We start from the raw sequence: 115,343 nt of genomic DNA on the forward strand, positions 1-115,343 counted from the left end.
AAATATTCATAATTACTCCTAAATCCATTTATGAGCTATGTATGACATAAGGTGATCCTATTAATTGCAATGATAACCCATGTTTCCTGAACATCCATTTTTAATTTACTTGTTTTTTAAAGCACTGGCGAGATCAGGTTGATTTTAAGGATCGGATAAAATCATTACTAGTAATTTCTTCTAGCGGCATTAACACGAAATCTCGGAGTTTAAATAGCGGGTGAGGTATCGTTAATTTCTCTGTATTTATCAAGACATTTTCAAATAAAATAATATCGATATCAATGACTCGTGGTCCCCATCGTCGTTTTCTAATCCTACCCAGTTTTATTTCAATAAGCTGGCAATGTTTAAGTAATGAAAGGGGATCAAGAGTCGTTGTTAATTTAACAACAGCATTGCAAAAATCTTGCTGAACTGTCAAACCCCATGGTTTGGTCCAGTACAATGATGAGATTTTGATTACATTCGTTCTTGGAAGTTTTTTTAATGCCTTTATAGCTGATCTTAATTGTCTTTCAGGAAACTTTTGATTAGATCCAAGACTTAAGTAGCTTGTGTTCATGTTGAGGCTGGTTTGGGTTTACGACGCTTCCTTTTCTTTGAGGGTGAGTTAGGTGTTAATAATGCTAACATTTTTCCTTTTTCAGTATCGTCAACTTCCTGGAATGTTGTCCACCATTGAGCCAGCTCCATTGCTTCATCACCTGCAAGGGCTCTTAATGCCATAAAATCGTAAGCCGCTCTAAATCTTGAGTGTGAGAGAAGATGATAAGCTCTATTTCCCTGCCTTTTTTCAAATCGGTATTGCAATAACCAAATTTCTCTAATGACTTGGCTGTAACGCTTAGGGATAGATACTATTTTGTTTTGTTCAGCAATCACATGAGACATGGCCTTTTCAATTGACGGGAGTGGTGGTAAGCCTGTAGCTTGTAATTTTTTGGAATAATCTATCATTGGGAACCAGAGTATAACAGCAAAGATAAACGCTGGAGTAACGGGTTTATCATCTCTAATGCGAGTATCTGTATTTTCTAAAGCAATACCTAGTAAAGGATTTAGAGGATATTTAGAGTTAAATAGTTCGGTTGTTTGCGGAAACAGATATTGGAATAAGCCATATTTTACAAGCAATTGTTGGACTGTTTCTGCTTCTCCGCATTGATAGAGTTTTGTCATTTCATCAAAAAGTCTTGAGCTTGAGACGTGAGTTATCAGGTGACTGTACTCCGGTAAAGGGGCTTCTGATTCTTTTGATAAGTTAAAATGAAGCTTTGCAGCAAAGCGAATAGCACGTAACATACGAACTGGATCCTCTTTATAACGTTTGGTGGGATCCCCTATGACACGTATTGTTTTTTGCTGAATATCTTTTACACCACCAGTAAAATCAACTATTGATGAATCTTCGATGTTGTAATAGAGGGAATTTATTGTAAAGTCCCTTCGCCAGGCATCTTCATCAAAGGAGCCATATACATTATCTCTAACAATCATTCCTCGCTCATTGGATTGATGGTCCTCATCCATTTCATCACTTCCACGGAATGTGGCAACTTCAATAATTTCACGATGGAATAATATATGCACTAGCTTAAAGCGTCGTCCAATCACCCGTCCATTTTTGAATAGTGCTTTAACCTCACTAGGTGTGGCATTTGTAGCAATGTCAAAGTCTTTAGGCGCTTTATGTAATAATAAATCCCTAACACTACCGCCTACAATATAGGCTTGATATCCATTGCTGATTAGACGGTTAAGAACTTTTATCGCATTATTACTTATATCTGCTTTTGAAATAGTGTGTTTGTTTCTTGGTACTACAAAAGCTTCATTCACTGAAAGTTTTGTGCGCCTGTTCTTCCTTAACAGCTTTTTAATAAACTTAATGATTGTTGTGACTCTCTTAAATGTTTTCTACCCTATCATTATATCGAAGCTAATTACTAAAGGGAATCATTTACCTTTACAATTAATTTAGAGAGAATAATCTAAGGGATTTAGTATGTTTAATGCGATAATCAAAATGAAATAAGTTCAATAAAAGGGTGCAAATGGAAATTTTTGATGTTGTACTAAGTTTGTCTGCATTAGTTATTTTAGAAATTGTATTAGGTATAGATAATTTGGTTATTTTATCCATCCTAACGGAAAAACTTCCTACTGAAAAACGAAAAAAGGCAAGGCAATGGGGATTAACCTTTGCTTGGATGACTCGTTTATTATTATTAGCTACAGCTGCATCCATGGTAAAGCTAGTGCATCCACTCGTTACCATTGGTAGTCTAGTCTTTTCTACCAGAGACCTCTTTCTAATATTTGGAGGAGCATTCCTGATTTGGAAATCTACGGATGAAATTCATCATGATGTTGTAGATGAGCCTCTAGAACAGCCAATTACTACCCATCTTCGATCGGCAGCTACATTCAGAAATGTGGTGATACAAATTGCCACACTAGACATTATATTTTCCCTAGATAGCGTGTTAACTGCAGTCGGGCTAACTTCGCATTTTTGGGTAATGGCTTTAGCGATTACTATTGCAATTATTATCATGATTTGGGCAAGTGAGCCTGTCAGTCATTTTATATCGAAGCATCCAACAATAAAAATGTTGGCTTTAAGTTATTTGATATTGATAGGTATGGTTTTAGTGGCTGATGGTTTTCAATTCCATATTCCTAGAGGATACTTGTATTTTGCTATGGGTTTTTCTTTAGCTGTTGAATCACTCAATTTGATTAAAAGCGAACGAACTAAACGTAAGCGGTCTAAGGGGTAACTCATGTTATGGTTTAAAGCGTTCCATATTATTTCACTGGTTGCTTGGTTTGCTGGTTTATTTTACTTGCCTCGATTGTTTGTTTACCATGCCGAAGCAATGGATGACATCAGCATAAAGCGATTTAAAACAATGGAAAGACGTTTGTATTATGGAATAACTTGGCCCTCAGCAATTTTAACGACAGTTCTTGGGATTAGTTTACTATCATTCAATTATAACTATTATCTAAATGCACCATGGATGCACGCTAAGCTTACATTAGTGTTGCTATTGTGGATGTATCATTTGTTGTGTGGCCACTACCTTAAACGATTTGCGGTGGATTTAAATAAAAGGTCAACCAAGTTTTATAGAATTTATAATGAACTGCCTACTTTCTTATTAGTTGGTATAGTGATTTTTGTTGTTGTTAAGCCATTTGGTTAGTCTGTGTCAGTATGTTTTTTTAGTTAATCCACTTTCTTACTCGCGTAAGAAAGTGGATGGCGATCTTAATTATCAATCAAACAGACTGCTCCATTTCAATCATTTCAAAATCTTCTTTAGCGGCCCCACAGTCAGGACAGAACCAATTTTCGGGTACATCCTCCCATTTCGTACCAGGTTCTATTCCATCCTCAGGCCAACCTTCCGCTTCATCGTATATGAAACCACAAATGACACAAATAAATCTTTTATATTCTTGCATAATAGTACTCAACTCATAGTAGACACCTAATTTATCGACTGTGTCTATGGATGTAAAGATGCGAACGACTATTGTATCTAATTTTGCATTATAAATAAAATATATGTATGATTTGGGAGCACTTAATTGATCTCAAAGGATTACTATGACTCGATCAGCTGAATTATTTCATCAAGCCCAATCCATTATTCCCGGTGGAGTCAACTCTCCAGTTCGCGCATTTAAAGGTGTAGGAGGAGAGCCTATATTTTTTAAGGCAGGAAAGGGGGCTTACTTAACGGATGTTGATAATAAGCAATACATTGACTATGTAGGGTCATGGGGGCCTTTAATTCTTGGTCATTGCAATCAAGTGGTTATTGAGGCTGTAGAGAGAGCCCTGCATAGCGGTATGAGTTTTGGGGCACCAACTGAACTTGAAATACAATTGGCTGAAAAGATTATCTCCCTTATACCGTCCATTGAAAAAATAAGAATGGTAAACTCAGGTACAGAAGCTACGATGACCGCAATACGCCTAGCTCGTGGTTATACAAAACGAAATAAATTTATTAAGTTTAATGGCTGTTATCATGGACATAGCGATAGCTTACTCGTAAAAGCCGGCTCAGGATTACTTACACTTGGTATACCATCCACACCTGGAATACCCTCTAGCATCACTGAACATACTCTAACTGCAGATTTTAATGACCTAGATCAAGTGGAGCAATTATTTGCAAAATACCCAAATGATATTGCAACCGTTATTTTGGAACCTGTTCCAGGAAATATGGGGTTTATATTGCCTAAACCGAATTTTTTATACGGATTAAGACAACTTTGTGATGACTATGGTGCACTACTAATATTCGATGAAGTAATGACTGGATTTCGTGTAGGATTGCATGGCGCTCAAGGCCTTTATGGAATTAAACCAGATATAACAACTTTAGGAAAAGTAATAGGTGGAGGTATGCCCGTTGGTGCTTTAGGTGGCTGTACAGAGATTATGTCTCATCTCGCTCCAGAAGGTCCAGTCTATCAAGCAGGAACTTTATCTGGAAATCCTCTTGCCATGGCCGCTGGTTTAGCAACATTGACCGAAATAGAAAAACCTGGATTTTATGAACATTTAGCACAAACAACGAATCAATTAATAAACGCAATCAGCTCAGCTGCAGAGCAATGTAATGTACCTGTATTTACCGCTGCCCTTGGTGGTATGTTTGGCTTTTGTTTTACAGAAAAAAAACAGGTCGATAATTATTCGGATGTCGCTGCATCTGATGAAGTGATGTTTAAACAGTTTTATCACGGAATGCTCGAACAGGGTATTTATTTGGCACCATCCATGTATGAAGCTGGTTTTGTATCCATTGCGCATACGCCATTAGAAATTCAAAAAACATATGAAGCAAGTGTTCGTGTTTTGAAGGAAATAGAAAATAGTTAAATTCAATCAATTAAGCCAAATTTATGCCCTTGCGTTGTCAAGTATGATCCAATTGGGAGCCAGATAGGCAATTTAAGGGCATAATTCGTGCGGTCTAGAAAGCATTTGAGATGTAAAAATGTCAATATATTTAAATAAAAATATATATTTTTAATTCGCTGGACAGTTATTTTTTACCATGGCATATTCGATCTCCCACCAACGCAATGGAAAGCTAATCATGTCGATAATGAGTAAAAAAATGGATTTATGGAAATCGATGCCCAATGGCACTGCCGCTTTATTTTTTATACAAATTGTTGCTACTTTAAGTTTTAGTGTTCTTTACTCTACGCTGGTTTTATACATGAAAGGGAAATTGGGAATTCCCGTCGCTACAGCAAATAGCATAATGGGTGTATTTATAGCATTTAATTTCGCTCTTCACTTATTGGGTGGTTTTTGGGGGGGGAGATTAATGTCAAATAGAGCATTGTTCTGCGTAGGAATGATAGCTCAAGTAATCGGATGTGTGTTGTTGTCGTTTGGAACACAGTCATTTTTATATTATGGTCTTGCTGCCTTTTTAACGGGTTCAGGTTTAAATGTTACTTGCATCAACTGCATGCTAACGCAAATGTTTTCTCCCGAGGACAATCGCCGTGAAACAGCGTTTTTATGGAATTACGCTGGTATGAATGTAGGCTTCTTTATTGGGTTTACATTGAGTGGGATTTTTCAAATTTCTCAAAACTATCAACGTCTATTTTTATTAAGTAGTTTGGGCAATCTTATAGCTGTGTTGATTTGTTTCTATTTTTGGCAGCAATTGTCTGACATCAACACTGCCTATTCCCAAAAAACCAAGGAGGAACAACGTAAATCAATTCGCTATGGTATTTTATTTGTAATGATGTTGCCTTTGGCCATTAGCCAATTATTACAGTTTTCAAGTTTTGCCAACAAGCTTGTGATTTTAACGGGTGTAGCAATGTTGTTAGTCATACTTTACTTGGCTTATCAGCAACCTAACAAAATTGCAAAAGATAAAATCATCGGCTTTACAGTTTTGATGTTGGTTGGCACTGTTTTCTGGATGCTGTATCAAATTGGACCTATGGGTTTAACTGTATTTATTGATAATAATGTTCAGCGTCATTTTGGTGGTTGGGTTATAGCTCCACAATGGTTCCAAAATATCAATACCATCGTCATAGTATTTGGTGGCCCCTTACTCGGTATAATGCTAAATAGGATGCGACATAATGGTTCACAAATTAATATACCCGCACAATTCGCCTATGCACTGCTATTCATTGGGATTGCTTTTGCAATTCTACCGATTGGAATTGCCTATGCAAATCCTGACGGTATGGTTAACCCAAGTTGGGTTGTGACCAGTTTTGTTCTTCAAAGTATTGGAGAGTTATTAATTTCCCCGATAGGATATGCCATGATTGGTGCATTGGCACCCTCATCGCTACAGGGTGTGATGATGGGTATGTGGATGTTAAATACCGGAGTAGGTGCAACCTTATCAAGCTATAGTTCCAATTTAATGATTGTTGGTCAAAGTAGTAGCTCACCACTAGTGACAAATAGTGGCTATAGCAATGTGTTTTTAATGCTGGGTTTGTTTGCCATATTCTCATCAATGATTGTATTTATACTCGTACCAAAATTAAGAAAATTAACGAATGAGAATAAATTCTCGGACTGTACTGATTCTGTTAAATCGGTTAGTAGTAATAGAGTAGCTTTATGTGAGTAGTCACTTTATACCAATTCAAACGGCAGATCTTGAATGGAAACAGGATCTGCCTTATTCAAGACAGTTTAACGATATTTATTATTCTTCAGAAGGTGGGTTACAACAAAGTCGTTATGTTTTTATAGACGGCAATGATCTAATTAATCGTTGGAGAGCCCTTACTCAAAATCAAAAATCTTACTTTAATATAGGGGAAACAGGTTTTGGTACTGGTATGAACTTTCTTCTTACATGGAAATTGTGGGAGGAAAATGCCCCCTCAAACGCAACTCTTCACTATATTTCTTGTGAAAAACATCCATTAACTAAAGATGATTTAATAAAGTGTTTAAATGCTTGGCCTGAAATTGCTTCTTATGTTGATGATTTTATTGAGTTATACCCAGTATTAACACCCGGATTCCATCATCTACTATTTGCGCAAGGGAGAGTGAAACTAACACTTATGCTGGGTGATGCTCAGGAATGTTACGAGCAACTCCTAGTGTGCGGCCATCCTAAGTTAGAGCATGAAATTAGAACCCCTTTTATAGATGCTTGGTATCTTGATGGATTTGCCCCTTCTAAAAACCAAAGGATGTGGTCAGATTCATTGCTTAAAATCATTGCACAACTATCTCGAAAAGAAAGCACATTGGCTACTTATTCTGCTTCAGGCATGGTTAAGTTATCGCTAGCTAATGCAGGTTTTATGGTATTTAAAAGAAAGGGCTTTGGACCAAAAAGACATATGATTACAGCTCAGTTCACTGAGCCTCCACAAGAAAACAATAGGCCAATACACACACCATGGCATGCTAGTAAGCGATATCCAATTACTCAAAAATCAGCTCTCATCATTGGCGCAGGTTTAGCCGGTTGCTTTGTTGCTAATTCTTTGGCAAAACGTGATTGGAAAGTTACTGTACTGGAAAAACAACAATCCCTAGCTTTAGGGGGATCTGGGAATCAACAAGCTGTTATATTTCCCAAGCTATCCGCGTATAAGTCACCATTTACACAATTTATGCTTTATTCATTTCTATTTGCAAATCGCTACTATAAGCAACTGCTTAAAACAAATCCGATTGGCAAATTAACCGGCACATTACTACTTGATTATAATGAAAAAGAAAGAGCTGCACATCTTAGTTTAGTTGATTGGCTATCCTATTACCCCGAATTGGGTGAGTTAGTGAGCAGCATTCGTGCATCTGAGCTGGCTGGTGTAACTATACCCTGTTCAGGACTGTATATACCGATGTCAGGGTGGATTAATTCTCCAGAGCTGTGTCATTTATTAACGGATAATAAAAACATTCAGTTACTTTATGGTGAGGAAGTAAATAGCATTAATTATATGAATGGTAATTGGCATGTTAATGGTAGGGAGTCACCTGTTCTAATTCTAGCGAATGGGCATGAAGGAAGCTGTTTTCAGCAAACAAATTATCTACCCATCAAATCGATTGGTGGGCAGATGACAATGATTAAAGAATCGACCGCCAGTAAAAATCTTAAAATACCTATTTGTGGAGATGGTCATGTTTTGCCAAGCTACAAGGGCTGTCATCATGTTGGAGCCACTTATCATCTAACAGCAAATAAAGCTCATCTATCGGATGAAGATGATGTCTTGAATCAATTAAGATTAAAACACTTATCAGAACAGACCACTTGGTCTGATGCTCTAGTTAGTAGCTGGGCAGGAGTACGAGCAACTTCACCAGATTATTTGCCTATTGTTGGAGCTGTAGCAAAAGAAAATGAATTTTTACACACCTTTGCCACTTTAAAGAGTAATTCAAAACGATGGATTCCAAAGTTAGGACCTTATTATCAAGATTTATATATTTGTAGTGCTTTTGGATCAAGAGGGCTAACCACAGTCCCTTTAGCCGCTGAATGGCTTGCATCAATGATCAACAATGAGCTTTCCTTTCTCCCAAGACATTTAATTCAAGCGTTATCGCCAGCTCGCTTCCTACGTAAAAAAATAATACATGGAATTTAGAAAATCAATTGAGAAGAACTAGGCATTGGAGCATAATATTAAGCCTTTAGGGTCAATGGAGTAATATGAATGACCAGATCTATGGGGACAGCATTTAGAACCGCAGTAAAGGATGACAAGCCTCTGCAAATACTAGGAACCGTTAATGCTTATTCTGCAATGCTTGCAAAATCATCTGGTAGTAAAGCAATTTATTTATCTGGGGCAGGGGTTGCAAATGCTTCTTATGGCATTCCAGATCTTGGGATGACGAGTCTTCCTGAAGTATTAGAGGATGCAAGAAGGATAACTCAGGCATGTGATTTACCTTTACTTGTGGATATAGATACTGGTTGGGGTCATGCATTTAACATAGCAAGAACAATCAAGCAAATGGAAAAGGCTGGGGTAGCAGCCGTTCATATCGAAGATCAAGTGCTTGCTAAGCGATGTGGTCATCGACCTAATAAAGCGATTGTTTCAGCTTCTGAAATGGGAGACAGGATCAAAGCGGCTGTTGATGCACGTGAGGATTCCAGCTTTGTAATTATGGCACGGACAGACGCTTATGCTGTCGAAGGTATGAGTGCTGCCATTGATAGAGCTGCATTGTGTGTGGAACTAGGTGCAGACATGATTTTTCCCGAAGCCATGACTACTCTGGAGGAGTACAAGAAGTTTGTTCAAGCCATCCATGTACCTATTCTTGCAAATATCACCGAATTTGGTAAGACCCCATTATTTACTAGAGATGAACTAAGTAGTGTAGGCATATCAATGATTTTATACCCGCTAAGTGCATTTCGATCAATGTCCCTTGCAGCTTTACACACCTATCAAACAATTATTGATACAGGAACTCAAAAAGCAGTAATAGACAAAATGCAAACACGAAATGATTTGTATGAAATACTTGGTTATCACCATTATGAACAGAAACTAGACCAATTGATGGGAGAAGAGAATGAGTAATAAAACTGGAGGTTTAGCCGGTGTAGTAGCTGGCCAATCAGCGATAGCCACGGTTGGCTTAGAAGGAAAGGGGTTGAACTACAGAGGTTATTCTATAAAAGATCTCGCTAACTCTGCCAGTTTCGAAGAAGTAGCTTATTTACTTCATTATGGAGCTTTACCAACCCAAATGGAGCTCAGTCAATACATCAATAAATTAGTGAACTTACGTGCTCTACCTGAACATTTAAAATCTGTTTTGCGTTTAATCCCTAAAAACACTCACCCAATGGATGTTCTAAGAACAGCATGTTCTTTTTTGGGAACCATTGAACCTGAGGAAACGTTTAAACAACAGTATGATATTGCCGATCGTTTGCTTGCTTTATTTCCAGGAATTATGTGCTATTGGTATGCTTATCAATTTCAAAATAAAGAGATTTCGGGACTGAGTGATGAAAAAACTATAGGCGGACATTTTCTATCTTTGTTGCATAGCAGAAAGCCAAGCAAACTTGAAACGGACATGATGAATGTTTCATTGATCCTCTATGCTGAACATGAGTTTAACGCCTCTACCTTTGCAGCTAGAGTAACAGCAGCCACACTTTCAGATTTCTACTCTGCGATTACCAGTGCAATAGGGACGTTAAGAGGACCTTTGCATGGTGGTGCTAATGAAGCCGCTATGGAATTGCTTGAACAGTTTAAATCCCCAGATGATGCTGAAGAGGGTTTGCGCAAGAAATTAGCCAATAAAGAATTAATCATGGGCTTTGGTCATCGAGTATATACAACTTGTGATCCACGTTCAGACATTATAAAGCAATGGTCATTCAAACTAGGTGAGGAAAAGGGTGATTTATTGCTTTATCACATCTCAGAAAGGGTTGAAAAAATAATGTGGGATGAAAAAAAGTTATTTCCAAACCTCGATTTTTATAGTGCATCAGCCTATCACTATTGCGGTATTCCAACCCATTTATTCACACCAATTTTTGTAATGTCACGAATTACTGGATGGTCTGCTCATGTATTTGAACAAAGAGCTAATAACAAATTAATCCGTCCCACGTCCGAATACATCGGACCAGATTCAAGGGTTTTCCCTGCTATTAATACAAGAGGATAATATGCACAATTATGTTGAAGACAATATCAAACCTGATTATGAACAGGTGTTTATTGATATTGCAGATTATGTTTTAAGTAAGAAAATTGATAGTGTACTTGCCTATGAAACAGCAAGATTGTGTTTAATGGATACACTAGGCTGCGGAATTTTAGCGCTTAATTTTCCTGAATGTACTAAATTATTGGGACCAGTTGTACCTGGTGCAGAGTTAAAAGGTGGTGCACGAGTACCTGGCACCTCTTATGAGTTAGATCCAGTTCAAGCCGCGTTTAATATAGGAACAATGATCCGATGGTTAGATTTTAATGATACTTGGCTTGCAGCTGAATGGGGTCATCCATCTGATAACCTAGGGGCTATTTTAGCCGTCGCTGATTATTTATGTAGACAAAATTGTTCAAATGGTAAAGCCCCTATAACAATGCAAGATGTTCTTACTGCTATGATTAAAGCCCATGAAATTCAGGGGTGCTTGGCATTAGAAAATAGTTTTAACCGTGTTGGTTTGGACCACGTTATCTTGGTTAAAGTTGCTAGTGCTGCTGTTGCGGCACAAATGTTTGGTGCCGATCGAGATACCTTGTTACGAACTTTATCTCAAGTTTTTGTTGATGGACAAAGTTTAAGAACTTATCGGCATGCGCCCAATGCTGGATCGAGAAAATCATGGGCTGCAGGTGATGCAACTTCACGCGCAGTTCGACTGGCATTGATTGCAAAAGCCGGTGAGATGGGTTATCCAAGTGCTTTATCTGTGCCAACTTGGGGATTTTACGATGTTTTATTTGGTAAGAAACCCTTCAAATTTCAAAGGCCATACGGTAGTTATGTCATGGAAAATGTGTTGTTTAAACTGTCCTATCCTGCAGAGTTTCATGCTCAAACTGCAGTGGAATGTGCCGTGCATTTGCATCCTATAGTTAAAGAACGATTTGACGACATCTCAAAAATTGAACTAGTTACTCATGAATCAGCCATACGGATTATCAGTAAACAAGGCGTTTTGCATAATCCTGCAGATAGAGATCACTGTTTACAATATATGGTAGCCATTGGTTTACTGTTTGGTGACTTACAGGCGGAGCATTATGAAAATAATGTTGCAGCTGATCCTCGAATTGATGCATTAAGAGCTAAAATGCATGTCACTGAAAATGAACATTTTTCAAAGGACTATCATGACCCTGATAAACGCTCAATTGCTAACAGCATTAAATTGATTTTTAAAGATGGTACAGAAACTGATTTGATTACTGTTGAATACCCTATTGGGCATATGCGGAGAAGGGAGGAGGGTATTCCAGTATTGGTTTCTAAGTTCAGGAAAAATCTCAGTACAAAGTTCTTGCCAGATAGAGTTGAAAAAATCGTTCAGGCCATGAATGATACAAATACTTTATCAGCGATGAAAGTTTCAGATTTTATGGCTTTGTGGTCGCTTTAATCCTAACAAATAAGTGGTTGGGTACAGTCCCAACCATTAATTCTAGGGTTGCATAGCCACTGTTAGATTACTATTTTCATCTTGTTTACACAAAATACCTATTGCAGCAGTAAATATTGAGCCTATAAAATCAACAAGATTAATTATTGGGCTTGCAACAGTTGCTAGTACCATGGCTGCAGTAAAAATTACAGACTTAAGTGATAATTCCATTGATTTTTGAAACTCTTGAAAGCTTCTATTGATTACTAGGTTATATATCCCTTGAAGCAGATACACCATTGTATCAAGTAATAGCTCAAGGCTAATTAAGCTTAAAGCAATAGGTGCGCTGATTGGCGCGTAACATTTTTTTAGGGTCATTGGAGTAAAAAAAATGGGTGAAAAACTAGGTGTTTCACTAAATAACTCATCAAGTAGATCTTCAGTGACACCTGTTTGAGATTTTAGAAATTCATTTAGAGAATCTAAACTATCTGATACAGCCATAAAATACATCCTAATAAGAGTAAAGATAGATGGCAGCGAAAATACACAAATAAGTGAACTATTGCAACCATGATTTCTATATGAGACAAATTGAATAATTAAAAATCCATCCGGATTAATTGGTTAAAACAAGTTCATAGCAAAAAGCAACATTAGTAAAGCTCTCTCATTTAGCAATGTGATTAAATGAGTCATTATCTTGCTGAAGCTCTTTTTAAATTTTGCGTTGTATGCCGGCAATCGAGAGAACTTTTGTTGAAATTTCTTCAATAGAAAATTTTGTCGAATTAATATAGGGTATGTTTTCTCGCTTATACATTGCTTCTACTTCGGAAACTTCTAATCGACATTGTTCACTTGATGCGTATTTGCTATTAGGTCTTCGTTCTGATCGTATTTGTTGCAATCGTTGTGGATCAATTGTTAATCCAAATAGCTTATGTTTAAAGGGTTTTAAACTATCTGGTAATTTAAAATGAGAAAGATCATCTTCAGTAAATGGGTAGTTAGCAGCAAGGATGCCGTATTGGAGAGCCATATATAAGCAGCTCGGTGTTTTACCACACCGTGAAACACCTATTAAGATAATGTCAGCTTTTTCATAGCCCTTTATTTTAATTCCATCATCATGCGACAAGGCAAAATCAACGGCCTCGATTCTATGAGAGTAAGATTGGATATTCGCTACACCATGTGTTTTTCCTACTGTATAGGAGGATTTTTCAGAAAGCTCCTCTTCTAGTGGGCCAATAAAAATACTGAATAAATCAAAAAAACGGGCGTTCGCTTTTTTAATCGCTTGTCGTATTTCTTGATTTACTAATGTCATAAATACTAATGGCTTACATTGGCTTTCATCAAAACTAGCATTTATTCTAGCAATAACGGACTCCGCTTTTTCAATCGAGTCAATATAGGGTATTGTGATTTTATTGAACTTAATATTTTCAAACTGAGTGATGAGACTATTCCCTAGCGTTTCAGCTGTAATACCGGTGCCGTCAGATAAAATAAAAACATATCGCTCCATAAATAACCCTTTCAATCAGCAAGTTAATCCTTATTCTAACGTTTAAAAACTATAATTGGAAATTGTACTTATCACTAGGTATCTGCTATCTTAATTGAGGTGGAAACCGTATTTTTATCGATTTGTCAGGGTCACTATGAATAACACGAATCAAAATGACAAGCTATTTATCTTGGGTATTATCTGTTTGGTTTTAGCATTAGGTTTACTTTTTTTTAGCCTATATATTTTGCCATACATCATTTGGGAATTTAATTATGACGTTCCTGATTTCATTCTTACTATGATAAATGATTATCAAGGCAACTATAGTTATTCACAAGGCAGTAGTAAAGCGATAGTTTGGCTATACTTTTTTATACCCTCGCTAATTTTTGGATATATTTCCTATTATATTTCAAATTACATCGATAAAAATGCACAAGATTTACAAAATCCTACAGAAGAAGAATCCAAAGAGCCAACAAAAAATAAGGAGTCATTAAAGGAATCGGCTTCCCTTGGGATTAAACTCTTATCAATTATTGTTTTAATTTTTGCAGTGGTCTTTATCCTTCAAGAATTTTTTGCTGTTACATCATAGAGCTGGAGTTACCACATGTTAATTTTTAAAGGTTGGAAAATTAAACGAATTACCAAAAGGTTAAAAGCAATGATTGCCTATAGGGCAAGTAATCAACCTGGTGATGAAGTATTAAAAAAGGAAATTTTATATTATTTTGAGTTAGCAACAATATACAAACATTTAAAGGGAAATAAAAAACATCCATATTCCGATCTAATGGTCGTCGAGTGTTACCGGTCTGCAGCGGATTTAAATGATGCAGCAGCAAATTTTCAATTGGCTCAATTATTTTTAGATGAAGCAAAATACAGAAAGGGCTTAAATAATGAAGGTATCTTTACAAGCCCGGCTAATTTAAAACGTAGCGATCAATTATTTGAAGAAGCTCATGCACATTTAATTGCTGCAGAAAAATTAGGTCATGTAGGGGCGAAAAGACTAAGGGGACTCTGCATAATCAATGGCTGGGGCGTAACAAGTGATAAAAATGCAGGTTTTGAACTTGTTGTTTCTAGCATCGATCAAGAAGGCTCATGGGAAAAAGTACCCCAGATTTTCGCTTCTATGGGGCTGAATAAACCTGAGTTTTTTGCTGCAATTATGCAACGGAGAAAAGACTCAAGTACCAATATATAATCGTATTTCCCCAAAATAGAGAAACAATACCGGCAACACTTAAGAATGGGCCATAAGGTATCGATGTGTCTTTTGATTTGTGCTGAGTTTTTAAATAAATAATCCCTATTATGGCGCCGGAAACGGATGATAGAAGTAAGATCAGAGGCAAATATATCCAACCAAACCAGGCACCGAATGCAGCAAAAAGTTTAAAGTCGCCATGACCCATCCCCACTTTACCAGTGACTAGATAGAATAGTTTAATGAATATCCATAAGGTTAAGTATGCTCCAGCACAACTAATCACAGCATTCGGGAGTGGTGTAAAAATACCCCATGTGTTTGCAATTAACCCAATCCATAATAGGCTTAATGTTAGTGAATCAGGTAGCAGCTGATGATCTAAATCAATAAAAATAAGAGGAATAAGAATCCAAATAAATAATAATGAAAACAATAAGTGCAAGGTAATCCCAAAATGCCATGCAGCATACAGTGAAAGTAGACCGGTTAATAATTCAATCATAGGGTAGCGAAGTGGAATAGGGGACTTACATTCAGCGCATCTCCCTTTCAAAAATAAATAGCTTAAAATTGGAATATTCTGCCAAGATTTGATTTTTGCATTACAATTTGGGCAGAAAGAACGCGGTAGAAATAAGTTGATTTTAGGTTTACCATTCTCTACATCATGGTTAAATAATTCAGCGGCCTGTTCCTTCCATTCATCGTGTAGCATTATTGGTAATCTATAAATAACCACATTAAGAAAGCTTCCTACAACGAGGGAAATAATACCTATGCATAAATAAAGGTACCAAGTAGGTAAACTTAAAATCACTGTTTCTATCATATGATATTCTAGCCTCTAGACTGCTGATCCCAATTTGAAAATAGGTAGATACATAGCTACAACTAAACCACCAACCAATATGCCTAATATTGACATAATTATTGGCTCCATTAAACTGCTTAGTGAATCGACGGCATTATCAACTTCTTCTTCATAGAAATCGGCTACCTTTCCTAACATCTTCTCCAATGCACCAGACTCTTCACCTATAGCTACCATTTGTATAACCATGTTGGGGAATAGATGTGTGTTTTCCATAGCTACACACATTTGTTGACCGGTTGATACTTCATCTCTTATTTTATCCGTTGCTTTTGCATATATGATATTACCCGTTGCGCCAGAAACTGACTTCAAGGCTTCTACTAATGGTAGTCCAGCTGCAAACGTAATTGACAATGTTCTAGCAAAACGCGCAATGGATGCCTTTTCTAAAATCACCCCTACAACCGGGAATTTAAGCATGGCGCGATCTATGTTCTGTGCAAAGTCCAAAGAATGATTTTTGGCATAGATAAACGCATATACTGCACCACCAAGTGCCCCAAAGATGAAATACCAATAGGATTGCATGAATTCAGACATAGAAATTACGGCCTTTGTCATAGCAGGTAAGTCAGCACCAAAACCTTTAAATAAGGACTCAAATTGAGGGACTACATAGATTAACAGTCCAGTTGTCACTATAAGTGCTACCACCAATACTGCAATTGGGTAAGTGAGCGCTTTTTTAATTTTTTTCTTAATGGTTTCAATTTTTTCTTTATAGGTTGCTACCTTATCCAACATAATATCTAAAGAACCTGACTTTTCACCAGCATCCACTAAATTACAAAATAATTCATTAAAATATTGAGGGTGCTTAATAAAAGATTCAGCCAAGGTTAAACCAGTCTCGATGTCTTGCTTAATTGTTTCAATTAGGTCTTTTAAACGTTTATTCGATTGACCTTTGGCAACGATATCAAATGCTTGGACCAGTGGAATTCCTGATTCAATCATCGTTGCTAATTGACGGCTAAAAACGGTGATATCTGCTTGTGTAATCTTTTTATTTTTTCTATCAATGAGGGGCTTTCTCTTTTTAGCGATTTTAGTTGCAACAATTCCTTGTTTACGTAGATCAGCTTTTGCAATAGCCATACTTTTAGCTTGAATGTCTCCCTCCATAGTCTGGCCAGATTTATTCGTACCATGATAATGAAAGGTAAGAAGTGGATTTTTAATCTTTTCCATAATTATTAATCAACGGTTACCCTATTGACTTCCTCCATGGTAGTAACTCCTTCCTTAACTTTTTCTAAACCAGATTCAAATATAGTATGCATACCTTGTGATTGAGCAAACTTAAGGATTTCAAGTGAATTTGCTCCATTCATTATCATTTGTCCCAAATCCTTGTTCATGGTTAGCACTTCATACAAACCTACTCTACCTCTGAATCCATTAGTGCATTGATTACATCCAACCGCTTTATAGAGTTTGAGGCCAACCAGATCTTCTTCTTTAAATCCTAACTCTAATAAACCTTTATCACTGACATCATCACGCAGTACTTTGCATTGTTCACATAGTCTACGTGCTAATCGCTGAGCAATAATCAGAGTAACAGAACTTGCTATGTTAAATGTTGGAATACCCATATTAACAAGTCGATTAAGGGTTTCTGCAGCACTATTTGTATGAAGTGTAGAGAGCACCAAATGACCAGTCTGAGCTGCTTTTACCGCAATTTCAGCAGTTTCTAAATCTCTGATTTCCCCAACCATTATAATATCAGGATCTTGCCGAAGAAAGGACCTAAGAGCGCCAGAGAATGTTAAACCAGCCTTCGTATTGATGTTGACTTGGTTAATCCCTGGAACTTTGATCTCAACAGGATCCTCTGCAGTTGAGATATTCACCTCAGTTGTGTTTAACATATTTAATGCAGTGTATAAAGTTACTGTTTTACCGCTACCGGTCGGACCAGTAACAAGAATCATTCCTTGTGGTTTCTCAATAGCTCTAATAAATGCTTCTTTTTGATATTGTGCAAAACCAAGTGCATCTACTCCTAATTTAGCAGTACTTGGGTCTAGGATTCTCATGACCACCTTTTCACCGGTATAGGTTGGACAGGTACTTACCCTAAAATCAATCGCTCGATTTTTGGATATTTTCATTTTAAAGCCACCATCTTGAGGTACTCTTCTTTCGGAGATATCCAAATTTGACATTACTTTGATCCGTGCTGTAATTCGTGCTGATAAATTAACTGGAGGTGCTGCGACTTCATGCAATATACCATCTTGTCTGTACCTAATTCGATATTCTTTTTCATAAGGCTCAAAGTGTATGTCGGATGTTCCTTGCTTAATTGCGTCCAACAGTATTTTATTAATGAATTTCACGATAGGTGCATCATCAGTCACTGATGATACATCACTATCCTGATCTTCTTCATCCGTACTTATCTCGAGGCCATCAATATCACCAGCATCCTCAACGTATTCTGATAACCCTTCACTTTCCTTAGCTGTCAGTAATTTATCGATTAATGCAGATAACTTATCAGTTTCAACAACAATTGCGTTGGTGTTAAGACCTGTGTGAAACTGAATTTCCTTTAAAGAGGCTTGTTTACTTGGATCGTCCGTTGCCAGATATAGGTTATTTCCTCGACTAAATAATGGAACCATCGAGTGCCGCTTTATCAGTTTCTCATTGACTAATTTTGCTGGTAAATTATCTAAATCAATACATAATAGATCGAGCATGGGTACACCAAAATTTTGAGCTGCAGTAAGTGCAATTTGCTCAGCCGTTAATATGCGATTTTTTACTATGTATTGTATAAGAGAGATTTTTTCAGAAGCAGCGGCTTTATAGAGCTCTATAGCTTTAGATTTCTCTAAAAGCTTTTCAAGCACAAGAAGTTGCCCAATGCCTTGTAGTCGTTGTTCGTCAGTAGCAAGTGCCATATGTTATAGTTCTTAGTGTTTATTATTTATAAATATAGTTAATAAATTGACATTTTTCACAACTTTTAATCCCTATTTTACAAAGAATACTGTTGATCAATTGAATTAGAACTATTTCAGAAGATTTAATCAATTTATCCATAAAAAAATTGTTTGCTATGCAAACTCGTAGTATTTTATTTAATTAGAATCAATGCATATAGAAAACTAAAAAGATGAAGGGCTTATTTTGTTGATTGAAGAGCAACTTAAACAATGTCATGTGTTAAATGACTGGTTTCACACGCCATTAGGTCAATTTGTTTCAAAAGAGTTTACCGAGCAATTAAGGTTCTATAATGAACATTTAAAGGGTGATAGTTTGCTGCAACTTGGTTATTGTGGTGAAAACCCTTGGCTAAAGGAACTAGACTACAACAATAAATGGATTGCTTCCCCATTTTCTATGAACTCATCAATTCATATTGAAACCTCACTTAACCAGCTCCCAATTAATCGTAATTCACTAGACTGTGTGGTTATACCACTCACTTTAGAATTATTTGGCAATAATTCGAGTTTGATTCATGAGTTAGATAGAGTCTTAAAGCCCATGGGGTTTGTCATTTTGCTGAGTTTGAATCCATACAGTCTTTGGGGTGGCGCATTAAAATGCGGGTTGTTGCGTAGTTATAGCGATAAACGGGTGAAAATGAGAACAGCCTTTCAAATTAATCGTTTATTTACACAGATGGGTTATAGACAGTGTTGTTTAAATAATTTTTGTTATATTCCTCCAGTGAATAATGAATCGCTAATCAAAAAACTCATTTTTCTAGATGAAATAGGTAAAATGATTTGGCCGTTCCCATCAGGTTTTTATTGTTATATTGCTCAAAAGTACGAACGTATTACACCTGGATTATCGGTTGCTGTAACAAAAGAAGTATTATCAAAAAGTTATGAAACTCCTTTTCAACCCGCATCTAACTAGCCCAACATGATATTTGAGGATATTATTACAAGCATTTATTGCCTCCAAGTAAATACACATGAAAACAACTAGTATTCTATTCATCATACTCCTAGATTGTTTGTACTTATAAGGAGTATTTTTGTATACTTTGATGTGATTTGGTAGAAGGTTAATTACATGTCAAAAAAATCATTATTCAGAATTAGTTTTGCTAATCAGGAAGAAATTTTTGAAATTTATGTTCGCTCTATAAAAGAAAGTGAAATGTTTGGATTTCTTGAAGTAGAAGAGCTGGTTTTTGGCGAGCAAACTGCATTGGTTGTTGATCCTTCAGAAGAAAAGCTAAAGATGGAGTTTAATGGTGTTAAACGTGTTTTCATTCCTATGCATTCAGTGATACGAATTGATGAAGTTACTAAACAGGGGGCTTCTAAGGTAAAAGACAATGCAGGTTTTGCAAATACTGTTAGACCATTTCCTGGTTCTGGAAAACCTAAAGAATAAAAAGGTATAAATAATGAGTATTCCTAGTAAAATTCAAGCTGTATATGAAAAGTCCACTTGCCTTTATACTGCAAATGAAGTTGAAGCTGCACTCGACAGGATGGCAATTAAAATTCATGAAACCTTGCAAGATAAAAATCCAGTTATAGTATGCGTCATGATTGGAGGGTTAGTTCCTTTGGGCAATTTATTACATCGTTTAGATTTTCCATTAGAGGTCGATTACGTTCATGCAACAAGATACCGCGGAGACTTAACGGGTGGCGATATTCACTGGAAAGTAAAGCCGTCCACGAATTTAGTTGGTCGTACTGTATTGGTTGTAGATGATATTCTGGATGGTGGTATTACTCTTGCTGCCATCATTGAAGAAATGAAGGCCATGGGCGCAGAAAAGGTTTATAGCGCAGTTTTGGTTGATAAATACCGTAAAAGAGTGGCTAATGGTTTGCAAAATGCGGACTTTGTAGGCCTTCAAGTTGAAGACAACTATATTTTCGGTTATGGAATGGATTACCACGAATACCTCAGAAATGCCCCTGGAATCTTTATAGTCCACCCAGAGCATGATGTAAAAAAATAATCCTATCTTTCTCTTAAAGCCGATTGTTTAGCTTTAATAATCGGTTTTAGTAGATATTGGAGAACTGACTTTTGCCCTGTAAGGATATCTACAGTAGCTTGCATGCCTGGAATAATTGGCAAAGGATTTTCTGTGGTGCCTAAGTGATTTTTCTTTGTCCTTACTTTTACAATATAGTAGCTTTCTTTTTGTTTGTCCGTTTCATCAATTATAGTATCAGCACTTATTTGTTCTACTACACCCTCCAAACCACCATAGATAGAAAAGTCATAAGCAGATATCTTAACCATCGCTTCCTGGCCAGGATGTATAAAACCAATATTAGAGGGTTTTATTTTGGCTTCAATTAGCAAGGTATCATCAAGAGGAACAATTTCAATGATGTCGCTTCCTGGCTGAACTACACCACCTATCGTATTTACTTTAATTTGTTTAACGACTCCGTAAACAGGTGACTTAACGGTTGTCCTACTTAACCTATCTTTATCCGCTTTATTTGCTTCAATTAAAGCGGATAAATCGCCTCTCGCTTTATTGAGTTTATCCAGTTGCTCAGAGTTAAATTTTTCGATATTTCCTTCAATTTCATTAACCGAACGCTCTAAGCGGATAACTTCGACTTCCGATACTGAGCCTCCCTTAAGTAGTGGACGAGTTAAATCCAGTTCCTTTTGGGCTAGCTCTAGTGAGCTTTTAAGTTCACTGAGTTCTCTCGACTTTGAATAGTACAAGGAAAGCTCGTCCTTTATTAACTGTGGGTAATTTTTAACGAACTCTGGAGGAAACTCTGGTTTCTTATTATTCAGCAATGCTGTTAAGCGAATAATTTCAATTTTTAGAAGATCAATTTTCTTTTCAGCTTCCGCATAGGAGGACATAAAGCGCGTGTTGTCGATTTGCATTAAAATTTGATCTTTTTCAACAATTTCGCCTTCTTTTACAAAAACATGTTGAACAATTCCGCCTTCAAGATTCTGAATGACTTGTATATCTCTTGATGGAACAACTTTTCCATCGCCAGTTGTAACTTCATCGAGTATGGCATAATTTGCCCAAATAATGGCAACAAAAAAGAAGAGAGTCGTAGTCCATAGTATAATATGAGCAAATGCTCTCGACTTGTATGTTTTAACCATGCATTTAGCTCCTTATGGTAACACCGCTTCTAAGTGCATTTAAAACAGACTCCTTAGGGCCATCTGCTATTATTTTGCCATTTTCCAACACGATAAGACGATTTACTAATTCAAGCATTGAAATTTTATGTGTAATTAATACAAGAGTACGATGATCTGATAGGTATTCATTAAGGTTCTTTTTGATTAAACGCTCGTTATTATCATCCATAGAGGAAGTAGGTTCATCCATAACAAGAATATTAGGACTTGTTAAAATTGCTCTTGCTATTGCTATAGCCTGTCTTTGTCCACCTGATAGGTCTGCACCTTTTTCGCCGACAGGCCTATCAAATCCCTTGGGATGGTGATTTGTAAATTGGGTGACTCCAGTCAACTCAGCGGCATTTATAAGGTCATTGTCATTAATAAATGGGGCACCAACGCAAATATTCTCACGGATAGTCCCGTAAAATAAAATGACGTCTTGAGGCACATATCCTATCTGTTGGCGGAGATCATCTGGGTTAATCTGTTTGTAATCAGTACCATCCATTAAAATAGTACCCTCAGTAGGGAGGTATAATTTAAGTATCAATTTACCCATGGTAGACTTTCCAGAACCCACTCGACCTATAACTCCAACTCGTTCTCCTGCTTTAACTTTAAAACTAATCTGCTGTAAAACTTTTATATCATCGCCCGGGTAATGAAAATTGACTTGTTTAAACTCCATATCACCTTTTAAAACAGGTCTGTGAAGATATCGGCTTTCATCATGTATGTCTGTTTCCAGTTGCATGATTTTGTTTAATGACTCTAAAGCGTTTACAGATTGAAAGTACCTTGTAAATAGAGTTGAAACTTGAGCCATTGGTGCTAGAGCCCGTCCTGCTAGAATGGTACAAGCAACTAAGCCCCCAGTAGTAAGATCACCATTTGCAATCATATATACTCCAACAATAACCACTAATATTGTCGATATTTGTTGAGCTAGGTTAGTGATGCTAATGCTGGAGTTGGCTACAAAACGAAGTTTCATCATATTTTTTGCGGCTTCATCGATGATTTTTTCCCATCTTGATTGTAACTTTGATTCAGCTCCTGATGTTTTAATGGCCTCAATTGATGCAAGGGATTCAAATAAGGTAGCTTGTTTTTCAGCGGAGAATTGATAGGATTTTCTTGTTAATTGAATGAGTGGCCATTGAAGTAGGAGTCCTATAACGAATATAAACGGTATCACTGTAAATGGTATCCAAAATAATTTTCCACCAATCATGTAGATGACTACAAGGAAAATGAATGAGAAGGGTAAATCGATAATAACGGTCATAGTACTTGATGTTATAAAATCTCTGAAAATTTCAAATGATTGAACCGTATTTGCTAAGGAACCTACTGATCTGGGGCGATTGCTCATGCTTAAACCCAGAACCTGCTGAAATATAGTAGAAGATAATTCAATATCAGTGTTTTTATTGGCAATGTCTAAAAAATAGGAACGAAGCGCTTTTAAAAGCGTATCGAAAATAAACACCAGAGCTACACCACTTGCCAGTACCCACATCGTATCAATTGCATGGTTAGGCACGACTCGATCATATACATTCATAGTGAACAGAGGGATTACAAGTGCAAAGAGGTTCACTAAAAAGGAAGCAAGCAATACTTCAGAGTACAAAGGCCATGATTTTATCATTACACTCCAAAACCAATCCTTGGCTTGAGTTTTTAAGGTTTCATGAGAACGCTGAGTATGCTTAAATTGTTGCTCAACAAAGATTACTGAATCACTAAGTTCCCCAGAAAAATCGTCAAAATCGGTAATTATTCCGGGGTGTTGTGGATCCAGTATGGCCTTCTTACCGTCATCATTTAAAATGAGAAGAATCGCACTATTGTCATTTTTGATGAGTACTAAAGGAAGTTGTGAGTCGTCGATATCTTGTAGGCTAATTTGTTTAACTTCAGCATCTAAACCAGCTCTGGCAGCAGCTCTCGGAAAAATATCAAGCGACAGCTTATCCTCTTTTAAAGGTAATCTTGCAATCAGAGAGCGAGCAGAAAATGGATTTTGGTAGTACCTTGTTAACAAAATAAGACACGCTAAAAGAGAGTCATTTTCAGCAATTTTACTAAGATCAATTTGAGACCAAGAAGCTTTTCTATGCTTGCTCATAATGAATTTATCGTTGTTTTATTAAAGTATATAACCAAATTCCTTGAGAATTCCAGATCTTAGCAAGATAATCATAATATAGAATCCTTCAGCGATAAAAGAATGAATCAAACTCATGCCAACTAAAAAATTGAGCGATGCTCTGATTATTGGATTACAAATGAGCCTTTGCGGGTTAATTTGCTTCTTTATTTCACAATACTTTCATTTCAGTGAAGGGTTTTGGTCTGTCGTTACTGTTTCAGCCATTACTAGACCTTTTTTTTCTGCAACCTTTGTCAAAGCAGGATTACGTCTTTTCGGAACATTGTTTGGCGCCACTGTCGGATTTATTATGGCTGAATGGATTGGTTTTTCGCCTATCTTATTGTTTTTGGCAATTTTAATTTTTTCGACAGTTACTGTTTATATTGGGCTACAGACAAAACCGTATAATTATTTATCCATAGTTGCAGGGTTTAGCGCAACTATTGTGATTCAGTCGTTTTTGTTGGATAACATTCGTTCTATTGCGTTGTATCGTACTCTTGAGGTGTGTATAGGAATCATAGTTATGAGCCTAGTAAGTTGGATATTGTCAAAATTTTTTTCATCACAAACACATTTATTCGATAAAGACACGGCAAAAAAAATACATCGAGTTTTTCGGACCATCCATTTTTCTAAAGTTGATTTGTTCAATGCTTTGCTTATTAGTTTAACTATATCTGTAACCTTTATTTTCTGGATACTTTTTCGCTATCCACAGGGGGTTTGGCTGACAATTACCTTATTTGTCATTATGGAGGACACCATCGCAGAGACACAAAGCAAATCATTGGCCCGTTTGTTGGGGCAAATTTTCGCGGCTGTATTAGGAGGAACTGTAGCTGTTTTTTTTCCTTCCAATATGCCGATTATTGCCTTGGTACTTGTTGTGGGCTTTTTTATTTGCGGAACTGTTATTGGGTATGAGTCACGATTTTCCGCCTCTGGGAATCATGCTGGAAGTGCTCTAGCCATTATGCTCCTTGCTGGCTTACCTGATAATAGCGCTGAAGTAGTCATAAACCGGTTTATTAACGTTGTCGCTGCTATTGTCATAGCAATGACAGTCAGTTATTTTCAATTAATTAGTAAGCCGAAGTTATAATGCAAGATATAGAATGAATGAGAGGCATTAGGTCTGATTGTCACGAGTTCCTCTCATTCATTAGGCTGTGTAGCTTGGTTCTTTAAATGGTTTTAATGCTTCAGTAATTTGCTTATACAACTCCGGCAACCATCTTGGTTGAGCAAAATTAGTGGTTGTAGGCTTTTTATATCTTAAGTCATTTGGAGCTATGATAACTTGAATATTTTGCAGGCCGACTCGACGGGCTAGAATGAATAGCTGATCAATCGCCAAATCTCCGACAGCTAGGCATCCTACGGATAGACTCTTACCATGTATGAAGATATTATTTCCTAATTGTTTTCGACCATCCATGTAACCTTTCTGCCTGTCAAAATTATTAGGGTAATTAATCATCATGGAAAGGTGCATACTACTAAATGGATTGAAGTTAACTAACTTATAAATTCCTTCAGGGATTTGTTTATCATTCTCACGTAGCTTTGGGCCTAGACGCCCACTGAATCCAGTCAATGGATAATCATGCACATGGGTCCATTTCTGATCTGGGTTTTTAGCCCATAGCTCAACCTTACGTTCTGATTTAAATGCCAATAAAGCAATTTGTTGGGGTGGGTAAGTGACCTTTGCCTTATTAAAGTATTGCTTTAGCTGAGGCTCGACTCTTAAGCCATAACGCTTTACTGCTTTATCCACAGCATTATCCCAATTTAACTTGGGTCCCATAGCAAAGCATTTTAAGCTTAAAATCAAATAGATAAGTGTACTAAAATATTTCATATAAGCGTAATTAAATTCTATTAAAAGGATATTAACAAATAATACTCATTAGTAAAACACTGATTTAGCTTTTCTTCTTTTGTAGCTGTAATAGCTGCTTTTTAGTTGGGTTTGACATCTGTGTTGTAAGAAAATCAGGGCTAATGGATAAATGACCTATAGAGGGTATTAGCCCGTAGTAATTAGGGCACAGAAAATACACCGTTCCATCAGCTGCTACTTTATAGAAAATGTATTTGTAGCTGCAGTATTTAGGTTTTTCCATCATAGAAACCTGCATAACGGGTGAGCCTGGCAATCTATTCTCAATAAAATAGGCGTTAATCCAAATGTTTATAATGAGTAAACCACTTCCTATGACAACACACGATTGAATAAAGCTAATTAAATATTTAAGTGATTTGTTTTGTTTAGTAATGTTTGAAAAAATGTATATCAAGGACACGCACAATATTACCATATTAGCAGAGTGGCTTAATGCGTTGGGATAATTAAAATAACTTCCTAAAATTTCACCGCCTGAAGTTTTAAAATGAATGATCAAAGCAATTAGGCTTATCCAGAGTGAGGAAATAACGTAAGTCAGTAAATTTCTTTTTATCCCAATAAATAAAAGAATTAAGCCAACTAATGGTAATAAAGAATATAAGATGCTCACTAAGGTGTACATTTGTGGTGTTCCTAATGGGTTGATTTTATCTTCTCCCTTTATAAAGGAATTTTAAAGAAGGCTTAAATAGTTATACGTGTTCAGTTGATCTCAAAGGCTGTTCATCGGTGTGCTATCAGATGATCGCCTTTTTTATACAATACCATTTTATATCAGTTATTTATTTATTCCTCAACCGTATTGCATTCAACAGCTATTTTTTTTCTTTCATTAATAAAAGATAAGGTAATGTGGGGAACATGGTTGGCTTAGAATACTTACTTGATATTATAATTCTTTTCAAATTAAATTTATTATCTAGTGCTGGGGTTACATAAGATATGGGATTTAAGTCGGTAATTAATGGAGAGGAAATCGATTTATTCTTTATATTCAATAAATTCTGATGCACAGAACCGATCCATACCGTATACTTTTTATCCGATATGTAAAAATTAGACTCCCAAATTGTTAACTCAAGAATTAATTTTAATTTTTTATCCTTAAATGTCATGACCAATTCAGGTTTTTTATTGTCATACAATTGGCTTAATAATGGTAATTTAACGGTTTCTTCATTGTTACTCATCCGCAACACTAACTTGGACCAAAACGATCGGTCATTGTGGCTTTGCCAACCATAGTTTTCTAAGTTGCTTTGAAAATGATGCAAATCACCCACAAATTGTAGGTTAAGAAAGCTTATTCGTTTTCCAACTCTGCTCAATCTATAAAGAGGTAATATAGGTTGCTTTTGCTCCCACCATTGATGCTCAGATAAGATGTGTTCCTTTAAATAGGGCATGTGGTTGTGAACTAAACTGTTATAGTTCGTGTACGTCGATATAGAACAAGCGAAGAAGGTACTAACAATTAATGTTGTAATCATTCCCAATGCATGATTTGACTTAACATGGTTTGAGACTGATTTTCTATACGACAAGTAGTAAATGAGACATAAACTCGTGCCTAATAAATACGAAGCGATTATGCTGCTTATCCAAGAATCCCCTAAGTAGATCTCAGCAAAACCTGCCAATCCCAATATGATCAAAATCACTGTTTTTAAGGTGCCAGTAATGAGCGTGTAATGGCTGGTTATGTATAATAATATGAAAGAATACAGAACTGTAACCAAACTTAAATTGATTGATGGGAAAGAGGAGCTTTCTATTGAAAATAATAATCCCTCAGGTCTTGGGTAGTGAGTAAGCAGATTTAAACCATATGCAATAAATACACAAGCAATGAGAAGACTTATTAAGTAAAGGACTGCCTTGACATTTTTATGATACAAAAACCATATACAAAATATAATGCTTAAAGTGATTATACTTAGGCTGCTAGTTAATTGCGAACAACCAATAAAAAAGGCTTTGAGAACCGAGTTATTAACACTTTGTACAAAATAATGTATTGGCAAATCAATGTAGGTGTACAAAATACCGTTTAATGCCAATCCGGTTAATATCATCAATGCTAATATTGTAACGAATGTGATAATAAGTAAGCCAATTGTGGAGTAATGGTTTTCTTCGTAACTGGGTGTAATAAAATTAAGCAATCCTGAAAAATACGGCTTATTATGAAGTGCCACCCATAGGTGATGTAAATTACTTTTAAAATAGCGATGCAATCCCCTAAATATTAACTTAAACACAAAGCTAATAACCCAAATTGAAGCTAAAATAACCAGGATAAGTATAAACAATCTTGTGGCTACTTCAGCGGATAACTCATGGCCTGCCGCGCCAATGATTACTCCTGGCACAACGTACAGTATGGCCCAGCCAATTCCAGATATTGTATTCGCTAGTAAAAAGCGCCATTGAGGCATATGCATTATTCCAGCAATCACTGGAATAATAGATCGAAGCGGACCAACAAATCGTCCAATCAGAACGCTTTTTCCACCATGATGCGTGAAGAACTCCTTTCCGTACTTAATTAGACCGGGGTATTTCTTAAAAGGCCATATTTCAATTAGAGTCTCACTGTAGTAGTACCCTAAAAAATAGCTCAGGCTATCGCCACAAATTGCACCAAGTGTAGCTGATAACAGTGTTAAATCGATACTCATTATTCCGGTTCCAGCTAGAATTCCTATAGCGGTCATTGTTACTGAACCCGGAACTATGCTGCCGACAATTGCCAAAGATTCGCTCAGAGCGATTATAAAAGTAATTAATAGAGCCCAGTTGGGGTGGGCTTGTAACCAGTTCGTGAGAGGCTGAACATAGTCTACTAACAAATTCATAATGTCCTATTATTAAAATTGCTCTAAAAAAAACTCACTAAATCGCTTACTAACTTCATCCACAGTGATGCTAGGGATAAAGTCAGAAATTTGAGTCATTTCCATTCTTGCATATCCACATGGGTTAATCCCAGAAAAAGGGGTTAAATCCATATTCGTGTTTAAAGCTATTCCATGGTAGGTACAGCCATTTTTTACACGAAGTCCTATGGATGCTATTTTCTTATCATTAACATAGACGCCAGGGGCACCACAACGTATATTTGCATCAATTTGATATTCTTTAAGAAGCGAAATTAGAACTTGTTCCAATTTTGATACTAATGTCCTAATGCCTAAATTTCTTCTTCGGATATCCATCAAAATATAAGCGACTAACTGACCAGGACCATGGTAAGTAACTTGCCCCCCGCGGTCTGATTGTATAATTTCAATCGACTTCGGATTCAAAATATGCTCGGGTTTCCCAGCTTGTCCTTGGGTGTATATTGGGAAATGCTCAAGTAACCATAATTCATCTTCACTAGTCTCATTTCGAGCAATAGTCAACTCTTTCATCCGTAGCCAAACTTCTGAATAATGTTTAATACCTAGTTGACGAATTATCATTATAAAACCATCTTAACGTCAGGATGTTTGGTAATCTCTTCGTAAAATGCATCCAGCATTTCTTGGCTTTCAGCTAGAACAGTCACTGTTATAGCAAGATAATTATTCTTTTCACTCATTTTATGACTAAGGTTTTTATCATCAAAGCTGGAAAAATGTTTGATTGTGATTTCAGTGATTTCACGAATAAACGAATCAGAGCTTAATCCAATGATTTTAACAGGAAAATGACAAGGAAATTCAATTAACGTTGTTTTATTCATGCTTTAGTGAGTAACTGTTGAAATTGATTATTTAATATACGCCAAGTACCACCAATAATACCTTTGTTAATTGGTTTGTCATTAACAGTAACTATCGGAAAGATTTCTTTTGTAGTACTAGTTATCCATACCTCTTTCGCTGAATAAAGATCATCGATCGTTATATTCGCCTCAGTGTATTTAAGATTACTTTTTTGTATTAATTCGAGCACAATATTTCTTGTAATTCCAGGTAGGCAGAGATTATTTAAGGGAGGAGTAACAATGAGATCATTACTGTCCACTATGAAAACATTGCACGTACTCCCTTCTGTTATATACCCATCCCGAACCATAATAGAGGTGAGATATCCTGCAGACACAGCCTCATGATTTATCATTATGTTTGCTAAAAGAGAGGTGGTTTTTATATCACAGCGACTCCAACGAAAATCTTCTATTAGTTTTGCCGACATTCCTTTTTCTTTGTCTTCGAGGGACGGAAACTTATTATGCAGAGTAAATGCAACCACCGTTGGCTCTAGTGAATCAGGTATATCATGTTTTCTTATCCCTTGATTGCCGCGAGTAATCTGCAAATAAACTTGCATAGTATCACCACCGTTTTTACGAATTAACTGGTCAATGATTTCTTCGAAAGGATAACTCGGTATTGGAATTTTAATTTTATCTAAATTTGAAAATAAACGTTCTAAGTGCTTTTCTAGGAAAAAGGGTCGCCCGTTATAAACGGGCAATACCTCATATATAGCGTCACCAAATAAAAAGCCACGATCAAAAATTGAAATGGAAGCATTGGTTTCTTCAATAAAATTACCGTTTATAAAGGCATATTTCATCATTAGGATACCTTGTCTAACCAAACCAACTTCTGAAGGCTAAGCGAATTGAATCTTTCGTCCTTGTGTATAAACCACCCGCTTCGATTGATTGTAAAGTATATAAAGGTCGAGATGAAATGACTTTATTATCCAATTCAACAACAATTTCACCCACTTTGTCGCCCTTATTAATTGGGGCTTGCGTGTAATCTGGAATCTTAGTAGAAATTTTTAGTCGATCATATTGACCAGCAGGTATGGTGATGAATTGATCATCAGTTAAACCTACGCTTACCTTATCTACCACGCCCTTATATAAAGGTATCTCTGCTATGGATTGGCCAGATTTATAGAGTTTATGTGTTTCAAAAAATCGAAAACCGTAATTTAGAAGTTTATCACTATCATCTGCACGCATGCCGTCTGTTGGCTCTCCGAGAACTACAGCTAGTAAACGCATATTTCCTCGTTTGGCAGATGATACTAAACAAAAACCAGCCTCACTAGTATGACCTGTTTTAATTCCATCAACTTGATTATCTCTCCATAACAATCGATTGCGGTTTGGCTGGCGTATTCCATTGTAGGTAAACCACTTTTGTTTATACCAGCCATAGAATTGGGGAAAATCCATGACTAGTGCACGACCTAGAATGGCTAAATCCTTAGCAGTTGTGTAATGATTGGGATCGGGTAAACCAGTACTGTCCGTAAAATGGCTGTTTTTCATGCCTAAATTCTGGGCTTGTTGATTCATTAACTCAGCAAAAGAGTTTTCAGAGCCTCCTACGTGCTCTGCCATTGCCACACAAGCATCATTTCCAGAATCTACTATGATACCTTTTAATAAATTTTCAACAGAAACCATTTCACCTTCTTTAATAAACATGCGTGATCCACCAATTTTCCATGCATCACGACTTACTCTGACCTCATCGTTTAAGTGAATTTGATTATTTTGTAGTGCGTTTGAAATAACGTACAAGGTCATCATTTTGGTTAAGCTAGCTGGTGGTAACTTTTCATCACTGTTTCTTTCAGCGAGAATTTTCCCACTATCAACATCAATCAGCATATACGCCTTGGCATTGATAATAGGAGCAGCGGGGGTTATAAAGGGTTTTGCGATTGTGGTGGTTGGTTTCGGTTTCTGTAGATCCGATGATGTTGGCAGTGAATCCTCAGCCATCGAATTATTAGATTGAACAATAAGGGTTATAAAAAATAATAACGTTAATAGAAATGACGTGGCTTTAGTCATGATGAAACCTGCTTTAATCGAAAATAGGCTATACTATCACAGCCTTTTAAATGCATCCAAGTATATTTTCCCTGGTAAATACGGCTAAAAATCAAAACTTCGAATTTCCTCGATTTTTCGGTATATTAAAAAAAACAATAACAAAAAATGATAGAAATCATGAGAAATTGCATTATATTAGCTCTTGCTGTGCTTTTGTGTGGCTGTCAATCTCCTAAGCACTCTGAAAATCCTCCCTCAAATTCTCAAACCAATCCTAATCGTTCTCAAGGTAAATCGTCATTGTATGATCGATATAAATATAAAAATAACCGATACACCATCAGTCAAGATTCAGCACCAAAGAACCCTAAGACTGCAAATTTTAAAGAACCTAAGCCTACGAAGGAGCCTTTAAGCCGCTATGGGAATCCATCTGAATACTATGTTGATGGAAGAACTTATGAAGTCATGAAAAACTCCTCCGGTTATAAGAGTAGGGGAGTAGCTTCTTGGTATGGAATGAAATTTCATAAGCAAAGAACTTCTAGTGGTGAGCCCTACAACATGTACGTTATGACAGCTGCTCATAAAACATTGCCATTACCCACCTACATCAAGGTTAGAAATTTAGAAAATGGAAAAGAAGCTATTGTAAAAGTCAATGACAGAGGTCCTTTTCACTCCAATAGAATAATTGATCTCTCTTATGCTGCCGCCTTGAAATTAGGAATCTTCCCTAAAGGGACTGCACAAGTTGAGATTGAAACATTAATGGGACCTGCAAGTAAGGGGTTGTATTTCTTACAAGCTGGCGCATTTACAACAGAGTATTCTGCGAAGTTATTGAAAAGCAAGTTAAATAGAATTACTCCTTCACCAGTCATCATTGAGCATTATAATGATCATTATGTGGTGAGGGTTGGTCCATTTGGGAATAAAAACATGGCCGATAACTTAAAACTTAAATTAGCGAATAATGGTATTAAGGGTTCATTTTCTGTATTGATTTGATATTATATTTAATTCACAAAGAAGCAGGGGTTTCTCCCTCATCCATAAAAAGGTGGCTATTAATGCAAGATGGCTCAGTATTTTACACAATATTTCTAATATTCGCTGGGGCAGCCTTTTTTTCCACGATAGTTTTATACACTAAACAGTCTTTACTTGTTGCCTATATATTACTGGGAGCAGCTTTTGGTCCTTGGGGCTTCAATTTAGTTTCCGATATATCCATTGTTAGGCAAGTAGGTGATGTAGGGATTGTCTTTCTATTGTTTCTTCTTGGGTTACATTTGCAACCACAAAACTTAATCCATATGTTAAAGAAAGTAACTTGGATAGCCGTTGTAAGCTCCGTTTTTTTCGGGGCAATATCCTATGTCATTGGTATCTGGTTTGGTTTAACCTCCGGTGAAGCAATGATTCTAGGAGGTGCAATGATGTTTTCTAGTACCATTATTGGTTTGAAATTACTCCCTACGACAATATTGCATCACCAGCATACAGGGGAGGTAATGATAAGTGTTCTTCTCATGCAAGATCTTATCGCAATTGTTCTATTGATTTTAATTAATGGTGCTCATAGTGATGGTGCATTAACTATAGATGACTTCATTTTGGTCATTATTGCTTTGCCAGGGATCTGTTTATTTGCATTTTTATGTGAACGCTACATTTTAATTAAATTACTTGCCCGTTTTGATAGAACTCAAGAATATGTGTTTTTGCTATCCATCGGCTGGTGCTTGGGTGTTTCTGTCCTTGGCCAAGCCGTCGGCTTATCGGAGGATATAGGTGCTTTTATTGCCGGTGTAACTTTAGCTTCAAGCCCTATCTCACTCTTCATTGCAGAAAGCCTAAAACCGTTACGGGATTTTTTCTTAGTGATGTTTTTTTTCTCGATTGGAGCTACATTTAATTTCAGTTATGGGTCACAAGTATTTATACCTGCTATTATTTTGGCTGCTCTAATGTTGCTGCTTAAACCATGGCTTTTTTCCATTTTGCTTACAAAATCAGGTGAAAAGAAACAAGTTGCTAGAGAGGTAGGGGTGCGTCTAGGACAAGCCAGTGAGTTTTCTCTATTAGTTGCTAGTATCGCTTTAAATTCTAAAATGATTACGGCAGTTGCTTCGAATTTAATTCAAGCCACCACAATTTTAACATTTATCGTGTCCTCATATTTAGTCGTGTTAAAATACCCAACACCAATTGCTCTCTCTGAAAAAATGCGGAAGGATTGATATAATGAAACTATTAGTTATCGTTTTATGCTTGCTGAGTGAACGGTTTTTAATCCATTCAATATCATTACAACGCTTTTCATGGTTTAAGGACTATGCCAATGTTATAACCCAAAAAACGGGAAGTAATCCATACTTCTCAAATTCTTGGCTTATTCTATCTGCATTAGTTTTACCCATTTTTGTGTCCGTTTCATTTCTCTATTTACTTTTTAATGGCGTATTTTTTGGATTTGTAGGATTTCTATTCAGCATTTTAATTTTTTATTACTGTTTGGGTCCCCAGAATCCCTTTTATCCAATTACAGCGGATGAATTGAATGAACAAGAAAATATTGGCAATTATTTTGTTGGTGTGAACAGTCAGCTTTTTACGGTCATTTTTTGGTTTATCATTGCAGGACCTTTGGCCGCTCTGCTATACCGACTTTTAACCATGTGCAAAGAGCAAAGTACTGTTTCTATTCAGGCTACTTTAGCAGTCGATGTTCTGGAATGGTTTCCTGCACGCTTAACAGCACTCATGTATTTGCTTGTAGGAAATTTCCAACGTGGATTTGGACAATTTATTAGGTATGTGTTTTCAACTCCTAATTTGAATGACAAATTACTTAATGAATGTGGTTTACACGCTGTTCAGGTTAATGATTCAGAAGATGTACCAATGCCTGTTGCTGAAATGCTTGTTGAACATGCAGCTATCGTTTTTTTAGTCTTTATAGCTCTATTCACACTAGTCGCTTGGATGTAAATATTTACCCTTATAACTAATGATTAAGGCTTATATTATGGGCTTCATATTAAGAATATTTATTTGTGTTGCATGCTTTGTTATGTTGTCTTGCAACTCTATGACAAGTCAATTACAAAGTAAGCGTGCGCCTACTCAATGCATGCAAGTATGTTTCCAGCATTTGGAGTTTTGCAAACAACATTGCGACAATGACTGCAAAGGCTGCTCTCGAATGTCTACTATTGAAGCAAGAAATGACTATCTAAAATACCTCCATGAAATTAAAATTCGTGGTGGATTTGTTACTCGTGGGTTGAATTCTTACCGTGATCCACTACAATGCCGCAAAGTAACATGCAACTGTGCTGCAGATTTCAATACCTGTAAGCAAGGTTGCACGGGTATAATCCACAAAAAATTGCAAGCTATACCATACTGTAGTTAATAATATTGACCATCGGGGATATATTTCATGGCAAATGAAACAAATTTTGATCTTGATCCTATTGAAACACGAGAATGGCTGGATGCCCTACAAGCAGTATTTATTAACGATGGATCTGAAAGAGCTGCTTTCTTGTTGCAGCAACTATTGAATAAGGCAAATGCTGAAGGTGTGAAACTAAGTAGCTCAATTAATACTCCTTACAGAAACACAATTAAAACGCATGAAGAAAAGCAGATGCCTCCTGATGAGGGTATTGGCAAAAGAATTAATGCATTAATTCGCTGGAATGCTGTAGCCATGGTGTTAAGAGCAGGAAAGTATGCTCCTGAGTTGGGAGGACACATTGCCTCCTATGCTTCCTCATCAACTCTTTATGAAACTGGATTTAATTATTTTTTTAAAGGTCCAAATGGAGAAAATGGCGGAGATCTACTTTATATTCAAGGGCATTCATCACCTGGAATTTACGCAAGAGCATTTTTAGAAGGACGATTGTCAGAAAAGCAATTAGAATTATTCAGACAAGAAGTAGAAGTTAATGGGTTATCTTCGTATCCACATCCATGGCTTATGCCTAATTTTTGGCAGTTTCCTACAGTCTCAATGGGATTGGGGCCGCTACAAGCCATCTATCAAGCTCGTTTTCTAAAGTATCTTGAAAATAGAGGTCTAATTAAAGCAGAAGGTCGTAAAGTATGGGCATTCCTTGGTGATGGTGAAATGGATGAGCCAGAATCATTGGGGGCATTAAGTATTGCCGCCAGAGAACAATTAGATAATTTAATATTTGTAGTGAACTGCAACCTACAACGGCTGGATGGGCCAGTAAGAGGCAATGGGAAAATTATCCAAGAGCTCGAAGGTATCTTCCGAGGAGCTGGTTGGAATGTGATAAAGGTGATTTGGGGAGGTCGATGGGATCCTCTATTAGCACGAGATAAAGAAGGATGGCTACAAAAGCGTATGGAAGAATGCTTAGATGGCGATTATCAAGCCTACAAAGCCAATGATGGTTCATACGTAAGGCAACACTTCTTTAACCAATACCCTGAATTAAAAAAGATGGTCGACAACTTGTCTGATGAGGAGATTTGGCGCTTAAACCGAGGCGGTCATGATCCCCAAAAAGTATATGCAGCTTATGCAAAAGCGGTTGAGCATAAAGGGAGCCCGACGGTCATATTAGCAAAAACAATTAAAGGGTATGGTATGGGGGCTGCAGGTGAGGGATTGAATATCACACACCAACAAAAGAAAATGACCTTAGAGCAATTGAAGGTATTCCGTGATCGGTTCAGCATACCAATCAGTGATGAGAAAATAGCAGATATCCCTTTCTATAAACCAGAAGATGATAGTCCAGAAATTCAATACATCAAAAAGCAAAGAGAGAGTTTAGGAGGATATTTACCTCAAAGGTCAACAGAAGTTCCACCCATGAAAGTACCTGAATTGGATGAGTTTTCTTCGGTAACCAAAGGTTTAGGAGATAGAGAGTTATCTACAACGATGGCATTTGTAAGAATTTTATCCATCTTACTGAAAAATAAAGAAATTAGCTCTAGAATTGTTCCTATTGTTCCTGATGAATGTCGTACATTTGGAATGGAAGGGCTCTTTCGTCAAATCGGTATTTATTCACCTGTTGGCCAATTGTACACCCCTGTGGATCGTGATCAAGTCATGTACTATCGTGAAGCAGTAGATGGACAAATATTGGAAGAGGGGATTAATGAGGCAGGTGCATTCTGCTCATGGATTGCTGCAGCGACTTCTTACAGTTCTAGTAAGTTAGCAATGATTCCTTTCTATATTTACTATTCAATGTTTGGTTTTCAAAGAATAGGTGATCTAGCCTGGGCAGCAGGGGATATGCAAGCACGTGGATTTTTACTTGGAGGTACAGCAGGTAGAACCACTTTAGCTGGTGAAGGGTTGCAGCACCAGGATGGGCATAGTCATATCCTCTCGTCTACAATTCCAAATTGCATTTCATATGATCCTACGTTTGCTTATGAGTTGGCAGTCATCATTCAAGATGGATTACATCGGATGTATGAAAAACAAGAAAATGTTTTTTATTACATTACTGTTATGAATGAAAATTATATTCATCCTGATATGCCTAAAGGTGCTGAAAAGGGCATTTTAAAAGGCATGTACTTATTAAAAGAATGCAAAAAACCAAGTAAAAAGCATGTTCAATTGATGGGATGTGGAACTATCTTGAGGGAAGTGCTTAAAGCAGCCACTATGCTAGAAGAAGACTTTTCGGTTACTTCTGATATTTGGAGTGTTACAAGTTTCACTGAGTTGCGCAGAGAAGGTCTAGCTTGTGAGCGACATAATTCCCTGCATCCTGAACAAACACCTAAATTAAGCTATGTAACACAGCAACTGAAAGATAAAGAAGGTCCGGTTATAGCCTCAACAGATTACATGCGCTTATATGCTGACCAAATAAGGCCTTTTGTCCCGCATAAGTACATTACTTTAGGTACCGATGGTTACGGGAGAAGTGACACAAGAACAAAGTTACGACACTTCTTCGAAGTAGATGCTAAATACATCGTTTTAGCTGCATTGAATGCTTTAGTCGCTGAAGGTGCAATAGAAAAGTCTAAAGTTAAAGATGCGATAAAGCGATACAATTTAAACCCAAATAAATTAGATCCAGCGACCCATTAGTTAAGCAAATTAGGTGAATGTTTAGCTAATTGTTGAGGAACATTATGACAAACGAAATTGAAGTTAAAATTCCTGATATAGGCGGTGCAACTCAGGTTGATGTAATTGAAATATTGGTGAAGAAAGGAGATAAAATTAGTATTGATACTCCTTTAATAACTCTTGAGTCGGACAAAGCCAGTATGGAAATACCATCACCTATTGATGGAGTTGTAAGCAATATACAGGTTCAAGTGGGTAGTAAAGTCTCTGAAGGTGATACGATATTATTGGTTAGTGTTGAGCAAGCAGAAGCTAGCACCGAGCAAAATCAAAAAGAGGAACTGACGGCAGTTGAACCATCAAAAGAGCCTAAAGTTGAACAAACGTTATCTGGTTCTGATACAGCTCCGACGATAATCGAGGTACCCATACCAGATATTGGTGGCGCAACTGATGTAGATGTCATTGATATCCTAGTTAAGCCAGGATTATCCATTGAAAAAGATCAGGCCTTAATCACTCTAGAAGGTGATAAAGCAACAATGGATATACCCTCACCCTATCCAGGTCTTGTGAAGGAACTTAAAATCAAGTTAGGTGATAAAGTATCACAAGGGACTCCAATTTTAATGCTTGAAACTACGCAATCTCAAGCACCCGTTATTCAATCAAAAGAAGATACTCGCCCTAAAGAGATTACTCCAGTGGCTATAGAAGCTCCAAAATCCCTTGAAAAGGAAATGAAAGTTGAACAACCTACAGAGGGATCTGGGATTATATTATCAGCAGGACCTGCTGTACGACGTATGGCAAGAGAACTCGGGGTTAACTTAGCATTGGTTCATGGAAGTGGTCGGAAATCCAGAATAACAAAGGAAGATGTTCAAGATTACGTAAAACAACGAATGCAAGATAAACCCGCCAGTAGTTATTTTACCATGCCATCAAATCAAGCAATCGATTTTTCAAAGTTTGGAATGATTGAAACAAAACCATTGAACAAAATTAAAAAACTGACTGGCGTAAATGTGCATCGCTCTTGGGTAACTATTCCTCACGTTACTCAATTTGATGAAGCGGACATCACTGAATTGGAGAGTTTTAGAAAGTCAGAATCTGAGAGTGCTGCTCATGCAGGATACAAGCTTACCTTGTTGGCTTTTGTCTGTAGCGTTGTGTCTAAAGCATTACAGGTATATCCACAATTTAATTCCTCATTGGACCCCACAGGAGAGAATTTAATTTTCAAAAAATATTGCAATATTGGTATTGCTGTAGATACTCCCAATGGTTTAGTTGTACCCGTGATTAAAGATGTCGATAAATTAACTGTTGCTAATATTGCTCAGGAAATGGCTCGTTTAAGCACTAAGGCACGAGAGAAAGGGTTGACTCCAGTTGATATGTCTGGGGGCTGTTTCACAATTTCTAGTTTAGGTGGTATTGGCGGTACTGCATTCACTCCTATTGTAAATAGTCCAGAAGTCGCTATTTTAGGGTTGTCTCGCTCGTCTATAAAACCAATTTATGACGGTAAAGAGTTTAAACCCCGATTAATGCTACCACTATCTCTTTCCTATGATCATAGAGTCATTGATGGTGCAGAAGCAGCTCGCTTCAGCCGATTTATTTGTGAGTGTTTGAGTGATATCAGAAGAGTATTACTCTGATAGACCTATTAGAATTGAATTATAATTAGTATATATGAGGCTTTATAAATGGCTAACAAAATTAAAACCGATGTTGTAGTCCTTGGAAGTGGTCCAGGTGGATATACTGCTGCGTTCAGGGCAGCTGATTTGGGGAAAAAAGTTGTTCTGGTCGAACGTTATGACTCCCTCGGTGGGGTATGCTTAAACGTAGGTTGTATTCCTTCAAAAGCACTACTGCATATAGCAAAAGTGGTTGATGAATCTCAAGAAATGGCAGAGCATGGCGTGGTTTTTGGTAAACCTAAACTCGATAACAAGAAATTGGTTGCTTGGAAAAACTCTGTGGTCAATAAACTTACAGGAGGATTAAAGGTCTTATCAAAGCAACGTAAAGTAGAAGTGGTGACTGGCGTTGGTAAATTCGCAGATCCACATACAGTCCTTGTTGACACAAAGGATGGGGTGATTGAGGTTGAGTTTGATAATGCAATTATTGCCGTAGGATCTGAATCGGTTAATTTACCTTTTATTCCAGAGGATAAACGAATATTTAGTTCAACAGGTGCCCTTGAACTCGCTGATATTAAAGGGGATTTATTGGTTTTAGGAGGTGGTATCATTGGATTGGAAATGGCCACCGTGTATTCTTCATTAGGAGTTAATGTCACCGTTGTTGAGTTTATGGACCAATTAATCCCTAGCGCAGACTTAGACTTAGTCAATGTTCTGCAAAAAAGAATGACAAAGAAGGGTGTAAAATTCCTATTAAAAACAAAAGTAACCGCAGTAGAGGCTAAAAAGGATGGTATATACGTCTCTATGGAAGGTGCACATGCCACTGATAAACCACTATGCTTCCAACAAGTTCTAGTGGCTGTTGGAAGAAAACCCAATGGTGGGCAAATCAATGCAGAGAAAGCTGGGGTTAAGGTCGATGAAAGAGGATTCATTGGTGCAGATAATCAATTAAGAACCAATGTCCCACATATTTTTGCTATTGGAGATGTTATAGGTCAACCAATGCTCGCTCATAAGGCAATCCCAGAAGGAAAGGTAGCTGCAGAAGTAATAGCAGGCATGAAGCATTATTTTGAACCCAAATGCATAGCAAGTGTTGCGTACACCGATCCAGAATTAGCATGGGCTGGATTAACCGAAAAGGAAGCCAAAGAAAAAGGTATCGTGTATGAAAAGGCTGTCTTCCCATGGGCTGCAAGTGGTCGTGCGTTAAGTATGGGACGCGAAGAAGGAATGACTAAGTTGTTATTTTGCCCTGAAACCAATCGTATCTTAGGAGCAGGAATTGTTGGTATTAACGCTGGGGACTTAATCTCTGAGACTGCGTTAGCCATTGAAATGTGCTGTGATGTGGAGGATATTGCTCTAACTATACACCCACACCCAACTTTATCTGAAACAATAGCACAGTCTGCTGAAGCATTTGAAGGGACCATTACTGATCTGTATATGCCTAAAAAGAAAAAACATGATTAGTGCTTCCTATGGAGTAGTGAATGATTCTAAACATTCGTAGAATGAAAGATACTGACATTGATAGTGTCTATTCTATCGAAAACAATGTTCACATAGCTCCATGGAGTAAAGAGATTTTAAGAGATTGTGTTCTAGTAGGCTATGATTGTAGGGTGCTTGAAATCCATCAAGGTGATAGTGTGGTATTAGCGGGATATATCATTTGCAGACTCAACAGCAATGTATGCCATATACTTAATTTTTGCATTGCGAAGCCCCTTCAATCAAAAGGATTTGGTCGCAAATTATTACAAACCGTGATCTATTCAATAACAAAATATTCCAAAATTGAATCCATGATTCTTGAAGTAAGGCCTAGTAATGCTGCAGCATTGCACTTGTACAAATCTTTGGGATTTGTACAAGTTGAAGTCAAAAAAAATTATTACAAAGACAATAATCAAGTAGAGGATGCTCTGCTTCTTAAAAAAGAGATAGTTCACTAGCAGCTAAGACTTTTTGGGGGGCATAATCACTTTTGCCACATCATAGATTGTTATAGGCTCCTTAATCCCTTTAACTTTAACGCGTAAATGACCATTGATTTCAATTCTGTTAGCTACCTCTTTATAGGTTTCCTCTGAAATCAAGATTTGACCACCTAGTGTTAAGTCTTGAATGCGAGAGCTAAGATTGACGGATGATCCAATTGCACTGTATTGCATTCTCTTTTTAGACCCTATGTTGCCTACAACTGCAGTACCTGTATTTATACCTATACCCATTTCTAATTGAGGAAGATTAGCTTTTTTATTGCTTTGATTTAGTTTTCGTAGTGCATGTTGCATGTCAAGGGCGCAGTTTACGGCCCGGAGAGAGTCTTCATCGTCTGAATAGGGTGCCCCAAAAATAACCATGATTGCATCACCAATAAAAGAATCTATGGTTCCTTTATGTTTTGCAATTACAGCAACCATTTTGGTGAAATAATTATTTAGAAGAGAGACTAACTCTTCAGCGGGCAAACTCTCTGATAACGGAGTAAAGTTTCTAAGGTCAGTAAACATAATCGTTATTTTGGATTCTTTACCTCCTAACTTGTGTTGCGCTCGAGAGCTTAGAATGGTGTTTAGAATATCATCTGACATGTAAAAGCTAAATACTCTGCGAATTAGGTTATTGCGTAGCTCAAGTTGTTTCTTCACTTTGTTTAATAGTCGATTTGAGTGACGGAGGGTCAGCTGTTCTTTTGCAATATTGGCTAGGTTCAATAATAGACTAAGCTCTTTTGGATTTAGCTCTTTAGGAGAAGTGTCCGCCAGGCAAAAGGTTCCTACATTGTATCCGTCTGGGGATGTTAAAGGGACACCTGCGTAAAAACGGATAAATGGAGCCTCTTGAACAAGAGGACTGTTAGCAAACCGAGAATCTTCTAAAGCATCATTAATAATTAAAGGATCACTTTTTTTGATGGTTTCATTACAAAATGCAATTCCACGAGGGGTCTGTTTTGCTTTTAGACCATAGCGAGATTTAAACCATTGCCTTTTTTCGTCTAGAAATGCAATATAACATATTGGCATATTGAGTAATTCTATACCTAGTTGGACAAGACGTTCGTAACCTTCTTCGGGTTGAGTATCCATAATTTGAAGAGATTCAAGCGCTTTTAATCGTTGTTTCTCTATTTGTTCGAGACGTTCTTCTTCTGTGAATTTTTTTTTCATGGCTTTGCTCTTAAACACAGTAATATGAAGTTGTTAATTTAAGGATAGCACAATAACTTATCTAATTTTATTAGACAGCTAACTACTGAGGTTATCCACAAAATCTGTGTATAAGGTTGTGTATAGTGCTGTGAATTATGCATTAATTACGTAATTGATGGTTATGTCGTTTTTAATTAAACAGGGTATTAACTAAAGTAATTTACAATGGAAATTGAAAGTAATTTAATAGTGGATGAAAGTTTAAAGCAGCGGGAGGAAACCATAAAGACAATACTCACCAAACAAGAGGAAGCTTGGGTTCTTAGCAATAAATTTACAAGAGCTACCGATGAAGAAGAAGTTCTTATTTATCCGATGGGTGCCGAACGCTATTTATTGTCACAATTATTGAGCAAAGAGGAAGGAAGGTATCCAATTATTGACGACATTAAAGGCAAAAATGTTCTTGTAATACCCGGATATGGCAATAGTGCCTTCTTATTTGCAGATGCAGGTGCTACCTCAGTAACCGTATACGATAAAGATCCAGTAACTATAGCCTGGGTAAAGGCTTTTAAGAAGTTTTATCATTTCAGGGAGTGCAGTACATATCCTTCAATAGGAGAAGTTCTTACCGCTTTAAGTAAGTGGTATCCACCTTTATTGACTATACCTGGTTCTCGCTTAATGAATACAATCCTATGGGGATTAAATCCCAAAGCATTAAGAAAGCGATATCTCCGTTACATGTTGTCTTTGACACAAAAGGCCATGCAATTAAACCCAAAGAATGATTTCGAATTGGAATATCAGATTGATTTTCATTCTGGCGAATTGAAACATTGCCTAAAAAACAATACACAATCCAACTTTGACACTGTGTATGTTCCTTATTTATTAGGTGTTACTAATGGCATAGAGCGAGTATATGACATCACTCAATTTATTCATCAAATCATTGAGCACATGCCCAGTTGCCGCATATTGATTACTCCATCGCAAAAAAATAAAGAGTTTCATATCGTTGGTAGCAGTTATTTTTCTACTACGGAATATAACCAGTTTGCAGACATACCGGGCGTAGACTCTTTAGTTGTAGCCGAAGACAGTGGCTGGTTTAAAACTCAGGGTATGTTAGTTCTTGGGAAAAAATCTGGACAGTGATATGTGGCATAAAATACATTATGCGTGAATGTTAGGTCATTTGACCTAACATTCCGCTTTTTTAAGTTATTGAATGAACTTAGAGAAACAAACTTAACTTTTTCTGCTCCTCATTTTTTCCCTGTTTTCTTGATTTATCAGCAGATCGTCCATGCATTGTTAACGCAATAGGAATAGGCGGAATTTCTTTTGGTTTATCAAGAATCTTTTTTGCGGCATTTCTCACATCTTCAGAAGTAGCTTTCGTTGCAATGTTCTTAAGTGAAGCAAGCATCATTTTAAATCGATTCTCATCGTATTTATCACATCTCGAATAGTTCTCAGTTAAGCGAATTGCTAGAGTGGGGTTGATTTTATCAAGCTTAAGAATTTGATCCTCAATCAATGAATAGCCTTTACCCGAAGAAGCGTGGAATCCATATGGATTATTAATAAACGTTAATAATAATGAATATACTTTATTTGGATTGGATAAATCGAATGCTGAATGGGTTAATAGCTTTTCTACTCGTTCAACGACGTTAACCGAATGATTTGCTGCCTGTAGCTTAAACCAGTTATTGACAGCTCCTGGATCGTCTTGCCAATAGTTATAAAATTGTTCGAGAAGCTGCTCTGATTCAGGGCAATTCATCTCACACACTAAAGAAAGGGCTGAAATGGTTTCAGTCATGTTTTTTCTGAGACTGTCTTCGAACTGGTTGATTAATACATCCTTTGTTCTATCAGGAATAGCAACTGCTAAATAGGAGTAACAGGTATTCAATAAACGTCGTAACCCAGCGTTTTTCATATCAAATAACTGATCCGCATCATCTGCTCTGTAATCTTGAAGTTGAATATGGAAACAACACTTATGCAAATCACCTTGCAGCGATTTTGCCAGATGACCACGTATCAACTGTAGAGCTTCCGCGGTTTTTTCAATGTTTGGCTTAGTCTGTGTAGAAATTATATCCTCAAGTGATGGCAAGCTTATGAGCTCAGCCTTCATCCACTCACTCAATTTGGGATCGTTTAGAATGGTTTTATACGCCTGAATGACTTCGGAAGTTAGATTGATGACTTTGCCATTACAAAAATCAGTGACATAGCTCGTTATTAATGACTTAGCTGCTTCAGAACGATTGTACAAATTACTATCATGTGTCATTAACAGTACTAAATCACTCTTCCTATAATCGTATTGAATGTTAACCGGTGCAGAAAAACTTCTAAATAAGGAAGGTGTTGGTCGCGTTGGAATGTCTGAATAGATTAGAGTCGTTTCATCTGAGTTTAATAGACGCATGTTATCAGATATGTACTCAGTCCCATCCGCTCCTAAAAGACCAAATAGCATTGGAATAGGGCGATCTTTAGCATTTTTTACTCTAATTTTTAAAACGTAAAGCTGTTTCTTTTCGTTGTATTCATCGGTAATAACTACAGTAGGAATTTCTGATTCAGTAAACCAAGTTAGAAAAGAGCGAACATCATGTCTTGTAGACTTTGTCATTGATTCAAGAAACGTTTCTATGGTTTCAGCGGTCCCGTCGTATTGAGTAAAAAATTGCGTTAATCCTTTGAAAAACTTCTTTTTTCCAATGACCAGCATCATCATCCGAAAAATATCAGCACTTTTTTCATAAGCTGCAGCAGTGTATAAACTTCTTACTGTTGTATAGGAACTTTGTCGTGGAGCACGTTCATCAAGATTTTTACCATCCAATAAACGAATCAAGTCTGTACCAAACAGTTCCTCTCTGAACATTGCAGCCCTAAAGGTAGTTAACCCTTCCTTTAAAGGTAAGTTAAACCAATCTCTAATCGTTACTCTGTTACCAGACCAGTAGTGAAAATACTCGTGAGCGACAACTTCAAGCACTCTCAATCTATCCAAATCAGTTTTCGATTTAGAGTCAGCGTATAAATTGGCTGTATTAAACAAGATGAGCCCAGTTGGTTCAGAAGCTCCAGAGGGGTATTTATCAACACCTGCAACCATCAAATGCTCAAGATCGCAAGGCAAATTGAGTTTTTCTTCATCCCATTTTAGAGCATTTTGTAATACTTTCTTTGCGAACTCGCAGCTTGATAAGGCATGTTTTGGAACAAAAAATTCTATTGGAAGTGCTTTTCCTGTTTTAGATTTGAAATAGGCGATTGTTTGTTCCAGTTTTCCCGCAACCAAAGCGAACAAATAGCTCGGTTTAGGTAATGAATCATACCAAGTAACAGCATGTCTACCCATGGATAATTCTTCGGTACCTTTCATGATTCCATTGGATAATAAAACAGGATAGTCATCTTTAAAGGCTATAATAGTTGTTTTATAGGTTGATAAATTATCGGGGCGATCCTGAAAGTAAAATACTCTTCTTAACCCTTCAGTTTCTGCTTTAACAAGGACAACTCCTTCTGTTTCATATAATCCGAACAAATCAGTGTTTTCTCGAAGTTCGCAGGTCATTTCAACAGTAAAGGACTCGTTTTTCGGGGGATTCATTAGAGTTAATGAGTCGTCAGTTAAACTATAAGAATTAGGTTCTAAGGGTTGCCCATTCAATTGTAATGATTTTAAATCAATATTTTGTCCATCTAAAACCAAACTTGTATTTTCAGCTGGTTTATTGGTTGGACTTGGTACAACTGTTAGCTTAGCGAATGAGGTTATTGGATCTCTACTTATATCAATGCATAAATCCACATGAGTAATAATATAATCTAATGGTTTGTAATCACTCAGTTTTTTTATTTTAGAAACTGCAGTCTGCTTAGCCTTCATCGGTACTCCTTGAGTTAACTCTGATCTTCCATTTATTGATAAGAAATTGTTGATGTAACCTCAATTAGATCGGTATTAGTCTTGTCAGTTATATCAAAAAGGCCATAGCTAAGAGAATTGGTATCTGTTGAGAAAAATGTCTTTAGTTCATTTCCCGCGTGTGCACGTCTTAATTTAGGTTGAATCATTGTATTTTCATCAACTTTAACACAATGTTGAACGATTGCCGCTGGAAGAATTAGGGGTTCAGATTTAAATTTATGTAAAATTTTATTTTTTTTATCAAAGAATAAAGGCATAAATAAATCTCCGTATATATTTAATAAGCTTTTTGATAATAAATTGATATTTATAAAAAAGCATTAGTTTTTTAAATAATTTGTTTGCTAACTCTCGCGCTTCATTATGTATCTAGGATGAACAGGACTATTGTTCCATGATATTGGCTTGAGCATCCTCACAACCCTTTGAAGCATTCAACGAATGACTTCATGATTATAACCCTGTTTTTAAATAAATCAGCTAGATCTATTGGGCAATATATTGATATTTTTGGTTAAAATTTGTATCATTCATCTTTATTGTTCTCAATTCATACAAGATTTGCAGTTAAGCCTGCATACAATTAAAAACTCATTAGGAGTAAAGTAGTGACCTTCGAATATAACCCTCATTCGCATGTAAAAGTTTGGTTAAGTAATAAGCCAGACGTGTTTATGAATTTTGAAAATCAAACACGGTTAATAAAAATGCGCGAGCAAAACCCTAATGATCCAATCCATCTAATCTATGACTCTACTTTGCTTAATGCGAAAGCAAACAGAGAGTTGTTGGATTTTTGCACTGAGAATGAGATTACTCCGGTTGATGCAGAGCAATTCAAATCACGAGTTACAGGTCAAGAGGCAAGGTTGTATCAACTCTATAAAAATGAAATAGAGCACCTTGATAATGGTGGTAATCTAGGAGTAGCTAGCGATATTTTGCGATGGTTAAGAGAGTCTTACTTACTAGGCTCTTACACCGATTTAGATGTTCCATTAAATACTAAAGGATTCCCCAAAAGAGTTGATCTTGAAGTACCATTATTACTGAATATCGGTAGTTTGAAATTATTAGGCAATATGGAAATGCTCATCGTATTGAATGAATATATAGCATTAGCGGATGGTCAGGAAGAGGTTGCCCAGCAAGACATTGAACGTGTCCAAGCAGGTATAGCAGACAAACTGGAAAACTATTACTCTGACTATATTGAGGAAACAGAGCATGCGCTAGGAAACAGTAATTTCCTTAATCGTGTGTTATTAGGCTATATGAAAAATAGGGCAGAGTCGCTTTATATAAAACTAGCTAACGATCTTAGAGCGAGAGCACTCAAGGAGTTAAATGTTAACTCAATTTCATCCAGAGAACTTAGGGCTTATGCCAGTAAAATCATGAGCAATAGCAGAAGTTATCTAGATTTTAAGCGCAGTGGCGAGGAAACAGATCACGACGTAGTTGTGCGATTAAGAAATGAGTTAAAAAGTCAGTTAGGATTTATCAAATGGTTATTCTTCAGAAGCGAATACAAGCAAATTCAAAAGCAACTTGAGTTAAATGACGAGGATTTTATTAACTCAATGATGAAGAAGGAAAAGTCGCTGTATATAAAATCAATTGTTGTCTGTACCACCGGACCTATTGCAGTCGCTAAGAGCTTTTTTGGCACTTATGTCATGACAAAAGACGAGGTCAATAAAAGAGCGGTTCCAGTATCCTTTAGTCATTACAATCTCGATCAAGCATTCCTTTCAAACAACGTAATTCCAATGCATCAAAATGCTTGGGGCATGTTGAAATACTTGGGTGTCGATGTTGGCGTTTTAAATGATTCCTCTTGGTTAGAGGAGGGTATGGCTCTACAAGATGCTCGTCAGGCTAAGCTTTTAGAAACTAAACAAGACTTAGAAATGAATCTCCCTCAAAAGTTAGCTGCGATAAAAAGCGGAGTTGCTGAACACCTAAGTAAATTGGAAGTAGAAGACACTGGTCTCTTTTCTTTTCTATTTAAAAGTAGAAGAACTGCAAAGATTGAAGCATTAAACGCTGTGCTGGGTTGTTTTGATGACAATGAATCTTTTAATATTAAGCAGTTCAGACAAGCAGTTTCTCAATTTAAACCTAATGTCTACGATGGTTTACTTTCAAGAGACACAGAAACTCTTATTAACTACATTGAAGAGTTATGTCACCAAGCCATTGTTCTAAGGGTTTCCAGAGATAGAAAATTGCACATGAAGCCGCAATTTTACACCAATCCTATGAAAGATATGTTAGTAGCAACTCAACAAAGACAAACTGATGCAGCAGAAAGTGAACCTGTGCAGCATGATAAAGTGTTTTCTGACCATGTTGGCCCCAAAACTAATACTACAGTTAATACCTCTTTAGTGCCAACTTTTAAGTAATGGTTCACGACTAAATGCTTATAATACTCGGGGGGCTTCCAGGTACTGGAAAATCTACAATTGCTAAGGAGTTAGCCAAAAGGCTCAATGCAGTTTATTTAAGAGTAGATTCAATTGAGCAGGCTATTAAAGACTTTAATCACAATAATAATCTCATGGGTCCTGAAGGTTATGTCATTAGTTATGCAATTGCACAGGATAATTTGTGCTTAGGGAATCATGACATTGCCGACTCAGTAAATCCGATAGAGCTTACACGATATGAGTGGCGTCAAGTGGCAATTGAATCTTTGTGTCCTTTTGTAGAAATTGAGATTTTTTGTTCAGATGCAAAGGAGCATAGACAGCGTGTTGAATCTAGAGAATCAGAAATTTCTGGGCTTATATTGCCGACTTGGGAAGAAGTTAAAAATCGTGATTACGAGAATTGGAAAACTAAATCACTAACTATAGACACTGCTGAGTATTCAGCTGTTGAGTCTGTGCAACTGATTTTAAATTCCTGTAAACAATTTTTGTGAGAAATCAGGGGACTTGATCGACCGGCATCATTAGGTCTGATTATTTTGATAATCAGACCTATGGCAATACAGTACTTGGAGGCTTCAAGTAACAAACGCAACTGCATTCCTTTTTTAACTTGAACCATTCCCTGGTTCCTCAGCTTTTTTCTTTGGGACCACCTAAGAAGTACTAACAATCCCTTACACAGATGGCTCTCATCCAGCCCATCAGAATGTTCAGACAGGAAATAACTCCCATTCATATTCCTTGAGGTTTTCTTTCTGAACGTTATGAAGGGCTTGATGAGAGTTGTTTTCCTGTCTGAGTGAACTGACAAGTCAGTCTATGGTCACCTAAATCAACTGAACCAATCATTCATCGGGTTTATTTTTTCCAAAATGGAAAAAAGACATTTACAAATTTCTATATTGTCAAAAATAAGAACCTAGTGATAAAATTTAGTACATATCAAATAGAAACGGATCCTTTGGAGTGAAAAGTGATCACATATTTGATTGCAAAACAAATTTTTAACTAGGTCTATAAGGTGTAATCATGAACGAGAAACTAGAACAGCTCAACAAAAACTCTCTAACCGGTGAGTGCATGCCAGAAATTGGGACTAATTCAACCAAAAAATTATTAGGCGCCATGGCAACTAACTTTACCCGCGCTATCGAAGTAGAACAGCAGAAAAAGAAGGCAACTCGAACTGGGCAACTATTTCCAGGAGCAAATCCAACCACAGGTCGACGTAAATTTAATTGCGAAAATCGCCAAGAATTGGATGATAAAGTAAGTAAAGCATCGGATAAAAGTGTAGATGCTATAATAACTCCAATTAATGAGGGACATGATCAACATGGTGTTCCATTAACTAAGCATGCACTTGAAACCTTTTCAAATCAAATAGAATACAATGAACAAAACGGCTTGCGAGCTGTACAACCTCATGATGAGTCTTATAGACAGGAACTCAACAATTCGGTTGCATTTTCCAAAGCTTATAAGGAAGATCGTGATGTAGAGAATAAAGCTGGCTCTGTTTTACATCTAATTAACGCTGTTGCTTGTAGGGTAATCAGTGACTTGGCGCCAACTGATGGAGAAATTCGATGGGGCGATATCCGATCTTCCAGTGATGAGAAACAAGTGGAAGATTCAAAAGAAGTTCAAATGGACAATAGGGAGAGCTATTCTGAACAAACACAAAGTGACAAAGAAGACAGCTCAAGCGATGAAAGAGAAGATAAGGATGAAGGTTGTCATTCAGCAATGGAGACAATGGGCTTTCATTAATGTCAATAATGGGTATGTGTAAATAAACTATCAAAAGGTTAAAAGGATTTAACTCTTTTATGAATCAATAACAACCGTTATGATATATTTAAACGCACCCAAATCATAGAGATAGAACCATGGTAAACGTAACACAACCAACAAAAAATCAGAAACAGGAAGCTCAAGAAGTAAAACGAAACTCTACTTTTAGTTCTCAAACTGAAATGCTCGAAGCTTTAGGAAAAACAGATGAGCCCGCTGTATTTTGCGCTGCAATCGCGAATATGGATCTTGAGCATGATTTAACACACGTTAAGGAAGTGGATATTTTACAGAGCACCAATGAAGAAGCCTATAAAAAAGCAACCACCTACCTTGAAAAACAAATTTCATTCACAGAAAACGGAGGAGATGGTCGTCATTACGCGTTTATTCATACAAAGACGCCTTATGAGGTTACCGAATTTTCTGCAAAGAAGGCAAAAGATGAATTAACAATTGAAGATATTGCGAAACCTGATAATGGCCACGCCCTTGTTACCTTTCCCATACAGAAATTTGAAGGAAACCCTGATCCTTACCATCAAGTGTATCTCAACCGAAAAAATTTGACTGAGTGTGCACTCGTCGACGCAGGACGTAGTGGAGGAAAGCAAACTGGTCACTGTAATGATTTAGTTAATAAGGTTAAAGACTCTATATCTGATAGTCAAGATAGTAGCCGCCCCAAAAAAGTAGTTGTGATCGCATCTGACTCTCTACGCCAATCATCTTCTTATACTTTTTTTCCTGATTCGCCTAAAAATAATCCTAAAAACCAACTGCCCCCTCCTCCCGTTCAAGAAACAAATGAACAATCTGCCGAAAACCAAAGAGAGGAAAGCTATAGAAAATTTGGATCATGGTGGTAATCATTCCTTAGCGAACAACAAATTAATGATGACTAAACCTATTCCCGAGCAAGAACTTATTGAACTATTAAAATCGCATTATGGACTTTGTGCTTATTCCGCGAAGATTCTGCCTTTAGGCGCTGATATGAATGCCTCTATATACAAGGCAGAAACTCATTCAAATTCTTATTTTGTAAAAATAATCCATGATGTTCTTCAGGACTCTCCTATTGAAATCATGAAGCTTCTACATGACTCTGGTATAAAACATATTATTTCACCTATTAAATCCCTTGAAGGAAAATTAGTCAAAATACTTCCACATTTTAAATTGATTGTTTATCCATTTATAGAAGGTGAAAATGGGTTTGATCGCAAATTAACTAAAACCGAGTGGATTGAGCTAGGAAGAGTTTTAAAACAAATTCATTCGATTCAAGTGCCTGCAGCAATTCAAAGCAACCTGAGAACAGAAGACTTCTCTACAAAATGGATTATTTTAGCAGGATTGTTGCATGACAAGATCAATGCAAACACCATAAATTCGGATGTGAATGTTGAGTTTAAGAGGTTTTTTAATGATCATTTTGACAAAATCAGTCGTTTGATACACTCAGCAAAGGTGTTATCAAAATCCATCCAGTCGACTCGTTGTAATAATGTACTGTGTCACTCCGATATTCACGCTGGCAATATTCTAATTAATTCTCAAGAAACATTTTACATTATAGACTGGGATAATCCGATAATGGCCCCTAAGGAACGCGATCTGATGTTTATAGGTGGTGGAGTTGGTAACGTTTGGAATATTCCTCAAGAATCGTCCTATTTTTTTGAAGGCTACGGCAAAGCGCAAATTAATGACGAGATGCTCTCCTATTACCGATATGTGCGTATTCTTGAAGACGTTGTTCTGTATGCTGAAGATATCCTTTCACCCAAGCAACATGATCAATCTAAACGTCTCAGCTTGTATTGTTTCAAATCCCAATTTGAGGAAAACGGAGTTATAGACATTGCTTTTAGGTCTTTCTAATTACTTATTTGCAATCACTTCATTAGCCGCCCTAATACCCGATAAATAGGCTCCATGCACAGTACTGGGATCTGAATCTGATGTTGCTTCACCAGCAAAATATATCCGCCCTGCTACAGGCTTTGCTAAATTAGCAATTTCACGTTTATCGACTCCAATGGGCAAATAAGAGTAGCTTCCTAATGTATACGGATCGCTTGCCCAATGCGTTTTCTTTATTTTGATAGGATCAGGGATATCCTCACCATAAATAGTTCTTAGACGTTTCATCACCCAATTGGTTAAATTTCCCTTTTCCATTTCCCTAGCTAGTTTTCCGCTAGTAAAAACGATTAAAACTGGTTTTTTAGTGTATTTGTAGTAATTAAAAATATTAAATGCTTGATGTTTTTGTTTTGGCAGTATTCCGATCCACTCCTTATTCCTATCCCAAAATACATGATCAAAATATAGATATAGCTTTTCATAGTTACCCATTTGTAACTTCTTTATTGCTTGTAATTTGTCGTCAGGCAAGTTAGGGGAAAAAGTGATTTTATTGGATTTAAGTACACCTAATGGAACGGTGATAATCACTTTTTTGGCATAATAAGCATTATTTTGTGTAAGAATTTTGACTTCATGGCCACTGTAATTAATTTCTTGAACAATTTGATTTAAATGGATAGGTATATTCTCCGAGAATCCTTGAAAAAGCTGATAATACCCTTCAGGTAATAATGCATTTTTTCCGGATACACTGGATGTTTCATAAGGTGAAAATACATTTTTGGACAATCCGTCCAAATCCTCACCAAACTCATACGTGTAAATATTATCTAAGGCATAATGTAAGATCGAAATTTGATTTTGATTCAAACCTTTATCCTTTATTAACAAAGAAAATAATTCTTCGTATGATTTTCGTGTATTATATTCTTTGCAAAATCTTAAAAACTCTTTAGTCAACGTGTAAAATAAATGCAGCTCTTCAGTATTTATCAGTTTTCCATCATGATTGTATAACGCAAAATCTTTCAACATCTCTGTTAACTTAGAGTTATCATAACTATTTAATATGAGAGAACGATTACCAATCAATGGTACTAATGGGTTATTGTTAATCCCATGAATCCAAGAAGCTCCCATTTCAATTGCAAAACCCCAATCATAGGTACTGTCTACCCTACCCCCAAGCCGATTTCTTGCCTCAATCAGCAAGACATTTTGTTGATTGTCATGCAATGTTTTAGCTGCAGAAAGTCCCGCTACGCCACCTCCGATAATGATGGTGTCGTAATGCTTATCCGCCCACGAGTTACTCAATATCGAGCTAATTAATAGAGAGAGAATAGTACGTTTCATCTTTAATACCACTGCATTGAAGATTAGTATTCAATTTGAAGAAGTTAAGTTCTATCCATGAACACTAGACAAGATTATGAATTAGCCATACTACAAAATTATTTGGATCACAGCAAACATTATGAAATGAATGGCTCAAAATACGAATTTTTCCCGTTACATTATCAGTATATGAGATCTTGATTGAGAGTATTGCATAAAGGGTTCACTTAAAATAACTTAGTGGTTTGTATGTCCATTCGTATGGACAAGTAATTTATTGGTTATAGCAATAGCTAATGCGGAAACAAGAAGTGTTAAATGGATAACCACCTGCCACATGATTGCATAATTATTCAATTTACTCGTTTCTATAAATGTTCTTAATAAGTGGATTGATGATATACCAATGAGTGATAGCGCTAATTTTACTTTCATTCCACCTGCATCCAAGTGATCAAGCCATTCCGGTTGATCAGGATGAGAGTCAAGCAACAATGGAGAAACGAAGGTTTCATACCCTCCCATAATTACCATGATTAATAGGTTTGCAATCATTACAACATCAATTAAATCCAAAACACCCAACATAATCTGAGTATCATCAACTCCGTTAATATGGCCTACTAGAACAATGAGCTCCTTTAGAAATCGATAGACGTAGGCAAGCAGAATGATCATTAAACCAAAATACAAGGGTAACTGAAACCAACGCCCCATAAATATCAACTGGCTTAATTTGTATTTAAATGATGTCATAATGTCTTACCAAACTAGTTTTGAATTATCGGTGATAGTACCCAATTAATTAAAGCACTTCAAATCCAACTATTTAGTCGAACATTTAAAGCATTCAACCAGGTGATCATCTACTAAGCCGACAGCTTGCATATACGCATAAATAATAGTTGAACCTACAAAGGTCATTCCTCTCTTTTTTAAATCCTTGGATAGAGCATCCGATTCAATTGTGCTAGCTGGCACGTCTTTCATTGATTTTGGTCTATTAATTCTTGGTGTTCCTTGAACAAATTGCCATACATACTTATCAAAAGAACCAAATTCATTTTGTATCTTAATAAAAGCGATAGCATTTTTTCGAGCAGAAAATATCTTCAAACGATTACGTATTACATTCGGATTTAACAAGATTGCTTCTAAGTCTTCATCCTGCATCTGAGCAACAAGATGAGGGTGAAATTGTTTAAATGCATCGCGATACCCCTCCCGCCGTTTTAGAATAGTTTCCCAGCTTAATCCTGCTTGCGCCCCTTCCAATATCAGCATTTCAAAATGCGTTCTATCGTCATGGACTGTCACACCCCACTCTGTATCATGGTATAGTTCGTAATGAGGTTTATTGTGTCCAACCCAAGGGCAACGATTCATTTTTATCTTCCTGCATGTATGGTTATCTGCTTAGAGGAACTTAGGATATAATAGAATGGCATCCTTTGCATCCTGACTATCTTCCTCTAGAGTACTTTCTTCAATTTAATTTCGCAGCAAAATAGACGGTCAAAGAGGAGTCATTTTGTTATTTTTGTTTTAGCCTGTGTTTATGTTTTATTAGCTATTATAAGCTCATGCCAAGAGGTTATTGTTGATTATTCATTCATGGCCGCTCTTTTTAAGAAACCAAAATTAGACAAGGTATAGAATGACAATAAATGTCGTAAATGCTCGCGAAATTTGATAAATACAACCCCACTTAGTATAATATATAGACACAGCTGCCTGATTAATGCGAACAAAATATGCCGTACCCCTATATTCGTAAAGCTGAACCCAACGATTATGATGCGATATGGAACATATGGATGCAAGATCACATTATCCAATGGATGTCCTTCACCAAACAAACTCAAGAAGAATTCCGGGCTCATTATACACATATGGCAAAAACGAGCGATATTTATGTGCTTATTGATAAAATCAATGATGAAGAGAAAATTGTTGGAGTAAGACGAATCAAGTTTGGTAAAAATCAGCATCAACATATCGCAGAATACTGCTCAATGGGCATCGACAAGGATTATCAGGGCAAAGGGTATGCCAAATTCTTTTATCAAGAATTTGAAAAAATTGTACGTCATGCAGGGATTAAAAGAATACAACTCACTCAAAGTGGTGGCAATTTAGCCGCCTTTCATCTAGCAGATAAAGATTTTTCTGAGGAAGCTGTTTTCCCTGATTGGTTGCAACGACATAATAACGAGGGTACTTTTTATCTCATTGAGCGCTATATTTGTCGTTTTTTGGATGATGAATTGGCTAAAATTGCTCCTAAATTACCAAGCTTAAACTATGAGGAAACCATTCCTCCATTGCAGTCTGTCAATAACAGCGCTATTACTGTTAAACAGGTGAATAATCAATATACTGCCTATTTCAAAGAAAAACCTTTATTAACTCTTGATATTGAACCAGATAACTCTGTCATTCGGCACATTGGCTTCATATCAATCCAACTCCATATGCCAGAGCAACAGTCAGAAGCAACCCAAGCTTTGCAACAAATTCTCACGGACATTCTTCAACAAAATCGTGTAAAAAAAGTAGAGCTTTTTACGGCTGAACCTGCTGTAGCTGAATTATGTCGAAAAACTGGTTTTTTTGTTCGTGGGGAAACTATAGCTTCTTATTATGATGATAAAGAAGGGTATAAAAATGAATTAGGCATGGAATACAGCTTCTTTGACATTACTGATGCTCAACGTTTAATAACAGCCAAAATGGCTAATACAGAAAAACGAGACAGAGTTTCTTCTGCACTTTTAAATTGTTCTGAAACGATTAATGAATTAATTAAGAACAATACTTGTGATGCTTTAGGTGCACGTTTTCTTGAAAATTTAATTTACCAAATGGTTCGTGATGGTTTGGGGCCAAACAAAGTTTTTTCACTGGCCGACAAACGATGGTTGCCCTTAATTAAGGAAGCACCATCTGTTTTGCAGGACGATTTAAGTCGTCTTATGAATCGTTTGCAAGATACAGGGGCTGCATTTTTTAAAGCGAAGGTAGAAGAGAATACCTCCATCAATCCTTTAACGAAATCAAACAGTTTCAATGAGTGACAACAAGCCTATTTTATTCGGATTAAAAGGGGGTAACTCACAATTAATACTTTTTGTGGTTATTCCAATTCCACAGGCCCCAAAGAATATCCTAAATCATAAGTTGTAAAATGGTTTCATCAGCATTGCTTAAAAGTTTCTCAGAGTTAGTCTGAGAAAATAAGCCTAACCGCCCAGTTGAGTAATAATTTACTCCCAGAGCAATGACGTACCCAAAACCTAAAAGAACAATTGCTATTGAAATTTCCCCTAAAAGCCAATTAAGATCCCTGTGATGACTTAGTTGTGATTTGGAGTGTTCGATTTCTTTGGAACAAATTGACTTGTATTGTTCAATTAAAAATGGAGTTGGATTTTTCTTAAGTAAGTCTGTATAAGCAGATACTCGTTGTTCCAAACGACTCATTTTCGCAGCTTCAAAGGGATAATGTCTATTGCGCAGACTCTCTGATTGAACTCGCAGACAAAGCAACTTTTGCTCAATCAAACTCACTTGCACGTTAAAACGAGTCAGATTCACTGTTTCCTCAAGACTGGTATTTAGATATTTTGCAAAATCGATGGTTTGAAATGATTTTAAAGCATCTGCAATAGATATCCTTTTATCAGTGGACACTGTAGTCATTAACTCTATGATAGTTTTAATTTGCCCCTTGTCTTCTTCGGATAAATACAATTCCAACTCTGGCTCGGAAAATAATTGGGCATTTTTTACAATGCTCAATAAATAATTACGATCTTTATTCTTTGCCATGTAATAATTTTCATAGACATCGCCCCATAGATAGCTTAATACCCTACCCGCAGACCAAGAGTCTGATTTTGTACTATATATTGGATTTTTTTCAAAAGATTCAGGAGATCTATAAGCTCTCGTGCCGCACCGAAGTTTGTCCTGCTTTCCTTCCTCTATAATAAATCCGAAGTCAATTATTGTTACTTTCGGCGGTGAAAAGGCAAAGTTAACAATAATATTCCCAGGTTTAATATCCCTATGGATAAGCTTGCGCTCTACAATTTGCGATTGAATGGCTTGCAATATAGCAATAGTTAATTCGATTCTTTGTTGCAGAGATAGGAGCTTTGAACATTTATCAGGATGGAGTAGAGATTCAAGTGTTTGCCCTTCAGCTTTCTCCATGATGAGAAAACTATTGCATTCATCTAGGTTCTGATTAAATAATGGTGGTTTTACTTTCAAGTGTCCCGCTTGAACCAAGCCTTTGTATTCTTGAATAATGGCATTTTTTCTATTCGCTTTTTGAAAATGCTCATGCTTAACAACCTTATTCAAGCTACGCTTATGAACAAAGTGATCTTGTGTAAAAGTGATAGTACCCATAATTGGGTAAACGGCTCCAAATCCACCTGCTCGATAGGGTGAGTTTGCCTTTTCGAAGTAATCGTACCTAAATCCTGACTTACCAGAAGCTCTTTCATTTCTTAGTATTGTCTGTTTAAAGTGAAATGAATACGAAATCTGTTTATAACGGTATGTGTATAGCTTTGGACTATAGGCACCTGTTTGTACACCTTCATTACCATACAAAACACTGGGTGAGTTGACGTCAGTAAGAAAACGTTCTAATGCTTCATAAACGTTAACATGACTGGTTTTTAGCTCATCAAGTTGTTGTAAATCTATCTTAAAGGTCATTAAGCTAAATACTCGTTTAAAAAATTGTTTAATTCTAACCCAAGAAAGCTAGAAGTTTAAACACATTACACTTTTAGCACGGATTTAGTTCAATATTTGAGAATTTTATAGTATAAAATGTAATTTTTAAATCAAGGAGAAGATTGTGACTAGATTTACCGCTGAAGGGATGAAAAAGCTAGAGTTAGCTCATAGCGAAAGACAACAAAAACTTAACAATCTCACAAAAAAATCATTTGAACCACGCAATGAAGCACAAGTTAAAGAATTAGAAAAATACATTATTGAGTTTGAATCCAATGCAAACAAAATCTATCTCGCGAGAGGCCTTACTTACGCAATTCATACCTATTTGGGATATAGAGCTTTCAATTTCATATTTCCCATCATGCCACAAGTAGTGACTGATTTATTAGCCTACGGTGTAGTTCTAGGAATGGGGGGACTAGCCTATAAAGAACTTAAAGTTGACGACTTTAAAATGCATTTAAATGAAATGCGAGTCTTATACAATTGGGTACTAAAGGGAAACCAAGAAGAATACAGTGACGACATCGATAATTCAAGACTGTTAGCAAATCCCTTAATTCAACGCATGATCGAAACAATGGCTCCTTTTTGCTCCACTGACTTTATGATTGTGTGGCCTAAGGTTGTTAAGGAAGAAGAGCGAAAATCGGATACTGGCCTCCTTAATACAGTCGCCTCTATTGGGAAATCCGCATTGTCATGGTGGTCTCCACCTCCAAAACAAGATTTATCTCAATCAGAAAAGATTAACGATATGAAAAATAAAGTGGAAACCGGCGGTTATAATCTGAGTGTTTTAGCTGGTCTCAAACGTGCTGTGGGTTATTTCTTTTCTGACAAAGATAGTCATGAACTAATGAAAGCTTCACTGCCAGATGCTTATGATTTAGCCAAAGAAACCCTGTTAGAGCCTTTTCCTGAGCTGGTTAATTATAAAACAAAACTGATGTAGTATGTTCCAGTATGAGAAGGTAAATCCTCCGCTGTTGCGGAGGATCTTTCTTTAAGGATGCTTATTCTACCTTCCGTTAAAATTGCAATCTGTATAAAAGGTAGAACCTAGTTGTAAGGATTTGAAATGGAAATTCTCTTTGCAAACAGACAACGTCTTCCGTCAGCTTATAAGACATTATTCATTGAGCATTTAACGAACCTAGATAAATTAAAGGATGCTATTCAATCACGCTTTAGCAAAAAAGAAATCAAAGATCAGGACTTTAAAAAGCTATTTACATTTAATCAACGTGCTCTTTTTGAATTAATAGGCCCTTCAAATGATAATCGCTTTAGGCACTTTTTTGGAAGCCATGATCATTTTGATAGAAGAGATACTCAGATTAGCTGTTTAGACCGATTCATTTTAGATTCAGTTCATTTTGAGGTGTGTCGTTGTCTAATCAAACAGTTTGAGCAGGAATACCAGGGAAACAAAGAAAGTATTGAAAAGGAGTGGCAAAGTATTATGCCAATCCCAGGTAATGAGAAGAGTATTCCTTTGCAATATTATATCCAGAAGGAAATTATAGCGACAAAGGATATTGTTCTCAGCGAACTCATTTTCCCAAAAAATCAAAGAGTACGTTTATTTAGTCTTGAACACTCTACGTTAAAACTTAATGAACACGTATTTTCTAATTGGTTACCTCAAAAGAACGAGTCCAATTTAGTAAGAAATTTAATGATCGGTGGTGCAATCTTGCTTTTATTAGCCCTAATTCCGCTCCCATTTTTATTAATAGGTGGGAGCGCAGGAATCGCTATTGCATCAACCTCTCTAGTAGTTAAGACAGTACTTACTGGTGTCATTGCTGCTGGTTTAGTCTCGATTGCAAGTGCTTTAAGTATACAATTTATACGCAACAAGCTTAAGGCAAAAGAACCTTCTGAACCAAGTAATGTACGTTACAATCACCATTCTCTGTATACGGATTTATATCATTCAACAGAGAATAAACACTACAACAAACATGAAGTTTCACCTTTTCACAACAACAGGTGGATGTTATCACAACCCAGGAGTATAGGTTATAACACGTTTTCTAATGCTAAGACAGAAGAGGTGAGTTGCGTTCTTAAATAAAAACCTCTAGGCAATGTTTGCACCTTATTACCTTTAGCATCATAGCAATAAGAAAGTGATTTACCATTTGCAGCTTTAGGTCTAACTTGCAAATAGGTGCCTACACTTGCATCAAGCGACTCTAAATCTCCAGCAATAATTTTATCCGTTAAGTAGGTCCAATCCTCTTCTAATGTGGCTTCCTGAGAGGAGGTAGGCGACCAAAGTATTCCATTACCAACTCGTCTTTGTGAAAAGGGAATTGATTTATCCCCCTCAACTGGAATCCATAAAACGCGTTTAAGTTTTGCATAGCATTGTGACGTTTTCCAAGTTTGCTGATGAATCGTTAATAAGGGAATTGATGAAACAAAAGTAGACTCTGCAGGACTTCCAGAAGCAGCAATTGGGATTGTTTTGAGCTCAACGCCCAAACCACTAAAATCTGGTGCTGACTCATTGCCTGCATCACATCCCAGGGCTAGCTCTAACATAAGACCAATATAGCCTTTGCGATGACTTGGATTTTCAGGAAAGCTAACACCTACTCGATGTGCCAATTGAGCAAAAGAAATACCCGATAGATTCCTGCAACGATCCATCAGTTCACTTTCACTCGTCGGCGGGCTGCTTTTTATAAAAGTAGTCACCAGCTCCCTCTTTTAATTCTACAGTAATTGGCTCAATCGGCGGTTGAATTCCAGCTGCTTTAAACTGGGCTGTGATAGCAAAAAGAACTTTAGAGCGAATTTCAACGCGATTATGATCTTGGATATTAATAAAATATCTTGCTTCAAACTCTATTAAGGCTGTATCAATTTTCTTTAAAAACACTTGCGCAGGCGGATCGGGAACAATTTCGGGAATGATTGCAAGAACATCCAGGATTAGCTGTTGGATCATCACTGGATCATCCGCCCTACTGACTTTGATAGGAATTACTGTTCGTATTATACCGTCTTGGTGTGTCCAATTGGTAAAGGGTTTATTAAATGTTTCCGCATTAGGGATTAGAACCTGTGTATTATCCCATGAAGCTACCCGCATTGACCGAATACCAATATGGGCAACCTGCCCTTCATACTCACCAATGGTGATCAAGTCCCCCTCTCGTACAGGTCGCTCAATAAGCAGCATAATCCCACCAACAATATTACTTGCAAAGTCCCTTAAGCCAAACCCCATACCTACGGCTAAACCTCCTAAAATCATTGACATACCACTGAAATCTAGACCTAATGCATGCAATGTAACAAATGAGCCTAACAAAATCACTGCATACTGCGTAAATGCTGACAGACTGTGGCGAATTCCTACGTCTTTTGTGTTTTTATACAACCAACGATAGCAAAACTCTTTAGTCCATTTAGATGCCCAAACAAAGATGGCTAATAATATAAAAAACTCAATAATGCTCCCTACAGTGATATGAATACCGGTGATGTTTAAGATGCTGTATTGCAGCACTTTTTCTAAACTATGCATCACAAGAGAATCTGAATGCCAACCATACAGCTGAAATAAGATGAGAGCACTGATTAAAAACAAGACTATACGTAATATCATATCCAGAGGTTTAAGAAATACCTCAATCCATAACCAACCATTTTGTAAAGACGAGATCATCCATTCTGAAAATAATTCTAAAGCATCAAATATTAAACCTCTAATCAGTACATAACCTACAAGTACCAATAGAAAATACGCTTGATATCGACTCAAAGACCAAGCTAAGTTAACAAACCCAACCAATCCAATGATTGCAGTAGTCAATAAAGTAATAGGAACTAATACAACTAATATAGAAATTGCATTTTTAAAATATCTTTTTTTGGAGCGAATAAGGGGTCTAATTAAATACGGAATGACGTCCTTGCTTTTCCAAGCCACAAGAGAGACTGTAAGAATAAAGAGCATAAACAGCCGATTAAAAAGATCTTGTAAAATAAGTGGCAGTGGTAGAACATGACTAAAAGTCATTAATGCTGTTGCCCATCCACCAAAAACTAACAACCATTTTAAGCGATAATATAACTTAACGTCTTTACCAGAGGAGTCGGAAATACTTTCTAACAAGGCTAAACGTGCGATCAAAATCAATACCCGAAATACAACCCATACAGCCACTAAATCAAACAATAATTGCACGTTTGCAAATGAAATGTTGGTGCAATATAAAATAAACAGCACCATAACAAATAAACAAAGGTAGTAAGTATTTCTCTGAAGCACAGTTAAAAAGCCGTCATAAAGATACCCAGTAAACCGAGAGCTCTCTGTATTTTTTACTGCACTTTTTAAAACACGATTAAAAAAGTAAAACAGTCCAATAATAACGACTAGGCCAACGATAAACAGGATGGAGGGTAAAGTATCCAACCACGTGTAACTGTCATACACTTTTAATGATAAGTTCTTTATGTATTTATAAAATAAATTGGGTATATCAATTATCTTCTTAACAATAACCGCCCAACTATCAATGTTGTATTCACTTAAAGTTTGTCTTGTTGATATTAATTTTTTTAATTGTGTTTGGTATTCGTCATATTTTTGGGATACCTCCAGTTTATTCCTTTCAATTTCCTTTAACTCAATTTGAATTCCGGTGATTACTGATGATATCGATTTTTTAAACCCAGGCTCTTTAAGCAATTCGGTTTCTTTACTCAAATTACTAGCAATCGAATTTAAGGAGGTTTCAATACTCGAGTATTGATTTAATACATCTCTGTAGGCATCAATGGTCGATTGCAGGGTTTTTGTGTCTGAATTATTGAGCAGTAGAATTTTAGTTTTAACCGTTCTTTTTTGAAGTTCCAATGAATTTATTTTCTGATAGATGAGAGCAATCTTCTGATTATTAAGATATAAATTAACTTCGTATTTGATTTGATTTAAGTCATTCTTCTCAGAGCTTTTTTTAGATTGACTTGCGAGATTACTTTGATATAGATCAGTTAATTCTTGATTTAATTTTTTTTGTTTTAGTTTAATAACTCGTAGCTCTTCTTCTAAATCATAATTGGCTTTCCATAACTGTAGCTCATTGGAAGCATTATGGAGCAAGGATTGATATTGATTTGCAAGATCCAGATTTTCCAATATAAGTTCAGTCGTTTTTTTATTGACGGTCAACAAGGTTTCAATTTTTGCTACCTTTTCCTGAATTGAAGCATCTGCATTAGCAATAGGCATTTGTTGCAAGAGCTTTAAATGCTCATTTAAAGATATTTCATCTTTCTTTTGATTGTCTAAAAATCCACTAAGGCTATCAATCTTGGCCTTGTTGGTTGCAATAACCGTTCTCATTTGATGCATTTTTTCAGAATAGTCTTTCTCAGATGTAGGAGTCTTACTATTCTTTAAACCGTTAATAGAAATGGTTAAATGCGTTTTCTCCTGAGCTAAATATTCAAACAATGTAGCATTGGTTTCTTTAGATGGAGGCGATGCATAGCCCTTATGCATAAACATCATAAGCAGTAAAGTGACACAAATCATAGCCCAATAAGACAGTTTTAATGCGTTATTGAGCTTTAAAAAATTATTTTGTGGTCGTATTGGCTGCAAGCTTTATTCCTAATTCATTGAGTTGAGCGTTCCCTGTTGGTGATGGTGCATTTGTTAATAAACAAGATGCGGTTTGTGTTTTAGGGAATGCTATCACGTCTCTAATCGACGTTGAGTCCGTTAATAACATAGCTAATCGGTCAATTCCGAGTGCAATACCTCCATGTGGAGGTGCACCATACTGTAACGCATCAAGTAAGAACCCAAATTTCTCTTGAGCTTCATTCTCATTAATTCCTAAGAGTTCAAACACTGTTTTTTGCAAATCAGACTGATGAATTCGAATAGATCCCCCACCAATTTCATACCCATTAATAACAATGTCATACGCTTTAGCAATAGACTGTGTTGGGTTTGCCTTTAAAGAATCTGGTGATAAATCTTGTGGTGAAGTAAATGGATGATGCATAGCTTGTAATCGATTGTTTTGATGATCCATTTCAAACATCGGCCAGTCAATTATCCACAACAACTCCCAACCTTGCTTAATGAGCCCCCTATCATGTCCAAGTTTATTTCTCAAAGCTCCCATTGATTCATTGACAATGTGACTTTTATCGGCACCAAAGAAAATGACATCACCGGTAGTTGCGTTTGTTCTTTCTAGAATAGATTTTATTGCCTGTTCAGATAAAAACTTAAGAATCGGAGATTGCAATCCATCAATGCCTGAATTTAAATCATTCACTTTGATGTATGCCAATCCTTTTGCGCCATAAATGCCCACAAATTGTCCATACCCATCCAAGTCTTTTCTACTAAGATCACAGCCATTAGGTAGTGTTAATGCAACCACCCTTCCTCGTGGGTCATTCGCTGCAGAGGAAAATACTTGAAAATCACTGTCTTTCACTAAATCAGCCACATCGACTAGCTCTAGTGGGTTTCGCATGTCCGGTTTATCACTTCCAAAGCGACGCATCGCTTCATTGTATGTCATCTTGGGTAAGACATCTGGTAAATCAATACCTATGATTTCTTTAAATACAACTTTTAAGAGGCCTTCAATCAAAGTAATTATGTTATTTTGATCGATAAATGCCATTTCAATATCAAGCTGAGTAAACTCTGGTTGTCTATCCGCTCTAAGATCTTCATCTCTAAAGCAACGTACAATTTGGTAATATTTATCAAAACCCGACATCATCAATAATTGTTTAAATAATTGCGGTGACTGAGGTAATGCATAAAATTGCCCTGGATGAACTCTAGAGGGTACTAGGTAATCACGGGCCCCTTCAGGAGTAGCTTTTGTCAGCATGGGCGTTTCAATATCAAGAAAATCTTTATTATTTAGATAATTACGTATACATGCGTTTAATTGATGTCTTAATGTCAGTTTATTCTGCATGACTGACCGACGTAAATCGATGTAACGATATTTGTAACGCAAATCTTCATTGACCATTTGATGATCATCTGGCGTAAATGGCGGCGTCGGAGATTGATTCAAGATCTCAAGCTGTGTGCCCACTACCTCTATTTTGCCCGTCGGCATTTTATCGTTAATCATTCCTTCTGGGCGTTTACGAACAATACCAGTAATTCGTACAACAAATTCTGATCTTAATTTTTCCGCAATGGTAAAAATTTCTTTGTTATCAGGCTCATAGACTACCTGAAGCAAGCCTGAACGATCTCTAACATCTAGAAAAATACCCCCGCCATGATCTCGTCTATGATGCACCCACCCACATACAGTGATTTCTTTTTCTAGATTTGATTCATTAACAGCTGTGCAGTAGTGTGTGCGCATAAGACCACCTTAAATATTAATTTGTTGTTTCTATTGCTTTTGTCGAACTGGGTTGCATAACACCCAATGAAATAATTAGCTTCAATGCTTCATCAATACTCATACTTAACTCAATAGCGTCCTTTTTGGGGACCATCATTAAAAAGCCAGAGGTTGGATTTGGAGTTGTTGGTATAAATATTGATATCATATCCTGTTTTGATTTCTCATTAATTTCTTCAACGGTTGTTCCTGTCTGAAAGCCGACACTCCAAATTCCCTTTCTGGGGTATTCGACTAATAGAGCTTTGCGAAATGCTTGACTATTGGTTGAAAAAACAGCATGAATAACTTGCTTCACCGCATTATATATTGACCGGACCAGAGGTATCTTTGCGAGTATGGACTCTCCCCAGCTAACCAGCCTTTGCCCAAAAAAATTCGTGGCTAATAATCCTGTTGCAAACAACAAAAGTAGCGATAAAATAACCCCTAATCCTGGGATATAGGTGCCGAATATATTTTCAGGGCGATAGGCATTAGGAAATAAACGAAAAATACCATCCAATAAATCAACGATAAAGCGCACAACTCCAATAGTAACTAAAATGGGTAGCCAAACTACCAATCCAGTTAATAGATACGCTTTAATGGATTTTGACTTCACTAATCTTCACCTTGAGTTGATTTTGTAGACTCTGATGAATTTGAAGCTGGTGACTCTGTCGATTTTTGCTCACTCGATGTGGGCTCAGTGGAGCTGTCTCCGGAAGAAGATTTTACATTGCTTCCTTTGTTTTTAAAATCAGTTGCATACCAACCAGTTCCTTTTAACTGAAATCCTGCTGGTGATATGAGTTTTACAACTGTATTTTCAAAACATTTAGGGCATTGTTTTACTGGTGCGTCTGAAATTTTTTGCATCAAATCAAAATGGTGATGACAACTTGAGCACTCATATTCATAGATTGGCATCTAACCTTTCTCCATAGCCTTTATAATTGGAAATTTAACTTTATATTATAATGCCTTAGGGTATTCAAGCGCAAGAAAAAAACAATTTGATAGGATGTTTTATTCGCTACGTTAAGGTCTTGGCTCAGATTTGCTGGGAGCTAACCGAGCCAAGACCTTAAAGTAGCGAAATCAGGGCGTCTTGTGCGGTGGCCAGATAAACTCCCTAATTCCCTGATTATAAGGAGCAACACCCAATAAAGGAAAATTTAACTTGTGTTTCAAAGTATCAATATTCTCATCCAACATTAACATCTCTGGATCAATACAGTTCGCAACCCATCCAATGCACTCAACATGATTCAACTCCATAACAGCTTGAGTCAATAAAGCATGATTTAAGCACCCAAGCTTCATTCCCACGACCAGTATAACTGGGAATTCGGTTAATTTTAGAAAATCCAACCAAGTGGATGTTTCGTTTAAAGGAACCATTAATCCACCGGCACCTTCAATAAACAACGTATTAATAGTGGGATCTGAAAAATTTAAGCAATATGAGGCAATCGCCTGAATATCTAAGGTAGAACAGGCCTCTTGAGCTGCTAGGTGCGGTGATACTGGAGATTTAAACCGCCATGGATTGATTAAGTCCATCGGTAAATCGCTATGTTTCTGGTGTAACAACGCATCAGAATTGAACAGCTCCCCATCAATTTCATCACAACCGCTGGCTATTGGTTTAATGGCGGCTGAATCATTAACTAATCGATTCAATTGATTTGTAATGTAAGTTTTTCCACAATCCGTATCAGTTCCAGTAATAAAGTATTTTTTCATTTAATAAACTCTAAAAAGTCTTTTATAAAAAGATCGGTGTGCGAGAGAAATGGCATATGAGCTGCTTTTTTATATAACACGTAGTGAAGATCTGGATAAATAAGCTGCATTTTTTCCATGACTTTTACCGGGGTAATGGGATCGAGGCGCCCAAAATAATAGGCGACAGGCATAGTCAACTGGTTGATTTTATTGCGAAAATCCCATTCACCTAGAATAGTTAAACCATGTTGAAGCCCTTCCGAAGAAGGTGGACTACCCAATGGTATAGATAGGTTTTTATAATTCATTTGCAAAGAAATAAATTCGTTTAAAGTGCTTTTTATATCTTTGGATAAATTGTTGTAAAAGTGGGAAAAAACATCCGCCTCAACCCCAGGCCAATCTTGGTCCTTAATAAAATGCGGAGAGGAAGTGATATTTAATAATCGTTTTACCTTAGTGGGTGACTCAATGGCAAGCCTGGTTGCATAAAGTCCACCCATTGACCACCCAACCAAATGAAACTGTTCGGGAATCCGCTTGAATAAATTGGATTTGAAGGATTCCCAATTCATCATAGGCGTCAAACCAAAACCTGGTAAATCGACAAGAATTAGTTGGATTTCCTTTTCAAGAAAAGGGATTAAATGCTCCCATATTTTTCTATCAAACCCCCACCCATGAAAAAAGACAACGGGTATTCCATGACCATATTTAGACACATGTACGTTCATAAATTAAATGCAACTCATTAAATAGTTTATCAATTTGTTTTTCAGTATGTTTATAATTAATAATTATTCGCAATCCAGATGCTTGCTGGTTTACAGTAGGTACTCGAACAGCAGAACAATTGATGCCCTGTTTTTTTAACTGTTCTGCATAATACATGGCCTTTTTAGCACATCCTAGTCTAAGTTGTTGAATACACGACTGTGATTCTGTCCAACTTAAAGGTGAAATTCGACGCCTTTCGTTAAAATAAAGAATGAGTTGTTTTAATTTATCTCTACGCTCATCCGCATCGACAATGATCTCGATTGTTTTGAGAACTGCATAGCACAATGCTGGGCTGATAGCAGTGGAATAGATGAATGATCGCCCAGCTTGTAATAAAGCCTCTATCCAATGAGATGCGCCAGCAATCACCGCCCCTTGAGCAGCACATGCTTTTCCTAAAGGGATAACTCGTAAAGGAACCTCTTTCTGAGTGAGTTGATGATGATCAACAGCTCCTCGACCTTGTCGACCTATCACACCAAAGGAGTGAGCTTCATCGACAAACAGATCAAATCTCTGATTCACATTCAGCGACCACATCGAGTGTAGTGGAGCCTCTTGACCAGACATACTGAATATCCCCTCAGTTAGAACAGCAACATTCCCTGATGTTTTATTTAATACCTTATTTAGATTGTCCAAATCATTATGAGAATAGCGATTGAATTGAATACCTGCTAATGACAAACCATCGTAAATCGAGGCATGACAATTTTTGTCAATAATGCACGATGCTCTGATTTGACCCAGTAATGAACAAACCGCTAAATTGGCCGCATATCCGGAAGAAAAAATAAGACAATCATCCACACCCAATAGCTCGGAAACTGTTCTTTCTAACAATTGATGTTCAGGGTGATAACCACTCAATACCATTGATGCACCGCTGCCATTGGGCGAAGTCTTGAACGCTTTCTCATAGACAGAAATGATTCGAGAGTCACCAATGAGAGATAAATAATCATTTGAATCAAAATAGATATCTGATTGACGATTAGAATCGTTAAGCACTCTACGTCGAAACAGCCCTTTATCTCTTAGCCGATCGGTGTATTCAATGATTTGCTGACTTAAGGACATTTAAACCATCTCTGTCAAACCAAGCTTGCTAAATAGTTTTTTGTCTTGAACTCTCTGTGGGTTCCCTTCAGTTAATAGTTTATCACCTATAAAGACAGAGTTTGCCCCAGCAAAATAGCACAAAGCTTGAAGCTCATCGCTCATTTCTGTTCGACCAGCAGTTAGTCTTATTACACTGGTTGGCATAATGATACGCGCTGTAGCAATAGTTCTAACAAGCTCAATTCCCTCAACTGGCTCTGCCTTAGCCAGTGGTGTGCCTTCTACAGGGATTAATCGATTGATCGGTACACTCTCTGGGGGAGTATCCATGTTCGCTAATGTGTATAAAAACTCAATGCGATCCTCTCTTGTTTCGCCCAATCCCAGAATGCCACCACAACAGACGTTGATACCTGCAGCTCTTACTTGCTCCAACGTATCTAAGCGATCACTAAACTTTCTCGTAGTAGCGACTTTGTCATAATAGGAAGGCGAAGTGTCAATATTATGGTTGTAATAATCAAGACCGGCTTCTTTTAAATCTAAAGCTTGCTCTCTAGTCAGCATACCTAACGTCATGCAGGTTTCTAATCCAAGTGATTTAACACCTTCGATCATTTCTTTTAATTGAGGCATCGCTTTATCTGGAGGGCATCTCCATGCAGCCCCCATACAAAATCGTTTCGCACCACCTTCTTGGGCTTTTTTTGCAGACTGTATAACATCCTGTACGGACATCAGTTTTTCTTTTTCAACATGCGTTTTATGATGACCACTTTGAGAACAATATCCACAATCTTCTGGACATGCCCCTGTCTTAATGCTTAGTAGGGTAGCAAACTGTAGCGAATTATGGTCATGATATTTTCGATGTATTGTGTGGGCTTCAAACAGTAAATCATTAAACGGTTTTAGATATATTGACTCAATTTCTGCTATTGACCATTTTTTTTTAGTATCACTCACTTCCATCCCCTTTTATTTTTAATGATGAACATGATAAAGTCACCGGCTTGCTTGTCAACCAAAATTTCAAAACATGGTTAACACCAAAGAATTAATTCAAAAAGACCTTCAACATATTTGGCATCCTTGTACTCAAATGAAAGATTTTGAAGATTTTTCTCCACTTGTAGTTCATGGTGCAAAGGGAAACTATTTATACACTGACCAAGGCCAGTTAATTGATGGCATCTCAAGCTGGTGGTGTAAGTCATTAGGTCATGGGCATCCTAATGTTATTGCAGCCATAAAAAAACAACTCGATCAGTTTGAGCATGTAATTAGTGCTAACACTACGCACCCTCTGGCTGTTGAGCTTGCGGAAACATTAAGAACAATAACAGGCAAGCAACATTCATTCTATGCAAGCGACGGCTCCAGCGCTATAGAAATTGCCATGAAATTAGCAATACATGCTACACAACTTAAGGGTTACAACACCAAGAATAAGTTTGTCTCATTAAAAAATGGGTATCATGGTGAAACATTAGGTACTTTGGCTGTTAGCGATTTAGGATTGTTTAAAGCCCCTTACCAATCATTTGGAATCAATTCGTATATTATTAACGAAGTACCCTATGTCGTTAATGGGGAAGATCCCTATTGGAATAACTGTGACAATCATTGGGCTATCATTGAAAAAGAATTGGATACTATAAGTGACCAAGTATGTGCCATTATTTTTGAACCAATCGTTCAAGGTGCAGGTGGTATGCTTTGCTACAGCCAAGATCTGTTACGAAAGCTATCCTTATGGGCAAGCAAGAACGATGTATTTTTGATTGCAGATGAAATCATGACAGGAATTGGCCGTACAGGTGAATGGCTTGCTTGTCAACATGCTCAAGTTGAACCAGACATTCTTTGTTTATCAAAAGGATTAACCTCAGGCTCCATACCTTTTAGTTGCGTTATGATAGATCATGACATATTTGATTTATTTTATAACGACTACGATGCCAAAAAATCATTCTTACATTCACACACCTACAGTGGAAATCCATTAGGTGTCGCTGCTGCATTAGCTACTATCCATACAATACAAAATGAGAATTTGCTTGATCATGCAAAAAACATAGGTTCAATGATGTTTAAGCAAATGCAACAAATCGCCCAGATCAGTGGTTGTTTGACCAATGTTCGTGGAATTGGTGCAATCACTGCAGCGGACTTAGTGGATCCGCCCAAACAACGAATGGGTTATGAAATCTATAAAACAGCAATTAGTATGGGAGCCTTAATTCGCCCACTGGGTAACACCGTGTATTGGTTACCCCCTTTAAATACAAACGAAGAAATAATTATGAATTTAGCTGAAATCACACTAAACTCAATACTAGAGGCCTACAATACAAATAGGAAATGAATCAATACATTCATAGGATATTACGGTTTGTAAATCAGCACTTCCGATTTCTATGGTTTATAGGATATGTGTTTATTTTGCTGTTAGCACTGTCTATTAATTCTCAAATTAGTCTTACTACTTCATACAATGAACTAAAAGACGCTTCCAACGAGATTAGCAACAACCTAGACCGGTTTTTTGAAGACCTTTTCCAAGAGGTATACGCCATACCTGTCTATGGAAAAAAAGTCAATTGCAACTCTGAATTATACCCTCTTCTGGAGCATATCACTTTAAATAATCCTAACATAAGCGGTGTAATTATTCGTGATAAAGAGCAATCTATTATTTGCAGTACATTACCAATGAATGACGGTAAGTTAAGTAAAACGATAAAGGCTCGAACCATCCTTGGCCCTTTTACTCTTCAATTATTTGATCAGCCTACTTACGTAGTAAAACAACAAATCGGAAATTTATACGTTGATCTCATTATAGTTGCTTCAGTAATTAGTAAACAAATGCAAACATCCTTTAACGTTTCAAGCTCTGTTGCTCTATTTAACTCACTTGAAAACAAAAACATTTTACGCATTGAACAAAATCCCGATCATCACAGTTGGATGACTAGTCCTAATCCAGAAACTATGAATACACATAATTTTAGAGGTATTTTTGCGGTTGATAAATTGCAAAGTATCAATGACGTATCCGTTGTTGTGTTTGAAAACTCAACCACTATAAAAGCACGTTTTTGGCGCTATCAAATTATATTGACAGTCATTTTTTCTATCGCTTCACTGGTACTCTATTACCTATGTAAGATGGTTCTACAAAAAAGATACTCACTGCATGGACTGATGAAAATAGCTGTTAAAAATAAGGAATTCTTTCCTGTATACCAACCATTATTTAATCAGGAGTTAGCAAGGTTTACTGGAGTGGAAGTTTTGCTACGGTGGAGGGATGAAGAAAACAACATTATTATGCCAGATGTATTTATTTCTGAGGCAGAAATAACAGGTCTAATTATTCCGATTACTCTACAAATTATTGACCTAGCATTAAAAGATTCTAAACCAGTACTAAGAAATTATCCTTATTTTCATATCGCTTTTAATTTATCAGCTCTGCATTTTACTGATCCGTATTTTTTTACTCATTTTTATAAACTTATTGAAAAATATTCAATCTCATCAAGCCAAATTTTATTAGAAATCACAGAAAGAGACCTTCTCGATAAGAATGATTCTATTTTTAAGGATAAAATGCTTGAATTAAGACAAAAAGGTTTTTCATTAGCCGTTGATGATTATGGCACAGGACATGCAAGCATAAGTTATTTACAGCATTTTCCCTTTAATTATTTAAAGATCGATAAATTATTTATACAAGCAATAGGAACAAAAGCTATAACCGAGTCATTAAACGATGCCATTATTCAAATGGCAAAAGGATTAGGACTGATAATTATTGCTGAAGGAGTTGAAACAGCCGAACAAGTAGATTTCTTAACAGAGCGTCGTGTGGGTTTGTTACAAGGATGGTTTTATTCTAAAGCACTTAGTATACAAGAGTTGTCAATTTTGCTACAAGGAGAAATAGAATGAAAAGTATCAGATTCTTTTATTATTTATTCTTTGTATTTGCATTATTCTCTTCAATCGCAAATGCAAACCCCAATAGCTACTGGCAATGTCAAACTCAAGACAAAGAGCTCTATGAGTGGACTGCTACCAATTTTTATCAAAAAGTTGCTATTAATTTAGCTTACTCTGATTGTAAGAAAAACAGTAAGTTTCCAGAAAGTTGCTCCACGTCTATATCAAGTTGTGATCACTTCGTTGATGGTATCAGTACAAGTCCATTGTGGAGATGCACCACTTACGATCGTGTAGCCCAACCATGGAAAAGTAATTATTACAGAGAAAGAGACGATGCAGCACTTGCATCACAAGCATTTTGCAAAGATAAAAGCACTGTGCCTGAAACTTGTTATACAAACACAGCAACTTGCGAAAATATAAATGTCGGAGCAGAGGTTGATGGTCTATTCGGTGGGGTTAACTGGTAATATTGCTAGCGGAAAAAGTACTGTTGCTCATCTTTTTTCAAAACTAGGGGTCCAGGTTATCAATGCAGATAACATTGCTAGAGAGCTCACTGCAAAGAACTCCCCAATTTATTTGCAAATAGTTTCTCACTTTGGTAAATCTATTCTTGATCAGTCTGATCATTTAAATCGACCTAAACTACGTGAAATTATCTTCAAAGACTTAAAACAAAAGGAATGGCTTGAACAGTTACTGCACCCTGCCATCAGAATCAAAATGCAACAAGAGGTATCAAAAACAAACTCAGCATACTGTCTAATTGAAATCCCTTTATTGACTAGTAAGGATGATTATCCATACTTAAACAGAATTCTTGTTGTTACAGCTCCTATAGAAACCCAAGTTATGCGCGTAGTCACTAGAGATAATTGCTCGAAACAACACGCATTGGATATCTTGGCTTCTCAGCCATCATTGTCTAGTCGATTGGCCCTTGCAGATGATGTTTTAATCAATGACAATACAATACAAGCATTGAAGTCAAAAGTGGAAAAACTACATCATAGGTATTTACAAGAAAGCAGCCTCAGCTAAATTTGCATATGTCTTTTATTTTCAATAACTTTTGTGATAGTCTGTTGCCAGTTTGTCATGTAACCACTATTATTTTCGCTAAGGATGGCATAAATGTATGTCTAATCAGATGATAACTTTTCAGCTTGCTACCCATTTCCTATCCCGTATAGCGTTACGTTTAGAGTATTTATTCAAATCCATAAATCAAGCATGTCATGAGTCGCACGAAGTTATCCATCGTTTTGCTCTCAAAAGCATGATCGAAATTGCTGAAGTCATTGAAAAGCCCGAGCTAAAAAGTCGGTTTATTAAGGAGTTAATTCGCATCGAACATGTTTTAAAAAAACCCAATCAACTAAGCAGTAATGCGTTGATTGATACTTTGGCTACTCAGATTCACGTAATAAGCCATGTACCCGGACGCTTCAGTAACTCAATACAGGATGATGAATTTTTAAGAACCCTGCGCCAGATTCATCACCCAAATACCAGAGAATGCGAGTTTAATTCCCCCCAATTGGTGCTATGGTTTGATTCTGAGGCAAAAGTAAGACAACAACAATTCACCAAGTGGCTTCATTGCCTAAGTGATTTAGAAGACACTGTAAATATTTATTTATCATTACTTAGAAGTACAACAGAGTTTATCGCCATTCGAGCGCAAAACGGTTTTTACCAGCATAGTATTTCACCCAAACTGGTAAACCATCTTATTTTATTAAAAATGAAAAAAAACTTAGAAATTGCCCCAAAACTTCAGTTGGGACATCATAGCTTAACCATTCGTCTTTATGATCTAATTTCTTCCAGAGAAATTCACGACCAAAGTGTTGATATGGAAATTGCTTTTTGCCAGTTATAATTGTAGACCACTTTAATCCTTTAAATTCCTAACTAGTTACAATTTATTTCCAAAATTACTTAACTCATCGGACAAGCCATTTGGAGTAATTGACCAGGGTATGTAGTTCGGATTATTAATCGGTATCCCACCTTGTTTTAAAATGTCACTCGCAAGAGAGGTGCAATTATGTGCTGATGAATTGGTGGGATCATTTTCATTTGCTCGACGACGCATTTCAATCTCCACAGGATCCTGGGCTATAAATGATGCGCTGTCTTTAAAAAACTTCACCAGATTCAGGTTTGGTAACAGTTGATAACTCATATCACCAGAGTCCACTTCTTTCCGTGCTTGAGCCATTTTTTTGCTCATTTTAGAAGTATCAAGACCTTTAAAGTGATAAATTTCATCAGGCGGTAAAGGTTTTGGAGTTTTAGATGCTAGAGGTTGTGGAGGTAAATCCATGTCACTTATGAATGGTGTACTCTTAGACTCACCCAAGGTTTCCATATCTTCAGTTAAAGTGGTAGCAAAGTGAGCGGGTAAAGGTAAAACGGTTGTGACGCCAACTGAGGGGATTTTTTCTGGATGCAAGCTTCCATACTCTCCCGCATCACTTTCTTTCACTTTTGGCTTAGCGCCACCGATTTGCACTGCAGCATGGCCAGGAGAATTGGCAGTCATATTCCAAATGTAAACCCATGTATCCTTTTTGGAATCATCAGCTTGTGCTTGTGGCAAGGGCGTCTGAGTGATTTTACTACTCTCCTTAGGTACTTCAGTTAATTTAGGAGAATCAGAGCGGTCTTTTCCAAACGATTTAAAATATGAAAACATAATCATCCTTATGCATTAATCACCATCCAGTGAACAATATTAAACTAATATACGCCAAATTAATACACCTTGTTAGGATGACGTATAATGAGTTATTATTTTGTTTTGAATGTGCCAGTTGAGCCACCAGGTAAAACGTGTTCTTTGTTGATTTCTTTAAAACCTAAGTCTTGTAATTGCGAAGTAAAAAATGTGGGAATTGTTGGATTATCAAACTTAAACCCACCGGCTTGTAGAATACTTGTAATTGAACTTGCACAATTATGTACTTTCATCGGTTCGGGAACAACTTCAGGGTGCTTATCATTGCTGTATACTTCAATACCACAGTGATCTTCTGGAGGGAAACAGCCAACCTCAGCTTTATATTGCTCTGAAACCTGCCTTGCCCCTTCACTACCACTTAAGAAACTGGGTATTAAGTTTGCAAATGGATTTGTCGTACCAAACACCGAATAAATACTACGACCATTTTCCACCTCTTTGCTAAATTTCTGTTGTTCCTTTTTCATGTCTTGATATTGTTCTTTGCTTACCGGAGAAACAAGGACATGATCAGCCTCGTCATAATCTTGTTGGTGGTCAGGAGCAAGTTGTCCGATGACAGGAACTGAACCCAAAGTTAGCGCGTTAAGTAAACTTCCAATTGCTCCAGGAAAAAAACTTGTATGAGTAACGGTGCTTTCTTCACCCTCACTTGTACTCCGTGTAAAGGCAGAGACATGCCCAGGTCCATTGTCATTGTTGGTGTCTTTAACACAAACAACCACTTCATACTTCGTCTCTTTTTGCAAAGTTGGTTTTACTTCTTTCTTTACTTGCATCTCTTAACCTCATATTTAATACACTGAGGCATCCATACCGATTATTAATACATCACTTTGACGCGCATTATATCCTGTTTGTATTAACGAAAAATTAACCTCTCAGATTATAAGCAGATCCGGTGTCAGAGGTTGTAAATTCTTAACTATTTTAAAAATTGCGGCCATGCATATCCATGCATGACCGAATTACTGATGTTAATCAACATACTCCTGTTATTTTTTTGCTGAAAACATGGATTTCGATACTTCCTCAAAACCTAATTCTTGCAATGCAGGAGTAAAAAAGGTTGGTATTTTTGGGTTTTCAAACTTAAACCCACCCTTTTTTAACAGGTGTGTAACGGAACTTGCGCAGTTATCTACCTTTAGTTTAGGTACTTTAGGATGATCATTATCGTATACCGGCATACCAAAGTGATCTTCGGGTGGCTCACAACCAAGTTTCTCCTTCACCAATTTAGCACCAGTACCCCCTCTCAGAACATTAGGGAAAAAGCTGGCTAATGGGTTCGAAGTACTAAAAACTGAATATGTTCTTTGACCAGATTCTACTTCTTGACTAAACTCTTTCTGAGCTTTTTTCATTTGCTTATATTGGTCTTTAGTCAGAGTTGCTTTTAACACATGGTCAGCTTCTTTTAAATCTTGTTCATGCTTTGGTTCAAGTTGACCTGGTACCGGTACGGATCCAAATGTAAACCCGTTAATTAAGCTTCCTACAGCGCCAGGGAAATAACTGGTATGGGTGATTGAAGTTTGTCCATCTCTTTTTTTGCTTGTAAAACCAGATACATGCCCAGGACCATTTTCATTATTAGTGTTCTTTACGCAGACTACTACTTCATAGGTAGCTGGGGTTTTATTTTTTTTTGTTGGCTCTTGTGTTGTCGTTTCACTCTTAGTTTGCATCATATACCTCAATTACTTTAATTTTCAGGCATCCATCCTAACCAACTTAATACCGTTTAGTGTATTTATTATACATTATGAATATTAATGAATTATTAGCACATTAAAAATTTAATGTTTTATTTTGAACAAGAGTTAGCCGCTCCTTCATGGAAGCAGCTCGTTCTCCACAAGATAAATCACATGTGAGCGTTTAAGATAACTAATTAAGCTAGGAAATAATGGGGTAAACTTCTAGAACAATTGATTTTTCTGAATCATAGTCAGAACAGCATGGTTGGCTTCTGGAAAATCATCTGGATTTAATTCATTAAATCGAATCCATTTCATATCAAGTTGTCCCTCTTTACATACTGGGTTTCCACTAAAGGCCATTACAAGAAAAACCATCAACTGAACGGATTTATCTGGATAAGTGTGATGAACATCTCCAAGATAATGATACTCTTGTACATCGATACCTACTTCTTCTTTCACTTCACGAATCAGAGCTTCCTCAGCTAACTCTCCAGGCTCTAGTTTCCCACCAGGAAACTCCCAAAAGCCACCATGAGATGCCTGCAAGGGTCGTTGAGTAATTAAAATTCGCTGTTGATTATCTACAAGTACAGCAACAGCGACTTTCACACCAAGCTTCCATGACATGATTTGAATTTTTTACCAGATCCACATGGGCAAGGGTCATTTCGTCCAGTTTTACGTTCATGTCTTCGATAGGTCTGAGGCTCATTTGACTCCTCTTCGTCCTGAGAACTCGCATGCATTAAATTCATTTTTTTGACTTGTTCAGCACGGCGTTGTTCTTCCACAGCAGTTACATCGTCTTCTGTTTGAATTTGTACTGAAGAAAGAATACGTATAACTTCGTATTTCAGATTATCAAGCATCATAGTGAATAAATTAAAAGCTTCACGTTTGTACTCTTGTTTAGGATCCTTTTGTGCATACCCTCTTAAATGAATCCCTTGACGTAGTTGATCCATTGCTGCGAGATGATCACGCCAATGACTATCTAGAGTTTGGAGTATAATCGACTTCTCAAACTGAGAAATGACTGATTCTCCTGCTTGATGTACCTTTGTGGCATAATGATCGATTGCTAAAGCAATGATTTTTTCTTTGATTTGTTCTGGCAATATACTATGGTCTTTATCTATCCATTCATGAACAGGGGCATATACTTTAAATTCATCAGCCAATACATCCGATAAAGCTTGTGCATCCCACTGATCTTCCAAGCTCTGTGGCGGAATATAAGTATCGACTAAAGAGCTAATCACCTCCTCTCGCATCATGGTAATGACATCTGAAGTATCATCCATCTCCATAATGGAGGCACGTTGGGTATAAATCACTTGCCGTTGATCATTCGCTACGTTATCGTAATCAAGAAGTTGTTTTCTCACATCAAAATGATGTCCTTCAAGCTTGCGCTGTGCATTTTCAATGGCGCGTGTTACCAATGCATGCTCAATGGGTTCGCCAGGTTGCATACCTAATCGTCGCATCATATTGGCCACACGCTCAGACGCAAATATTCTCATCAAATTATCTTCAAGTGAAAGATAAAATCGACTACTTCCTGGATCACCCTGTCTCCCAGAACGCCCCCTCAATTGATTATCGATACGTCTTGATTCATGCCTCTCCGAACCAATAATTCGTAAGCCGCCCGCTGCAATAACCTCATCATGACGTTTTTGCCATTCTTGTTTCAATCCTTCTTTTTCCTTTTCTGTAGCATCTTCAGGTAATTGCGCTAAATCAGCCTTTAAGCTACCTCCAAGAACAATATCTGTTCCTCTACCAGCCATATTTGTAGCGATGGTTACAGCGCCTGGACGTCCTGCCTCTGCAACGATTTGCGCCTCCATTTCATGGAATTTCGCATTTAAAACTTGGTGCTTAATGTTTGCCTTTTTCAATAGTTGGCTTAAGTGTTCTGATGCTTCAATGGATACTGTTCCAACTAGTACTGGTTGTTTCTTTTCGATGCATTGACGCACGTCATCAATAATTGCTTGAAATTTATCGGACTGGCTCAAATAAACCAAATCTGCCTCATCCTTTCTAACCATGGGCTTATTCGTAGGTATTACAACCACTTCCAAATTATATATTTGCTGGAATTCATAGGCTTCAGTGTCTGCCGTTCCAGTCATTCCTGAAAGCTTATTGTACATTCGGAAGAAATTCTGAAATGTAATGGAAGCCAAAGTCTGGTTTTCATTTTGAATTCGCACACCCTCTTTTGCCTCAACGGCTTGATGAAGCCCTTCTGACCAACGACGACCAGGCATGGTTCGTCCAGTATGTTCATCGACAATAACCACCTGATTGTCTTTAACAATATAATCGATGTCTTTGTGGAACATAGCATGTGCTTTCAGAGCGGCATTAACATGGTGCATTAACATGATATTGCTTGCATGATACAAGCTCTCTCCCGGATTAAGAAGCTTAGCTTTGGTCAGCATTGATTCAATATTTAGGTGACCTTCTTCGGTTAAGTGCGCCTGCTTCTGTTTCTCATCTATCGTGTAGTCTCCGGCCCCACCTTCCTCTTCTTGTTTCTTTAAATGTGGAATGAGAGAATTTACTTTAATGTATAGCTCTGAGCTGTCTTCTGCAGCACCAGAGATAATTAAGGGAGTGCGTGCTTCATCAATTAATATGGAGTCCACCTCATCCACTATCGCAAAATTTAATTCGCGCTGGACTTTGTCACCAAGACTAAAGGCCATATTGTCACGCAAATAATCAAAACCAAATTCATTGTTAGTTCCATACACAATATCACAGCTGTAAGCCGCTTGCTTTTCGCTGTGCGACATGTCTGGATAAATCACACCAACACTCAGACCTAAAAATTCATAAATTGGCTTCATCCACTGGCTATCACGTTTGGCAAGGTAATCGTTAACAGTAACCACATGTACACCTTGACCACTAATGGCATTAAGGTAAGCTGGAAGTGTAGCAACAAGCGTTTTACCCTCTCCAGTACGCATCTCAGCAATATTTCCTTCATGAAGGACCATGCCACCAATCATTTGCACATCAAAATGCCTTAGACCTAAAGTTCTTAATGAAACCTCTCGGACCGTAGCAAAAGCTTCGGCCAACAATTCATCCAAACTTTCCCCATCAGTGAATCTGGCTTTAAACTGTGATGTCTTAGCCGCTAATTCATCATTGGATAAAGTTTGCATTTGCGGTTCAAATGCGTTAATGGCCATAACTGTTTTTTCCATTCGCTTCAATGTCCGCTCGTTTCGACTTCCAAACATTTTTTTAATTAACGTATTCAGCATGGCCTAAATAACCCTCAGGATGTTCTATTTCACAAACCCGTTAATTTACTAGAAATTAAAAAAAATTGCCATGAATTCTTGAATTAGGTTTGTCATCAAACGCAATTCGCGTATAGTGTCTTGCTGGTTTGTCCACATTTTTAGTTTTTTGCTATAAATAAAGGAGTATTTCATGGCTGATGTATCTAAACAAAAAATTCTATGTGTTCTTTACGAAGACCCCCTTACAGGATACCCACCTAAGTATGCGAGACCCTCAATACCGGAATTAACTGAATACCCTGATGGACAAAAATTACCAAGTCCAAACGCAATCAATTTTACTCCTGGTGAACTATTAGGATCGGTTAGTGGAGAGCTAGGTTTACGCACGTTCCTCGAGTCTTCAGGGCATGAATTTATTGTAACTAATGACAAAGATGGTCCAAACTCTGTCTTTGCTAAAGAGCTCAAAAACTCCGACGTAGTTATTTCTCAACCCTTTTGGCCCGAATACCTCACACGCGATCGAATCGAAACTGCTCCTAAACTTAAGTTGGCCATTACCGCTGGAATTGGCTCGGATCATGTGGATCTTGAAGCCGCAATTGAGCATAACATTACAGTTTGTGAAGTAACCTACTGCAATAGTATCAGCGTAGCTGAACATACAGTCATGATGATTTTGTCACTTGTTCGAGATTATATCCCACAATACAAAACAGTTATTCAAGGTGGATGGAACATTGCTGATTGCATTAGCCGCTCTTATGATCTTGAAGGTATGCATATTGGATGTGTCGCTGCCGGACGCATTGGTTTAGCTGTGTTAAAGCGATTAAAGCCCTTTGATGTAAATCTTCATTATACCGATAAACATCGCTTACCTACTGCAGTGGAACAAGAATTAAACTTAACCTATCACCCAACTGTCGAATCAATGGTTCAATTATGCGACGTCGTATCAATCCATTGTCCACTACATCCTGAAACAGAGAATTTGTTTAATGAGCGCATGCTCCGGATGATGAAGAGAGGCAGCTATTTAATCAACACAGCTAGAGGTAAAATTTGTGATCAAGACGCGATAACTACCGCTCTTAAGTCCGGACATTTAGCTGGATATGCCGGTGATGTATGGTTTCCTCAACCCCCTTCTGCAAACCATCCCTGGCGCACCATGCCGCACCATGCAATGACTCCACACACCTCAGGCACAACTTTATCAGCCCAAGCAAGATATGCGGCAGGGGTAAGAGAGATTCTTGAGTGCTGGTTAACTAATAAACCAATACGTGATGAGTATCTTATTGTTCACAATGGTCAATTAGCTGGCACTGGCAAACATTCTTATACCCAAGGGAATAGTACTCAGGGTATAGAGCAGAAACATGAGTTGGAGCTTATATAAAATACGGGTACTAGGTAGTGGCTTGATGAATTGTGCGTTGGTTCAAATCAATGCAAATCACCACTCTAAAACTAGACAACTGAACCTCAACCGTGAGAAAGCCGATTAGATAATTCGACTATCTACACTCTCTCACGGTTGAGGCTCAGTATTTTTAATGTATTCGTATTTTATGTTCAATTGAGTATAATCATTACTTTACTCTAATATTCTAAAATGCTTAACTATGAGTCATTTAATAGATCTGTCTATTCTGAAACGAAACCGTGACTTCAGATTACTATTTACAGGTCAGTTTGTTTCGTTTATCGGCACAATGGTTACAAGCGTTGCGCTGCCCTTTCAAATTTATGAAATTACTCATTCGAGCTTAATGGTTGGCCTATTAAGCCTAGCTCAGTTGTTGCCTCTTGTTGTCACTGCGCTCATTGGTGGTGTTTTTGCTGATCGATACAATCGTCGTGCATTGTTGCTTATCAGTGAAGCTTTATTAGCTGTTGGCTGCTTAGGTTTAGCACTTAATTCGCTTCTACACACTCCAAATATCTATCTAATGTTCATCATCTCTGCTCTCATGTCAGCAATTACTGGATTGCATCGTCCAGCGTTTGATAGTATCGCTCAGCAAATAGTAGACCCCGGGGATTACAAAAAAGTTGGGGCATTGGGAAGCTTCAAGTTTAGTTTCTGTATGATTATAGGCCCAGCTATTGCTGGTTTAATTATCGCTCATTTTGGGGTTATGATTACCTACCTCATTGATTTTTTAACTTTTGTTATTTCAATGTTTAATATTGCATTAATGCATAATACGCCAAAACCTCTAGTGGCAGAGCACCCTTCAATACTTACTTCTTTAAAACAAGGCATTCAATTTGCCTATCAGCGACAAGAATTAATGGGGAGTTATTTTGTCGATTTCTTTGCTATGGTTTTCGCAATGCCAAATGCTCTATTGCCAGCTATAGCTCAGCAGTTTGGTGGGGTGAAAACACTTGGATTATTGTATGCGGCACCTGCTGTAGGCTCTTTAATTATCTCGTTTGTCAGCGGTTGGACGGCCCATATAAAACATGAAGGCAGAGCAATTGCTCTATCAGCCGCATTATGGGGTGTAGCAATTATAGGATTTGGCTTGTCCTCGTCACTGTGGCTGGCTCTGTTTTTCTTAGCCCTATCTGGAGCCTTTGATGCAGTCAGTGGTATTTTTAGAAGCTCTTTATGGAATAACACTATACCCACTGAATTTCGTGGACGCCTAGCTGGAATAGAAATGATTAGCTACCTCAGTGGCCCAAGGCTTGGAGATACACGTGCTGGATTGGTTTCTTCTTGCCTAGGAATTGGAACTGCTTTGATATCAGGAGGTGTTCTATGTATTGTTGGTGTAAGCCTGTGCTGCTTCGCTATGCCTAAGTTTTGGAACTATCATTCTAAATAAAATGATGGTTTACAGTGATGGATATCAACATCTAATGGAGATATTTTTCGAGCCAGATCGCGTACCTTCGCAATTTATCGATTATGAATGAAGGTTTTTCAATCGTATGATATTCGTTAGGATAGATAACTAATTCTGCAGGAATATTTAGTGACTTTAGTGCCTGATAGAGCTGTTCCGATCCCGCACAAGGAACATTGACATCCAGTTGACCACACAGGAATAAAGTAGGTGTTTTAATTTTATCTGCATTAAAAAACGGGTAACTTAATTTAAAATATAAATCTTTATTTTTCCAGGGCTTACCTAATTCGAGTTCGTACTCAGGAGAATACTGATCTACGCCATAACTGGATAAAAAATTTGCATTTCCTGCACCAGAGATTGCGGCTTTAAAGCGATTGTCCGATGCAATAACATAATCGGTTAAAATACCACCATAACTCCACCCACCTACACCTAAACGATTTGGATCAACAACCCCTATAGATACTGCATAATCAGCAGCAGCCAGAATATCCTTAACGTCTAAATTTCCCCAATCAGCAAAAATTGCTTTAGAAAATTGAAATCCCCTTCCAGAGCTACCTCTCGGATTCGGCTCAATAACAGCATAACCATTTGCAGCTAGCCACTGAGTTTCAAAATTAAATTCATGGCTAAATTGCCATACTGGCCCGCCATGAAGAAATATAAAACCAGATACAGGTTTTCCAGCGATATATTCTTCTGGTTTTATTAATAGGCCTTGAATAACTGTCCCGTCTGTGCTTTTAAACTCAATATCTTCAACCTCTTTAAATTGTACCGTTTCTAATAACTCTTTATTTTGAAACGTAATCTGCTTAAACAAAGGAGATACGCTGTATAGCTCAGAAGGATGTGTGTCATCTGAAGTTAAAACAACCAATTTATTCTGGTTAAGGGAATACTCTGAATCGACTCGTAGACCAGAAGTTAATTTCTTTATTTGACCTGTACTTGGATTCACCTGATTTAAATAAGTGTTTCTACTCTCTTCAATCAGGACATAAATCGAACTCCCGTCTTTAGACCAGGTTGGCTTAAATACCCATTTATCGATGGGAACAGGAATAGACTCCTTCCCAGTATCTATATTTATTGTTGCCAGTTGTGTTGGTGAATAATAAATCCATTGATGTTCATTGCTGCGTATATAAGCAAGATTTTTACTGTCTGGGCTCCATGACAGCTTTGAATCATAATCAGGATTCATATCGCTTCCCAAAAAATGCGTTAATTGCTTCTCCTCTGCAGTTTTATGGGGTTCTATTAAAAAAATATCATCATTGAAATGCCGATCTGCATCTTTCCCTCGTCTTGAAACATAAGCGATGTATTTTCCATCAGGTGACCATGCTGGTAAGTACTCATCATGATCTCCATTGGTGAGCTGAGTAATCTCTTTATCAGTAAGACGAATGATGTATAATTTTTGCAGCTTTTGATGAAGATATCCAATGCCATCAATCTTAAATTGAAATTGATCAACAACAATAGGCTCGTTATAACTATTGCTGCTCTCTTGAGCTACAAAGGCTATTTGGTGTGAATCGGGAGCCCAGGAGTAATCGGTCACTTCACCATTAAAATAGGTCAATTGTTGGGGGGTGTTGGTATCAGTAGATAACAACCAGAGTTGGTTTGTACCATCCTCTCCTGCATCTGATAAATAGGCTAACCAACGACCATCAGGGCTCCATTTTGCCATCGAATAATCAGCATCTTTTGAAAACATGAGTGGTTCACTGATTTTACCATCCAAAGTCACTCGCCAAATTTCGCTGATTGAACTATTATTTCTTTCAGTGTACCTAGATACCGTATAACTTGCCCATTTTCCATCGGGAGAAATCTCTGGTTCACTAAGGTATTGGATTTGGTATAGATCTCGCAACTGTACTAATCTTTTTGCAGCACTCGGCTCATCACAAGCAATAAAAATCATCAGTAAGGCAATAATTATTCTTGACATACTTACCTATAATCCTTTATTTAATGATCATCTTTATAATGAGACAGCTTATAAAGAAGTATAGGTTACTTTTATGAAGTATGTTTCCATGAGTGTGTAGTACTTTCGGTGCTTCTTGTTGTACGTTAGAATAAATCACTATCTATTCATTTTAAACAACAATGAAAATTTCATTTTTAAGTACCCAACAGTTTGAGCAGCCCATATTTGATCAGGCAAATACAACTCATCATCATCAAATAAACTATTTAAATTTTCATTTAACTCCTGAAAGTGTTAATGCACTCGAAGCAAGCGACGTAGTCTGTTGTTTTGTAAATGATTTTATCAATTCTGAAGTCATCAACGCATTAAGCCAGAAAGGAGTTAAACTCATTGCATTAAGATCTGCGGGTTATAACCATGTTGATATTGAGTATGCTAAGAAGAAAGGAATTAAGGTGTGCCGAGTACCCGCCTATTCTCCTCAATCAGTTGCCGAGCATACTATAGCTCTAATTTTATGTCTAAATAGAAAAATCCACCAAGCACACAACCGAGTACGAGAGGGTAATTTCTCACTGCATGGCTTAATGGGATTTAATTTATTTCAAAAAACAGTCGGTATTATTGGTACGGGTAAAATTGGTACTGCGGTAGCACGTATTCTCAACGGATTCGGCTGTAAATTGTTAGGTTATGACCCCCAACCAAGTGAGGAATGTAAAAAACTGGGATTGGAATACGTTGACATCACTGAGTTGCTTAAATCTTCAGATATCATTAGCCTTCATTGTCCTTTAAATGATCAAACACGATATATTATCAATGAGCAAACAATAGCTCTTATGAAGAAAGGAGTCATGCTTATTAATACCGGTCGAGGGAAGCTAATTAATACTAAATCGGCAATAAACGCATTAAAAATCAAACAACTAGGCTACCTAGGAATTGACGTCTATGAAGAGGAAGAGCCCTTATTTTTTGAAGATCACTCTGAAGAGATCATTAATGACGATGTATTTTGCCGATTACTTACGTTTCCAAACGTGCTAATAACCGGCCATCAAGGTTTTTTTACCCAAGAAGCAGTACTTCATATCGCTCAAACAACTTTAGAAAACATCACCAATTTTGAAAGCAATAAGGGCACTGTTTATCTTGTATAAGATCATGAAATCATAGGAATTAAGTAGTCGAACGCCATCTTTGCATAGTGTAATGGATTCGCTTTCCCAGGATCCTGTTCAGCTTCAACGATTGCCCAACCTTGATACCCTATTGTTTGTAACTGGCTAATGATTGGTTGAAAATCAATAGCACCATCACCAGGAACTGTGAAGACCCCTGCTCTAACAGCATCCATAAAGCTTAACCCTTTATCTCTAACTGTCTCTAATACCTCCTTACGCACATCTTTAAGATGAACGTAGGTAATTCGTTCACGGTACTTTTTGATTAAATCGATTGGGTTAATTCCAGCAAAGAGGGCATGTCCAGTATCTAGTAATAAAGAGACTAGAGTAGGACAGGTATTTGTCATCAGAAAATCAATTTCTTCTTGCTTGAAAACCCCTGTCCCTGCATGGTAATGATAGGCAAGTTGAACTTTGAAGTCATTAGCGATGCGACCTATTGCATGCAAACCACTAATTAAGTTTTCTCTTTGTTCTTCATTAAATTGTGGTTTTGCATTTCCTAAAATTGACTTATCCGTACCTTGAATAGAGTGACCACACTCACAAACATTAATAAATGAAGCCCCCATAGCTCTCATAAAGCTCATATGCTCCATAAATCGTTCTAATGTGGCTTCATACAACTCTGGTACAGTGAAATAGGTGCTAAACCAGGCACTTGATAACTGTAACCCTCTTAGGTCTAATGCAGACTTTAAAATCTCTTGCTGTTTAGGGTATTTATTACCTAACTCAGTAGCGACATAACCTGACAAAGCCATTTCATTAATGCATTGTTCAAAGCTTATTTCTTCTCCTAAAGAAGGATCATCATCATTGCACCAATTGATGGGAGAAATTCCCAATTGAATAGCCATACTGCATGTCCTCCTCTAATAATCTTGTACTTCACTAATTTTATCTTGCATAACTCTAAATGCATCACTAACCCTACTGGAGCTGGATACTTCAGCTACCCCTACTCGCCACCATGTTTGATAACCTTGGCTCATTGTTTTTGGTAACACTGGAATAACAATCACTGAACATTCGCTATTGGCTTTAGCATCATGTATAGCATTTCGAAGAAGATCGTATGAGGACGCAAGATAGGTTTTTGCTCCTAAACCTTCTGCGTATTTGCAAAAATCAATTGGCAAGTATTCGCCAGTCAAGGCATTTGAATTTTTATCTCGGTAGCGAAATTCATTGCCAAATCCCAGACTGCCTTGGCTTTCTTGCAAATTTCTTATGCACTGATAACCATGGTTATTGAACAGAATGACCGTTATTTTTTGATGTTCTTGAAGAGCAGTTAATAATTCAGAATGCATCATCACAAAACTACCATCACCGACTAAAACATAGACCTCTCCTTCCTGTCCTTTAGCCAGGCGAACACCCAATCCTGCTGCTACTTCATAGCCCATGCATGAGTAGGCATATTCAAGATGATAGTCTTTGCTTTTTTTGGAACCCCATATTCGATGCAAATCACCAGGTAAGCTTCCAGCTGCACAGATGATAACGTCATCTTCTCCAACCAATTGATTTAATACACCTAAGACAGCAGTTTGTTGTAAACCAAGATTATCCGGAATAGATGGCTCTATCAATCGTTTTACCTCTCGTTTCCACTCACTCTGATACTGAATGATGAGCTTTTGATAGGTATTTGATGTTTGATAATCTCCGAGCTGTGCTTGCAATTGCATTAACCCAATCTTTGCATCACCTCGTAACATGTGGGCATTCATTTTCATTGCATCAAAGCGAGATACATTCAAATGGACCATTTGACATTCTTTATTTTTAAATGCCCATTTAGACGCGGTCGTAAAATCTTGTAGTCGAGAACCAATAATCAAAATTAAATCCGCTTGTGCTGCTAAGCAGTTTGCTGCCTCAGAACCAGTTACACCAATACCTCCAACATTCATTGGATGTGTGGATGGTAAACTGCTTTTACCTGCTTGGGTTTCAGCAACCGGAATTCTATAACGTTCTGCAAAAGTTGCCAGTTCCTCACTAGCTAATGAATAGTGCACCCCTCCTCCGGCGATAATAAGAGGTTGTTTACTATTCTGAATCAGTTTCACAGTATCCTGCAAAGCATCCACAGACACCGGTACTCTATCTATAGACCAAACTCTTTTATCAAAGAAAGAATCCTCATAATCATAAGCCTCTGATTGCACATCTTGGGGTAAACATAATGTAACAGCGCCAGTTTCAACTGGATCAGTTAGCACTCGCATGGCATTCATACAAGCAGTCATTAGTTGCTCGGGACGAACAATTCTGTCCCAATATTTACTGATTGGCTTAAAACAATCGTTTACAGATATGGTGTAATCGTAAGGCACTTCAAGTTGTTGCAGTACTGGATCAGGTTGTCTACAGCTAAATACATCACCAGGAAGTAGTAATAGCGGGAGCCGATTCGTCGTTGCAGTCGCTGCCGCTGTGACCATGTTTGTAGCACCAGGCCCAATTGAAGAGGTACATGCTATGATGCCTAAGCGGTTTCTTTGTTTAGCGTAGGCGGTTGCAGCATGCGCCATACCTTGTTCATTATGTCCCTGATAATAAGTTAAACCGTAGGAGTCATATTCTAAAGCTTCACCAAGGCCAGTCACATTTCCATGTCCAAATATACCGAAAACACCATTAACAAATTGATACTCAGCGTTATCCATCCTAATGTATTGATTGGCTAGAAACCTAAGAATTGCTTGGGCCATTGTTAGTCTTACTTTCATGGATTTTTTCTCCGCTTAAATACTCTCGAATTCGCTTGAGTATTTCGAGTCCACTCGTGATCTTTAACAAACGTAGGTATTCCATATGGGTTATTTTCCAGGTGTTTAATAAACCATAGGGTGTACAAAGCATAACCCGGTGCGGTGCAATGGGCATGGGTTTGATCTTTTTCAATTTGATAGGTGTCGTAATGTTCAATCCTTAAAACGTTTTTTCCGCTCTCACCAAAAGCATACCCTTGAGGCTCTGAAAAACGATAATGATAGATTTCAGGTTGATCATGATAATGAGATGGGTAACTTGACCATCTTCCTTGAAAGGTAATAATTTCACCTACCACTAAATTTGATTCTGGTCTATTGCGTTTGTCAAACACTGTTCTAACAAGCCGATAAGAGGTATCCTCTAAAATTCCCTTTCCTCGTTCATCTAACTCAAGCATATTGGATTCATCAAATAACACTGGTTCGAAGATTCGTTCGTTATCAGTCTCAATGAGGAGTAACTCACAGTCTGTTAAAGCCATAACAGAACATTGTTGCGCTCTGCTTCCATGAAGTACATAGGGGTTTTGTGAAAAGTAGTCAACTCGTTTAGCTTCTTTCTTATGTCCTGAATAATCAAACAGAACTTTTCCGCTAAGTAATAAAGCAGCAAATTCATAGTGCTGTGTGAACTGATACATTTCGCCCTTATTTAACTTTAATGACGAAAAATTCATACCGGTAAATGATTCATGCATCGAAACGATTTTGTTCATTCCGTCAGAAAATCCTAAAGGATTTTTAATTAATGCATGTTTGCTTCTGGATGGATTATAACTATCATGCAATTGCAAAAATGTAGTTTTGCTCCAAATTAGGGGATCTTTGGAATATTCAGCAATAAAATACTCCAATTCTTCCTTGTAAGGCATTGCTGGGGCGCATCCATGGCGTGTAACAACGATGGCTCCACAAGCATTAGCATATTGACACGATTTTTCCCATGACTCTCCTTGCAAGACACCCAAGAGCAAACCGGACATGAATGCATCGCCTGCACCCAACACATTGAGCACTTCAACAGGAAATGGTTGAGACTTTAAGACGCTATGTTTTGAACCAAAATGAATAATTGCTCCTTTTTCACCCAATTTAACAACGATGGGTGAATTAGTCAGTTGCTGTATAGTAGCTAATGCTTGTTCTAAACAATTTGCCCCACCAGCAATACACAATTCTTCTTCAGTTCCAACAATTAAATCACAAAGAGGGATAATTTCTTGATAACTTTTACTCACAACTTCACTTTGACAGTAACGATTTTCCCCATTACCAACCGACGTAAGTCCCCATAAAACAGGTCTAAAATCCAAATCAAAAATGACAGCACACTCAGCCCTACGAGCTCTTTGAACAACTTGAATGGTAGTGTTTTTCATTGATTGTGTTGATATACCAGTACCAGTAATTAACAACGATTTTGAATGAAGCAACCTTTCATCTGAAATGTGTTCATTCTGCAATTGCATGTCTGAACAATCTTTGCGATAAAAAATCAATGGAAAACGATCAGGTGGAGCTATTCCTAAAAGCACTAAACCAGTCAAATGCTTATCCGAGGTAGATAATAGATCAGTATTTACTCGCTCCTTGCACAATTCTTTTTGCAAAAAAACGCCCATGTCATCTGTTCCTACACAGGAAAATAGTTGACTCTTTAGACCTAAACGAGAAGTACCTACCGCTATATTTCCAGCACATCCGCCTAAATATTTCTTAAAACTAGATACATCCGATAAATCAACACCAATTTGTTCGGCATAGAGATCAACAGCAACTCTTCCCATGCAAATCAAATCTATAGGTCTTGATTGATCAACATAAAATACTGGATACGTCATAGTCACCTCAAGAAAGAACAACGGGTAATTTGGTTTTTAAAGACTGGTTTGCGGCGTTAGCAATACGTAAAGCCTGCAGAGCATCATTACCAGAAACAGGACTAGGCAAAGAGTTTTTCCAGGCTTCACAAAATGCCTTTATTTCTTCGACAAAGGCTTGTTGATAACGTTCTAAAAAGAAATATTGAGGCTTAGCGCTGTATGAATTGTTTGCATTTAGACAACTAACGGAGTGTTCATGGATATTATTTGCCTGTAGCATTCCCTCAGAACCGAAGACTTCAATTCGTTGATCATATCCATAAACAGCTTGTCTACTGTTATCAATTGTTGCCATTGTTCCATTCATGAACCTGAGTTGAATGATGGCTGTATCAATGTCATTCAAATTTTCAAATTCTGGATTAATTAGGACAGCTCCCATTGCATAGACTTCTACAACCTCAGATTGAGCTAAATAACGAGCCATATCAAAATCATGAATCGTCATGTCAAGAAAGAGTCCGCCTGAGGTAGCGATGTACTCGGTACTTGGGCATCGAGGATCTCTAGAGGTAATACGAATCAGTTGAGGTGACCCTATTTCTCCCCCTTTAAGTCTTAGGCGAAGGTTAGAAAAGCTTGGATCAAAACGACGATTAAATCCAATTTGTAATAATGTGTTGCTGTCCCTTACAGCTTGCAAAGTGGATACTATTTCTTCTTCGTTTATACCAATAGGTTTTTCACAAAACACAGATTTTCCTGCCTTTATCGAATCATTGATATGTTGGATGTGTTGTGTAGAGGGAGAAGCAATAATAATTGCGTCAATATTTGGATGATTAATGACTTCCTCACTATGATGTGTCATTAAAGCAATACCAAGGTTTTCAGCCCATTGAAAATCCAAGTTAGGATCTGCTAAAGCAACTAGCTCACAATTAGGTATATGATATTTGACATTTTCAGCATGAATTTTACCAATTCTACCAGCCCCTAAAATACCTATTCGACATCGTTTATTCATAATTAATCCATTAGTGGTTCAAAGTCTTTTTGTTGGAGTTCCTCATCTTTTAGAGGTTTTCCAATAGTTCTAATTTTTAATCCTGCGTTAAGATTGCTCTCAATAACCTCAAGGGATACCCCGGTAGTTTCAGGTACAAAATAATACACAAATACACAGGCGAGTAAGCATGAGGAACCAAATAAAGAAAAAGTAAATGATTGCCCCATATTTTGATAAATACCAATAAAATACAACGATACTATAAAATTAGCGGCCCATTGCATGACAGTTGCAATACTCATCGCAAACCCTCTAACCTGTAACGGGTATATTTCTGAAATAAGCACCCAAAACAGTGATCCCACACTGACACAGTAGCCCATAATGTACACTGAAAAAGCTAATAATATCATATACTTATTAACGAATATCGCGCCTGAAAAAAGAAAACTCACAAGAAATAAACTCATTGCAGCAAGTAAAGTTCCAGACAGTAAAAGAAATCGTCTTCCTAGCTTGTCAACATACAATAGAGTAATGACTGTAAATGCAAAATTAATTAAACCCAGTAAAAATGTTGCCAATATTGCATTTTTAACAGGGGAAAATCCAATGGATCCAAAGATTACAGGTCCATAGTACATGAATGCACTAATTCCAGAGGCTTGTTGAAATATCCCTATCCCACTACCAACTAGAAGCACCCCTAATACCGGTCTCCTGAATAATGATCGGTAATCTTCTTTCGGTCTCTTTAGAATTGAATTTATTTCATTGATTTCCTTGTACACATCATAATTTATTGGTCTAATTTTCCTTAATAGTTTTAAGGTATGATCAATTCCATACTTCTTCATTATCCATCGCGGAGAATGAGGTACAAAAAACATCCCCATGAACATAATAAAAGCAGGAATACAACCGATCCAAAATAGGTATCTCCAACTCATCGAAGAATAATCATGCAGGTAATAGCCAATTAAAAAGGCTAATGCTTGACCAAAAGTAATGGCTACACCATTCAATAAAACAAGTGCGCCGCGATTCTCTGGTGGTGCAATTTCAGCAATAAATAAAGGGACAATAAATGAGGCTATTCCAATACAAACTCCAATGATAAATCGTCCTGCTATTAAAACGGTTAAATTTGTTGCTAGAGCACATAGCCCTGTTCCGAATATAAATCCTAATGCAACAACTTTTAATAAAAAACGTCGGCTAAGTCTGTCGGAAATGAATCCACTTATCGGTATACCAAATACACAACCCAGTAGACTAATGCTTACAATTTGTGACCACTGCCAGTCACTTAATGAAAGTTGTTTAATCACTTGATCTTCTACATCAGCTACGACACTAGAGTCATATCCAAATAAAAAACCACCAAAACCAGCAATAATTGATATTAGAAATAGAAATGAGTTCAATCCCTTGGTCATGGTTTATCAGTCCTTTAGTTGCCCATTCTCGGCGATTAACACCAATGCACCTAACACCTCAGGCACAAGAAATCGATTGGTTTTCTGTCTTGCAATAACCTCGGATTTTTACAAGAAGGAAAAGTAGGCTTATTAAAATGACTGCATTCTAATGAATAACTTACCCCAATTGCAATGCTGAAATGACCAAAATAAAGTAAGTAAGCCAATAAAATACCCGAACAATCACAACCTATCGATCAGTAGTTTAAATCTCACCGAACTTACGCCCCCTAAAGTTCTTTTAACGAAGAGATTGGTTTTTTTCGTAAGTCCTGTCTCAGTTTAAGATCGATATAACTTATTCACAGGACAGTTCACTCCAACCTCTTTAAAGGCATCAACCACAGCCATTTTGTCGTATTTTCGATCTATTGCAGCTTGAATTACCCCACATGCAGCAGCTTCAAAACCAGTTTCGGAAGTCCAGTAGTGCATGTTTGCATCAATCATGACCTCAAAGGCTTTTTTAACTGTCCAATTTGGGCGATTTGCCAGTAGATAAAAAGCCCTATTGAATACCCCACTGGTTTGATGAACATCCAATTTATCATCATAGTCCTTAGCATTCTCTATAGATCGTCCGTCCATATAGGGATGATCCATGTAACGAATTGGTTCAGCACCGATTGTTGCCTCTCTACCAATTGACCAATCTTTTCCATCCCAATACCAAGGGTACTTTTGGCTTAAGTAATCCTGCAAAGCAATGCTTGCCATATCTGAAAACGATTCATTAATTCCACCAGATTGACCTTGATAGACCAAATTAGAATGTAGCCTTGTAAAATTATGTGATAACTCATGTGCCAAAGTTCCTTGAGCTGGGGCTGTCATTTTGGTATTTCCATCTCCGATAACGATTTGTTGATGCATAATATAGATGCCTTTCACTTTTATAGATGGAACTGCAAAAGCATTATCAAAATTCTTAATATGGGTATAGGTTCTTAATGGCAAATCGTCTCCTAATGGATTAGGGATACCATAATTCAAGCTGTACATGTCTAAAGTTATACCCGCAAAATACATCGAGTCATTGATGGATGAAAAACTATAGTTATTAGGTGATGTATCACCATCATTGACGTTCACATACCCAGTTTCTTTACTACAGGGATAGGAAAATGTTGGAATGTTTTTAAAAAACTCAACCACACTCAAAATTGGAAATGAGCGTTGATCTAAATCAATTAAAGAGGCATTAATGACCTTTACAGAAGGACTTTCAACAAAAGAATTGGCTCCCTTTATCCGAACATCAAACTTACCAAGAGATGGTATGTCTTTATGGACATCACCATGTTGAAATACACCGGATCGATAAGGCAATAAAAAGACGTTCCCCCCTAATCCTTGTCCTATACGTTTATGCGTTAATCCATCCCAGAACTTAAGAGTTTCACCTGTATTTGCATCGACTATGTAATTAGGTTGGGCCACGAAACTTGTTTCGCTATTGGTATAAGCAAACACATGGTAAGCTAATTGAGCCTTGCTACTCGAATTTAGATAGACAATTTGATCAATCTGCTTGTAAATTATTTTATCATTAACTAATCCTAAAGTTTTATCCAAGACATCCTTTGGTGAGAGTCGCGGTGTCATGTTTACAATATCATTCTCAATTCCAGAGACATCAATACCAGTAACAAGGGGTTTAGAGTTTAAACCCCTATGAATAGTGATTTCACGACCCCACACTGGAATATTCTTATAATAGATAGCATAGCGACTATGCTCAGACTTTCTTAAATTATCAATATCAACCGCTTTTAGTTGATAATTAGAGGTTTGAAGTTGGATTAGACTTTGATTTGTTCCATTTAACTCAAGATTATATTTTTTTAACTGTTCAGCAGCATTCCCCCAAATCAGGGTTTCTGAGGCTGATTGCACCTGGGAGCAACAGAGGGAGGCTAACAACAATGAAACTATCCTTGTTTTCATGTTCTTATTCCTAATTGTTAATTTTGTATAAATCCTTTTACAAATGGATTCAGAATAACTATCTTTTAAAAGGAAATCCAGGGGAACTTTAAATAGGATATTAACTATGTTTACAAATGCAATTGTACGTACACCATCAGCCTCATTGATTAATGGCATAACTACCTCAGCCCATCTAGGTAAACCAAACTATGAACAGGCTCTTATTCAACATCAAGAATACATCAATGCATTAGTTGACTGTGGACTGAAAATAACCAAGCTTCCTCCCCTTGAGGAGTTTCCTGATTCCTGTTTTGTCGAAGATGTGGCTTTACTCACTGAACATTTTGCCGTTCTAACCAGACCCGGAGCACTTACAAGGCGGAATGAAGTGGAAGAAATAAGAGATGCTGTTCAATCATTTTATTCTGATGCAATTTATACCATTAATTCACCTGGTACTTTAGAGGCTGGGGATGTCATGAGAGCTGATAATCATTTTTTTATAGGCCTCTCTCAGAGAACAAATCCAGAGGGTGCCGCACAGCTAAAAAATTACTTAACACAGCACGGCTTTACTGCATCTACTGTTCAACTCAGTGAATACTTACATTTAAAAACTGGTGCTAGTTATCTGGACCAAAACAGACTATTGGTCACTGGCGAGCTAACTAATCGCAGCGAATTCAAGGAATTTAATCAAATTCGTATTGATAAAAAGGAAGAATACGCCGCAAATTGCATCTTGATCAATGGAACTGTACTTATGCCTAAAGGTTATCCCGAGACATTTCAGGCACTCACTGAATTGAATTATACAATCATTGAAATAGATCTAAGTGAGTTTAGAAAAATTGATGGTGGTTTAAGTTGTTTATCATTGCGCTTTTAACTCTCAGGACTTTGCGTAAGTCCTGACTCTGAATAGGTAACCCATTTATTGACTATAATGAAATTAGGGTTTGCAACTCTTTCCTAATGAGCCAATACAAGGTCATGGTAGAGGGAATGACGTAGTGATCGGAGAAGGCCATGAAAATTACGAAAAATATGCTCCAACAAGCCGTTGATAAAAAGATCATCGATGAGAAGCAGGTCAATGCTCTTATTGATTTTATTAAAACGCTTCCTGGGCAAGAACCCAGCTTTAATTTAACCAATGTTCTCTATTATTTTGGTGGCCTTATCGCAATTGGTGCAATGACCTTGTTCATGAATTTAGGATGGGAAATATTTGGCGGTTGGGGAATATTCTATCTTTCTCTTTGCTATGCCCTATTGGGATTATCACTTTGTCATAAGTTAAATGCAAATGGACATGTTATTCCAGCTGGAATTTGTGCAACTTTTGTAATTTGTCTAGCACCACTCGCTGTCTATGGATTTCAACTAGCCATGGGATGGTGGCCAGATGCCTCTGTATACCGTGATTACCATGTGTACGTGAAATGGAATTGGATATTTATGGAGTTAGCTACTCTTGCCGTAGGAGTAATATTAGCTTGGATTTATCGTTTTCCATTTATGGTAATGCCTATAGCCTTTACTCTTTGGTACATGTCAATGGATATCGCAGCAATGCTAGGTGGAGATAACATCACCTATGAGTTAAGAGCAATGGTATCCATGTATTTTGGATTATTAACAACCTTTCTTGCATTCTGGGTTGATGTTCGTTCAAGGGATACTGCAGATTATGCGTTTTGGATTTACATCTTTGGTGTAATGGCCTTCTGGGGTGGATTAAGTAGTCAAGAGTCCCATAGTGAATTGTCTAAATTTATCTACATGTGCATTAATGTAGTATTAATTTTGGTGGGTGTCATTTTAAATCGTAAGGTATTTGTTATTTTTGGTGCTATAGGTTGTTGTTATTACCTTGGATATCTTGCCTATCGCGTGTTCGAATGGAGTCTACTATTCCCTGTAGCCCTGACAGCCATTGGATTTGGAATTATCTATTTAGGAATTTTATGGCAAAAAAATGCAAATACAGCGACTCATAAAATGCGCTCATTTCTTCCTAAGCCGTTAAAAGATCTCTTAGAAACCAGAGATAATATGGATTAATGATTTATCGGCTCCTTTTTGTGTATTTATTTACACCATTAGCTTTGAAGCTCTTGTAATACCTGGGTGGGGACGCCCCCACTAAGGTAAGCCTCAAATCCATTTACTAAATCCACACTAGAGTTTACTAACTCCCTCAGTACTTACGACGAAAAAAACCAATGTCATTTATCGAAGAGATTTGGTTTTTTGGCAGGTCCTGTCCCTGTTTACTTTTGGTCCCATGGAGTATATATATACCGATGAAGCTTTAATTATCTATCAAACGGATTTGAGGAGTAATTATGCTGAAGATTTCTCTTGCTAAGTGCATCAACGCTACAAAAAATGGAACATTTAAGCTTTTAGATATGGATTTAACAGACTCTTTGTCTTATGAGGATATAGAGTTCATGGCTGAGTATTTAAAGGTTACACCAATCACTAGACTTGATCTTTCTATACCAATTTCTGGTGACAACGTTCATGCATTAGCTATTTTAGCCAATGTAATCGCCCTAAATAAGCAGCTGTGCGAATTAAATTTTGAGGTTCTCCTCGATTTTAATTATTTTTTTAAACACAATTTCCCAATAGGTTTATTTGATTTTATCGATGATCACCGATTAAAAAAAATAGGCACTTTGATAGAAAATGCACTCGCCATAATGCTTGATAATAAGCCAGTATTGCAAAAGCTGGATATAGATTTAACAACGATTGATCATCCACTTTCTAATTCTGGTTCAAAAACCATTTGTAACAAAATTTCAAAGTTACCATTGAAGAAATTGAGCCTAGCCTTTTCTACACATCTTGATGCAAATTTGGTTGTTCTAAATACAAAGAAAGCCAATCAAACATTGACTCACCTTTACTTAAGAGGGTTTGATGCACGAACTAATGCACTCGAAGGTGTTTGCAATGCTAATGCCCTAAAAGTACTTTCTATTGAAAATTTAAATTTAGGTCGTAATGATCTTGATCATATTGCTCAAATTGCTAAATCTAATCCTAACCTAACGAGTATCACCATAAGCCATACTAATTTAGGACAATTGAATGTTAACCATTTATTTACATGGTTAAACGATTGCCGAAATTTGGCATGTTTAGATTTATCTTCGAATAACCTAAGCCTCTTGAATATTGCTGGGCTTTGCAATTATCTAGATACAGACCCTCCCAATTTATTGGAACTTGATTTGAGTGGAAATACTTTAATGGCAACTGATGCTTGTCAATTAGCTCACACCCTTGAAAAAAACACACATCTTGAACGATTAACTCTGGATAAAAATTACATTGAAGACAAAGGGGTCCAGTCGATTCTTGAATTAGTGAAAAAAAATAAACACATTAAACAGTTATCCATTTCGCAAACGTGTCGTAATAACCCATCGGACAAAACAATTGAGCATTTATGCAATTTCATTAAAGGCCATGATTGCCAATTAACTGAACTCATATTTAAACAGTCTGTGACATTGTCTCAATATTTACTCATTAAGGAAGCTTGCCAGAACAACCCTAAACTATCTGAGCTTACGCTTGGAGTTAAAATAAATGACTTAAGAAAGCCTGAGTTTGAATTACCTCGGCAAAGCTTAGAGAATACCCTGTTTGAAAACAATAATGAAGATAGTTTAAACAAAGAAGTTCATTTTAACCCAGTATTTAGTTCTTCAAAACCTAAAGAACAATCTACAGAATTAAAATCGACTATCGAGCTAATGACCATGCATTGAAGCCGATGAAGCCAAGGACCTAGCCCTTGGTTTCATTGTTATAATTTGATAAAAATACCTCGTTTATACAACACCCAAACAGTAATATAGTTCAAAAGCACAAAACAGGAAGCGTATAATATCGCGGCATTTTCTTGACTAAAATTGCCAAAGAAGTAATCTGCCAGATAGGTGATGAGATAGATAGACTTACCACTCGAAACTGACACTTTAAACGCATATTGTAGCTTTAATAGTATGGCGTGAAAGACAAAAGCGAATATCGCATTCATCCCAAATACTTTGAAGGGAAACGCCCACTTTCTATAGTCATAAATGTCGATTACACCGTAACATACAGCAAATAAAACAAGCGCCCAACCACTAGTCCATAGAACAAACGAGCTTGTCCATAAATTCTTATTCATTGGAAAATTGATACTCCAGAACCAAGAAATGACCAGAAACACACATCCAGCCAGTAACATCAACAAACACTTAATAGATGATGATTTTGAGGAAAGCAAAAATTTACCCGTTAGTAACCCCGCTAATGTTGAGGCAATTGCAGGAAAGGTACTCAAAAATCCTTCGGGATCATAATATTTTTCATAGAGGTGAGCGGGTGCAAAGAGCAATTGATCAAAGTAGGCGACCCAGTTTTCATTCTGTGTCAATTCCGTCCCCGATGTTCCAGGTACGGGAATCTTTACCATCAAAAACCAATATCCAATAAGAATACTAATAAATAGTGCAAGTTGAACCTTTTGTGATGTGTTTAAATACAACAGCGCACCTACAAAATAGCAAACTGCAATTCGCTGTAAAATACCATAAATTCTAATTGTTTCTAGATTGATTGGGTATGGGAAAATATTCAAAAAAACACCTAAAGCAAATAACATAATCGTTCGCTTTAGAATCCCGAGATAGAGTTCATTCTTGCGTTCGTTAGACTTATGTTTATGCAAACTGATTACTGTTGTTAATCCAACAATAAACAAAAAAAATGGGAACACTAAATCAGCAAAAGTGCACCCATTCCAATCCGCATGCCCTAGAATAGAATAATGATTAAGTACTGCTTGACCATTTACAAAAATCATCAAGACAATTGTAATGCCTCTAAATACGTCTAAAGATAACAGTCGTTGAGGGTTCATAACACTCATAAGCTCAAAAAAAACAAATCCAATTTCTTGCATTTTATCAAACTCAATAAATTCTAAAATAAATTATTAAAATAATTTAAATTATCTATAGGAAATCAATCTGTAACCTTGTATGGTAATAAGATGAAAACTGTTAACAATACACAGGTATAAACAAAGAAAAATGTTCAGCAAAAAAGAAAGGACTTTATTATTCGCAAACAATCTTTGGTATTTATCTGAAGGCATGTTAGGACCATTATTTGGGATCTTTTGTGCGAAATTTCAATCTTCTCCTTTAGATATTTCATGGGTATGGGCTCTCTACCTGATTTCCGTTGGTGTCGTGGTCATTGGACTAGGGTATTTGTCTGATTTCATTTACAAAGAGAAGTTACTTGTTTTGGGGTATGCATTACAAACAATATTTACATTTTGCTATATTCTCGTATCTAACAAACATCAGCTTGCATTGCTCCAGGTTGGATTAGGGATCTCTGGTGGATTGTCTACAACAACGTGGTATGCCCTTTATGCCCGCTATGAAGATAAAACGCATGAAGGCTTAACTTGGGGACTGGCCAATGGTTTATCGAGTATCTATACCGGCATTGCCCTATTGTGTGGCGGTTTGGTTATTGCAAATTTTTCATTTGAAGTGTTGTTTACTATTATGGGCTGCATACAATTCATTGCGACCATTTATGTCAGTAAGCTTGTATTTTTTGCGCATCCTAAGACAATTAATCGCTTAAATGAAACCAATAAAAAGGACAACGACAAGTCCATCAATATTTTAGCCAATTAGTTAACGCTCCAATGTCCTAACTACACTCTAGAAAATACACTTTACCCTATGATATCTTACGCATCTCATTGATTTGATATGGAGTTTCAATATGCCAAAATGGACATCATGGATCACTACTCGTTCCCCCTATTCATCCTCTACTGGTCACCGGAATGCACAACGAAGTAACGCTGCAACTGAAGTAGTTGGTAGTGCTTTTGAGGTTTTTAGCCCAATAGCAATGATTCCAACCAAATTTGCGCAAACTTTAGTTTCAACGTATAGCCTATTTCGTTCTGATACCCATGTTTCTGAAAAAGTAGTTCATGGTGTACAAAGTACCATAGCTGCTGCTCAAGTTGGATTATGCATCGCTTTATTATTTACAAACACCGAATGTGATAGCAATAGTGATGCTAATATCTGCAAAGCCCTGTTACTAACACAATTACTCTATCGTGGTATGCTTATCGCTGGATGGGCCCCAAGTGAATTTTCAAAAGACCCTTATTTAGAGGCTCAAAAACAAGTCGTAAATAATCCGGATAGAAACCAATCTGTCCAGGATGAAAACTCAGAAGATGAAGAAAAGCACCAACATTCTGTATAATTTCACTGGGTTGGAGCATGGAACAACCTGTGACAACCCAATTTAAGTGCTTAACTCGATTGAAATTTCTTGTGAATCGGACAGCCCTCTATCATCGACCACCCTTACAGTGTATTTTCCTGGTTTGGCATCCCACAAATAGGGTTCGTCCGCTCTAGTCTTTGCTATAAATGCTTCGTTAATAAACCAATACAAATGCCTTATGCCCGCATCAGTCACCGCATTAAATAGGATCGCATTATTTGATTTACTGGTGGCCCTTACAACATAAGAAACCCCTGCTTGTGGTGAGCTGATTTTGGGACTGATTCCAAAACCATTTGTCAAAGGACAATTTGGCTCAAAAGGTGGCGGAGTATGACGATAAACTCCTGCACTTTTAAATACTTTGAGGATATCGGATGGCCAAAACTCGAATATCTCAAATCTCGTATTTTCATCAACATGGCATGTTCTAAGGCCTGTCCTATTATTGATCGCGACCTCTCTAAAAATAGTGTCCGTAGTAATTGGAGATTTTCCCGGGATAAACCAAGTCCATTCAGTATCAGTACAATATTTAGTAGGTAGCATTCCAGATGCCTTACAAACCTCAACATGTTCTAAATTCATATGCTCGGGATGCTTTGGAGTTGGACTAACTCCACCTACTTCATGTTGAATTGCGTCAATAATTTCGAAGAATAAGGGCGCTGCAATTTCCTTACCAATAAAAGCAGGGTTGGATTTATTATCAAAGTTACCAATCCAAACGCCTAAAACATAGGGACCAAAAACCCCAACAGTCCATGCATCTCGATAGCCAGAAGAGGTTCCTGTTTTCCATCCAACAGGTAATTTAGTATGACTTTTGTGCACCAAATCTTTAGTAGGAGTTCCTTCAAGAATATCTAAAACCAAGAAGCTTGCCTCAGAACTAAGTAACCGCCTACCGTTTTGTTTACCTTTTCCATGATAACTGTGAATTGGATACCATACCCCATCGTTAACTAACATTGCGTATAAGCTCACTAACTCTTTCATAGTCAGCTCTACACCACCTAGGTTTAACGACAAGCCATAGTAGGATTCGGATCTTAATCCACTCACTCGAGCTTGCTCTAATACGTGATATAAATTGTTTTGTTTTAGTTGGCTTGCCAAATAAATGGCGGGTATATTTCGGCTTAACACGAGTGCATCTTTGGCTTTAATAGGCCCCATAAAATCATAATCAAAATTTTCTGGATTATATCCATTAAAGCTATGAGGGACATCCTTCAATACCGTTGCTGGATGGATTAATCCTTGATCGATTGCCAATCCATAAATAAATGGTTTTAGTGTAGAACCAGGTGACCGTTTAGTGTCTACTCCATTGATTTGACCACTGATTTCCTTATTAAAGAAACCCACTGATCCAATCATGGCTTTAATACCCATATCACGGGTGTCAACAAGTAACACCGAGGCATTTGTGACCCCCAAACTATTTTTTCTAGAAATATACTGCCGCGTTATTCGTTCAGTTATAGCTTGTAACTTATAATCTAAGGAACTCTCGATTGATGTGCTAGTTTTACTTGGATTTTGCAAAATCTGATTCGTAAAGTGCGGGGCTAAAAAAGGTAAATTATGGATGGTTTGTAAGGAAAGAGGTAATGCAAATAAAGCCATTTTTTGTTTATCCTGAGGATAAATTTGCACCCATCGGTCAAAAAGTCTATTTCTTATTTCTTGGAGTTTTGCGTATTTGGGCCCTCTCTTTACCGGATTCTGTGGAATGATGGCCAGCGTTAAGGACTCAGGCAAGGTTAAATCTTGTGCTGATTTACCAAAATAGATTAAGCTAGCGGCTCCAACTCCCTCTATATTTCCTCCATAAGGGGCTAGATTTAAATAGGCCTCTAAAATTTCATTTTTAGTGTAATGGTATTCAATTTGTAAAGCCCGATACATTTGAAGTAATTTGCCTGAAATTGTTTTAGTATTTATCCCATAATGCATTCTTGCCACTTGCATGGAAATGGTCGATGCCCCTACTCTCCTAGATTTAATGAAGTAAGTTTGCCAAATCGCTTTAAACAACGATATTGAGTTGACGCCACTATGCCAACGATAATATTGATCCTCTTGCAATAAGGTTGCCTCTATTAACTGAGGTGCTATTTCTTTTAATGGAGCAAAGAGTCTGTATTTTTCATCTTGGCTTAATGTTAAACGCAATAAACGGTGTTTACTGTCATAGATTGCTGTAGAAAAATTCCGTTTATCAAGCAATGCTGGTTTGTCAGAAAAAAATAATACCGCATAAGCACTGACAAAGAGCGAAACTAATATTATGCTTATTATCTTGATTATTTTTCTCATGCATTAAATTGTTTTAATTAAATGATGTATTGCATTGGAATTATATAATTTATTATTGGACTCAACTAGGGCTAAACACACTATGAACAAAAACCCAATTACGGCTGTTGCTAAGTTCTTTTGCGCAATCATCAGCAATGTCTTCGGGAAGTTTCAATGGAATAGTCCTCCATGGCTCCTCTATTTAAAAAATAAATCCAAAAGCTCTCCTGTTCTATTCTACAGTACTTCAATACTATTAATAGCCTTTATTGCTGCAGCTACTTATGGGTTTCATTGGTATAAAAATCTACCTAAACCTATTTACGTTACTGCATCGGTGGCTGTACCGGATTTTACACCCAATGCTGAAACTCTCATACCCAACAATCTTATCATCGACTTTGGAATTCAGAATGATGGATATATTGCACAATCTGTAGCGCCAATTAGCCTTGTAGGCAAAACAGTTACAGAAGGAATAGAAATGACTCCTCAAATATCGGGTACATGGAGTTGGAATAGTGATAGCCAATTACTATTTGTTCCCAATGAGGATTGGCCTGCTGGTCAGAAATATACCATTAAATTCTCTCCCACTTTCTTTGCCCAAAATGCTAAAATTGAGAAGTATGACGTTAGCTTTACCACCAAACCATTTCAGGCCGTTATTAAAGAGTTCAAATTTTATCAAGATCCAGTTAATCCAGAAAATCGAAATGCAGTAGCAACAATCGAATTCAACTACCCAGTCGATACCAATAGTTTAGAACAAAATACGTCGTTGAATTTCCAAGCATTAAAAGATGGAAAGCTCAATCTAGCGGCTGATCCAATTCCCTTCAAATACACCTACGATGACAATAAACGAGTTGCCTACCTGCATTCAGATAACATCAGTGTGAAGGACGTTGCACGCTATATCGTATTAACCTTAAACAAAAAGATTAGCTCATCTACACACTCCGCAGAGCTCGGAACTGAAGTTAGCCAAAATACATTAGTACCTGATGCCAGCAATTTTTTAAAAGTAGTGTCTACTTCAGCGAATGTCATAAGAAATGACAGAGACAGACCAGAACAAGTACTTAGTATTGAAACGAGCCTTGGAGTCAATGAACAAGAATTCAATAAATCGGTTCATGTCTATTTATTGCCGAAAGACTATCCAAGTACTAGTACTGCCGAGGCTAAACCGGATTATCAATGGAGTAATCCGGGGGAAGTAACACCAGCTATCCTCGCACTAGCAACTCCTCTGATCAAAACAGCAATTCCATCTGAGACCAATTTTTCAACCTTACACAGCTTTAAATTCACTGTACCTACTCGTCAATATTTATACATTAAAGTGGATAAAGGAATGCAAGGGTTTGGAGATTTTTCATTAGCTACTGATTTTGCCACCATTGTACAAGTACCTGAACTTCCAAAAGAAATTAGTTTTTTGCATAAGGGCTCCTTGCTTGCATTCAGTGGGGAAAAGAAACTGTCTGTATTGATTCGTGGTGTTCCTGCTGTAAAATTCGAGTTTGCGCGAGTATTGCCAGATAACATTAATCAATTGGTTACACAAACACAGGGGGATTTTAATAACCCGTATTTTATCAATCCATCATTCAATCAGCAAAACATCAGTCAAATTTCATCTGAAATTCGGCAGTTTGATGCCAGCGATTTAAGTAAGCAACAGTATACCGCTCTAGACATAGGAAAGTACCTTGCAAACTCTTCATCGGCTATGGGTCCTCAAGGTCTATTCCTATTACAAGCTACTGGCTGGGATATGGCAAACCAGTATGCCCTTGATGTTAAAGCGAGCAGATTGGTCCTAATCACAGATTTGGGTCTATTGGTAAAGGATAATAGCGATGGAAGTCATGATGTATTTATTAGCTCAATTACTAATGGCACACCTGTAGCTGGAGCCACTGTAACCGTATTAGGCAAAAATGGTCTTCCTATTCTGTCACAAGTTAGTGATCAACAAGGTAGGGCTAACTTTCCCTCCATGAAAGATTTTACAGATGATAAAGAACCTACGGTATATCTAGCAAATCTCAACAATGATGTTTCATTTATCCCCTATAATAATTACAATCGACAATTGAACTTTTCCAAATTTGATATCGGTGGTATTTACACCAATTACCAAGATCCAACCAACTTAAGTGCTTATTTATTCTCTGATCGCGGAATCTATAGACCAGGTGACACTGTCCATGTGGGAATGATTGTCAAACAAAGTTTTGTTAATCCTCAGCCTGCTGGTTTACCTTTGCAAGCTACTGTAATAGATGCACGCGGCACAACCATTAAAGACGAAAAAATGTCGCTTAATGACGCTGGTTATTTAGAACTGGATTTCAACACTACCCAAAACTCTCCAACAGGTCAGTACACCGTTAATTTATATTTAATCAAAGACGATAACCCCCAAAACTATTTAGGCTCAACGAACATCAAAATTTCTGAGTTTCAACCTGATCGCATGAAAATCAGCACGAAGCTTGAACCACAACCAGCCGATGGCTGGAGTTCACCTTTAGGACTCAAAGCCAACGTCGATCTTTGGAATCTATATGGTGCGCCTGCTGCAAACAGACGTATCAGTGGGAAAATACTACTCACTCCACAACAAATTCAATTTGATGTCTTTCCTAATTATATTTTTGCAGACCCACTCTTTGACCCTAAAAAGCCTCCAAAGACATTTAGTGAATCAATAGGTGATCAAACAACAAACGAACAAGGCAAAGCAGAATTTGACTTAAAATTAGATCGCTTTGAAAAAGCCACTTATCAGCTGACCTTTTTTGCCGAAGGATTTGAAGCTGAAGGAGGTCGTAGCGTTACGACTCAAGTTAAAGCACTCATAAGCCCCCTCCCCTATTTTGTTGGCTATAAACCTGATGGCGATTTAAATTTTATCAAGCAAAATAGCGCAAGAAGCATTCATTTTATTGCAGTAAATCCACAACTGGGTCAAGAGTCTATTAACGATCTAAAAATCCAATTGATATCATTGCGTCCAATAACAACGTTGGTCAAAAAACCAGATGGCACCTATCAATATCAATCGGTTATTCAACCAACAGTATTGAGTACAAATTCGTTCGACATCAATGATGAGGGTACTGACTTTACTTTACCCACCGATCAAATTGGAGATTTCTCGATCAATATTCTCGATAATACCAACACAGTTTTAAGCCAATTAAAGTACACTGTTGTAGGAGCTAGTCAAACTCCAATGGCTAAGAACGCTGAGCTATCAATTAAACTGAGCAAAGATGAGTATAAAGCTGATGAAGATATAGAACTACAAATCACTGCACCGTATACAGGATCAGGCTTAATTACCATTGAACGAGACAAAGTTTACGCCAGTCAATGGTTTAAGACAGATACAACAAACTCTGTTCAGACCATTCGGATTCCAGCTGAGTTTCAAGGAAATGGTTACATCAACGTAGCGTTTATTAGAGATTGGGAATCCCCTGAGTTATTTATAAGCCCATTAAGTTATAGTGTGGCCCCATTCAATGTTAATCATGATAACCATGACGTTAAAATCTCACTACGCACACCTAAAGTTGCTCGCCCAGGAGATAATTTAACCATTGATTATCACGCTGATAAATCTGGAAAAATCATTGTGTTTGCTGTAGATGAGGGAATACTCCAAGTCGCAAGATACGTTACTCCAGACCCACTGGCTTTCTTCTTTCAAAAACGAGCTCTTGAAGTCTTCACTCAGCAAACTGTTGATCAAATTCTACCTAAATTCGTGCAAGATAGAGAGCTTTCGGCTGTCGGGGGAGATGAAGGTGAAGAAGCTCTTGCTGGTCGTCTCAATCCATTTAAACGTAAGACGGATTTACCCGTTGTATTTTGGTCTGGAATTATTGATGTCGACAATATCGAAAAACAAGTCAGTTATAAAATTCCTGACTACTTTAATGGTGCAATACGAGTAATGGCTGTGGCTGTTTCTAACGATTCTGTCGGCTCTGCTGAAACCACCACTGAGGTAAGGGGTGATTTTATAATTAGTCCCAATGCCCCTACCTTCGTTGCACCTGGAGATGAGTTCACACTATCGACAAGTGTGGCTAATAATATTAAAAACTCAGGAACGAATGCAGAAGTTAAGATAGATCTAACGACTTCACCAGAACTTGAAATTATTGGCTCTCCAACCCAAACACTCAAAATTAGTGAAGGTCATGAGCAACCTGTTCAATATCAATTAAAAGCAAAATCGAAGTTAGGATCAGCTAAATTATCCATTATCGCTTCATCTAATGACAAATCCAGTAAAATGGATATTTCTTTAAGCGTCAGACCTGCCAATCCATTCATCACTTCTGTTAATAGTGGTAAAACCACGGACACTAAAACTACTCAAGAAGTTATACAAACACTCTACTCGGAATACCGAACTGTTGATGCAACCTTATCGAATAGTCCCATGATTCTTGTCTTTGGACTCCAAAGATATCTTGATAATTATCCTTACGGTTGCACTGAACAACTAACCAGTAAAGCGTTGCCATTGATTGCTATGCACAACAAACCATGGTTCAGTGATAAGTCAGCACAAATTAATGAAAAGATTACCACGACCATTCAATTATTGAGTGAAAGGCAGATGTCTAGCGGTGGCTTCAGCTACTGGCCTGGGCTCAGTGAGAATTACGGAAATAATTTCGCAACAGTCTATGCGATGCACTTTTTAACAGAAGCCAGAGCACAAGGATTTAATGTTCCAGGTAACTTATACTATAACGGGATCAGTTACCTAAAAGATTTAGCCAGTCGCACTCCTTCCGATTTAGATACAGCAAGGATTCAAGCCTACGCCATTTACGTGTTAACTCGTAATGAGCTAGTAACAACAAATTACATCGCAAATCTCCAATTGTATTTACAGAAGGACGATACAAAGGCTTGGCAAAAGGATATTACAGGAGTCTATTTAGCTGCTGCATACCAGCTTCTTAAAAATCAAAATGAGGCCAATCAGTTAATAAGCCAATACCAAACTCATTCAACGGGATCATTCTCAACCGATTTTTACGATGCCAATATTGCTGATGCCCAGTATCTGTATATTGTTGCTAAACACTTCCCTAATTTATTAGAACAAGTGAGTGACAGTGTGCTTATGAATTTGATTCAAGCAATCAATACCAATGACATCAATACCATTTTATCAGGCTATACCAGCTTGGCATTAAGCGCCTACTCGGAGTCTGAGCAAGGTGGCACAAATGGCAGCTTCTCGATAACAGAAGACTTAAAAGATGGAGATAGCAAGGAAGATAAAGCCAACAACTCAAATTATATCTCTGTAAGTGTCGAAAATAATGCTGCAAAAATTACATTTAATAATCCTGATAAACAAACTCTGTTTTATCAATTGATGCAATCAGGTTTTGATCAAACCATGCCTAGTGAAGCACTAAAACAAGGGATTGAAATATATCGGGAATATAGAAATAGTGATGGACAAGCTGTGACTGAAGTTAAGTTAGGTGATGAAATAGAGGTGCATCTACAAGTTCGCGCTCTGAGCAATAACTACCTAAGTAACGTTGCTATCGAAGATCTACTCCCAGGGGGTTTTGAAGTAATTAGTGATTCCGTAAAAGCGGAGTCCATGGAGTATTTTGACATCCGTGAAGACAGAGTTAATTTCTTTGGTGGAGTTGATGCAAACGTGAGAGAACTTGTCTATAAAATTAAAGCTACAAACGTAGGTAAATACACCGTACCACCAGCATATGCAGAGGCGATGTATGATCAAACCGTTAAAGCTAGAGGAGTTGCATCAAGTATTGTAGTGAAACCTCTGAATTAATTACTCTCTGAGATGATCAGATTTGCTTGCGAAGCTTCTGACCTCGATATAAACATTGTCTTCTTGTCGTACTTACCTTATCTCTTCGCCTCTGGTCACAATGAATGGCGAAGGGATGAGCTCCACTTGGACCCGCCCCCTTAATAGGAGGCAAAATAGGCAGAGACCTTAATGGAATAGACACAGTACTTACGAAAAACCCCAATATCTTCGTTAAAAGACATTGTTAATTCGGTCACTTAGTCCATCTAAACTCCCTCATAAAAAAGTACTTTTTCCTCGACCTTGGGGTTTTCATAAGTCCTAGGATATAGAGAACTGTCTGAATAACAACAATTTTTTACTTGCATTCTGCTTTTCTTTAACATAGTCTGTACTCAAAGTTGATCATAAGGAATTGAAATGCAACCAAATCAAGCTTCAACAGATGACAAAGGCAAAACTGTAACATTAATCGCTCTAGGAAATACGCTACTGGCTCCGCTTTGGTGGGTTGATAAAAAAATCGGACTTACGGCAGCAATTGCTGGTACTGGCTTATTTTTATATCTGGCGCATGAAGAAGGCAAAAATCAAAGACCGGTTGGAAATGCTGTAAATGGCATGAATAATTTTTTTGCTCCAATTACTGGAGATAAAAGTACCTCTGTTTCCAATGCCATGAATAATATAGCCGTTGGGGGTGCAGCTATTTTTGATCAAGTTATGGATCCATTAACTCCCAAAAAATAAATCTCTATTTTTCTCGTTCCATTCATCAATACAAATGGAACGAGCTTTAGTTTTCTTTTATGAAACTAGTTAATTCCTAAATCATGAGTGATAACATCCAATATGCCATTCTTACAAATATCACAAAACTCGGGATTAGATTCCATAATACAATTTAAACCTGGTTTATGGCTATATCCCTTGGATGAAGGTGAATCCGCATACCCACCTTTGTAGGCACCATAGACTGGTGGATACGATTCCCAATCACTGTAGGGTGTTGGAATTAATGTTTGCGCATCCACCATTTTGTTCCATTTAAGGCCGTTATAACTAGGAGCACCTAAGAAGGTAATGTTTTGAGACCAAGGTTCCTCCATGTTGGCTGCAAACTCAAGCTCAGTTCTACCACCTCCCTCATACTCCTCATTAAGGCCAAAAAAGTGGCCTATTTCATGCAGCAGTAGGTAGGTAAAATACGTTGAATTATCTGCTGGAATTGCAGTATGAGACTTATAATTACCAACTCCCCAATATTTTCCATTATTGACTAGAACAATCGGATAATCGTAGGGAGCAGTCGCTAGAGCCTGTCTGAATTTATTTTCTCTCGTAGGGTATACAATATGATACCAACGACCAAAATTATCCCAATAAGGATAATATAGACCGAGAAATGAATCGTATTCTGGTATAGGCAATCCCAAATCCATTGCATCGCCGAGGCGTTGATTGGAAGTGCTAAATACGGCATAAAAACTCATAGACTCCACACCAGGAAACTGTTGGCTTTGCAGTGCTTGGACTGTCTTAATGGCTTGTTTATAGAATTTATTTTTTTCTGTTTTGCTGTATCCCTCTGCATAAATATTTACACGGAGGGAAGGCGATTTCTTTGCAATAGCCAACTCTTTAACCTCTAAATCAGGATATTCAATCGTCTCCCTCTCTAACTTACCTATGTTTATCTCCTCGTCAAGTACCTTTTCCATCAGACCAGATTGTGGGTTTTCGGCATAGAGCTCAAACACAACACTTTCTTTAGGAACAGGAAACCGTAAATTAATTGCTCGCGCGAGCTTTCTATATTCTTTTCCAGTTCCTATCGAATCATAGAATAACTCTTTACCAGTCTTTTTACTTTTTAAGATCCCTAAATAACTTCCCCAATGGGGTTTAAGAGTGCTCCTTGCCAATAATGCGGGAGTTCCAGATGCTTCAATGAGGAGATGACTTATAGAATACGACTCCGTTTCTTCAAACCAGTCTGTTTGAATGCGTAAAACTGGAATTTCTGCTGTTTCTATAGCAGATTTTAAGGAGTTAACATTGACATGTTTAAAATGAAGATTTGGGTAGTTGACATCTCTCGGCACTTTATAGCGATCCCAGTATGGATTAGCAAATGCCACTTGAGTAAAGCACAGTAACAATAAAATATATCGATGCATCAATCATCTACCTCCGTGTATGGAAAATTCGTTAATATATGTTCCAAGGTGGAGTCGCCCCAAGCAATGTCGCAGGTTCAAAACCTAACTGCTTAATACGCTTCCATTCCTTCTCTAAATACATTCTTTGATCACTGATAGCTTCCTTATCACTAGCTTCAGTTGCAATATAACAATTATCAATTGGATCATAAGAATAAGGGTTGCAAACAGCTACTTTCATTTCACTGCTGTCACCCATTTTACTATACCAATCGTCTACCAATACAGGTTTTTCAGTGTCAAGTGCGGGATCTAAGACAAAAATTGCCCCCATATAACTGACTACCAATGAAACATGATACCACCAACTGACTGCTCCAGACGCAGCATAAGGTGTTTGCAGTGACAAGTCACCAAATACGAATATCTTGAATGGCCTTATATAGTTTAAATCCGTCAGTTTCATTCCTGCTAAAGCCGCCCTAGCAAAACATCCGTCATCCGGATACAACCAACTGATTCTTCTCTCAAAAGCTAAATCTTGTTTGCTTTGTAGAAAGCGAGTATCTCTGATTAGTCTAAACATTGCCATTAATTCTGCATAGCTATTAACAACGGGTACTTTTGAATAATCGACTTTATCTATTGGAACTCGTTTCGACAATGGGGTATTTCTTGATAAATAGTGTTTTGGATTAGACGTTTTTAATTGAGAAATAATTTGCAGATAGGAGTCATCCTGCCCTCGTCCCTGCAATACAGCTGAATACAAGTTCCAAGAAATCAACAGCCCTAACAGATACATCATGACTAATGATTTTTTCATAACTACCTCCCGATAGTTAGACATTGAATTCTCATTCAATATTGGCCTTCCATGACCTCATTTAATAATTAGCACAAAATTCCATCTGAGAACAGAACTTATAAATTGATTTACTTACGAGATAAAACTTGAATTGCGTCTATGAGCGCTTCTGATTCTAATTTCTGTACCTTTTCTTTTAAAGATTCTGGCGTATCTTCTTCACTTACGCTGCATTTTTTTTGCAACAGAATAGGCCCAGCATCCACTTTTTCGGTTACATAATGAATAGTACAACCAGTTTCGTGCACGCCTGACTGCAATACAGCTCGATGAACCTCTAAATCCATTTTACCAGCAAAAGCAGGTAATAAGGACGGGTGAACATTAATGACTTTATTAGGCCATTCACTGATGAACTCTGGGGATAATATTCTCATGTACCCAATTAGAACCACGACATCAACTTGATGTTGTTTGAGAATTCCACTGATTTTTAAATCATAGTCTGTTCTACTTAAACCAGTTGGGCTCACAAACTGACAATCTAAACCATGGATACGTGCACGATCTAAAATGATCGCATCTGATTTATTACTCAGGACGATGCTGATTTGTGCCTCTAAATATCCTAAATTGATGGCATTAATAATGGCAAGCATATTAGTGCCACGAGTAGATCCCAGAATGCCGAGTTTTATCATCTAGCACGCAACTTACGCATAAACTCTACGCGATTTGATATCATCTTCTCTGTTCCAATATCACCTCTATGAAACAACGGCCCCTTTATACGCTTAATTTGGGATTCTGCTATTTGCTCTGCTTGAGAGGAGTTATCGGCAATTCCTACGTAAGCAACTGCTCTAGAGCCAGTAGCGTACAATTTATTTTTCTTCGCATTAACTGCAGCCAAATACAAGTTTTGCATATTCTCTACTTGAGTAATGTCTATTTCTACATCACGTAATGGCTTATCCGGATAACCATTGGGTACAGCGTATTTACATACTGTCGATAGATTAGCAAATTCAACCTTCTCCTTTTGAAGATTACCATTTACCATTGACACACATAAATCCACAAAATCGGATTGCAGAATGCTTAATACATTCAACGATTCTGGATCCCCAAATCGTGCATTGAACTCGATGACATAGACTCCATTTGCAGTAGCAATAAACCCACCATACAAGATTCCAATGTATTTTTCTTTTGTTTCAGTCATTAAACCATTAATGACTTCCTGGTTAATGTGCAACGCTTGA

At 37.2% G+C, this 115,343-nt stretch carries 98 protein-coding genes (2 of these 98 cut by a window edge); 46 read left to right on the forward strand and 52 right to left on the reverse strand.

Annotated features, from left to right (window positions below):
* The 3 genes from Lwal_RS15475 to pcnB form a co-directional block, all read right to left on the reverse strand.
* A protein-coding gene (locus Lwal_RS15475; protein ID WP_058481691.1) for an ankyrin repeat domain-containing protein crosses the window boundary here: on the reverse strand, positions 1 to 10 show its 5' portion. 1,892 nt of this gene lie to the left of the window's left edge; only the first 10 of its 1,902 coding nucleotides appear in the window; its start codon is at positions 8 to 10; the stop codon falls past the left edge of the window.
* Between the two features lie 123 nt (positions 11 to 133).
* On the reverse strand, positions 134 to 565 hold the full coding sequence (folK, locus tag Lwal_RS15480) for a 2-amino-4-hydroxy-6-hydroxymethyldihydropteridine diphosphokinase (protein ID WP_058481692.1): 432 nt from the start codon (positions 563 to 565) through the stop codon (positions 134 to 136).
* Positions 562 to 1,875, reverse strand: a complete 1,314-nt coding sequence (gene pcnB, locus Lwal_RS15485) for a polynucleotide adenylyltransferase PcnB (RefSeq protein WP_058481693.1) — start codon at positions 1,873 to 1,875, stop codon at positions 562 to 564. The genes folK and pcnB overlap by 4 nt, the downstream gene beginning before the upstream one ends.
* A 182-nt stretch (positions 1,876 to 2,057) precedes the next feature.
* On the opposite strand from pcnB, the gene Lwal_RS15490 reads away from it, so the two are divergent.
* Positions 2,058 to 2,786 carry a TerC family protein gene (locus Lwal_RS15490; RefSeq protein WP_058481694.1) on the forward strand — a complete coding sequence of 243 codons (729 nt, stop codon included), beginning with the start codon at positions 2,058 to 2,060 and terminating at the stop codon, positions 2,784 to 2,786.
* A 3-nt stretch (positions 2,787 to 2,789) separates the two neighbouring features.
* Positions 2,790 to 3,215: a protoporphyrinogen oxidase HemJ gene (gene hemJ / locus Lwal_RS15495; protein ID WP_058481695.1), complete on the forward strand. Its 426-nt coding sequence runs from the start codon at positions 2,790 to 2,792 to the stop codon at positions 3,213 to 3,215.
* A 76-nt stretch (positions 3,216 to 3,291) separates the two neighbouring features.
* Here the strand turns inward: hemJ and Lwal_RS15500 are convergent, their stop codons facing one another.
* Positions 3,292 to 3,477 carry a rubredoxin gene (locus Lwal_RS15500; protein WP_058481696.1) on the reverse strand — a complete coding sequence of 62 codons (186 nt, stop codon included), beginning with the start codon at positions 3,475 to 3,477 and terminating at the stop codon, positions 3,292 to 3,294.
* Positions 3,478 to 3,622: 145 nt separating this feature from the next.
* Here Lwal_RS15500 and hemL point away from each other — a divergent pair, with 145 nt between their 5' ends.
* From hemL to Lwal_RS15530, 6 genes are all read left to right on the forward strand, one after another.
* Positions 3,623 to 4,912 carry a glutamate-1-semialdehyde 2,1-aminomutase gene (hemL, locus tag Lwal_RS15505; RefSeq protein ID WP_058481697.1) on the forward strand — a complete coding sequence of 430 codons (1,290 nt, stop codon included), beginning with the start codon at positions 3,623 to 3,625 and terminating at the stop codon, positions 4,910 to 4,912.
* A gap of 220 nt (positions 4,913 to 5,132) precedes the next feature.
* Positions 5,133 to 6,662: a peptide MFS transporter gene (locus Lwal_RS15510; RefSeq protein WP_058481698.1), complete on the forward strand. Its 1,530-nt coding sequence runs from the start codon at positions 5,133 to 5,135 to the stop codon at positions 6,660 to 6,662.
* Positions 6,655 to 8,655 (forward strand): bifunctional tRNA (5-methylaminomethyl-2-thiouridine)(34)-methyltransferase MnmC2/FAD-dependent 5-carboxymethylaminomethyl-2-thiouridine(34) oxidoreductase MnmC1, encoded by a 2,001-nt coding sequence (gene mnmC, locus Lwal_RS15515; protein WP_058481699.1) that lies wholly within the window; start codon positions 6,655 to 6,657, stop codon positions 8,653 to 8,655. The genes Lwal_RS15510 and mnmC overlap by 8 nt, the downstream gene beginning before the upstream one ends.
* A gap of 69 nt (positions 8,656 to 8,724) precedes the next feature.
* Complete coding sequence (gene prpB, locus Lwal_RS15520; protein WP_058481700.1) at positions 8,725 to 9,606, forward strand: methylisocitrate lyase; 882 nt, start codon at positions 8,725 to 8,727, stop codon at positions 9,604 to 9,606.
* The gene (gene prpC, locus Lwal_RS15525; protein WP_058481701.1) at positions 9,599 to 10,717 is read left to right on the forward strand and encodes a bifunctional 2-methylcitrate synthase/citrate synthase; all 1,119 of its coding nucleotides are present in this window, start codon (positions 9,599 to 9,601) and stop codon (positions 10,715 to 10,717) included. The genes prpB and prpC overlap by 8 nt, the downstream gene beginning before the upstream one ends.
* A gap of 1 nt (position 10,718) precedes the next feature.
* Positions 10,719 to 12,164: a bifunctional 2-methylcitrate dehydratase/aconitate hydratase gene (locus tag Lwal_RS15530; RefSeq protein ID WP_058481702.1), complete on the forward strand. Its 1,446-nt coding sequence runs from the start codon at positions 10,719 to 10,721 to the stop codon at positions 12,162 to 12,164.
* Between the two features lie 42 nt (positions 12,165 to 12,206).
* Here the strand turns inward: Lwal_RS15530 and Lwal_RS15535 are convergent, their stop codons facing one another.
* Positions 12,207 to 12,653 (reverse strand): hypothetical protein, encoded by a 447-nt coding sequence (locus Lwal_RS15535; protein ID WP_058481703.1) that lies wholly within the window; start codon positions 12,651 to 12,653, stop codon positions 12,207 to 12,209.
* 214 nt (positions 12,654 to 12,867) lie between these two features.
* Complete coding sequence (ppsR, locus tag Lwal_RS15540) at positions 12,868 to 13,683, reverse strand: posphoenolpyruvate synthetase regulatory kinase/phosphorylase PpsR (RefSeq protein WP_058481704.1); 816 nt, start codon at positions 13,681 to 13,683, stop codon at positions 12,868 to 12,870.
* A gap of 136 nt (positions 13,684 to 13,819) precedes the next feature.
* On the opposite strand from ppsR, the gene Lwal_RS15545 reads away from it, so the two are divergent.
* Together Lwal_RS15545 and Lwal_RS15550 are read left to right on the forward strand one after the other, a co-directional pair.
* Positions 13,820 to 14,266, forward strand: a complete 447-nt coding sequence (locus Lwal_RS15545; RefSeq protein WP_058481705.1) for a hypothetical protein — start codon at positions 13,820 to 13,822, stop codon at positions 14,264 to 14,266.
* Positions 14,267 to 14,281: 15 nt separating this feature from the next.
* On the forward strand, positions 14,282 to 14,884 hold the full coding sequence (locus tag Lwal_RS15550) for a hypothetical protein (protein WP_058481706.1): 603 nt from the start codon (positions 14,282 to 14,284) through the stop codon (positions 14,882 to 14,884).
* On the opposite strand, the gene Lwal_RS15555 is transcribed toward Lwal_RS15550, so the two are convergent.
* Genes Lwal_RS15555 through pilB form a run of 3 tightly spaced genes read right to left on the reverse strand, consistent with a single transcriptional unit; the run spans position 14,847 to position 18,682 of the window.
* On the reverse strand, positions 14,847 to 15,719 hold the full coding sequence (locus Lwal_RS15555) for a prepilin peptidase (RefSeq protein ID WP_058481707.1): 873 nt from the start codon (positions 15,717 to 15,719) through the stop codon (positions 14,847 to 14,849). The two genes, Lwal_RS15550 and Lwal_RS15555, sit on opposite strands and share 38 nt — an antisense overlap.
* A 15-nt stretch (positions 15,720 to 15,734) precedes the next feature.
* Entirely contained in the window at positions 15,735 to 16,955 is a 1,221-nt protein-coding gene (locus tag Lwal_RS15560) for a type II secretion system F family protein (protein WP_058481708.1), read from the reverse strand.
* 5 nt (positions 16,956 to 16,960) lie between these two features.
* A complete protein-coding gene (gene pilB, locus Lwal_RS15565; protein WP_058481709.1) occupies positions 16,961 to 18,682 on the reverse strand; it encodes a type IV-A pilus assembly ATPase PilB in 1,722 nt (573 codons plus the stop codon).
* 229 nt (positions 18,683 to 18,911) lie between these two features.
* Here pilB and Lwal_RS15570 point away from each other — a divergent pair, with 229 nt between their 5' ends.
* From Lwal_RS15570 to Lwal_RS15580, 3 genes are all read left to right on the forward strand, one after another.
* Complete coding sequence (locus Lwal_RS15570; protein WP_058481710.1) at positions 18,912 to 19,655, forward strand: methyltransferase domain-containing protein; 744 nt, start codon at positions 18,912 to 18,914, stop codon at positions 19,653 to 19,655.
* Between the two features lie 159 nt (positions 19,656 to 19,814).
* Positions 19,815 to 20,141 carry a DUF1820 family protein gene (locus tag Lwal_RS15575; protein ID WP_058481711.1) on the forward strand — a complete coding sequence of 109 codons (327 nt, stop codon included), beginning with the start codon at positions 19,815 to 19,817 and terminating at the stop codon, positions 20,139 to 20,141.
* 13 nt (positions 20,142 to 20,154) lie between these two features.
* Positions 20,155 to 20,724 carry a hypoxanthine-guanine phosphoribosyltransferase gene (locus tag Lwal_RS15580; protein WP_058481712.1) on the forward strand — a complete coding sequence of 190 codons (570 nt, stop codon included), beginning with the start codon at positions 20,155 to 20,157 and terminating at the stop codon, positions 20,722 to 20,724.
* A 2-nt stretch (positions 20,725 to 20,726) separates the two neighbouring features.
* On the opposite strand, the gene Lwal_RS15585 is transcribed toward Lwal_RS15580, so the two are convergent.
* Together Lwal_RS15585 and Lwal_RS15590 are read right to left on the reverse strand one after the other, a co-directional pair.
* A complete protein-coding gene (locus Lwal_RS15585) occupies positions 20,727 to 21,860 on the reverse strand; it encodes an HlyD family type I secretion periplasmic adaptor subunit (protein ID WP_058481713.1) in 1,134 nt (377 codons plus the stop codon).
* 4 nt (positions 21,861 to 21,864) lie between these two features.
* Positions 21,865 to 24,021: a type I secretion system permease/ATPase gene (locus Lwal_RS15590; protein WP_058481714.1), complete on the reverse strand. Its 2,157-nt coding sequence runs from the start codon at positions 24,019 to 24,021 to the stop codon at positions 21,865 to 21,867.
* Positions 24,022 to 24,136: 115 nt separating this feature from the next.
* Between Lwal_RS15590 and Lwal_RS15595 the strand changes: the two genes are divergently transcribed.
* Positions 24,137 to 25,153 carry an FUSC family protein gene (locus Lwal_RS15595; RefSeq protein ID WP_058481715.1) on the forward strand — a complete coding sequence of 339 codons (1,017 nt, stop codon included), beginning with the start codon at positions 24,137 to 24,139 and terminating at the stop codon, positions 25,151 to 25,153.
* A 60-nt stretch (positions 25,154 to 25,213) separates the two neighbouring features.
* Here the strand turns inward: Lwal_RS15595 and Lwal_RS15600 are convergent, their stop codons facing one another.
* From Lwal_RS15600 to Lwal_RS15630, 7 genes are all read right to left on the reverse strand, one after another.
* Positions 25,214 to 25,915 (reverse strand): L,D-transpeptidase family protein, encoded by a 702-nt coding sequence (locus Lwal_RS15600; protein ID WP_095197524.1) that lies wholly within the window; start codon positions 25,913 to 25,915, stop codon positions 25,214 to 25,216.
* 64 nt (positions 25,916 to 25,979) lie between these two features.
* Positions 25,980 to 26,585 (reverse strand): hypothetical protein, encoded by a 606-nt coding sequence (locus tag Lwal_RS15605; RefSeq protein ID WP_058481716.1) that lies wholly within the window; start codon positions 26,583 to 26,585, stop codon positions 25,980 to 25,982.
* Positions 26,586 to 26,778: 193 nt separating this feature from the next.
* Positions 26,779 to 28,821 carry a VTT domain-containing protein gene (locus Lwal_RS15610; protein WP_058481717.1) on the reverse strand — a complete coding sequence of 681 codons (2,043 nt, stop codon included), beginning with the start codon at positions 28,819 to 28,821 and terminating at the stop codon, positions 26,779 to 26,781.
* A 12-nt stretch (positions 28,822 to 28,833) separates the two neighbouring features.
* Positions 28,834 to 29,430, reverse strand: coding sequence for a lipoyl(octanoyl) transferase LipB (lipB, locus tag Lwal_RS15615; RefSeq protein ID WP_058481718.1), 597 nt, complete (start codon positions 29,428 to 29,430; stop codon positions 28,834 to 28,836).
* The gene (locus Lwal_RS15620) at positions 29,430 to 29,693 is read right to left on the reverse strand and encodes an HP0495 family protein (RefSeq protein ID WP_058481719.1); all 264 of its coding nucleotides are present in this window, start codon (positions 29,691 to 29,693) and stop codon (positions 29,430 to 29,432) included. The genes lipB and Lwal_RS15620 overlap by 1 nt, the downstream gene beginning before the upstream one ends.
* The gene (locus Lwal_RS15625) at positions 29,690 to 30,535 is read right to left on the reverse strand and encodes a D-amino acid aminotransferase (protein ID WP_231951035.1); all 846 of its coding nucleotides are present in this window, start codon (positions 30,533 to 30,535) and stop codon (positions 29,690 to 29,692) included. The genes Lwal_RS15620 and Lwal_RS15625 overlap by 4 nt, the downstream gene beginning before the upstream one ends.
* A 13-nt stretch (positions 30,536 to 30,548) precedes the next feature.
* Positions 30,549 to 31,775 (reverse strand): D-alanyl-D-alanine carboxypeptidase family protein, encoded by a 1,227-nt coding sequence (locus Lwal_RS15630; RefSeq protein WP_058481720.1) that lies wholly within the window; start codon positions 31,773 to 31,775, stop codon positions 30,549 to 30,551.
* A gap of 159 nt (positions 31,776 to 31,934) precedes the next feature.
* Here Lwal_RS15630 and Lwal_RS15635 point away from each other — a divergent pair, with 159 nt between their 5' ends.
* The 8 genes from Lwal_RS15635 (at position 31,935) to rimI (ending at position 41,485) form a co-directional block, all read left to right on the forward strand.
* Positions 31,935 to 32,768 carry a septal ring lytic transglycosylase RlpA family protein gene (locus Lwal_RS15635; RefSeq protein ID WP_058481721.1) on the forward strand — a complete coding sequence of 278 codons (834 nt, stop codon included), beginning with the start codon at positions 31,935 to 31,937 and terminating at the stop codon, positions 32,766 to 32,768.
* A gap of 62 nt (positions 32,769 to 32,830) precedes the next feature.
* Positions 32,831 to 34,003, forward strand: a complete 1,173-nt coding sequence (locus Lwal_RS15640; protein ID WP_058481722.1) for a cation:proton antiporter — start codon at positions 32,831 to 32,833, stop codon at positions 34,001 to 34,003.
* A 4-nt stretch (positions 34,004 to 34,007) separates the two neighbouring features.
* Positions 34,008 to 34,754 (forward strand): hypothetical protein, encoded by a 747-nt coding sequence (locus Lwal_RS15645; protein WP_058481723.1) that lies wholly within the window; start codon positions 34,008 to 34,010, stop codon positions 34,752 to 34,754.
* Between the two features lie 37 nt (positions 34,755 to 34,791).
* Complete coding sequence (locus Lwal_RS17150; RefSeq protein WP_083500122.1) at positions 34,792 to 35,181, forward strand: acyltransferase; 390 nt, start codon at positions 34,792 to 34,794, stop codon at positions 35,179 to 35,181.
* A 27-nt stretch (positions 35,182 to 35,208) separates the two neighbouring features.
* A complete protein-coding gene (gene aceE / locus Lwal_RS15650; protein WP_058481724.1) occupies positions 35,209 to 37,872 on the forward strand; it encodes a pyruvate dehydrogenase (acetyl-transferring), homodimeric type in 2,664 nt (887 codons plus the stop codon).
* 44 nt (positions 37,873 to 37,916) lie between these two features.
* The gene (gene aceF, locus Lwal_RS15655; protein ID WP_058481725.1) at positions 37,917 to 39,524 is read left to right on the forward strand and encodes a dihydrolipoyllysine-residue acetyltransferase; all 1,608 of its coding nucleotides are present in this window, start codon (positions 37,917 to 37,919) and stop codon (positions 39,522 to 39,524) included.
* Between the two features lie 48 nt (positions 39,525 to 39,572).
* Positions 39,573 to 41,000, forward strand: a complete 1,428-nt coding sequence (lpdA, locus tag Lwal_RS15660; RefSeq protein ID WP_058481726.1) for a dihydrolipoyl dehydrogenase — start codon at positions 39,573 to 39,575, stop codon at positions 40,998 to 41,000.
* A 20-nt stretch (positions 41,001 to 41,020) separates the two neighbouring features.
* On the forward strand, positions 41,021 to 41,485 hold the full coding sequence (rimI, locus tag Lwal_RS15665; protein WP_058481727.1) for a ribosomal protein S18-alanine N-acetyltransferase: 465 nt from the start codon (positions 41,021 to 41,023) through the stop codon (positions 41,483 to 41,485).
* 3 nt (positions 41,486 to 41,488) lie between these two features.
* Here the strand turns inward: rimI and Lwal_RS15670 are convergent, their stop codons facing one another.
* Positions 41,489 to 42,706: an adenylate/guanylate cyclase domain-containing protein gene (locus tag Lwal_RS15670; protein ID WP_058481728.1), complete on the reverse strand. Its 1,218-nt coding sequence runs from the start codon at positions 42,704 to 42,706 to the stop codon at positions 41,489 to 41,491.
* Between the two features lie 207 nt (positions 42,707 to 42,913).
* Between Lwal_RS15670 and Lwal_RS15675 the strand changes: the two genes are divergently transcribed.
* Entirely contained in the window at positions 42,914 to 43,852 is a 939-nt protein-coding gene (locus Lwal_RS15675) for a hypothetical protein (protein ID WP_058481729.1), read from the forward strand.
* A 79-nt stretch (positions 43,853 to 43,931) separates the two neighbouring features.
* Here the strand turns inward: Lwal_RS15675 and pepN are convergent, their stop codons facing one another.
* Positions 43,932 to 46,619 carry an aminopeptidase N gene (pepN, locus tag Lwal_RS15680; RefSeq protein WP_058481730.1) on the reverse strand — a complete coding sequence of 896 codons (2,688 nt, stop codon included), beginning with the start codon at positions 46,617 to 46,619 and terminating at the stop codon, positions 43,932 to 43,934.
* 32 nt (positions 46,620 to 46,651) lie between these two features.
* Complete coding sequence (locus Lwal_RS15685; protein ID WP_058481731.1) at positions 46,652 to 46,918, reverse strand: hypothetical protein; 267 nt, start codon at positions 46,916 to 46,918, stop codon at positions 46,652 to 46,654.
* 351 nt (positions 46,919 to 47,269) lie between these two features.
* Between Lwal_RS15685 and Lwal_RS15690 the strand changes: the two genes are divergently transcribed.
* From Lwal_RS15690 to Lwal_RS15710, 5 genes are all read left to right on the forward strand, one after another.
* Entirely contained in the window at positions 47,270 to 49,072 is a 1,803-nt protein-coding gene (locus Lwal_RS15690) for a glycosyltransferase family 88 protein (RefSeq protein ID WP_058481732.1), read from the forward strand.
* Positions 49,073 to 49,086: 14 nt separating this feature from the next.
* Entirely contained in the window at positions 49,087 to 49,593 is a 507-nt protein-coding gene (locus Lwal_RS15695) for a P-loop nucleotide/nucleoside kinase family protein (protein ID WP_058481733.1), read from the forward strand.
* Positions 49,594 to 50,131: 538 nt separating this feature from the next.
* Positions 50,132 to 50,875 carry a hypothetical protein gene (locus tag Lwal_RS15700; RefSeq protein WP_058481734.1) on the forward strand — a complete coding sequence of 248 codons (744 nt, stop codon included), beginning with the start codon at positions 50,132 to 50,134 and terminating at the stop codon, positions 50,873 to 50,875.
* Between the two features lie 119 nt (positions 50,876 to 50,994).
* Positions 50,995 to 51,768, forward strand: a complete 774-nt coding sequence (locus Lwal_RS15705; protein ID WP_058481735.1) for a hypothetical protein — start codon at positions 50,995 to 50,997, stop codon at positions 51,766 to 51,768.
* On the forward strand, positions 51,707 to 52,786 hold the full coding sequence (locus tag Lwal_RS15710) for an aminoglycoside phosphotransferase family protein (protein ID WP_083500124.1): 1,080 nt from the start codon (positions 51,707 to 51,709) through the stop codon (positions 52,784 to 52,786). The genes Lwal_RS15705 and Lwal_RS15710 overlap by 62 nt, the downstream gene beginning before the upstream one ends.
* On the opposite strand, the gene Lwal_RS15715 is transcribed toward Lwal_RS15710, so the two are convergent.
* From Lwal_RS15715 to Lwal_RS15725, 3 genes are all read right to left on the reverse strand, one after another.
* On the reverse strand, positions 52,787 to 54,130 hold the full coding sequence (locus Lwal_RS15715) for an FAD-dependent oxidoreductase (RefSeq protein ID WP_058481736.1): 1,344 nt from the start codon (positions 54,128 to 54,130) through the stop codon (positions 52,787 to 52,789).
* Positions 54,131 to 54,349: 219 nt separating this feature from the next.
* Positions 54,350 to 54,868 carry a TIGR00645 family protein gene (locus tag Lwal_RS15720; protein ID WP_058481737.1) on the reverse strand — a complete coding sequence of 173 codons (519 nt, stop codon included), beginning with the start codon at positions 54,866 to 54,868 and terminating at the stop codon, positions 54,350 to 54,352.
* 69 nt (positions 54,869 to 54,937) lie between these two features.
* Positions 54,938 to 55,498, reverse strand: coding sequence for a DNA-3-methyladenine glycosylase I (locus tag Lwal_RS15725; RefSeq protein ID WP_058481738.1), 561 nt, complete (start codon positions 55,496 to 55,498; stop codon positions 54,938 to 54,940).
* A 368-nt stretch (positions 55,499 to 55,866) separates the two neighbouring features.
* Here Lwal_RS15725 and Lwal_RS15730 point away from each other — a divergent pair, with 368 nt between their 5' ends.
* Positions 55,867 to 57,189: a GNAT family N-acetyltransferase gene (locus Lwal_RS15730; protein WP_083500125.1), complete on the forward strand. Its 1,323-nt coding sequence runs from the start codon at positions 55,867 to 55,869 to the stop codon at positions 57,187 to 57,189.
* 91 nt (positions 57,190 to 57,280) lie between these two features.
* Here Lwal_RS15730 and legK1 read toward each other — a convergent pair whose 3' ends face one another.
* Entirely contained in the window at positions 57,281 to 58,846 is a 1,566-nt protein-coding gene (gene legK1 / locus Lwal_RS15735) for a Dot/Icm T4SS effector kinase LegK1 (RefSeq protein ID WP_058481740.1), read from the reverse strand.
* Between the two features lie 145 nt (positions 58,847 to 58,991).
* On the opposite strand from legK1, the gene Lwal_RS15740 reads away from it, so the two are divergent.
* Positions 58,992 to 59,828 (forward strand): hypothetical protein, encoded by an 837-nt coding sequence (locus Lwal_RS15740; RefSeq protein WP_058481741.1) that lies wholly within the window; start codon positions 58,992 to 58,994, stop codon positions 59,826 to 59,828.
* Positions 59,829 to 59,954: 126 nt separating this feature from the next.
* Positions 59,955 to 60,956, forward strand: coding sequence for a hypothetical protein (locus tag Lwal_RS15745; protein ID WP_058481742.1), 1,002 nt, complete (start codon positions 59,955 to 59,957; stop codon positions 60,954 to 60,956).
* Here the strand turns inward: Lwal_RS15745 and mutH are convergent.
* The 9 genes from mutH to bioB form a co-directional block, all read right to left on the reverse strand.
* Positions 60,902 to 61,537 carry a DNA mismatch repair endonuclease MutH gene (mutH, locus tag Lwal_RS15750; RefSeq protein WP_058481743.1) on the reverse strand — a complete coding sequence of 212 codons (636 nt, stop codon included), beginning with the start codon at positions 61,535 to 61,537 and terminating at the stop codon, positions 60,902 to 60,904. The two genes, Lwal_RS15745 and mutH, sit on opposite strands and share 55 nt — an antisense overlap.
* A 10-nt stretch (positions 61,538 to 61,547) precedes the next feature.
* On the reverse strand, positions 61,548 to 64,508 hold the full coding sequence (locus tag Lwal_RS15755; protein ID WP_408607314.1) for a mechanosensitive ion channel domain-containing protein: 2,961 nt from the start codon (positions 64,506 to 64,508) through the stop codon (positions 61,548 to 61,550).
* Positions 64,483 to 66,264, reverse strand: a complete 1,782-nt coding sequence (gene aspS, locus Lwal_RS15760; RefSeq protein WP_058481744.1) for an aspartate--tRNA ligase — start codon at positions 66,262 to 66,264, stop codon at positions 64,483 to 64,485. Before aspS ends, Lwal_RS15755 begins: the two co-directional genes overlap by 26 nt.
* A 16-nt stretch (positions 66,265 to 66,280) precedes the next feature.
* Positions 66,281 to 66,910: a DUF502 domain-containing protein gene (locus tag Lwal_RS15765; RefSeq protein WP_058481745.1), complete on the reverse strand. Its 630-nt coding sequence runs from the start codon at positions 66,908 to 66,910 to the stop codon at positions 66,281 to 66,283.
* Positions 66,910 to 67,218 carry an FmdB family zinc ribbon protein gene (locus Lwal_RS15770; protein ID WP_058481746.1) on the reverse strand — a complete coding sequence of 103 codons (309 nt, stop codon included), beginning with the start codon at positions 67,216 to 67,218 and terminating at the stop codon, positions 66,910 to 66,912. The genes Lwal_RS15765 and Lwal_RS15770 overlap by 1 nt, the downstream gene beginning before the upstream one ends.
* Before the next feature lie 171 nt (positions 67,219 to 67,389).
* Positions 67,390 to 68,037: a dethiobiotin synthase gene (gene bioD / locus Lwal_RS15775; protein ID WP_058481747.1), complete on the reverse strand. Its 648-nt coding sequence runs from the start codon at positions 68,035 to 68,037 to the stop codon at positions 67,390 to 67,392.
* Complete coding sequence (locus Lwal_RS15780; RefSeq protein ID WP_058481748.1) at positions 68,034 to 68,753, reverse strand: alpha/beta fold hydrolase; 720 nt, start codon at positions 68,751 to 68,753, stop codon at positions 68,034 to 68,036. Before Lwal_RS15780 ends, bioD begins: the two co-directional genes overlap by 4 nt.
* Positions 68,734 to 69,879 (reverse strand): aminotransferase class I/II-fold pyridoxal phosphate-dependent enzyme, encoded by a 1,146-nt coding sequence (locus tag Lwal_RS15785; RefSeq protein WP_058481749.1) that lies wholly within the window; start codon positions 69,877 to 69,879, stop codon positions 68,734 to 68,736. The genes Lwal_RS15780 and Lwal_RS15785 overlap by 20 nt, the downstream gene beginning before the upstream one ends.
* Positions 69,880 to 70,827 (reverse strand): biotin synthase BioB, encoded by a 948-nt coding sequence (gene bioB / locus Lwal_RS15790; protein ID WP_058481939.1) that lies wholly within the window; start codon positions 70,825 to 70,827, stop codon positions 69,880 to 69,882.
* 73 nt (positions 70,828 to 70,900) lie between these two features.
* Here bioB and bioA point away from each other — a divergent pair, with 73 nt between their 5' ends.
* The 5 genes from bioA (at position 70,901) to zapD (ending at position 75,703) form a co-directional block, all read left to right on the forward strand.
* Entirely contained in the window at positions 70,901 to 72,229 is a 1,329-nt protein-coding gene (gene bioA / locus Lwal_RS15795) for an adenosylmethionine--8-amino-7-oxononanoate transaminase (RefSeq protein ID WP_058481750.1), read from the forward strand.
* Positions 72,226 to 73,821 (forward strand): EAL domain-containing protein, encoded by a 1,596-nt coding sequence (locus tag Lwal_RS15800; protein WP_058481751.1) that lies wholly within the window; start codon positions 72,226 to 72,228, stop codon positions 73,819 to 73,821. The genes bioA and Lwal_RS15800 overlap by 4 nt, the downstream gene beginning before the upstream one ends.
* Positions 73,818 to 74,285, forward strand: a complete 468-nt coding sequence (locus Lwal_RS15805; RefSeq protein ID WP_058481752.1) for a hypothetical protein — start codon at positions 73,818 to 73,820, stop codon at positions 74,283 to 74,285. The genes Lwal_RS15800 and Lwal_RS15805 overlap by 4 nt, the downstream gene beginning before the upstream one ends.
* On the forward strand, positions 74,257 to 74,859 hold the full coding sequence (gene coaE, locus Lwal_RS15810; RefSeq protein WP_058481753.1) for a dephospho-CoA kinase: 603 nt from the start codon (positions 74,257 to 74,259) through the stop codon (positions 74,857 to 74,859). The genes Lwal_RS15805 and coaE overlap by 29 nt, the downstream gene beginning before the upstream one ends.
* A gap of 97 nt (positions 74,860 to 74,956) precedes the next feature.
* Entirely contained in the window at positions 74,957 to 75,703 is a 747-nt protein-coding gene (gene zapD / locus Lwal_RS15815) for a cell division protein ZapD (RefSeq protein WP_058481754.1), read from the forward strand.
* A gap of 36 nt (positions 75,704 to 75,739) precedes the next feature.
* Here zapD and Lwal_RS15820 read toward each other — a convergent pair whose 3' ends face one another.
* From Lwal_RS15820 to secA, 5 genes are all read right to left on the reverse strand, one after another.
* Positions 75,740 to 76,522: a hypothetical protein gene (locus Lwal_RS15820; RefSeq protein WP_058481755.1), complete on the reverse strand. Its 783-nt coding sequence runs from the start codon at positions 76,520 to 76,522 to the stop codon at positions 75,740 to 75,742.
* Between the two features lie 95 nt (positions 76,523 to 76,617).
* On the reverse strand, positions 76,618 to 77,346 hold the full coding sequence (locus tag Lwal_RS15825) for a hypothetical protein (protein WP_058481756.1): 729 nt from the start codon (positions 77,344 to 77,346) through the stop codon (positions 76,618 to 76,620).
* Between the two features lie 216 nt (positions 77,347 to 77,562).
* Positions 77,563 to 78,261 carry a hypothetical protein gene (locus tag Lwal_RS15830; protein ID WP_193787244.1) on the reverse strand — a complete coding sequence of 233 codons (699 nt, stop codon included), beginning with the start codon at positions 78,259 to 78,261 and terminating at the stop codon, positions 77,563 to 77,565.
* 231 nt (positions 78,262 to 78,492) lie between these two features.
* A complete protein-coding gene (gene mutT, locus Lwal_RS15835; RefSeq protein ID WP_058481758.1) occupies positions 78,493 to 78,903 on the reverse strand; it encodes an 8-oxo-dGTP diphosphatase MutT in 411 nt (136 codons plus the stop codon).
* Positions 78,882 to 81,572, reverse strand: coding sequence for a preprotein translocase subunit SecA (secA, locus tag Lwal_RS15840; protein WP_058481759.1), 2,691 nt, complete (start codon positions 81,570 to 81,572; stop codon positions 78,882 to 78,884). Before secA ends, mutT begins: the two co-directional genes overlap by 22 nt.
* Positions 81,573 to 81,744: 172 nt before the next feature.
* Between secA and Lwal_RS15845 the strand changes: the two genes are divergently transcribed.
* The gene (locus Lwal_RS15845) at positions 81,745 to 82,962 is read left to right on the forward strand and encodes an NAD-dependent formate dehydrogenase (protein ID WP_058481760.1); all 1,218 of its coding nucleotides are present in this window, start codon (positions 81,745 to 81,747) and stop codon (positions 82,960 to 82,962) included.
* A 226-nt stretch (positions 82,963 to 83,188) separates the two neighbouring features.
* On the forward strand, positions 83,189 to 84,403 hold the full coding sequence (locus tag Lwal_RS15850; protein WP_058481761.1) for an MFS transporter: 1,215 nt from the start codon (positions 83,189 to 83,191) through the stop codon (positions 84,401 to 84,403).
* 31 nt (positions 84,404 to 84,434) lie between these two features.
* On the opposite strand, the gene Lwal_RS15855 is transcribed toward Lwal_RS15850, so the two are convergent.
* Positions 84,435 to 86,399, reverse strand: a complete 1,965-nt coding sequence (locus Lwal_RS15855) for a S9 family peptidase (protein ID WP_058481762.1) — start codon at positions 86,397 to 86,399, stop codon at positions 84,435 to 84,437.
* Between the two features lie 161 nt (positions 86,400 to 86,560).
* Here Lwal_RS15855 and Lwal_RS15860 point away from each other — a divergent pair, with 161 nt between their 5' ends.
* Positions 86,561 to 87,547 carry a 2-hydroxyacid dehydrogenase gene (locus tag Lwal_RS15860; protein ID WP_058481763.1) on the forward strand — a complete coding sequence of 329 codons (987 nt, stop codon included), beginning with the start codon at positions 86,561 to 86,563 and terminating at the stop codon, positions 87,545 to 87,547.
* Positions 87,548 to 87,549: 2 nt separating this feature from the next.
* Here Lwal_RS15860 and iolE read toward each other — a convergent pair whose 3' ends face one another.
* From iolE to Lwal_RS15890, 6 genes are all read right to left on the reverse strand, one after another.
* Entirely contained in the window at positions 87,550 to 88,434 is an 885-nt protein-coding gene (gene iolE / locus Lwal_RS15865; RefSeq protein ID WP_058481764.1) for a myo-inosose-2 dehydratase, read from the reverse strand.
* Positions 88,435 to 88,449: 15 nt separating this feature from the next.
* The gene (gene iolD / locus Lwal_RS15870; RefSeq protein WP_058481765.1) at positions 88,450 to 90,318 is read right to left on the reverse strand and encodes a 3D-(3,5/4)-trihydroxycyclohexane-1,2-dione acylhydrolase (decyclizing); all 1,869 of its coding nucleotides are present in this window, start codon (positions 90,316 to 90,318) and stop codon (positions 88,450 to 88,452) included.
* Complete coding sequence (gene iolC / locus Lwal_RS15875) at positions 90,315 to 92,204, reverse strand: 5-dehydro-2-deoxygluconokinase (RefSeq protein ID WP_058481766.1); 1,890 nt, start codon at positions 92,202 to 92,204, stop codon at positions 90,315 to 90,317. The genes iolD and iolC overlap by 4 nt, the downstream gene beginning before the upstream one ends.
* Positions 92,205 to 92,211: 7 nt before the next feature.
* Positions 92,212 to 93,216 (reverse strand): inositol 2-dehydrogenase, encoded by a 1,005-nt coding sequence (gene iolG, locus Lwal_RS15880; protein ID WP_193787252.1) that lies wholly within the window; start codon positions 93,214 to 93,216, stop codon positions 92,212 to 92,214.
* Entirely contained in the window at positions 93,216 to 94,634 is a 1,419-nt protein-coding gene (locus tag Lwal_RS15885) for a sugar porter family MFS transporter (RefSeq protein ID WP_058481768.1), read from the reverse strand. The genes iolG and Lwal_RS15885 overlap by 1 nt, the downstream gene beginning before the upstream one ends.
* 324 nt (positions 94,635 to 94,958) lie before the next feature.
* A complete protein-coding gene (locus tag Lwal_RS15890) occupies positions 94,959 to 96,623 on the reverse strand; it encodes a M4 family metallopeptidase (protein WP_058481940.1) in 1,665 nt (554 codons plus the stop codon).
* 106 nt (positions 96,624 to 96,729) lie between these two features.
* Between Lwal_RS15890 and Lwal_RS15895 the strand changes: the two genes are divergently transcribed.
* From Lwal_RS15895 to Lwal_RS15905, 3 genes are all read left to right on the forward strand, one after another.
* Positions 96,730 to 97,497: a dimethylarginine dimethylaminohydrolase family protein gene (locus tag Lwal_RS15895; RefSeq protein WP_058481769.1), complete on the forward strand. Its 768-nt coding sequence runs from the start codon at positions 96,730 to 96,732 to the stop codon at positions 97,495 to 97,497.
* A 140-nt stretch (positions 97,498 to 97,637) separates the two neighbouring features.
* Entirely contained in the window at positions 97,638 to 98,675 is a 1,038-nt protein-coding gene (locus tag Lwal_RS15900; protein WP_058481770.1) for a hypothetical protein, read from the forward strand.
* A 284-nt stretch (positions 98,676 to 98,959) separates the two neighbouring features.
* The gene (locus tag Lwal_RS15905) at positions 98,960 to 100,402 is read left to right on the forward strand and encodes a leucine-rich repeat domain-containing protein (RefSeq protein ID WP_058481771.1); all 1,443 of its coding nucleotides are present in this window, start codon (positions 98,960 to 98,962) and stop codon (positions 100,400 to 100,402) included.
* 38 nt (positions 100,403 to 100,440) lie between these two features.
* Here Lwal_RS15905 and Lwal_RS15910 read toward each other — a convergent pair whose 3' ends face one another.
* Entirely contained in the window at positions 100,441 to 101,553 is a 1,113-nt protein-coding gene (locus tag Lwal_RS15910; protein WP_058481941.1) for an acyltransferase family protein, read from the reverse strand.
* Positions 101,554 to 101,716: 163 nt separating this feature from the next.
* Here Lwal_RS15910 and Lwal_RS15915 point away from each other — a divergent pair, with 163 nt between their 5' ends.
* Together Lwal_RS15915 and Lwal_RS15920 are read left to right on the forward strand one after the other, a co-directional pair.
* Positions 101,717 to 102,340 carry an MFS transporter gene (locus Lwal_RS15915; protein ID WP_058481772.1) on the forward strand — a complete coding sequence of 208 codons (624 nt, stop codon included), beginning with the start codon at positions 101,717 to 101,719 and terminating at the stop codon, positions 102,338 to 102,340.
* A gap of 91 nt (positions 102,341 to 102,431) precedes the next feature.
* Positions 102,432 to 102,932: a hypothetical protein gene (locus Lwal_RS15920; protein WP_058481773.1), complete on the forward strand. Its 501-nt coding sequence runs from the start codon at positions 102,432 to 102,434 to the stop codon at positions 102,930 to 102,932.
* A gap of 42 nt (positions 102,933 to 102,974) precedes the next feature.
* Here the strand turns inward: Lwal_RS15920 and pbpC are convergent, their stop codons facing one another.
* On the reverse strand, positions 102,975 to 105,281 hold the full coding sequence (pbpC, locus tag Lwal_RS15925; RefSeq protein WP_058481774.1) for a penicillin-binding protein 1C: 2,307 nt from the start codon (positions 105,279 to 105,281) through the stop codon (positions 102,975 to 102,977).
* 82 nt (positions 105,282 to 105,363) lie between these two features.
* On the opposite strand from pbpC, the gene Lwal_RS15930 reads away from it, so the two are divergent.
* Positions 105,364 to 111,126 (forward strand): alpha-2-macroglobulin, encoded by a 5,763-nt coding sequence (locus Lwal_RS15930; protein WP_058481775.1) that lies wholly within the window; start codon positions 105,364 to 105,366, stop codon positions 111,124 to 111,126.
* A gap of 402 nt (positions 111,127 to 111,528) precedes the next feature.
* The gene (locus tag Lwal_RS15935; protein ID WP_058481776.1) at positions 111,529 to 111,858 is read left to right on the forward strand and encodes a hypothetical protein; all 330 of its coding nucleotides are present in this window, start codon (positions 111,529 to 111,531) and stop codon (positions 111,856 to 111,858) included.
* A 65-nt stretch (positions 111,859 to 111,923) separates the two neighbouring features.
* Here the strand turns inward: Lwal_RS15935 and Lwal_RS15940 are convergent, their stop codons facing one another.
* The 4 genes from Lwal_RS15940 to purD form a co-directional block, all read right to left on the reverse strand.
* Positions 111,924 to 113,288 (reverse strand): M64 family metallopeptidase, encoded by a 1,365-nt coding sequence (locus tag Lwal_RS15940; RefSeq protein WP_058481777.1) that lies wholly within the window; start codon positions 113,286 to 113,288, stop codon positions 111,924 to 111,926.
* 31 nt (positions 113,289 to 113,319) lie between these two features.
* Complete coding sequence (locus Lwal_RS15945; RefSeq protein WP_058481942.1) at positions 113,320 to 114,096, reverse strand: protein-glutamine glutaminase family protein; 777 nt, start codon at positions 114,094 to 114,096, stop codon at positions 113,320 to 113,322.
* A gap of 110 nt (positions 114,097 to 114,206) precedes the next feature.
* A complete protein-coding gene (gene purN / locus Lwal_RS15950; RefSeq protein WP_058481778.1) occupies positions 114,207 to 114,779 on the reverse strand; it encodes a phosphoribosylglycinamide formyltransferase in 573 nt (190 codons plus the stop codon).
* A protein-coding gene (gene purD, locus Lwal_RS15955) for a phosphoribosylamine--glycine ligase (RefSeq protein ID WP_058481779.1) crosses the window boundary here: on the reverse strand, positions 114,776 to 115,343 show its 3' end. It continues 749 nt past the right edge of the window; 568 of the gene's 1,317 nt are visible here — the last part of the coding sequence; its start codon lies off the right edge, out of view — the gene reads right to left on this strand; it ends in the stop codon at positions 114,776 to 114,778. Before purD ends, purN begins: the two co-directional genes overlap by 4 nt.

Source organism: Legionella waltersii, assembly GCF_001468085.1.
Lineage (GTDB): Bacteria > Pseudomonadota > Gammaproteobacteria > Legionellales > Legionellaceae > Legionella > Legionella waltersii.

What these genes read in the sequence shown, in the direction of transcription:
- Lwal_RS15930 (WP_058481775.1), top strand. Translation starts at nt 105,364, where the DNA reads ATGAACAAAAACCCAATTACGGCTGTTGCTAAGTTCTTTTGCGCAATC.
- Lwal_RS15730 (WP_083500125.1), top strand. Translation starts at nt 55,867, where the DNA reads ATGCCGTACCCCTATATTCGTAAAGCTGAACCCAACGATTATGATGCG.
- aceF (WP_058481725.1), top strand. Translation starts at nt 37,917, where the DNA reads ATGACAAACGAAATTGAAGTTAAAATTCCTGATATAGGCGGTGCAACT.
- Lwal_RS15900 (WP_058481770.1), top strand. Translation starts at nt 97,638, where the DNA reads ATGAAAATTACGAAAAATATGCTCCAACAAGCCGTTGATAAAAAGATC.
- Lwal_RS15530 (WP_058481702.1), top strand. Translation starts at nt 10,719, where the DNA reads ATGCACAATTATGTTGAAGACAATATCAAACCTGATTATGAACAGGTG.
- secA (WP_058481759.1), bottom strand. Translation starts at nt 81,572, where the DNA reads ATGCTGAATACGTTAATTAAAAAAATGTTTGGAAGTCGAAACGAGCGG.
- Lwal_RS15635 (WP_058481721.1), top strand. Translation starts at nt 31,935, where the DNA reads ATGAGAAATTGCATTATATTAGCTCTTGCTGTGCTTTTGTGTGGCTGT.
- Lwal_RS15640 (WP_058481722.1), top strand. Translation starts at nt 32,831, where the DNA reads ATGCAAGATGGCTCAGTATTTTACACAATATTTCTAATATTCGCTGGG.
- mutT (WP_058481758.1), bottom strand. Translation starts at nt 78,903, where the DNA reads ATGTCATGGAAGCTTGGTGTGAAAGTCGCTGTTGCTGTACTTGTAGAT.
- pepN (WP_058481730.1), bottom strand. Translation starts at nt 46,619, where the DNA reads ATGAAGGCTAAGCAGACTGCAGTTTCTAAAATAAAAAAACTGAGTGAT.
- Lwal_RS15610 (WP_058481717.1), bottom strand. Translation starts at nt 28,821, where the DNA reads ATGAATTTGTTAGTAGACTATGTTCAGCCTCTCACGAACTGGTTACAA.
- purN (WP_058481778.1), bottom strand. Translation starts at nt 114,779, where the DNA reads ATGATAAAACTCGGCATTCTGGGATCTACTCGTGGCACTAATATGCTT.
- pilB (WP_058481709.1), bottom strand. Translation starts at nt 18,682, where the DNA reads ATGGCACTTGCTACTGACGAACAACGACTACAAGGCATTGGGCAACTT.
- Lwal_RS15885 (WP_058481768.1), bottom strand. Translation starts at nt 94,634, where the DNA reads ATGACCAAGGGATTGAACTCATTTCTATTTCTAATATCAATTATTGCT.
- Lwal_RS15910 (WP_058481941.1), bottom strand. Translation starts at nt 101,553, where the DNA reads ATGAGTGTTATGAACCCTCAACGACTGTTATCTTTAGACGTATTTAGA.
- Lwal_RS15860 (WP_058481763.1), top strand. Translation starts at nt 86,561, where the DNA reads ATGAAAATTTCATTTTTAAGTACCCAACAGTTTGAGCAGCCCATATTT.
- Lwal_RS15560 (WP_058481708.1), bottom strand. Translation starts at nt 16,955, where the DNA reads ATGGAAAAGATTAAAAATCCACTTCTTACCTTTCATTATCATGGTACG.
- prpB (WP_058481700.1), top strand. Translation starts at nt 8,725, where the DNA reads ATGACCAGATCTATGGGGACAGCATTTAGAACCGCAGTAAAGGATGAC.
- Lwal_RS15695 (WP_058481733.1), top strand. Translation starts at nt 49,087, where the DNA reads ATGCTTATAATACTCGGGGGGCTTCCAGGTACTGGAAAATCTACAATT.
- coaE (WP_058481753.1), top strand. Translation starts at nt 74,257, where the DNA reads ATGGTCTATTCGGTGGGGTTAACTGGTAATATTGCTAGCGGAAAAAGT.
- Lwal_RS15745 (WP_058481742.1), top strand. Translation starts at nt 59,955, where the DNA reads ATGGAAATTCTCTTTGCAAACAGACAACGTCTTCCGTCAGCTTATAAG.
- Lwal_RS15905 (WP_058481771.1), top strand. Translation starts at nt 98,960, where the DNA reads ATGCTGAAGATTTCTCTTGCTAAGTGCATCAACGCTACAAAAAATGGA.
- Lwal_RS15595 (WP_058481715.1), top strand. Translation starts at nt 24,137, where the DNA reads ATGCCAACTAAAAAATTGAGCGATGCTCTGATTATTGGATTACAAATG.
- Lwal_RS15800 (WP_058481751.1), top strand. Translation starts at nt 72,226, where the DNA reads ATGAATCAATACATTCATAGGATATTACGGTTTGTAAATCAGCACTTC.
- Lwal_RS15580 (WP_058481712.1), top strand. Translation starts at nt 20,155, where the DNA reads ATGAGTATTCCTAGTAAAATTCAAGCTGTATATGAAAAGTCCACTTGC.
- rimI (WP_058481727.1), top strand. Translation starts at nt 41,021, where the DNA reads ATGATTCTAAACATTCGTAGAATGAAAGATACTGACATTGATAGTGTC.
- Lwal_RS15770 (WP_058481746.1), bottom strand. Translation starts at nt 67,218, where the DNA reads ATGCCAATCTATGAATATGAGTGCTCAAGTTGTCATCACCATTTTGAT.
- Lwal_RS15710 (WP_083500124.1), top strand. Translation starts at nt 51,707, where the DNA reads ATGAACAATCTGCCGAAAACCAAAGAGAGGAAAGCTATAGAAAATTTG.
- Lwal_RS15940 (WP_058481777.1), bottom strand. Translation starts at nt 113,288, where the DNA reads ATGCATCGATATATTTTATTGTTACTGTGCTTTACTCAAGTGGCATTT.
- zapD (WP_058481754.1), top strand. Translation starts at nt 74,957, where the DNA reads ATGTCTAATCAGATGATAACTTTTCAGCTTGCTACCCATTTCCTATCC.
- Lwal_RS15725 (WP_058481738.1), bottom strand. Translation starts at nt 55,498, where the DNA reads ATGAATCGTTGCCCTTGGGTTGGACACAATAAACCTCATTACGAACTA.
- Lwal_RS15915 (WP_058481772.1), top strand. Translation starts at nt 101,717, where the DNA reads ATGTTCAGCAAAAAAGAAAGGACTTTATTATTCGCAAACAATCTTTGG.
- Lwal_RS15630 (WP_058481720.1), bottom strand. Translation starts at nt 31,775, where the DNA reads ATGACTAAAGCCACGTCATTTCTATTAACGTTATTATTTTTTATAACC.
- Lwal_RS15850 (WP_058481761.1), top strand. Translation starts at nt 83,189, where the DNA reads ATGAGTCATTTAATAGATCTGTCTATTCTGAAACGAAACCGTGACTTC.
- Lwal_RS15625 (WP_231951035.1), bottom strand. Translation starts at nt 30,535, where the DNA reads ATGATGAAATATGCCTTTATAAACGGTAATTTTATTGAAGAAACCAAT.
- Lwal_RS15805 (WP_058481752.1), top strand. Translation starts at nt 73,818, where the DNA reads ATGAAAAGTATCAGATTCTTTTATTATTTATTCTTTGTATTTGCATTA.
- Lwal_RS15510 (WP_058481698.1), top strand. Translation starts at nt 5,133, where the DNA reads ATGTCGATAATGAGTAAAAAAATGGATTTATGGAAATCGATGCCCAAT.
- iolC (WP_058481766.1), bottom strand. Translation starts at nt 92,204, where the DNA reads ATGACGTATCCAGTATTTTATGTTGATCAATCAAGACCTATAGATTTG.
- Lwal_RS15825 (WP_058481756.1), bottom strand. Translation starts at nt 77,346, where the DNA reads ATGCAAGTAAAGAAAGAAGTAAAACCAACTTTGCAAAAAGAGACGAAG.
- Lwal_RS15920 (WP_058481773.1), top strand. Translation starts at nt 102,432, where the DNA reads ATGCCAAAATGGACATCATGGATCACTACTCGTTCCCCCTATTCATCC.
- Lwal_RS15585 (WP_058481713.1), bottom strand. Translation starts at nt 21,860, where the DNA reads ATGGTTAAAACATACAAGTCGAGAGCATTTGCTCATATTATACTATGG.
- Lwal_RS15605 (WP_058481716.1), bottom strand. Translation starts at nt 26,585, where the DNA reads ATGTACACCTTAGTGAGCATCTTATATTCTTTATTACCATTAGTTGGC.
- bioD (WP_058481747.1), bottom strand. Translation starts at nt 68,037, where the DNA reads ATGAAAAAATACTTTATTACTGGAACTGATACGGATTGTGGAAAAACT.
- Lwal_RS15500 (WP_058481696.1), bottom strand. Translation starts at nt 3,477, where the DNA reads ATGCAAGAATATAAAAGATTTATTTGTGTCATTTGTGGTTTCATATAC.
- Lwal_RS15895 (WP_058481769.1), top strand. Translation starts at nt 96,730, where the DNA reads ATGTTTACAAATGCAATTGTACGTACACCATCAGCCTCATTGATTAAT.
- Lwal_RS15575 (WP_058481711.1), top strand. Translation starts at nt 19,815, where the DNA reads ATGTCAAAAAAATCATTATTCAGAATTAGTTTTGCTAATCAGGAAGAA.
- Lwal_RS15555 (WP_058481707.1), bottom strand. Translation starts at nt 15,719, where the DNA reads ATGATAGAAACAGTGATTTTAAGTTTACCTACTTGGTACCTTTATTTA.
- Lwal_RS15645 (WP_058481723.1), top strand. Translation starts at nt 34,008, where the DNA reads ATGAAACTATTAGTTATCGTTTTATGCTTGCTGAGTGAACGGTTTTTA.
- Lwal_RS15535 (WP_058481703.1), bottom strand. Translation starts at nt 12,653, where the DNA reads ATGGCTGTATCAGATAGTTTAGATTCTCTAAATGAATTTCTAAAATCT.
- bioA (WP_058481750.1), top strand. Translation starts at nt 70,901, where the DNA reads ATGGTTAACACCAAAGAATTAATTCAAAAAGACCTTCAACATATTTGG.
- pbpC (WP_058481774.1), bottom strand. Translation starts at nt 105,281, where the DNA reads ATGAGAAAAATAATCAAGATAATAAGCATAATATTAGTTTCGCTCTTT.
- mutH (WP_058481743.1), bottom strand. Translation starts at nt 61,537, where the DNA reads ATGGATCGTTGCAGGAATCTATCGGGTATTTCTTTTGCTCAATTGGCA.
- folK (WP_058481692.1), bottom strand. Translation starts at nt 565, where the DNA reads ATGAACACAAGCTACTTAAGTCTTGGATCTAATCAAAAGTTTCCTGAA.
- Lwal_RS15855 (WP_058481762.1), bottom strand. Translation starts at nt 86,399, where the DNA reads ATGTCAAGAATAATTATTGCCTTACTGATGATTTTTATTGCTTGTGAT.
- Lwal_RS15700 (WP_058481734.1), top strand. Translation starts at nt 50,132, where the DNA reads ATGAACGAGAAACTAGAACAGCTCAACAAAAACTCTCTAACCGGTGAG.
- Lwal_RS15590 (WP_058481714.1), bottom strand. Translation starts at nt 24,021, where the DNA reads ATGAGCAAGCATAGAAAAGCTTCTTGGTCTCAAATTGATCTTAGTAAA.
- Lwal_RS15545 (WP_058481705.1), top strand. Translation starts at nt 13,820, where the DNA reads ATGAATAACACGAATCAAAATGACAAGCTATTTATCTTGGGTATTATC.
- Lwal_RS15490 (WP_058481694.1), top strand. Translation starts at nt 2,058, where the DNA reads ATGGAAATTTTTGATGTTGTACTAAGTTTGTCTGCATTAGTTATTTTA.
- aspS (WP_058481744.1), bottom strand. Translation starts at nt 66,264, where the DNA reads ATGCGCACACACTACTGCACAGCTGTTAATGAATCAAATCTAGAAAAA.
- prpC (WP_058481701.1), top strand. Translation starts at nt 9,599, where the DNA reads ATGAGTAATAAAACTGGAGGTTTAGCCGGTGTAGTAGCTGGCCAATCA.
- lipB (WP_058481718.1), bottom strand. Translation starts at nt 29,430, where the DNA reads ATGATAATTCGTCAACTAGGTATTAAACATTATTCAGAAGTTTGGCTA.
- Lwal_RS15550 (WP_058481706.1), top strand. Translation starts at nt 14,282, where the DNA reads ATGTTAATTTTTAAAGGTTGGAAAATTAAACGAATTACCAAAAGGTTA.
- Lwal_RS15830 (WP_193787244.1), bottom strand. Translation starts at nt 78,261, where the DNA reads ATGATGCAAACTAAGAGTGAAACGACAACACAAGAGCCAACAAAAAAA.
- hemL (WP_058481697.1), top strand. Translation starts at nt 3,623, where the DNA reads ATGACTCGATCAGCTGAATTATTTCATCAAGCCCAATCCATTATTCCC.
- hemJ (WP_058481695.1), top strand. Translation starts at nt 2,790, where the DNA reads ATGTTATGGTTTAAAGCGTTCCATATTATTTCACTGGTTGCTTGGTTT.
- Lwal_RS15780 (WP_058481748.1), bottom strand. Translation starts at nt 68,753, where the DNA reads ATGAACGTACATGTGTCTAAATATGGTCATGGAATACCCGTTGTCTTT.
- aceE (WP_058481724.1), top strand. Translation starts at nt 35,209, where the DNA reads ATGGCAAATGAAACAAATTTTGATCTTGATCCTATTGAAACACGAGAA.
- Lwal_RS15785 (WP_058481749.1), bottom strand. Translation starts at nt 69,879, where the DNA reads ATGTCCTTAAGTCAGCAAATCATTGAATACACCGATCGGCTAAGAGAT.
- Lwal_RS15890 (WP_058481940.1), bottom strand. Translation starts at nt 96,623, where the DNA reads ATGAAAACAAGGATAGTTTCATTGTTGTTAGCCTCCCTCTGTTGCTCC.
- Lwal_RS15945 (WP_058481942.1), bottom strand. Translation starts at nt 114,096, where the DNA reads ATGAAAAAATCATTAGTCATGATGTATCTGTTAGGGCTGTTGATTTCT.
- ppsR (WP_058481704.1), bottom strand. Translation starts at nt 13,683, where the DNA reads ATGGAGCGATATGTTTTTATTTTATCTGACGGCACCGGTATTACAGCT.
- Lwal_RS15670 (WP_058481728.1), bottom strand. Translation starts at nt 42,706, where the DNA reads ATGAAAAAAAAATTCACAGAAGAAGAACGTCTCGAACAAATAGAGAAA.
- Lwal_RS15715 (WP_058481736.1), bottom strand. Translation starts at nt 54,130, where the DNA reads ATGAAACGTACTATTCTCTCTCTATTAATTAGCTCGATATTGAGTAAC.
- Lwal_RS15845 (WP_058481760.1), top strand. Translation starts at nt 81,745, where the DNA reads ATGGCTGATGTATCTAAACAAAAAATTCTATGTGTTCTTTACGAAGAC.
- Lwal_RS15685 (WP_058481731.1), bottom strand. Translation starts at nt 46,918, where the DNA reads ATGCCTTTATTCTTTGATAAAAAAAATAAAATTTTACATAAATTTAAA.
- legK1 (WP_058481740.1), bottom strand. Translation starts at nt 58,846, where the DNA reads ATGACCTTTAAGATAGATTTACAACAACTTGATGAGCTAAAAACCAGT.
- iolD (WP_058481765.1), bottom strand. Translation starts at nt 90,318, where the DNA reads ATGAAAGTAAGACTAACAATGGCCCAAGCAATTCTTAGGTTTCTAGCC.
- Lwal_RS15675 (WP_058481729.1), top strand. Translation starts at nt 42,914, where the DNA reads ATGGAAATTGAAAGTAATTTAATAGTGGATGAAAGTTTAAAGCAGCGG.
- iolE (WP_058481764.1), bottom strand. Translation starts at nt 88,434, where the DNA reads ATGGCTATTCAATTGGGAATTTCTCCCATCAATTGGTGCAATGATGAT.
- Lwal_RS15705 (WP_058481735.1), top strand. Translation starts at nt 50,995, where the DNA reads ATGGTAAACGTAACACAACCAACAAAAAATCAGAAACAGGAAGCTCAA.
- Lwal_RS15935 (WP_058481776.1), top strand. Translation starts at nt 111,529, where the DNA reads ATGCAACCAAATCAAGCTTCAACAGATGACAAAGGCAAAACTGTAACA.
- Lwal_RS15620 (WP_058481719.1), bottom strand. Translation starts at nt 29,693, where the DNA reads ATGAATAAAACAACGTTAATTGAATTTCCTTGTCATTTTCCTGTTAAA.
- lpdA (WP_058481726.1), top strand. Translation starts at nt 39,573, where the DNA reads ATGGCTAACAAAATTAAAACCGATGTTGTAGTCCTTGGAAGTGGTCCA.
- Lwal_RS15600 (WP_095197524.1), bottom strand. Translation starts at nt 25,915, where the DNA reads ATGAAATATTTTAGTACACTTATCTATTTGATTTTAAGCTTAAAATGC.
- Lwal_RS15820 (WP_058481755.1), bottom strand. Translation starts at nt 76,522, where the DNA reads ATGTTTTCATATTTTAAATCGTTTGGAAAAGACCGCTCTGATTCTCCT.
- Lwal_RS17150 (WP_083500122.1), top strand. Translation starts at nt 34,792, where the DNA reads ATGGGCTTCATATTAAGAATATTTATTTGTGTTGCATGCTTTGTTATG.
- Lwal_RS15720 (WP_058481737.1), bottom strand. Translation starts at nt 54,868, where the DNA reads ATGACATCATTTAAATACAAATTAAGCCAGTTGATATTTATGGGGCGT.